Here is a 115,343-nt window from a genome sequence, read left to right on the forward strand (position 1 = left end):
GCGCCGAAGACTACCTCGCTCGCCAAGAGTTGATGGAGCAAGCAGTAAAAGATCTGCGTGAAAAAGTCGGCGTTATTGAACAAGGCGGTGGCCCTTCATATCAAGAGCGTCACACCTCACGCGGCAAACTTCTCCCTCGGGACCGCATCAATACGCTGATCGACCCAGGCTCAGCATTTTTGGAGCTGTCGCAGATGGCAGCATATAAAGTCTACGAAGACGTTATTCCAGCTGCCGGTATTATCACCGGTATCGGCCGCGTATCCGGCCAAGAGTGCATGATCATCGCGAATGATGCGACGGTAAAAGGCGGTACCTACTACCCGCTTACGGTTAAAAAACACCTCCGTGCGCAAGAGATCGCTGAGCAAAACCACCTGCCATGTATCTACTTGGTGGACTCTGGCGGTGCCAACTTGCCACAGCAAGATGACGTTTTCCCAGATCGCGACCATTTCGGGCGCATCTTCTTTAACCAAGCGCGCATGTCATCGAAAGGTATTCCGCAGATCGCCGTTGTTATGGGCCTCTGTACAGCTGGTGGCGCCTATGTTCCAGCTATGGCTGATGAGTCAATCATCGTTCGTAACCAAGGCACTATCTTCTTGGCAGGCCCACCGCTGGTGAAAGCCGCAACCGGTGAAGTGGTATCCGCGGAGGACCTAGGGGGTGCCGATGTACACTGTAAGGTCTCGGGTGTTGCTGACCACTACGCAGAGAACGATCAACACGCACTGCAAATTGCGCGTACGGTTGTATCCAACCTAAACCGCAAAAAGCCACTTGATCTGGATGTTAAAGCACCGCAAGCGCCGCGATACCCGGCAGACGAGCTATACGGCATCGTGGGTACGGACTTGAAAAAGCCGTTTGATGTACGCGAAGTGATTGCACGTATCGTTGATGACTCTCAGTTTGATGAGTTCAAAAAGAACTACGGTACAACTCTGGTTACTGGCTTTGCGCATATCTACGGTTACCCAGTTGGCATCATTGCCAACAACGGCATTCTGTTTAGTGAGTCTGCTCAAAAAGGCGCGCACTTTATCGAGTTATGCTGCCAACGCAAAATTCCATTACTGTTCCTGCAAAACATTACCGGTTTCATGGTAGGCCAGAAGTACGAATCTGAGGGGATCGCCAAGCACGGTGCCAAACTAGTGACAGCGGTTGCTTGTGCTGAAGTTCCAAAGCTTACCGTCCTGATTGGCGGCTCCTTTGGTGCGGGTAACTACGGCATGTGTGGCCGTGCTTACAGCCCTAACTTCTTGTGGATGTGGCCCAATGCGCGAATCTCAGTAATGGGCGGCGAGCAAGCAGCAGGCGTAATGGCAACGGTAACTCGCGACGGTAAAGAGCGTCGCGGCGAGAGCTGGAGCGAAGCAGAGGAAGCGGAGTTCAAACAGCCGATCATCGATACCTACGAGCATCAGGGCCACCCTTACTACGCATCAGCTCGCCTCTGGGATGATGGTGTTATTGATCCTGCCCAGACACGTGAAGTGATCGGTATGGGCTTGTCGGCTGCACTGAACAAACCTGTTGGCGAAACACGCTTCGGCGTCTTCCGTATGTAAGGAGCACGAAAATGACTGATACAACTCGTGTTCTGTTAGAGGTCGATGATCAGGGGATTGCGCAGCTAACCCTGAATCGCCCTGAGGTACACAACGCCTTTGATGATGATGTTATCAACCAGTTGATCTCATGCTTAAAAGAGGTGTCTGACAGTACCGCAGTGCGTGCCTTGATCTTACGCTCTAACGGTAAGAACTTCTCCGCAGGCGCCGACCTTGCTTGGATGAAGCGGATGGCGCAAAACTCTCATCAAGAGAACCTCGAAGACGCAGGGCGCCTTGCCGAGCTGATGGAGCGTTTAAATAGCTTAAACAAACCAACCATTGGTCTTGTTCAGGGCGCCGCTTATGGCGGAGCGGTTGGGCTTGCTGCCTGCTGCGATATTGTGATCGCCTCAGCGGAGGCTCAATTCTGCTTGAGCGAGGTAAAAATTGGCCTAATTCCAGCGGTAATCAGCCCCTATGTCGTACGCGCGATAGGTGAGCGTCAATCACGCCGTTATTTCCTGACCGCAGAACCTTTCTCTGCAGAGCAAGCATGTGACTTCGGTTTGGTACATGAGGTCGTGGCAACATCCGAACTGCTAAGCGATGCGGCTGCTCGCTTCACCAAGCAGCTGCGAAAAAACAGCCCACAAGGGATGCACGCAGCCAAGGAGTTGATCTTTGCCGTCAGTAGCAAGGTGATCAACCCAGCAGTGATCGATGACACAGCCCAGCGTATTGCGGATATCCGCGTCAGTGCCGAAGGCCAAGAGGGCTTAAGCGCCTTTCTTGAGAAACGCAAACCGAACTGGATTCAGGAGTAAGTCACCATGTTCAGCAAGATTCTAATTGCAAACCGTGGCGAGATCGCTTGCCGCGTGATTCAAACAGCACACCGCATGGGTATTCGTTGTGTTGCCGTCTACTCCGAAGCCGATCGTAATGCCCGCCATGTGGCGATGGCTGACGAAGCCTTTCTTTTAGGCCCAGCACCGAGCAGCGAGAGCTATCTGCGCGCAGACCGTATTATCGAAATCTGCAAAGAGTCCGGTGCACAAGCCGTGCATCCAGGTTACGGCTTCTTATCAGAGAACACTGAGTTCGCTGAAGCGTTAGCCGCTAACGGCATCACGTTTATCGGCCCACCAGCATCCGCAATCGCAGCCATGGGCTCAAAGTCTGCGGCTAAAGCGATCATGGAGAAAGCTAACGTACCTTTGGTACCGGGTTATCACGGTGATGATCAATCGCCTGAGCTACTCAAAGCCGAAGCTGAAAAGTGTGGTTTCCCGCTATTGCTCAAAGCGATCGCCGGTGGCGGTGGTAAGGGTATGCGTGTTGTTAACGGCCTTGATGAGTTTGATGCAGCGCTATCAGCTGCTCAGCGCGAAGCACAAAACGCGTTTGGTAACCCAGACATGTTGATCGAGCGCTACCTGACGAAACCACGTCATGTGGAGATCCAAGTATTCTGTGACTCACAGGGTAACGGTGTTTATCTTGCAGAGCGTGACTGCTCGGTACAGCGCCGCCACCAGAAAGTGATCGAAGAAGCACCCGCACCTGGTCTTTCAGAAGAGACGCGTGTTGCGATGGGTGAAGCAGCCGTTGCTGCGGCAAAAGCGATCGACTATGTGGGCGCAGGTACCGTTGAGTTTCTATATGACGAAGATGGCTCTTTCTACTTCATGGAGATGAATACTCGTCTTCAAGTAGAACACCCTGTCACTGAAATGATCACCGGCCAAGACCTCGTTGAGTGGCAGTTACGCATCGCTGACGGTGAAGCTCTGCCACTGCAACAAGCGCAGATCAAGATCCGCGGCCATGCCTTGGAAGCGCGTATTTACGCTGAAGATCCAGACAACGACTTCCTGCCTGTTACAGGCAACTTGCGCTACCTTCGCACACCAGACGAGAACGCTCACGTGCGTGTCGATACCGGTGTTATTGAAGGTGATGAGGTTAGTGTGTACTACGACCCAATGATCGCCAAACTGATCGTCTGGGACGAAAACCGTGAGCAAGCGCTAAACCGCTTAGTGCATGCCCTTGAGTCCTACCGTATTGGCGGCATGACCACAAACATTCGCTTCTTGCGTCAAGTCGCTGATAGCCAGCCTTTCCGTCAGGAGGAGCTGGATACAGGCTTTATCGATAAGCACAGTGACCTGCTGTTCAAGCGTGGCAACGCGGATATTCAGAGCCAGCTCGCACTAGCAACCTGCTTTGCACTGGAAAACGAGCGCTCTGATAACCTAGTGAAAGGCGATCCTTACTCTCCTTTCAACAAACAAAACAGCTGGCGCCTAAACGCGACATACGCACGCCCAATGACATGGGTTGTTGGCGATGAGACTCACCAAGTGAGCATCATCGAAGAGAATGATTGCTACGAGATCACCGTGGATGATGCCACGTTTAAAGTCTCGGCAACACTCAACGACGATCATCTACATGCCGTTGTTAACGGACACCGTATCAGCGTACACGGTTTCATGAACGACACTGAGCTAACCCTGTTCCGCGAAGGCGATCAGTTCAAAGCAACGCAGTTCCGCCCAACCTTCGACGATAATGAAGGCGCAGCTGGCGGATCGTTAACCGCTCCAATGAACGGCGCTATTGTTGCCGTGCTGGTTGAAAAAGGCCAAGCGGTGAAAGAAGGCGACGCTCTCGTGATCATGGAAGCGATGAAGATGGAGCACAGCATCAGCGCACCACATGACGGTGTCGTTGAAGATATCTTCTTTGCCGAAGGTGAGCAGGTTGCCGAAGGGGCAGCGCTGGTTGCTGTTAGCAACGAGGAGGACTAATCATGGCCCTGCCAAGTTCAGTACGCATTGTGGAGGTCGGCCCGCGGGATGGTCTCCAGAACGAACCAGGTCCAGTCATCGCTACCGATATCAAGGTCGCGTTGATTAACCGCTTAGCGGCAGCTGGGGTATCCCATATTGAAGCTGCGAGCTTCGTATCACCAAAGTGGGTACCACAGATGGGTGATGCAGCGTCGGTTATGGCCGGTATTACTCGTCATGACGGGGTTGCCTATGCGGCCCTGACACCAAACCTGCGCGGTGTTGAAGGTGCGATTGAAAGTGGCGCCGATGAAGTGGCAATCTTTACCGCAGCCTCCGAGTCATTCACACGCAAGAATATCAACTGCTCGATCGCTGAATCACTGGAGCGCTTTGTTCCAGTGGTTGAAGCGGCTAAGCGTAACAATATCCGTATCCGTGGCTATGTTTCTACTGTTTTGGGTTGCCCCTATGAGGGGGATATAGATCCATCACAAGTAGCGGCTGTCTCCCGCGAGCTGCTCGATATGGGCTGCTATGAGATTTCACTGGGCGATACGATCGGTGTGGGTACGCCCGTGCGCGCACGCAAAATGCTAGCGCGGGTGGCGAACGAAGTGCCAATCAATCAGTTGGCAGCGCACTTTCATGATACCTATGGCCAAGCACTGGCTAACTTGTATGCGGTTTTGCAGGATGGCATCAGTGTCATCGACTCATCCGTAGCGGGCTTAGGCGGCTGTCCATATGCAAGTGGCGCATCCGGCAATGTTGCTAGTGAGGATGTCGTGTATATGCTAGAGGGCCTCGGTATCAAAACGGGGATCGACCTAAAAGAGCTGGCGGCTACCGGCAACTGGATTACCCAGCAGCTTGGCCGCAACAACGGTTCCAAAGTTGGCTTAGCCTTAGGGTGCTCAAGCTAATTAGGTAAACAACAACGCTCTCGCTGAACCAATAAAAATAAACGAAGGACAGCATCATGAGTCAAAACAATATCACCGCTCTGGATCTTCCAATTCCAGAGCAAAGCGACCTTAGCGACGCGCACCAGCGCTATTTTGCCAAGTGCGAAGAAGCTTTGGGCATGATTCCAAATGTGCTCGCAGCCTACAGCCAAAATGAAGCACAACTTGAGGTGTTTTCACGCTTTTACAATGAGTTGATGTTTGGCGAGAGCGAGCTAACCACTCTCGAAAGAGAGATGATCGCAGTGGTCGTTTCTAGCCACAACCACTGCTACTACTGCCTCACTGCACATGGTGCAGCGGTGCGTGAATACTCAGGCGATCCCGTGCTTGGCGAATTGATGGTGATGAACTATCGCGCGGCTGATCTCAGTGAGCGTCATCGCGCCATGCTGGACTTCGCTGCAAAGCTGACCGAAACACCCGACCGCGTTCTAGAGAGCGATCGTCAAGCGTTACGAGATGCAGGGTTCAGTGACCGCGGGATCTGGGATATCGCCAACATTGCAGGTTTCTACAATATGACCAACCGTGTTGCAGCAGCGGTAGAGATGCAACCAAACCCGTCGTATCACGGCAGTAATCGATAACACCTTCTAATAAGAAAGACCTGATAACGAAAAATATTACAGGGATTTGATCATGACAGCTAAATTGCCAAGTTACACCAGTGGAGTATCAGAGAAGCCGTTGATCGGCATGACCATCGGCGACAAGTTTGACGAAATCGCAGCAGCCTACCCAGACAATGATGCACTGATTGTGCGTCACCAAGGGTTGCGCTACAGCTACAAAGAACTACAAACCGCAGTTGATAAAGCCGCGCGTGCTTTCCTTGCCATTGGCGTACAGCCTGGCGACCGTGTGGGTATGTGGTCACCTAACTGTGCCCAATGGACAATTACACAGTTCGCCACGGCTAAAGTAGGCGCCATTTTGGTGAACATCAACCCAGCATACCGTTTACACGAGCTTGAGTACGCGCTTAACCAATCTGAGGCAAAATTCCTCGTTACAGCGGATACCTTCAAAAGCTCCAAGTATACGGAAATGTTGTTCGAGCTTGCGCCGGAGCTAAAAGCTTCAAATGAGGGGGCGCTCAAAGCAATGAAGCTGCCGCACCTAAAAGGCATCGTAAACCTAGCCCAAGAGAAACACTCGGGCATGTGGCGCTGGGATGACTTCTTTGAGATGGGCGCTGAAGTATCCGCCGAAACGCTTCAAGAGATACAGTCCAAGCTGCAGTTTGATGATGCTATCAACATCCAGTACACGTCTGGCACCACAGGCTTCCCGAAAGGCGCGACGCTGTCACACCACAATATCCTGAACAACGGATACTTCGTTGGTGAAAGCATGAACCTAACTGACCAAGACCGCATGGTTATTCCCGTGCCGCTGTATCACTGCTTTGGCATGGTGATGGGAAACCTGGGTTGTATGACGCACGGCGCAACCATGATCTATCCAGATGAAGGCTTCGATCCAACAACCGTGCTGGAAGCGGTCTCGGAAGAGAAAGCAACAGCGTTGTACGGCGTGCCAACGATGTTTATCGCGGAGCTAGATCATCCAGATTTCGAGAAGTTCGATGTTAGCTCATTACGCACCGGCATTATGGCTGGATCGATCTGCCCGGCCGAAGTGATGAAAGCGGTTAATTCACGTCTACACATGGAAGAGGTGCAGATCGCTTATGGCATGACCGAGACCAGCCCGGTATCAACGCAAACCGCAGCGAACGACCCGTTCGATAAGCGTGTCACCACTGTAGGTCGCACCCAACCGCACCTAGAAACGAAAATTGTTGATGCAGCTACCGGCACAGTTGTCCCACGCGGCGAGATTGGTGAGCTTTGTACCCGCGGCTACAGCGTGATGCTGAAGTACTGGAATAACGAAGAAGCCACAACCAAGTCGATCGACTCCGCCGGCTGGATGCACACAGGTGATCTGGCCACGATGGATGAAGAGGGTTACATCCAGATCGTTGGCCGTATCAAGGATATGGTGATCCGTGGTGGCGAAAACGTCTACCCGAAAGAGATCGAAGAGTTCCTGTACACTCACCCATCGATCTCAGATGTTCAAGTCACGGGCGTGCCTGATAAGAAATATGGCGAAGAGCTGATCGCTTGGATCCGCCTTCACCCTGATGCAGAGAACGTATCTGAAGAGCAACTTCGCGAGTTCTGTAAGGGTAAAATTACCCACTTCAAGATCCCACGCTACTTCAAGTTTGTTGACGAGTTCCCAATGACGGTCACAGGCAAAATCCAGAAGTTCAAAATGCGCGAGATTTCGATCGCAGAGCTGGGCTTAGACGACGTTTAAGCCAAAAATAAGGGCCTCACGATGAGGCCCTTTTTCGTTGCAGTTAATACGTTATCGTGACAGGTGGTTAGAGATAATCCCGCAAGATAGGGTTGGCTTGTAGCAGCGGAGCAATCAGCTTCTTATGTTCGTTGATCACACCCATATCATGTCGGTGCTTTAAGCGCTGATCCACTTGGACATTCGCAGGCAGCTGCCAACGCTGGCCCGCTACGTTTTTGAGTGTCTTAGCTAACGCGGGAGAAATTAACAATGTAAAACCCCGGTAGGTTTCCTCGCTGTTTATCCGGCTATTGAGGTAAGGATAATCGGGGCTCACCAATTGAAAGCCACTACCGAACTCAGGAATCAGAAAGTGCTCACTTCGCCAAGCAGGTGTTGCGTAAAAATCCCAGTACTGCTTCGGCACCACAACGTAAACAGCATTACTCCAGTAGGGCTGCGACGGCACATTGGAGAGGTACTCAACGTACCAGTCGCGGCTGTGGTAGTAGATACCGCTGAACAGGTTATTGGGTTTACGGCGCTCAACTCGGCCCTGCTCCCAAGCTTGCCAAAGTGGTTCAATTTGGGTGAGCAACGCGATGTTGTTGTAGACAGGAAACATCACATGATCGATGCTCAACACCTGCTCAGATAGAGCACTACGCGGCCACAAGGCAGCGAAAAGTAATACAAGCGTGAGTAATTGGGGTGAGAGAGAACGCATATTAAACCTCCATTTCAAGCGCTAAACGACTCGTGTACTTACCAAGTGACGATGTCCGATCTGTTATCTCGCGAAATAAAAATAAAGAGAAAAACCATGAACTATCTTATTTTAGGGCTGATCGGGTTAGCATTTGTGCTAATCGTGCTGGAAGATGTGATCCATCTTAATAAAGCAAAATCAACGCTATTTATCGGCACACTGGTGTGGATACTAGCGTTTATCTTTCCTCAAGGACATATCCACGAGATCAAAGAGGGGCTGAACGAACAGCTACTCGAGATCGCTACATTGTGGCTCTTCTTGATGGCAGCGATGACCTATGTGGCTTACCTAAACCAAAAGGGGCTCATTACGCAGCTCGTCTATCGACTGCTACCCAATCAATTGAAACTAAGCCAACTCATGATGCTCATTGCACTGTTAGCACTTGGGTTTTCATCGTTGGCCGACAACATCACCGCATCGCTCATTATGCTGTCACTGCTCGCTTCGCTGAATCTTGATAAGCGTACAACGCTCAAGTTCGCGACGCTGATTGTCTTTGCAGTCAACTCAGGCGGGGTATCACTCATTACCGGTGACGTAACAACCTTGATGATCTTTCTAGCCGATAAAGTCACAGTCACCAACCTGTTTATTCTGATTCCACCAGCCGCCTTTGGTGTTGTTATTTTGGTACTTTGCCTGATGCGCGGCTGCAGCGAAGAGGTTACTCTTCCCAAGTTCAAACGTCCCATAGCTCGCTCTGATCAACTGATCGCGGCGCTCTTTCTCGCCACCATTATTAGCACGTTAACTTTTAGTATTCTCTGGCAAGTACCACCGGTACTTACCTTCTTATTTGGCTTATCCGTCATGTTTATCGTGCATCGCTTGATCCACAAAGATGAAGCCAAGCCCAACATCCTCGAATATGTGCGTGATATCGAGTTTGATACGCTCTTATTCTTCCTCGGTGTTTTACTGCTGGTGGGTATGCTGCGTGAGCTCTCGGTATTGGAGCTGCTGCCACAACTTTACACAGTGATGCCAGCATACATCGCCAACTTTATCGTTGGCATTCTCTCCGCACTTGTCGATAACGTACCGCTCACCGCAGCCATCTTGCAGTCGGGCGTAGAGATGACGCTATCTGACTGGCTCGGTCTAACCTATGCCGTCGGCGTGGGAGGATCAATCCTGATCATCGGCTCTGCTGCTGGTGTCATTGCGCTGAGCAAGCTCGAAGTGCTCTCGTTTATCAGCTACCTGCGTTTCATCCACTGGCTGCTTGTCGCCTATAGCGCGGGATATCTCGCCGTATTGGCGATTTCACACACAGTCTACGGCTAACGATCAGTACCGCGCGGGGCTGTGCACCCCGCGCGGAATAAGCGAAGAAGAAAAATCTGATATTTTTACAAAAAGTTATTGATAATTATTTTCATTACCAATAATATTAACTCGCTCGCAAGTCATACAAAGCTTTGCAGTTGCAAACACAGTATGTGCTTCACCTCATCAGTTGATGGGCCCTTCTCTTCAACTGATATTATGGTTCTTGTCATTATAGGGGTTGGCTCTGCCGACCCCTCTTTTTTTATGGCTATTTTCCAACCAGCCATCCCGCCAAAGAAGAATCTCCTGTTTCACGATTCCCAAACAGAACTTTCTAAATTCCAACGGTATCGTTTCACGGTTTCACTCGCTTGACGGCCCTAAAAAACTGCCCTATCTTCGCTTTCAGCTTCACAAGAGCAACAGACGAACCTGCCAAGATAAGCAGGATAAAAATAACAAATTTCCAGTACATGACTGCGATCCAGTCCTGTCGAGGAGTCTAGTCAATGACAACAGCATACCCTATCGCCGACACCGGTCTCACATCCATTCTCCCAGCGTCAGAACTGCAATCAAGCCGCATTACGCCGCGCTGATTTAGTCACTTACGTTTAATCACCTTTAATTACCCGCCAACACCGGCGGTAACGGATCAGTCTATTCTGCACCCGCGTTCGTATTCGCGCGCAAGACCGGTCTGTTCAAGGTTTTGGGAGAATTCCGATGAAAGACGTTACCTTGAATGACAAGTGGGAACTCAACTCTGGCCGTGTCTACCTAAACGGCAGCCAAGCCCTCGCTCGTCTACCTATGCTGCAAAGCCAACTTGATAAAAAGATGGGCCACAATACCGCTGGATTTATCTCAGGCTATCGCGGCTCACCACTGGGTGGCTTCGACAAAACCCTATGGCAAGCGCGTAAATACCTAGAGCAGCACAATATCTATTTCCAGCCCGGCATTAACGAAGACCTTGGCGCCACCGCGGTGTGGGGATCTCAGCAGGTCAACGTATTTGAAGGGGCTAAGTATGATGGTGTCTTTGGTCTCTGGTACGGCAAAGGGCCCGGCGTTGATCGCACCGGCGATGTTTTAAAGCACGCCAACGCGTTCGGGACTTCGCCTTTAGGCGGCGTACTCGCAGTTGCTGGCGATGATCATGCCTGCAAGTCGTCTACCTTGCCGCACCAAAGTGACTACGCCTTTATGGATGCGATGATGCCAGTGCTCTACCCTTCTGGCATTCAAGAGATGCTCGACTTTGGCCTCTATGGCTGGGCGATGTCGCGCTTTACCGGCTGTTGGGTGGGTTTCAAGACACTCGCTGAGCTACTCGACTCCTCCATCTCTGCCGACCTTGATCTGGAGCGTATCCAGATCAACCTGCCAGACCACTTTGAGCTACCCAGCGATGGCGTTAATGCACGCTGGCCAGATAAGCCGATGCAGCAAGAGGCTCGCCTGCATACCTATAAGCTCAAAGCAGCAGAGGCGTTTTGCCGCGCCAACGAGATCGATAAAGTCATCATCAAAAGTGATCAGCCCCGCCTAGGTATCGTTACCACAGGTAAATCCTACCTAGATGTCTTACAAGCACTCGAAGATCTGGGGATAAGCCATCAGCGTGCCAGCGAGCTTGGTATCACCCTTTACAAAGTGGGCATGGTCTGGCCGCTAGAGCCTGAGGGTATTCGTGAGTTTGCGAAAGGTGTTCCTGAACTGCTCTTGGTCGAAGAGAAACGCGGAGTTATCGAAGATCAGATCCGCAGTTACCTTTACACGTGGCAAGATGATATTCGCCCGCGCGTAGTCGGCAAGCTTGATGAGCACGGCCAAGAGCTGCTAACCACACTCGGTGAGCTGACACCCGCAATGATTGCCCGCGCTATTGCTGCGCGTATGGCACCCTTCTATACCAGCGATCAGGTTTCACAACGCTTAGACTTTCTAACTCAGAAAGAAGCAGAGCTGACCCAACCGCGGCAACTCGTGGAACGCACACCGCATTTCTGCTCTGGGTGCCCGCATAACACCTCAACCACGGTGCCCGAAGGCAGTAAAGCACTCGGCGGAATCGGCTGTCACTATATGGCAACATGGATGGACCGCGGCACCGAAACCTTCACACAGATGGGCGGCGAAGGCACAACATGGATTGGCCAAGCGCCATTCACCACTAACAACCATGTTTTCCAAAACCTAGGCGATGGCACCTACTTCCACTCTGGTTTGCTGGCGATTCGTGCAGCGGTTGCCGCCCGTACAAACATCACTTACAAAATTCTTTACAACGACGCCGTTGCGATGACAGGCGGCCAACCGGTTGATGGTCAGTTGACTGTACAGCAAATTACCCACCAGCTGTTTGGTGAGGGCGTCCGCCGTATCGCTTTGGTCAGCGACGAGCCCAACAAGTACCCTAGCCGAGCCGAGTTTGCTGATGGCGTCACATTCCACCACCGAGATGATTTGGATGCCCTGCAGCGTGAGCTGCGTGATACCGCAGGTTGCACAGCTCTAATCTTTGACCAAACTTGCGCTGCCGAAAAACGTCGCCGTCGCAAGCGTGGCCAAATGCCCGACCCTGATAAACGTGTTGTCATCAACAGCGATATCTGTGAAGGCTGCGGCGACTGCGGTATCCAGTCCAACTGTCTATCCGTGTTACCAAAAGAGACCCCACGGGGCCGCAAACGGGAGATCGATCAATCAGCCTGTAACAAAGACTTCAGCTGCGTCCGCGGCTTCTGCCCAAGCTTTGTCACGGTAAAAGGGGCCAAGCTCAAAAAAGCACCGGGGTTGAACCTTGCACCACCCGCAGCACAATTACCGGAGCCCAACGTAGTGCAATGCGACACGCCGTACAACATTTTGCTCACAGGCGTCGGTGGCACAGGGGTTGTGACTGTCAGCGCTTTGCTGGGTATGGCAGCGCATATCGAAGAGAAAGGGGTCGGTGTGCTAGATCAGATTGGCCTTGCACAGAAGTTTGGCGCGGTGATGAGCCATATTCGCATCGCGCCTTCGCAGGATCAGATCCATACCGTACGTATCCCCGCCGGTGAGACAGACTTGTTAGTGGGCTTTGACCTCATGGTCGGCGCCAGCGAAGAGGCTCTAGGTAAGCTCGATCGCCAACGCAGTACTGCAATTATCAACAACCACGAGACGATGCCAGCTGCGTTCACGCGCAACCCAGATCTGCATGTACCCAATGCAGAGATGCAAGCGGTGATCGAAGCCACCGCGCGCTCAGAGGGCAGCTTCTGCTTTGATGCAACCCAACTGGCGACTGATCTAATGGGTGACGGTATGGCAGTTAACCTATTTACCATTGGCTATGCATGGCAGAAAGGCTTGATACCTCTGCAGCGCACCTCAATTGAGGAAGCGATTCGCCTCAACGGAGCATCGGTTAAGGCAAACTTAAAAGCCTTCCTATGGGGGCGTTGCTATGCGCATGATGCCGCGGCTGTAGAAACAATTCTCGACCCGCAAGCGAAACCGCAGCCCCTTCGCATCATGCCCTCACTCGATGAGGTTATCAGCCGCGAATCGGCGCATTTAATCGCCTACCAAAATAGCCAACTGGCTGAGCGATACCGCCAACGCGTCGAAGCACTGCGCAACCATGAAAAATCAACAACAAATCGCAGCCAGATTGCTCAGGCAGTGGCCGAAAACTATGCCCGCGTCCTCGCTTACAAAGATGAGTACGAGGTAGCGCGCTTGCTCACCTCGGACGCTTTTAAAGCACAGCTGGAAAGCCAATTTGAAGGCGACTTTGAACTTGAGTTCAACCTTGCACCGCCGCTGTTGTCGCGCAGTAAGCAGAGCCAGCGCCCCAAGAAGATCACCTTTAGTGAGCGCACCCTGTCGCTCTTTAAAGTACTCGCTAAGTGCAAAAGTGTCCGCGGCACGCCACTGGATATCTTTGGCTGGGGAGCTGATCGCCGTTTAGAGCGCCGCTTTATCAAAGAGTATGAAGCAGATCTTGCGCTGATCACCGAGCACCTCAACTCAGAGAACTACGCTTTGGCTCTACAACTGGCGCAACTGCCAAGCCAAGTGCGCGGCTTTGGCCCGGTGAAAGAGCAGAACTACGAGCAAGCTCAACAGCTGCGGAGCACATTACGTGAACAACTAACGAGCCCTGAAACACCTGCGATGTCATTGGGTTCTCCGGCAGTCTAGCCCGTGAAATGAACAGATTATTGAGGTAATACATGTCTATCTTTAGCCATCCAGAGTTTGACCAACACGAGCAGGTCAACTTTTTTCACGACCAGGAAACGGGCCTAAAAGCCATTATCGCTGTCCATAACTCAAATCGTGGTCCAGCGCTTGGCGGATGCCGCATGTGGCAATACGGCAGCGATGCCGAAGCGCTCACCGATGTGCTGCGCCTATCAAAAGGGATGACCTACAAGTCAGCTCTAGCCAACCTTGACCTTGGCGGCGGTAAATCCGTCATCATCGGTAATCCTCGCGAGCACAAGAGCGAAGCCCTCCTAGAGATGATGGGCCGCGCACTGGAAAGCCTAAGTGGGCGCTATATTGCCGCTGAAGATTCAGGCACGAGCGTACCTGATCTGCAGGTGATGGCGCGCTATACCGACTATGTGGCGGGTATTACGGAGCGAACCGGAATTGACGGTTTACCTTGCAATGGCGACCCCTCCCCCGCGACAGCCTACGGTACATTTGTTGGCCTTAAAGCCGCGGTGGCACATAAGTTTGGCACGCAAGATTTAACGGGTTTGCGCGTGGCTATCCAAGGTGTGGGCAACGTTGGCTTCCGACTGGCAAAACACCTGCACGAAGCAGGTGCCGAGCTCATCGTATCCGACATTTACCCCGCTTTTGTCGAGCGAGCGGTTAATGGCTTGGGAGCAACAGCCGTTGCTGCCGACGCGATTTTGGCGCAAGAGGTTGATGTGGTTGCTCCCTGTGCACTTGGCGCCACGATAAACGATCAGAGCTTAACGCTCATGAAAGCCAAAGTGATTGCTGGCGCAGCGAACAACCAGCTTGAGCACGCAGCACACGATCAACAGGTGCGCGATGCTGGCATCCTGTATGCGCCAGATTTCGCCATCAACGCCGGCGGTATCATCGATATCTTTTACGAGCGCACCGGCCATACGCCCGATAAGGTGCGCACTCACATCGAGACCATTGGTGACACCCTTGCAGAGATCTTTAAGCGCAGTGACGCATCTGGCGAAGGCACCGGCGTTATTGCCAACCGCTTGGCAGAGGAGCGCTTTATCCGATAGCGCTGGTTGCGCCAGCGGGCTATAACGGCGCGCTGAAATCACCACGTTACTTGCAATAGTTAGTAGACCCTTTGGCGTGAGGGATCACGCCGTTTTTTTGCCATGGACGCTCGAGGCAACGTCTGCCTCCGCTGGGCGAACCTATCTTGAAAACACGATAAAAATAACTACGTGGAGAGAGAAATAGTGACAACGCAAACTCATCAAGCATCCAGTGATGCGATCGCCGATGCACGTGCAGATAACCCAATGTGGTCCTCACGTTTAGCCTTTATTCTTGCCGCTAGCGGCTCAGCTGTTGGCTTAGGCAATATCTGGAAGTTCCCCTATATCACCGGTGAGAACGGTGGTGGTGCTTTTGTTATCGTTTACCTGCTCTGTATCGCCATGATCGGTATCCCGATTATGATTGCCGAGGTGATGATCGGCCGCCGCGGAGGTCGCAGCCCTATCAATACGATGCGTATCTTGGCCAGCAGGGATGGCTTGAGCAAGCGCTGGGGTTGGCTGGGCTGGATGGGGATTATCGCCTCATTTATGATCTTATCTTTCTACTCAGTGATCGGCGGCTGGGCGATATCCTATGTGGGCCATGCCGCTTCCTCCACTTTTAGTGGCGCCGATACCGAAACGATAGGAGCCCTGTTCGGCGGCCTACTAGGCGACCCATCCACGCTATTGCTCTGGCACTCGATTTTTATGGTGGCAGTGATCATGATCGTCGCTCGCGGTATTCGCTCGGGGCTTGAGAAAGCCGTGAACGTTTTAATGCCGCTACTGTTCTTACTGTTGCTGGTGATGGTTGGCTACGCGTTGGCAAGCGGTGATTTTGCGCAAGGCTTCGCGTTCCTGTTCCAGCCAGACTTCAGCAAACTATCAACTGAAGGGGTGCTGACAGCGCTTGGCCACGCCTTTTTCACACTAAGCTTAGGTATGGGCGTGATGATGGCGTACGGATCATTTCTGCCTAAAAAGGTATCGGTTGTTAAAACCGCGGTGACGGTTTCTATTGTTGATACGGTTGTCGCACTGCTCGCAGGCCTTGCTATTTTCCCACTGGTGTTCGCAAATGGATTAGAACCTGGCGCGGGCCCCGGTCTTATCTTTCAAACCCTGCCTCTCGCTTTCGGCCAAATGACAGGCGGCGTACTGTTCGGCACTCTGTTCTTTGGTTTACTGGTGGTGGCTGCGCTCACCTCAGCAATCTCGCTACTCGAGCCTGTGGTCGAGTGGCTTGAAGAACAAAAAGGTATTAGCCGCACAGTCGGGGCACTTATCGGCGGACTATCGATTTGGGTACTCGGCATCGCAACGGTGTTGTCTTTTAACGAGTGGGCAGACTTCCACCCTCTAGCCTTTATTCCCGTCTTCGAGGGCAAGACTGTTTTCGACCTACTCGATTACTTTACCGCTAACCTGATGATGCCGCTTGGCGGAATGCTGATAGCGATCTTCGCGGGCTGGTTTATGAACAAACAAGCCGTTGAGAACGAGCTGGATATAGGCAATGGCGCGCTGTTCAAAAGCTTTATGTTTGTACTGCGCTTTGTGACACCGGCCGGTGTGGCCGTCGTATTTGTCTACAATCTGCTTTAAAAGCACAAGGGCCGCTCAGCGGCCCTTTTTACAACGGCCTGTATTAGCGCTCACCAAGGACTTCAAACAGGTCGCTCTTTAAGCGTGCTTTGCCGTCTTCATCAACAACCCAATGCTCTGAGTGAATCACACCAAACGCTTTGTTCATCGTCCACTTAGCCGATAACAGATAACCACCTTCATCAACTTTTGTCCAAGTCACGTCGGTGTAAGCAACCTCTTTGAAGCCTTGATCAATAATGTTCTGCCAAAACGCTTGTATCGCTTCACGCCCTTCAAACACCCCAAATGGACGCGCTTCCATAACCGTATTTTCTAGGTACTGAGCTGCACACCCTACGGCGTCTTGCTCATTAAACGCAGCGCGCCACGCATCAATTCCCGCTTTACATAGCATAAGTTCAGTATCTTGCTGCATTGTTCTTCCTCGTTGGTTAACTGACAGAATCCATACTAGGAGGATCATTGACATCAAAAAACAGACATATAAAAATTCATTGTTTAATTTTTACGGACAATAGTTATGAACCGTTCCCGGCAAATGTCCATTTTTACTCATATCGTTGAGCAAGGCTCTATCTCCGCGGCAGCTGATCATCTCGAGCTGTCTAAGTCTGTTGTCAGCCAACACCTAAAGACGTTGGAATCAGAACTCGGCACCACTCTTCTTATCAGAACAACACGCAGGCAGCACTTAACAGATGTAGGCCAGCTGTTCTATCAACGCTGCCGCGAGATGAATGAGGTCATCGATTCCGCTTGGGATTTAGTCAGAAGTTATCAAGTAGAGCCGCAGGGGCGCGTTACCATTACCGCTCCCGATGCGTTGATGAATGCGTTAGTCGCACCCGCAATAGCGGCGGCGATGTCTCGCTACCCAAAGCTGCGCGCCGAGCTGATCAGCTCCGATGAGCAGCTATCACTCAGTGCAGACACCATCGATCTCGCGATTCGGGTAGGCTCATCTGCTGCAAGCACTCTCAAGCAGCGCCGCATCGGTAGTTTTCGAGATCAGCTATGTGCTACCCCAGCGCTAGCAGCCGCGGGAATAAGTGAGAACACGCTCTATATTGCTAACCGTTGGCAGGGCGATAACATCGAGCACCATTTGCAGCCCCAAGAGCTAAGCGCAGCAGCGATCAGCTTCAAGCCCCGTAACCTATGCCGCGTCAACTCACTCAATACCGCCGTGGCGATGATCAGTTCAGGAGGTAGTATCGGTTTAGTACCGGACTTTTTAGTACGCCAGCTAAACACGCTTGTACCGCTCTTCCCAGACCATCAACTGGTCGAGAATCCGGTCTATGCACTGCACCCTTACAATAGCCAAGTGCCTCGTTCTGTTGCAGCATGTCTAGCCGCGATTGAGGACACATTGGAAGATACTTTTTCGCGCAGCGATGGGTGATAAAGTTACGAGTTACGAAAAACGAGCAACTTAAAATAAGCTACTTAAAAAAGCGCAGTACTTGGCGTAACTGAAGATTTGTAGAGGTTATCTTAGCGATGCGGGGGTCCGCTACAGCTGAGGTAACAACCGGTTCTTCGACCACAGGCGATATATCAAGGCGATCAAGTGAATCAACCACCTCCTGTATAGCCACGTGCGAATGTTCAGCGCAAAACAGACTATCTTGGAGCGCATGATCGCTTTCACTGAGTGCAGTTCTGATCTGGCGCGCAGCTTGAGCAGCATCGTTAGCCAGTTCACGAACCTCCCTTGCCACAATACGGAAACCCGCACCACGCTCACCCGCCCGCTCAGCCTCGATCGACGCGTTAAGCGCCAACAGGTTGGTTTGAAATGCGATACCATCAACTACCTCTGACAGCCGCTTAATATCAGTATTAGAGGTCACTACGCCCTGCAATCGTAAAGCAAAACTATCGACTACTTCAGCGGCATGCACTGAGCTTGTACGTGCATCTAATAACGGGTTGATCGCATCATCGGAAGCCTTGGGAGCCGCCACGCCGGTATTTGCCATTTCAGAGGGCTTAGCGGCGGCCTGCGCAATCTGATGATTTAATTGATAGAGCGCTCGGACTGTTTGAATCAGGTGCTTGATCGCAATATTAGTTTGGTAGTTTAACTCACCAAAGCGGCCGGGAGCGTGTTTACTCAGGCGCCCTTTCAAAGGTTTTAACTGCCCTTCGCTAATCGATTTGGAGACCTCTTCTAACTGCAAGAAGTAGGTATCTAACAGCCCCATAAGATGGTTCGCTTTATCGTTAACGCCGCCTTTGGGCAACCGCTGGCTAAAGTCTCCGTTAATCGCAGCCTCTAGTAACGTTTCGAGCGCACTTTCTTCTGCATCACCCACTGAGTCAAACTGCTGCACAAGCAACCACCCGCAGTCAGGCAACGAATGCACGTAAAAGCGGCCGACACGATCAATCACAATGTGTTGCTCTGCTAGCTGGCTCTGCTCAAAGCGCGTGGGTAGGTCATCATTTCGATGGTGTAAAGCATCGCTCATACACTCCACATGGCCCTCACGATCCAGCAGAATCAGAGGTAGGCTGATCGCTGGAACAACCTGCTTGAGTGCTGCAGTTAGACTCGGCTTTCGCAGGGTTTCTGGCTGTTCAGGTAAAGATGCGGGTGGGTCGATAGCCGTATTTCGATAGCTCGACAAGCCAGTAAGGACAGGAGCGGGCTCATAAGCACTCACGGCACGTCGGGGTCGGTACCATCCGATAAGCAGGGCAACTGCAGCACATGCAATTCCCGCCGCCACTAGCAGCTGCGCAACACGCCATCGCTTGGTCTGTTCCATTAGCTTTGGCTGGAACGCCACTTTCGACAATGCCCGCAACGACAATATCTCGCTTACGAGCTGGCTCTCTGTGAGAGCTAACGAAAACCAATCCTGCTCTGCAGCAGCCAAGCGGCGCTGCGCTATAACTTTATTGTAGTAGCGGCTAAGCAGTGCTAAAGCACTCTGTGTTGGAGGGGAGCCCTGTGGATGGCTCAACCGTAACAGAACCGTTCTGGCATCAAGGAGTGCATCCGCGGCTTGGTCGAGCGCGGGGTCATCCAATGATGTTTTCGCTGGCGCGTTTAGGGCCGCTGCCGAAATAGCCTCCAGAGCGGTTGTCACCGCATCAACATCGAGATCGATCTGGTGGCTCTCGCTAAAAAGTGTATCTAGCTTGTGCGATTGGATGTAAAGATTGACCACCGCAGCGAAACATAGCAGCAGCGCGAAGATAATCAGCCAGCGCGGTTTAAATGCAGGTTGCAAGCTCACCATTAGATGACTCGAGCAACTTTATCAAACACAGCGGATGCGAGGATGGAATCAATAGCGCTGGCTAATCTCATAACTTGTGCGCAGATTCCCATAAGTTCGAATCCAGTAACCGGCGTCCTGCACCCCTTGAGGTAGCGTTTTCGCCATCTTTTTACTTGTGCGGTTATTCGGATAATCGCCGTACAACAAAACATAGCGATAACGGCCATCTTGGCGTGCGTTAATAAAGAACGCCTTATCAGCAAGGTCGTATTTATCGATATATTCGATAACACCCTCAACGGTGCTCGCTTGGACTAGCTGAATCGCATAGCGCATTTTTGGCTGTGCATCGACCCACGCCTTATCTCGGAAGAAGCGCTCCACATTGAGAGAGGTGGCCACTGTCTTCACTGCGGCTTTCGCAGGTTCGTTAGCTACCCGCGGCTTTACGGGTTCAGGTTTTGCTATGTCCAGCTGTGCCGCAGTTTGCACGGAGTCGCGTGTTTGCTCAGCTGCGACCTCAGCTTCAGCGGCATCAACCAGTTGCTGCTCGAGATCTTCACTGATGGTTACGACAGGCTTTACGGCCACCGCTTCAACCGCTACCGCAGGCGCTGCGACCTCAATACTCGTCTCTGGAACGTCTGGTGCAGGTGCAACGTCAGGTTCGTCTGCGGCAACAGTTTTAACGCTACTCGCGGTGGACTCTGCAACCTCAACATCCTGCACAGGAGCGGTGGATGGTTTCGATAAAGCAGGGAAAACTGACAGGATCTTCTCTAGCACATTGCCTGTGCGCTGTGTCTGTTGCGGAGAAACTGCAACCGCAGGTGCTGCATCAGCGACCTCTGGCTCCTGAGCCGAAGAGGCCACTGGAGCAACAGCGTCCTCAATGGTTGCAGGTTCGATCACGACCACGTCAGACCGACTATCGTTTTGCCGTACTCGGATTCTTGTTAGCAGGTCGCGGCTTTTATCAAAGCCCGCTGCAACACCAACCTCAAGTAACTCAGATGCTTTAGCGTAATCTTGATTAACGCCAATGCCGTAGTAATACAGCTCTGCAAGGCGATGGTTAGCATAAAGATTGCCAGCCGCCGCAGAGCGCTTAAAAAGCACCGAACTACGCACAGGGTCAGAGTCCACGAGCAAAATGCCCAGCGCAAGCTCAGCATCATGATTGCCGTTGATGGCCGCTTGGTTTAGCCAAGACATACCTAATTGCACATCACGCTGAACACCTCGGCCCTCAAGCAGCATAAGGGCAGTGTTTAGCTGAGCCGTCGAATTGCGCTGCATCGCGCCGTTGCAAAACCAGCGATACGCTTGCTGCATATCTTGCTCAACACCTGCACCATTGAGGTAGTTTTCACCCAAGCTATTGCTAGCAAGACCGCCTACTGAGGCGTTCACATCCTTCGACCCGTTAGCATGGCACGATAACGTCGTTCCCGCTTGCGGTGATGCTGAGAGGTACCCCGCTCCGGCGAGTAACGCTCCGACTACAACGAAAGTTAGTTTGAGAGTTGACTGCACTACGCTTAATCCATTTTATCGAATGCACGGATAATCATTGGTTCATCCTACCCTTTGTATGTGAACTTCGCTACTGCTTAACGCACGAACATAATCGAGAAAGTAACTTAAATTCATAGATATAGGACAGGGTGACTGTATGCAGATCAGCATAGCAGGGAAAGCGCAAACACCCCAAGATCAGGTGCGGATATCCCCCTGAGATAAAGAGAACCTCAGAGGGATGCTGAGAGCCGTTAAGCGCGCTTACGTTTGCGGCCAACAAATAGGAGACCTAGGGCGAACGCCGACAGCGTTCCATTGATGGAGACAACCGCAGACTGAGGTGCTCCATAAAGATATTGCATACCTGCGATGTCATCAGGCTGTGGTCCATAAAAAGCTTCGCTGTAGTATGCCCCCATTAGCGAGTTCGGCACCTCTGTGTGCGCTAATCCGAGCGCATGGCCAAGCTCATGCGTGAACACCTGAAATAGACTAAATCCGGGCGCTACCAGTTCTAAGCTCCATAGGTCACCGGCATCAAAGTGTATATCCCCTGCCGCACCGCCACCATTACGTGGCGGATAGTAGCCAAAGGCCAGCGTGCCGGCATTGCCATCAATATCTTTACCTGCGATGCGCAAATCAGCACTGCCGTAGTGGCCGAACGGCTCGCCAGAGTCCTCTACCTGTACGAAAGTCAGGTCAGCTACGCTCGACCAAATATCGAAACCCGCCTCGATCACTGCCTCAAAACCCTCTGGCATGAAGGTCTCAAGTCCATGGCACGTTTGTCCGCCACAATCGGAGCCATCTTTAGTAAAGCTCCACGTGATCGTAGCCCCTGTACCCAACTCCGGGTCTCCCCACTTACCTGGCGTTGTCGGACCTAACACGTAAGCGGAGGTGCTGGTAGAAAGCAGCAATGCGCCTACCGCCAAGCCGGTACCAATAGCGTGACGGGATTTTTTGTAAGAGGCTGTTAAAAATTTCGAAACATACATAAGCTCAATCCATATCCTTCTGATAAGCGATAGCAACACAACAAAGCAATGTCGGCGGCACTTCCTGCTGCCATCGCGCGTCCAAACTGCGTAACAAGCCGACAACGAACAACTACTTCTCTTTACGTCACACTCTATGTGGTAAAGACATCTTCTGTTTACGGCTAATACGCTGTATTCCTTAACGAAATAGGCCAATTTAACGAAATAAAAGTAGCGCGCCCCATGGTTTTCAAACGTACGTTTGTATCTGAAGCGGCGAAATGATAAAGGATTATTTTTTGAGCATCGAGCCTAAACCCGAAAAAAGTAAGGATTTATTGATTATTCCCATGTCGCTTCCGAGTGATCGGCTTCAAATTCGAGGTCTCGGCCATCAGAGCATAACTGCACCATATGATTGGGGCGCCCCTCACCATCTAGTGTAAGCCATCCGATGCCCGAGGCATTGATAAGGCGCTCTCCGCGTCGTGCATCTTTAGGCTTACGTGGCACAACGCGCATACCACGGCGCTTAGTAAACCAATTCAAAGGTGACCATGGAGCATAGAGCCAACGGTTCAAGCGATCGAAAATGTCGAGCAACGTATCGGGAAACTCGTTCTTAACACCACTACTGGTGATTTGCCAAATATCTGGCCCACCAACATGGTCACGCAACTCGATATCGTAAACAAAGGAGTAGTGAACGTCGCCTGACAAAATAACAAAGTTATCCGGTGTACGCGGATGTCGAAACAAGTTCATCAAAGCATGTGCAGAACCTGAGTGAGCCATCCAGTTCTCTGCATCCACCAGCAGTGGATAACCTAGTGCTGTAACGATGCGCTGAATCGCTTCGATCAGTTTGACACCAAAAATCGGTGCAGGAGACACCATGACCACCGCGTTGTGCCCCAGCAAATGGCTTTGCAGATCGGTTATCGCCTCCCAATCCATGAGGCCAGATGGCTTATCAAAGCTCTTCTCTGAACGCCACCGATGGGTCCGCGTATCCAACACGATCAATACCGGTTCGGTATCCCAGCTATAGTGCCAATGGGGAAAGCGTATCAGCTCTTCAATAAGGTGTTTGTGTGTCTCACAGCCTGGTGCTGCCATTGCCTGCTGCGTCTGCGCCATTAACGCGCTAGAAAACTGCTCTGGCGCATTACCCCAGCCTTGGCAAACTAAATAAGCTACCAGTGCGTTACCGATAATCCGCTTTGAAAACGGGTTGCCATAGGCTGTTTGCTCCCAAGCTGCGGTCAAATTCCAATCATCGGTCACATCGTGATCGTCAAAAATCATCGCGCACGGCAAATGCGCCATCACCCGCCGAGCGTGATGCAGCTGTGAAACGAAACGCCCGATCACCTCGATCTCGTGGTCGTATTTGTCGCGGTGCTCCTCAGGGATGGTGCTTGGTGCTTCTGACGACAGGCCATGCCAAGCGGTCGGCGACCACACCAACAGATACATAGCGAGCATCTCAGCCAGCGAGACTAAGTGATTGTGTGCGTTGTCTGAGGTAAAAATCGGTTTCTTAGCGCCGCCGAAGAAAACCCGCGTTAATTCGCCCGACGCTTTATCATCGGGTAGTAGCTCAGCACGGCGATAGTAATAGGGCGCCGAATCGTGTAGCAGTTGCGTTGAGCTAATATCCGCGCCCTCCAGTGTCCCATGCGGGAGCTCCAATTGGGCAATTAAGCGGTGAATGGCCACCAGCATAGGCCCGGCGACATCATCAACATAGACTTGGTCGCCCGACATCATCAAAACGGATGGCCAATGTTCCGGCGTTTCAAGGTGCTTCTCGACTTGTTGGTCGGCACGTACTAAGCCATCATCGCTAGCATGGTGAGGCTTGCGACACGACCCATGTAAAATACGGTCTAAACGATGACGGATAACAAAGCCTGGTGTCTCTTTGCCGCCGTAACACAGTTCTGCCCCCCACTGTTTGATACTTTGCCAAGGCTTTTCCGTCACACCTAGCGACAGGTCATAACCTATCCAGCGATTCGTTGGCAGTGGCTGATCCAATGCGAGGTCGATAAGGTAAAAGTACAAATATTTACCTGCCGTCAACGTTTGCGTTGCCGAGGCAAGCGCGGACTCATCGTAACGCTGCTCTATACCATCAGCAGGCATGAGTTGCAGCTTTAGGCGCACGGGTTCGCGCGTAGCAAGCCACAACGTGATGCGTTTGGTAGTAATACGCCGCAGAATCGGCCCTGCTAACACAAGAGGTGGGACAGCATTTGTCATAGAACGAGTGATTTCCTTTCATACAGCAATCGAGGTAGCGGGTGCTATGCTGGTACGCTATCTCAAATAGATCGTTTTAATACGTTACACGGCCTTACTTACAAACACTATGAGCCAAGCATCCGAGCATTCAACGGCGCTCACCGCTGCCGATATCAACAACCCATTTTACTATCAAGAGAACTTTATCACCGTCATAAAGTGGGTTACCGAGTTCCATGCCCGCTTATTACTTAAAGCGGAGCTTGAGCTCATTGATCGCTTCCTTACGCTACCCCAGCAGCCCCAAGCACTACTGATTAGACTACTACTGCGCAAAGGGCCGCTGTTTCGTGTCGCTAAACTAGCCTACCCTGAAATCGATAGCGTCGCGGCTAGCATCTGCGCACTTGAAACAGACGGCTGGCTCACGACAGAAGCCGTATTGGGTCTGGAAAATTTAGCCAACCTATTTACTAAAGCCGAGTTAGCCGCACTACTCGACGAGGATACGGCTCACAATTACAGCCTCGCCAAGCACAACAAGGCGACATTCATTGCAGCACTGAGCAAGCAAAGCGGCCAGTTTACTGCTCCTGAGCAGGTGGTTTCTCTTGGCCACCATGCCCTCTTTCAGCGCCTTCGGCTCATGTTCTTTGGTACGTTAAGACAAGATTTTTCGGCATTTGTTACCACAGAGCTCGGACATACCCGCTACGAGCAGGTGCAACTCACAACAGACACCTGCGCGTTTCAGTGCCGCAGTGATGTTGATACCTATCTCTACTTAGATGAGCTAAGTCAAAACCCCGAACAAGCTTGCGCTGCTGAGATGCTCGCAGCACTCAAGAGCCAAGCAGCACAATCAACAAGCCAGTGGTTGACGCGAAAGCGTTCGCGATTGTTATTCGATCTTGGCGTAAAGAGTGCTCGTGAGCAGCAGTTCCTCGTCTCCAATGAAGCGTTTGAGCACTCTACCCACCCCGCAGCACGGCTGCGCTTAACACGCTCACTCGAGCGTCAAGGCGCACTGGAAAAAGCTTTCGAGCTTGCATGCGCAGACCCTCTGAACCTAGATGAAGAGGTTGGTTTCGAGCGATTAAAGGTACGTGTGGGTAAAAAAATCAGCCAAAACTATGCCACGGTGGTAAAAGCCTTCTCGCCACCTAGCTTTCAGTTAACGTTAGCGCCTCATGATAATAGCGTTGAGTGGGCCGCTCTCGAAGCGCTGCAACGCCTTGATGACACATCAAGCTATCACTACTGTGAAAACAAGCTGTTTTGCGCCCTGTTCGGCCTCACCTTTTGGCCGGCGATTTTTGCCCCCATTCAAGGGGCTTTCTTTCATCCCTTTCAACGCCAGCCCAACGACCTGTACGACGCGAATTTCTACTCACGTCGGCGTGAAATTATCGAGCAGCAATTCGAATTGTTAACCCAAGACCCTTTGCGACTATTGAAGCGCTGGGATGAGAAAATAGGTTTGAGCAACCCTTTTGTTGATTGGCACAGCACTGACCGCACACTGATAACACTCGCGCTCTCGTGCATTAACACCACTCAATTGATAGCGATCTTTCGACGGATGTTATCCTCACTCTATAACCTGCGCCGCGGTTTTCCCGATCTGATCGCCTTCAATCCAACGGCCAGCACTTTTCAACTTATTGAGGTAAAGAGCCCCACTGACAAGCTGCAAGACCACCAGCGTGCTTGGCTACAGTTCTTTGCTGAGCAAAAGATCAAAGCCAGCGTATGTCATATTCTTTATTCAGGATAACAATGGGTCGATAGCGGCAATGTTAAAGAAAATAGCGGCCCGCCCAAAGTACACACATTCCGCCAAGAATTGGCCAAATGATGCTTTTGAAGCGTACAGCTAAAAGCAGAGTTACCAGCCCCGCCGCCACCTGTAACCAGTCGACCGCAGCCGAATGACTACTCAGCACAATGGGCGGGATGCAGAGCGCGGCCAAGACAGCCGGTGGCAAGAGAGCAAGCACAGGCTGCACACGTTCCAAATGCTTAGCCAACTGTCCATGTAACTGCACGAACGACAGCCGAATACTAAACGTCAACAAGCCACATATCGCGAATAACAACCAAAGCGTCATATCACTCATAAAGATCTGCTCCTCTGCGGCGTAACTTCGAGGCCACATGCCCAACACCCACACCAATCACCACCGCAGCGATAAAGCCCATATTTAGCGGCAGCGGCCGTAACAACACTGCAAAAGCACCGGATGCCACAGCCACCAACAACAGCGTTCGATTCCTTACTGTGCCAACGAGCATCGCTAAGAAGGCTAACGGGATGGAAAACTCTAAGGACCATTCGGGCGGTATACTGGCCCCGACCGCCACACCCAGCAGCACGGCCATCACCCAAAAACTGCACATGACAATAGCGCCGCCAAAGTAGTACCAGACACGCTCAGGCAAACCGGCCGATTGCCGCTCTGGTGAAGAGCACAGCCCATATGACTGGTCTGTCAGCATATATGCCAATGGCCAACGATAACGCTTTTTAAGAGGGTGCAAGGTGGGTGCCATAGTCGCGCTATAGATCGCAAAACGCAGATTGATCACCACCGTTGTCAGCACAATCACAACAAAAGCCGCATTATCCTGTATCAACTGGTAAGCTGCTAACTGTGCCGATCCTGCAAAAAACAGCATCGTCATCCCAAAAACCTGCTCGGGAGACAAGCCGAGCGCGATACCGTTTGCTCCCGTGATCAAGCCAAAGGGCAGCACGCCGGATAGCAACGGCAACATATCTTTAACCCCAAGCCAAAATGACTCGCGATATTCCTGAAACGACATGAAAAAGTCCCTTTGCTGGCAAATATGGCTGAGAAAGCCCTTCAGACTATCGACTTAATGGCGAGATGCCCAGTACGAACGGAGAGCAATTACTGCAACAGAGCGTTGCTATTGTGGGGGAGCAGATCAAGGCTGTGCTGTGAGTAGCTCGAAGAGGGCAGCCTCTTGCATGGGTTTGTGGAAAAAGTAGCCTTGAGCCCGATCACAGCCTAAATCACGCAAAATCTGCATCTGCCCCTGAGTCTCCACGCCCTCTGCCACCGTTGTGAGGGCAAAACGTTTGGCAATGTTGATAATCGACTCAACAAGCAGCATCGCGCTTTCATCCGTTTCAATGTCAGCAACAAATGAGCGGTCAATCTTCAAAACACTAAAAGGGTAACGATTGATATACGCTAAAGATGAGTAACCTGTACCAAAATCATCGATCGAGAGGCTAAAACCCACATCACTCAGTGCCGATAGTTTTCTAAGCGCCGCTTCAGGGTCACTCAACATCAGCGACTCTGTAATCTCAATTTGCATATCCTGGGGCGTTAAACCATAACCGGACAAGTAGTTCGCCCAACGCTGCGGTGCATCCACCTGATCCAGCACTTCCGGGGGCGAGCGGTTTATCGAGACCGTTAGGTCTGCGTTAGTAGTTTTGCGCACTTTAGCCAAGAATGCACAGGCGTGATGAAACATCACATCGCCTAAGTCTCGGACTAAACCAGTGCGCTCGCACACATCCACAAACTCCACCGGCGATACATGACCCAGAAGCGGATCATCCCATCGCGCTAGCGCTTCACATGCAACAATAGTCTCGTTCTTCAAAGAGACAATAGGCTGGTATACCGCGTATATTTTGCTCAGCCCGCCGTCCTTAGACAGCTGATTATAAACCTGCTGGAAACGTTCGGTGCGCTTGCGAATCGCTGGCGTAAAGTTGGCGTGGGTGTTACGGCCATTCTGCTTTGCTTGACTCAAGGCCATCGTGGCCGCATTAATTAACCCTTGCACATCACCCGCATCCGTCGGAAAAATACTAGCACCCGATGAGATCGTGATAGAGCTGGTATATCCCGCAACATTAACACCGCCTTTTAGGTAGGTTCGAAATGCATCGAGCGTGCCACGCCAGTTGCGTGTATCTGGTCCGGTAATAAAGAGCGCGAACTCATCAGCTCCCACCCGAGCAGCCATCGCGCCTCGCCCCATGATCGATCGAGCAGCCGAAGCAAAACGACGGATCACTCGATCTCCAATATCCTGCCCAAAGACATGGTTCACCGACTTAAAGTTATCGATATCCAACACGACGAAGACACCAATATCGCCAATGACCTTCAGGGCTTCTAGCTTCGCATTAACCTCGCGAATAAAGTGGGTCCGGTTCAGTAGCCGTGTGGACTCGTCATACTTCGATTGAAAATCTAGCAACCGCTGGCTGTGAACACTGTCAGTCACATCGCGGCTAAATCTGACATAGTGTTGAACCCGATCACTGGCAGGATCTTTGATCGCGATAACCCAAGACTCAAACGACCGAACCCCCAAATTGGGAATGATTTGCTCTTCGGTAACCGGTATCTCACTGAGGTGCGCTAGCGGGATAGCCGAACCTATCACTCGCTCAGCTGGCTGTGCAAAAATCGCTTCGAACGCTTTGTTCACTTTTTGTACCACAGCATTGGCATCGGTGATTACAATAGCCTCTCGCGCAGAGGCGTAAATATGCTCAGCCAGCAACAGCTCGTTGTTCTGGCGCTGTAACAGGTCTACCCGCTCATTGAGCTCAGCTTGGTGTTTAAGACGCTCGAGTTCGGTGCTTAGCCTAACGGCAAACAGTTCAAGTAAGCTCAGCGCCCAATCAGGTTCTAAAATTTGCCGCTCAAACAGCACATTAAGTAAGCCAATCTTCTCACCACGGTTGCTGGTGAGTACGACACCCATATAGGCATCAACATCCATCTCTGCGAGCACAATATCGGCTGGAAACAGGGCTTGAATATCACCGTTGAAAACACAGGCGCCATCCACAGTCAGCGAGTGGCATGGAGTATCTTTGAGCGAGTAAACAAAATGGCGTGCACGGGCACCGCGCTCCCACCCCGCGATCACTTCAGCTGAGTTAAGGTCGTCCGTTAGCCTGGCGATATAAACATATTGAGCTCCCAGCAGTTCAGCTAAGCGCGTTGTCAGCTCATTTAGAAAATCAGTACCAGTAAACTGGCTCACTTCCCTGATGACCAGAGCTAACGCTCTATCCTGCTCAATATCGTGCAAAGAGTTCATACTGCTGCTATCGCGGCTCCATAACGAAAGTGCAAGGTGGATACCATGAAGTATGTGCAGTGAAGCGGCAACTGTCCACTTTTAGGCACACGAAACCGATAGAAAGGAAGGAGGACGATAACACCGCCATACGCTCGCATGGCGGTATAACAAACCGTGCAGGACAGTTTACTGGTAGGCAGCGGTTACAGAGAACTCGACCAGTATTTCGGGGCGGGCCATACGTGCTTCAACACAGGCACGTGCTGGCTTGCCAATATTAGCCACCCAAGCATCCCACACGGCGTTCATGGCAGCGAAGTCTTTCATGTCACGAATGTAGATCGTTACAGACAACATCTCATCACGACTACTGCCGGCTTTCACCAGCAGGTCTTCGATCTTATCTAAACAGCGCTGCGTTTGTTCAGCGATATCCCACGCAGCATCGCCTGCTGTTTGACCGCACAGGTAAACAGTGCCTTGGTGTTTAACGATGCGGCTCATACGCTCGGTGGATTCAATACGTTCAATAGACATTATTACTCTCCAAAATTACTTATAAACTTTATGCACGCGGCGTGTAATGCCGGTAAATAGTGTGTAGGGAATAGTGCCACAGCGGTCTGCGATCTCATTCGCGCTGATCTGCTCACCCCAAAGCTCGACATGCGCACCACACTCGATACCCTCTAGCCCAGTTAAATCTACGGCTAGCATGTCCATAGATACCCGCCCAATAATGCGGCTTTTCTGGCCATTCACCATGACCGGTGTACCGGTACCGGCATAGCGTGGGTAACCATCTGCATATCCCATAGCAACCGTGCCAATACGCATCGGCTCTTCGCAGGTAAATGTGCAGCTATAACCTACCGACTCACCCGGCTCCAGATCCCGAATAGCGATCACCTCGGATGTCAACGACATCGCGGGCTTAAGCTGATCGGCAATCTCTTGCGGTGCAGCAAAGGGCGATGCGCCATAAAGCATAATGCCCGGACGCTGCCAACTACGGCGCGCCGTTGCATGAGCCATCGTCCCAGCGGAGTTAGCCATGCTGACTGGTGCTTCAATACCTTGGATTGCAGCATCAAAGGCCGCCACTTGCTCTGCGGTAACCGGCAACTCCGGCTCATCCGCTGATGAGAAGTGAGTCATCAGGGTCACAGATGCGGCTTGCGGCAACGCGACGAGGCGGTCATACGATTGGCGGTACTCTGATGGCAACACTCCTAAGCGATGCATACCACTATCCATCTTGAGCCAGAAGTGGATTGGGTGTGCTACGTCTGCCGCGGCAATTTGCTCAATCTGAGCTGGGCTGTGTACCGCACACCACAAGTTCTGTTCGCTGATATACGCGAGCTCATCGGGTGTGAAGAACCCTTCTAGCAACAGAATAGGCTTAACAATACCGGCCTCGCGCAGCTCAACAGCCTCCTCGATACATGCTACGCCGAAAGCATCAGCCTCATCCTCGAGCGCCTTTGCCACTTCAATAGCGCCGTGCCCGTATGCATTGGCTTTAATAATCGCCATCGCTTGCTGCTCGGGAGCCATCGACTTGGCCAGCCGATAGTTGTGACGAATCGCGTCTAAGTGAATCGTTGCCGTTGCTGCTCTTGCCATAAATCCTCCATACATGCGCTCAAGCGGCTATCGCCAGAGACGCCAAGCCCGGACAACAGGTCCGGGCTCTTTTCTTAAATATTATTAAATGAACTATCGGTATCGGGAGACTGACATCCCTTCTGGATCAATATCTGTGGGGCGTTTTGAGATAATGTCCGCCACAAACTTCGCCGAACCCAAAGACATCGTCCACCCTAGGGTGCCGTGGCCGGTGTTAAGGAATAGGTTGTCAAAGCGGGTTTCGCCCAGAATAGGTGTTCCATCCGGTGTCATCGGGCGTAACCCAGTCCAAAACTCTGCCTGATCAATGTCGCCGCCGCCTGGAAAGAGATCACCAACAACGTATTCAACATTAGCACGACGCTTCTCCATCAACTCTTTGTTATAAGAGGCAATCTCTGCGGTCCCGCCAACACGGATACGATCATCGAAGCGCGTTACCGCCACTTTGTAGGTTTCGTCCATGATGGTTGAGACAGGCGCGCGCGCAGCATCAATGATCGGCAGCGTCAGAGAGTAGCCCTTGATCGGATACACGGGCACTTTAACGTCGATCTGACTTAGCAGCGGCGTCGAGTAGCTCCCCATCGCGCAGAGGTAAGCATCCGCTGTTAAGCGGCCCGCAGACGTCGACACACTGCTAATTTTTCCGTTCTCAACATTGAGGCCAATCACCTCAGTTTTCATACGAAACTTCACGCCTAGCTCTTTACAGGCCTGTGCGAGTGCTGTTGTAAATTTGAAGCAATCGCCAGTTTCATCCCCCGGTAGGCGTAAGCCACCGACGATCTTATCTTGCACAAATCCTAACGCAGGCTCATGGCTTACGCAGCCAGCACGATCCAAAACCTGATAGTCAACACCGCACTCTTCCAGCACCGCAATGTCTTTCTTCGCCGCAGCGACCTGCTTTTCTGTCCGAAAAACCTGCAGTGTCCCGTTAGTGCGCTGATCATACGCAATTGCTTGCTCTTCACGAAGCGCCTTAAAGCAGTCGCGGCTGTATTCAGCTAAACGCATCATCCGTGCTTTATTGGTGTGGTAATCCGCTTCGTTGCAGTTGGAGATCATCTTAGACATCCAGCTGAGTGTGTTCAGGTCGATCTCTTTACCCTTAATCATGAGGGGAGCGAGGTCTTGCATCATCCATTTGATCGCTTTCATAGGCACGCCTGGCGCTGCCCACGGTGCAGAATATCCGGGCGAAACTTGGCCTGCGTTGGCATAACTTGTTTCAAGTGCAACCGCGACTTGGCGGTCCACAACCGTCACCTCATGGCCAGCCTTTGCCAGATACCAGGCGCTAGTTGTCCCAACCACGCCACCACCTAAAATAAGAACATGCATAGATAACCCCAATGATTATTTTTATGATCAGAGAAGTCGCCTATGATATATCCATTTAGTTTTATTTATTTTCTATATTTTAACAAAAAAGCAATATATTTTAATAAAAAACAAACAAAAAGCATAAAATCAACCCACAATCATAATCAAACTAAAAACCATATCGTCCGCGGCCTCTGTAACGATCAATAAGATCGCTTTCAGCTACTAGCGAGTAGGTTAAGCACCACGTTGAAACGATGCAAAAAAACACCTTGACCCTACGGTTTATAGGGGTTTCAAGCCTTATGCAAAGTAAAATAAAAATGAACTCTAAGAAGCCCCACTCGTCATTTACTTCTATAGTAACTACATAAAATACACGAGTTAGAGGCAGCACCTCGTGCTTTAAGTGATAGGAATCTGAGAGCTATAAAGGACGTGTATTATGCTCATTTTTCGGCAGGCGATCCGGTACCGGCGGATCCTACTGCTCATTGTCATCATGGCACTGGTAACGAGTTTAGCCACATCCACAGCGCTGTGGGCGTTGTATACCTCGACCTTCAATAACAAGAAAGATGACTTAACTGCCATCGTGACGATGAAGGCCAACTTGATCAACGCTGTAGCACGCTTCGATGCCATTCACGCCAGCGCCTCATTTCCTGAGGATCCTTTTGCGGCAACGCTCAGTCAAGTGATTGATGCAAACCAGCGTTACCATGGGTTCAGCCAGACGGGTGAGTTCATTCTCGCGCGCCTCGAAACGGAACAGATCTACTAGATCGTCCGTTCTCGGGCTGAAAATCCAGCGTTACAAAAGCGGGCAGTCATAGCCACTTCGGCAGCACTGCAAAAAGCTTTTGCGGGCGATACAGGTGTCATACTTGATCACGACTATCGAAACAGGCCTGTGTTAGCTGCCTATACGCCTCTTGAAAACCCTGAATATGCGCTAGTGGCTAAAATCGATCTGCAAGAAATCCAAGCACCTTTTTTTCGCGCGGCCTCAGTCAGCCTGACCGTCGCATTTGCCTTGATCATGCTTGCAGTGTACCTAATTCATCACCTTGCGAGCCCTTTGATTTTCCGCCTTGAAGCGCTGGTTGCGGAGCGGACTCGCGCACTACACGATACAAACAAAGAGCTAGCCCTTCGCTCGCAGCAAGACCACTTAACAGAGGTGTGTAACCGAAGCCACTTTTTTAACGTATTGAGCGCAAGCCGACGCCAAAGTGACACGCAACGCGCCATTCTCTTCATCGATTTAGACAAGTTTAAACCGATCAATGATGAGCTCGGGCATCATGTGGGGGATCAACTGCTACGCCACGCGGCTCAACGCTTTGTCAAAGCCGTTCGCCAGCACGATACAGTAGCCAGAATTGGCGGCGACGAATTCGCTATTTTGCTCAACAACATTGAGACCATCCACCACGCCATCGAAATCGCAACAGATATCACCTCTTTGATCCAACAACCCTTTTCTATCCAAAACCACCGCAACCTGCGTATCGGCTGCAGTATAGGGATCGCTCTAGACGACAATCCAAAAGAAACGGAAGAAGCGCTCGTCAGCCGTGCAGATACCGCGATGTATCACGCAAAAAGCTCTGACCACAGCAACATCGCCATCAGCTAACTCGCATCTCCAATGAGAAAACGGCTCACCTTTTTAGCCGTTTCAGGCCCTTTTTCACTCTTTTCTTGGCACAAGAGCCGCTTAGCTTAAGGAGCAAAGCCGCCAGGCTGCAAATAAATAACTTTGAAAACAAACACTTAAAAACCACATTTTTTATATGATACATTTTTACAAACTTTGAAAAAAATTTATGTATCATTTTATTTTTGTTCGATGTACATTAAGCCCATGGTATTACCAAGTATTAGGCCTAAAAGCTGGCAGCCTACGTATAAGTTAACAGCACGCCACACCATCAGACCTGATACATAAATGGTGCTATCGAAATAAAAATAAGTTTCATAGCGATAAAGAACCCGAGATCGGAGAGCAGAATATGACGCCCGAAGAACAAAATTTCATGCGCAAGATCGAGAACGAAGAGAAGATCGAGCCTAAGGACTGGATGCCTGAGGAGTACCGCAAGAACCTTATCCGTCAGATTTCACAGCACGCGCACTCTGAAGTTATCGGCATGCAGCCAGAAGGTAACTGGATCACCCGCGCTCCTTCTTTGCGCCGCAAAGCCGTTCTACTGTCCAAAGTACAGGATGAAGCAGGTCACGGCCTTTACCTATACAGTGCTTGCGAAACACTCGGCATCTCTCGTTCTGAGATGATCGAGCAGCTGCAAACGGGTAAAGCGAAATACTCCTCTATCTTTAACTACCCAACGCTGACTTGGGCAGATGTTGGTGCCATCGGCTGGCTAGTTGACGGCGCTGCTATCGTGAACCAAGTATCACTACAGCGTACCTCTTACGGCCCGTACTCCCGTGGCATGATCCGCATCTGTAAAGAAGAGTCTTTCCACCAGCGTCAGGGCTATGAAGCGATGCTGGCACTTGCGAAAGGTTCACCTGACCAAAAAGCGATGGCTCAAGACGCATTGAACCGTTTCTACTGGCCAGCGCTCATGATGTTCGGCCCTCACGACTCGGAATCTGCTCACTCTCAGAAGTCGATGGAGTGGAAGATCAAGCGTGAAACTAACGACGACCTGCGCCAGAAGTTTGTTGACCAAACAGTGAAGCAGATCGAAGTACTAGGACTTGAACACCCAGACAAGAACATCAAGTGGAATGAAGAGCGCGGTCACTACGACAGCTCTGACCTGAACTGGGATGAGTTCTGGAGCGTGATTGCCGGTAACGGCCACTGCAACCGCCAACGTATCGAGCACCACGTTGCTGCTCATGACGAAGGTGAGTGGGTACGTGATGCCATTACTGCATACAACGAGAAAAAGCGCGTTAAAAAAGCGCAAAACGCGGCGTAAGGGGAGCCTGAAATGACAAAAGTAACTGAGAAACTAGAACTATTTGAAGTGTTTGTTCGCTCTAAGCGCGGCTTGGATCACAAGCACGTTGGCTCCCTACACGCAGAAGATCACGAGCAAGCGCTTGAGTACGCGCGCGACTGCTACACGCGCCGTAGTGAAGGTGTAAGCATCTGGGTTGTTAAATCCAACGACATCTGCTCCTCTCAGGAAGACGATGCGGATTGCTTCTACGATCCAAGCGATGACAAGCCATACCGTCACGCGACTTACTACGTTCTGCCTGACCCAGTAAACAACATGTAATTGGCGGGGATAACAGAATGAGTGATATCAAAGCAGCAACGCTTGAATACGCAACCCGCCTAGGTGACGACTCGGTTGTTCTGGGTCACCGCATCTCTGAGTGGGTAAGCTATGGTCCTTTTCTAGAAGAAGACATCGCTTACGGCAACGTATCTCTGGACTACATTGGTCGCGCGCGTATGTTCTACACATACGCAGCTGAACTGGCTGATGATGGCCGCGACGAAGATGATTTCGCATTTATGCGCAATGATCGCGAATACCGCAACCTACTGTTGATGGAGATGCCGAAAGGCGACTTCGCCTACTCTCAGGTTCGCCAACTATTTGCAGATGTTTACTACACAGTTCTGCTACCAGAGCTGCTGCAATCTAAAGACGAAACATTGTCTGCGATTGCTGCAAAAGCGATCAAAGAAACGAAATACCACCTGCGCCGCAGCCGTGATTGGGTTTTGCGTTTGGGTGATGGCACAGAAGAGAGCCACAAGCGCACGCAGAAAGCGGTTGACCAACTGTGGGGCTACACACACGAGCTGTTCGACATGGATGAAACTGAGCAGTTGCTAGCCGACGAAGGTATCGGTGTTGATGTGTCCAAGCTACGTGACGCTTGGTTCAAAATGGTTAGCGACATTCTGACCGAAGCCACCCTAACTGTTCCAGAAGACAGCTGGGCTGTGCGTGGTGGCCGTACCGGTTACCACACAGAGAACCTAGGTCACATGCTAACAGAGATGCAAATCGTGCATCGCTCACACCCTGGATGTAAGTGGTAAAGCGTTATGAATGAAATCTCACTGATGCCGGAAGAGCAGTACCAGCGCTTGCAGCAACGCAACGCTGAAGATGTAAAGGAGCTCTGGAATCTGCTTGATCAGGTAAAAGACCCGGAAGTCCCAGTACTGAGCATTTGGGATCTTGGGATTCTGCGCAATATCGAACGTGACGGCGAACATATCGTCGTCACTATCACTCCAACGTACTCCGGTTGCCCTGCAATGGACAACATCAGCAGTGATGTAACCGAAGCACTAAATTCCGCAGGCTACAACGATGTCTTCATCAAAACATCGCTCTCCCCTGCTTGGAGTTCCGAGTGGATGTCAGCTGAAGGACGTCGCAAGCTTCGCAACTATGGTATCGCTCCTCCAGAGGATGCAGAGCTTGATGAAGACGGACTAACGCCAGACGCTCATGCGCAGTGCCCCCATTGCCAATCCCGCAATACGCGCCGGGTAAGTGAGTTTGGTTCAACGGCTTGTAAAGCACTCTTCCAGTGTAATGACTGCAACGAGCCATTTGACTACTTCAAAAAAATCTAGGGTCAACCCGATTTAAAATAATAGGTGAAGCAATGTCTGACACCAATTTTTACACACTTAAGGTTGCTGAAGTACAGCAGGAGACTGATTCAGCAATCGCGGTTACATTTGCTGTACCGCAAGAGCTAAAAGAGAAGTTCACCTTTATCCAAGGTCAATTTTTGACACTCCGTGCGATGATCGATGGTGAAGAGGTACGCCGCTCTTATTCCATCTGTTCAGGTATTACCGATGGACACATGCGCGTTGGTATCAAGCGCGTTGATGGTGGTAAGTTCTCGAACTATGCGAACGACAACTTTAAGCCAGGTATGTCTGTTGATGTGATGCCGCCACAGGGTAACTTCTACACAGAGCTGAATGCCGATAACGCGAAAAATTACATGTGCATCGCGGCAGGCTCAGGTATCACACCCATGATCTCGATCATGAAGTCGGTGCTAGACGTTGAGCCTAACAGCCGTGTTACGCTGATTTACGGCAACCTACGTAGCAATACCGTGATGTTCAAAGATGAGCTCAACTTCGTCAAAAACCGTTATATGGATCGCTTTCAGTGGATCAATATCATGGATTACGAAGATCAGGGCGCAGATCTTCTAAATGGTCGCATCGACAACAAAAAAGGTTATGCCCTTCAAAAGAGCGGCCTAATTAATATCAAGAACACCGATGAAGCGTTCATCTGTGGTCCTGAGGCGATGATGACTGAAGTATCCCGTGGCTTCCGCCTAGAGGGTTTAACGGACGATCAGATTCACTATGAGCTATTTGCAAGCTCCTCTGCTGATGCGAAAGCTACGCTTGAGAAAGCACAAGCGCGTGTTGCTCAGTACGGTGAAGAGAAAACTAGTAAAGTAACTGTTATGGCTGATGGCCGTTCGGTTATGTTTGACCTAGCAACGGTTGGCCAGAATATTCTGGATGCAGGTATGGAAGCAGGTATGGACCTGCCATACTCCTGTAAGGGCGGCGTTTGCTCAACATGTAAATGTAAGCTGGTTGAAGGTGAAGTTGAGATGGATATTTCGCACGGCCTTGAACAGCACGAGATTGAAGCTGGCTATGTTTTAAGCTGCCAAGCTCACCCGCTGACAGACACCGTAGTTGTCGATTTTGACGCTCGCTAATTGCCTCTGATAACAAAAAAGCCCAGCAATTGCTGGGCTTTTTTATACTCGCTTCAAGCCACCAGCATTCCAGTATCTGCAGAGTGTACGAGGTCATCGATCCAATCGTGCTCTAACAACACACTTTTACCAGGCAAACTCAAAAGGTGCCGTTGGCGTTCTCCTGAGTTGCTCTCAACAAACCGCGTGATCCAAATTTTGCCTTCGTCATCAATACGATCAACCGTGTGCACTTCGTTTAAGACAGAATAAAGAAGATTTATCTGACTGAGGCTATCAAAACGGTGCCGAGCAATATCGACTTGAACAATACGGACGGGCATACCCGCACAGATAGGAACCCCCTGAATATCAAAAACACTACGCGATAAACTATTGTTTTTCCCTGCAAAGATAGAATACTTCATGAATAACCACCGCATGACAACCAGAGCTAAATAGACTCAATGAACAGAGAAGAGACCATAACTACACCTCTTCTCAACTTTGCTTTTTCAACAGTAAATGCAGCTTAGTACGAAATTACTTTTTTGCCCTAAATTAATAGCAATTCGCGTCATATCCCCGCTTCAAGCCGCTAAAACTGAGCCTAACTTGCAACAAGATGTCTCTAGTAAGCGACGATCATGAAATGCTGCACCGATCAACCAAATATACAATCGACTGGTAATCAATTCCGGAGTGCTCGCTAAGGCCGATCTCACAGGTGCGGCTGGTGGAATAGCCCGACTCACAGTGGCCCACCTGTTTCGCCAACGTGCTCAGCGCAGAAGCATTCAGCTCCGGAGTAGTGAAGCCCTTATCGCCAGCAAAACCACAGCAGGTAACCTGCTCAGGCACCACCACGTTATCGCTACAGGCCTGCATAATCGCTAGGGTTTTATCGGCCAAACCAAGTCGTCGCGCAGAGCAGGTAATATGCAATGCCACCGGCTCGGATTGCTTCTGCAGTGGTAGCTTATCCAGCAGGTAGCTGTGGATAAACTCAACCGGCTCAAACAGTGTTACCTTGCTGTGTTGCTCGGCCATATGTTCTTTCAGGCGCATTACACAGGGGCTGGTGTCACAGTAGACCGGTATCTCCCCTTGCTGCGTAGCGTCTTCCAGCATCGCCAGTGTCTGGGCAGCTTTCTGCTCAGCCTGATCAAACATACCCTTACTTTTAAACGGCATACCACAACACTGGTCACCTAAACCTGTTGGGTAAATCACCTCGTAACCCGCTCGTTGCAATAGCTTTTCGGTAACCTGCTGTAGCGATTGCTGGAACTCTGCGCCACGCGCCGGGCCCATGGTACGGCTGGCACAGCTTGGCAGGTAGACCACTTTCAGTTTTGGCTCGCTGCTCTGTGGTGTGCTGTCAGTTACGGCATCAGTGGTGATCAGTTGCTGAGGTTTGATTTTCGGAGCCGCTGTCGGGGTAGATGGGCTCCAGTGGCCTATGCGGTTACCAGATAGCTTACGCGCACTGCAGGTGACTGCCCCCATCGCTTTACTGCCCAGCAGGCGGTGGCCGCCATCGGCAATACCAAAAGCGGTGCGTGCAGCCGAAGCCAGACCACCGAAATGATCGGCCGCCCACTGCGCCATATTGCTGTGGCTGACGTTGCGTTCATGGCGCAGATCGCGGATCAGATCGCCGGTGTTGATCTTTACCGGACAGACGGTGGAGCAAAGACCGCAGCCCGCGCAGGTATCGATACCCATATAATCGTATTGATCAGAGAACTGATCAGCGTCTTTGCCTTCCAGTCGCATCAGTTCGCGGCGAGCAATAATGCGCTGACGCGGACTCAAAGTTAGGTTACGCGATGGACACATCCTCTCGCAGAAACCACATTCGATGCACTGGTCAACCACGTCGCTCACTTGTGCCAACGGTTTGAGATTGCGGATATGCAACTGCGGATCATTGGTGATCATGACATCCGGGTTCAGAATCCCTTGCGGGTCGAACAACTGCTTGATTGAGCGCATGATGTGATAGGCCTCATCGCCCCACTCCGCCTGCACATAAGGCGCCATATTACGGCCAGTGCCGTGCTCGGCTTTCAGGGAGCCGTCGTAGCGCTCCACCACCATCTTGCACACCACATCCATGAATTCATGGTAGCGCTGTACCTCGGCGTCGGTTTGGAAACCCTGAGAGAAGATAAAGTGCAGATTGCCATCTAGTGCGTGGCCATAGATCACACCATCATCATAGTTATACTGCTGCATCAGTTGCTGCAACTCGACCAGCGCATCAGCCAGCGACTCAATAGGAAAGGCAACATCTTCAATAAGTGCAGTGGTGCCCGCTGGACGTGTAGCACCAACAGCGGGAAAGATCCCTTTGCGCACCTGCCAGTAAGCAGAATACTCCTCTGGGCGGTCGGTAAACTGTGCCGGAACTGCCAGCTCCAGATCAGCGATCATCGCTTCTACTTCCGCCACCTGTTGCCATAGCTGTTCTTTATTGTTGGACTCGACCTGCACCAACAGCGCGGTGGCACCAGTGGGAATATCCGCAAGATAACCCGGTACGCCGTCCATATGCTGTACCGCTTTCAATGCGTAGTAGTCGATCATCTCGGCGGCGCTGACTGGCGCCTTATCCAGCTTGAATCGAGTAACGGCGACGCCGGCATTGCGAATATCGTTAAACACCAAGAAAGCGGAAGCTTTATAGGGCTGAATCGCAATACTGCGATGAGTTATCTCGGAGATAAAGCCCAGCGTACCCTCGGAGCCGATCATCAGGTGAGCCAACATATCGATCGGGTCATCATACTCCAGCAGGCTACGCAGGCCGTAGCCGGTGGTATTTTTGATCTGATATTTACGCGCGACGCGCTCCGCTAACGCTGGGTTACTGCGCAGTTGATCAGCCAGCTGCTCAATACCAGCTAGCAATGGCCCCTGCACCTGACGAAAGGCCTTGCGACTGAGCGGATCAGCAGTATCCAGCACTGTGCCATCCAGCAGCACCAGCCGCATGCTCTCCATCATGGTGTAGGTGTCGAGCGAGTTCATTCCAGCGGCATTGTTAATCGCCATACCACCGACAGTTGCGGCATCAATAGAGGCAGGCATGAGCGCCAGCATCCGCTGGTGCGGTGCCAGCGCTCGGTTAGCTTCGCTGCCCAACACGCCACATTGCATCTTAATTCGCGCGCCGTTTTCCAGCACCGTTAGGTCTTTCCAGTCAGAAGTCAGCGCTAACATGATCGAATCAGTGATCGACTGGCCAGATAAACTGGTACCAGAGCCACGGAAACAGATCGGCAATGCTAGCTCAGCGGCCAACCGCATCAGCGCGATCATCTCTGCTTCATCCTTTACCTGCACGAGTATTTTCGGCACCAAGCGATAGAAACTGGCATCAGTACCATAGGCCAAGGTGCGAAAGCGATCGGTAATCAGGCGCTCTTCGGGAATAAAACTTTTAGCCTGCTGGTAAAATTGCTGGTAGTTGGCAGTAAGCATAGAGCGCTCCATGACGAGTTGGTGGAAGCTCTAGAGTATAAAAAGCCATTTATGCTAAATTAATAGAAACAATAGAATCTTATAGTTTCTTTTTCTTATGTAATTAGCAGGAGATTTATTGCCTATGCGAGTGGATGATTTAATGCTGTTTGCTTTGGTTGTCAGACTTAAGTCATTTCGTGCTGCCGCGGAGCAACGTGGCGTAGCAAGCTCGGTAGTCAGCAAACATATTTCTCGCCTTGAGGCAGACCTTGGCACCCAACTTTTGCGGCGTAGCACTCGCAAGTTAAGCCTCACTGAAGCCGGTGAGTTACTCTATCGCCACTGCCAAAAGCTCGAACACAGCGTAGAGCTTGCGAATGAGGAGCTCAGCGCCTATCAATCTGAACCTTCTGGCGTTTTACGGATCAGCGCGCCGGGCGTCTCGGGGCAGCTATTTTTACCTAAGGTTATTCGTCGTTACATGGCACTTTACCCCGACGTTGAGATTGATATGGTGATCCAAGACCGATTTGATGACCTTATCGAGCAAGGTTATGATCTTGCTATTCGCACCGGCGATTTAGAAGACTCTAGCTTGATATGTAAACGCCTAGTAACCTCCTGCTGGCATGCATTTGCATCTCCTAGCTATCTTCAAGCGCATGGCACGCCCACCTGTTTATCAGACCTCGCGGATCATGAGTGCCTACTCTTTAGTCATCAACAAACCGGCGATAGTGGCTGGCCCTACTTATCGCCCGAAGGCGAGGCTGCCGTCAGCGTTAGCGGCCGCTTTCGCGCTAACTCGCTGCTCGCTCTTTGTGAAGGTGCACTTGATGGTATCGGGATCGCTTTCTTACCTCTTTATATGGCAAGACACGAGCGTGCTGCGGGCACACTGGTACCTGTATTAGAGCACCAGCTATATCGGCGCGTTGGTATCTATGCACTTTACCCTCAAAGCCGCTACTTACCGCCCAAGACACGCGCTTTCATTGAACTATTAACGCAGATGTTCGCCGCAGAATCAGCGCTCTTTCATCATTAGCACTCCCAGAGTTACGACTAGCTTCTTATCGAACGCGCGGCGCGGCTAGTATATAATTTCACTATTTCGCCCCATTTAGCACTCTTATCGACATTTATCGCCACCTAAAGTGGTGAACAACGTAATAAGACTCATTGCGGCCATATTGGCTCAACGGTTATCACTCGCTACATGTGACGCGAAACGACGTAAACAACGGAAAACCAGCACTTGCAAAACACTGTAGAATCAAGCTCTAAGCCAATGAACACGCGGGATATACTGGACCGGCGCTTCTGTGTTGCGCCTATGATGGACTGGACAGACAGACACTGCCGGGCCTTTCATCGCACCCTCTCTAAACATGCTGTTCTCTACACCGAGATGGTCACCACAGGCGCTATTATCTTTGGCGATCAAGAGCGGCACTTGGCCTTTAACGACACCGAACACCCAGTAGCACTTCAGCTAGGTGGTAGTAACCCAGAAGAGCTGGCCAAAAGCTGCCAAATTGCGGAGCGCTATGGTTATGACGAAATCAACCTAAATGTCGGCTGCCCGAGTGATCGTGTGCAGAACAACATGATAGGTGCTTGCTTGATGGCACATCCCGAGCTAGTGAAAGATTGCATGATTGCCATGCGTGAAGCCACCCAACTGCCCGTCACAATTAAGCACCGCCTTGGCATTGACGACTTAGATAACGACCAGCACCTGCACAACTTCGTGGCGACCGTAGCAGAATCAGGCTGCAAAACTTTTATTGTCCATGCCCGCAAAGCGATCTTGGCTGGGTTAAGCCCAAAAGAGAATCGCGATGTTCCGCCTCTGCAGTACGACCGAGTCTATAAGCTAAAAGCGCTGTTTCCGGATCTCGAAATCATTATAAATGGCGGGATCAAAACGCTCTCTGATAGTGAAACACACTTGCAACATGTTGATGGCGTGATGCTTGGTCGAGAAGCCTATCATAACCCCTACTTAATGGCCGATGTCGACCACACGATTTACGGGGCCCCGTCGGCAGAGGTAAGCCGCAGCGACATACTGCGAAACTATGTGCCGTACATTGAGCAACAGCTGAGTTTAGGGGTACCGCTAAACCATATCTCCCGACACATATTAGGTCTGTTTCATGGCGTTCGGGGTGGTAAGCAGTTTCGTCGTCATATCAGCGAGCAAGCCCATAAACCGGGCGCTATGATCAATGTTATTTTAGATGCACTCGATAAAGTGCATGAAGAACCGAAAAAGGACTAGAACGTGGAAAACCAGTTAGCCCAACTCAAACAGATGACGGATGTGGTTGCCGACACCGGCGATATTGATGCGATTCAGCTTTACACGCCACTTGATGCAACAACAAACCCATCTTTGCTGCTAAAAGCCGCCGCATTACCCCGTTATCAGCCGCTACTCTCTGCCGCAAAAGTTTGGGCACAAAGCCAATCGGATGACTCGAGCGAGCAGCTCAACCTCATGGTCCAGAAACTCAACGTTCTCATTGGCACAGAGATTCTGCGTATCATCCCTGGGCGCATTTCTACGGAGGTGGACGCACGCTTATCCTTCGACCGCGACGCCACTATTGCTCAAGCCAAGCGCTTGATTGCTCTCTATGAAGAAGCAGGAATCAGCCGGGAGCGCGTATTAATTAAGATCGCCTCTACATGGGAAGGGATTGAAGCTGCCAAAGCGCTGGAAGCACAAGGCATCAACTGCAACCTTACGCTGCTTTTCAGCTTTGCGCAGGCCGCGGCATGTGCGGAAGCAGGTGTGTACCTTATTTCACCCTTTGTCGGTCGAATCTTGGATTGGTTTAAACAAAATAACAGCGACATCGTTTATACCGCTGAAAACGACCCAGGCGTTGAATCAGTCACCAAGATTTACAACTACTACAAGGCTAATGGCTACAAAACTATTGTCATGGGCGCAAGCTTTAGAAACATTGGCGAAATCCAGCAGCTGGCAGGCTGTGATAGATTGACTATCAGCCCGAACTTACTGGAAGAGCTCGCAAAAACAACAGCACCGCTTGAACAAAAGCTAACGCAAGCGAACGGCAAGTCGGAGCAACAAAAAATCGTTTTAGATGAAAAAGGCTTCCGCTGGGCCATGAACCAAGATGCAATGGCCACAGAAAAACTAGCTGAAGGAATACGCAACTTTGCAGCGGATCAAGAAAAATTAGAGAAGCTTCTTAGCGAGATATAGAAAAAAGCAAAGGGCTCTGTCGCATCCTGCTACGAGCCCTTCCCCTGCGATCCTTGCAGGTCACTACTAACATCCCGTTGTAGTTGTCCGAGGTTCATTCCATATTGAATCACCAAATCCTTCTGGCGTACATCCGTGTAACCTCACTGACAGGGCTTATGTTACGACCTTCACGGGGTTTAAAATATAGGAAAAGTTCTTAATTTCTCTATACCCCTATAATGCTTTAGTTCTAACTTTTCTCTAAAGTTTGCACCAAACTACTGAACGCTTCAAAGTTGTTCCTATTCATCGACATTAAAACACGATGAGCGTTGATGATTCTTTGCTGCATATCTTCAGCAGCCTCTTGAACAACATCTAACTTATCAGCAGCCAAATGTGAGCACTCTAAACACTCTGACATTAAAAACACTTGATCAAAGCCCATGCACTTCAATGTATGATTAATGTCTCCGTTGGTAGAGATCAATACCGGCATTTGCAGGTCCTGTATCTGCGCCTTATTTGCTAACTTAGCAATCAAGCCTAACGTAGTGCTATCGAGACAGTCTGATTCAGTCAAATCAACGAGAATGTCGTCAAATTCTTGATGTGCAAATGCATCTTCAATATGCAGATCTAATGATGTACATAACGTAAGCCTCACATCTCCAACAAATCGAAGAATGTAGTGTCCATCATGAATACCATGATAGATTGCTCCCTCAGTCATAACTTGCCTCGCGATACGTGCATAACGGTTAAATCGTCGGCGCGCTCGTTGCTATTCTCGTGTACTCGAATCAGTCGGTCAGATAATGACTCAAAATCATTCGCCATCGACTGAACCAAATTAGATAGGCGCTTTCGCTTCTTGTCTACACTTTGCTCTGGTAGCAGATCAAACACACCATCTGAACAAAGCACTAAAGTAAAGTCTGTTGGCAGCACCACACTAGACTCAGAAAAGGTAGGGTTAGGAAACAGACCTACCGCCATACTCTGACATTTTAGCTCCGTCACTGCATCACGGGTTATCAAAATAGGAGCAGGATGATGCCCCGCTACGGTATAGAGCAACGTCTGCAATTTCGCATCAAAAAGACAAATAACGATGGTCAGATGTTTATCTAAAGAGAGACTAACGAGTTCTTTGTTAATGCGCTCAGCAATATGCTTTGGTGATAATATGTCAAAACTGGATCGCCTGTGATAATTACGCACCAAACGACTCATTAAGTTTTTTAACAGTACAGTAACCAATGCAGACGATGCACCATGGCCGGAGACATCGGCAAGATAAAATATCGTTAAGCTATCATTGACACTAATCACATCAACAAAGTCACCGCTCACAATAAGCGACGGCATTAGGTCATACTGAAAAGTCAGACCATTGATCGACTCTAAGGCAGCAGGTAACAGCTTCTTCTGCACCTGATAGGCGGCTCGCTGGTCCTCTTCCAACTCTGCAATGCTATTTTCAAGCTGCTCTTGATACGACGGCCCGCCCGCTGCAGCTTGGCAAAGTCTTAACGCTGTAGTCAACCATGCCTCGAAACAACTCAGGTCCTGATCTATTGCTGCAAGGCTGAAGGCATTACTAAAACCTGCGCGCAGCGCCGACAAAGCGAAATCTCCAGATAGCGCGTTGGGAACGATTGCAACTTTAAGTGCGTCAGATGGTAATGACTCTAGAACGAGGTTCGCTTGTTCAGGCAGAGAAACAAAAACAACAAACAAACCAATATCAGATAGGGGCACTCGATCAGAGATATGAGGTACCAGATCGAATCCAGCACCTTTCAAGGAAGACTTTAAAGTCTCAGTGCTTAGCTCATCGGGGAAACCAATAAGGGCAGCTTTAACACCTAAATAAAGCATCGCTCACGCACTGCTCGGGCCTAAAAGTCACTCTCATCAAACTGCTGGTCAAAACGCCCATCCTGCACAAGAAACTCTCGTCTTTGCATATAAGCATCACGTACGAAAACGTATTCATCGCCACTTACGAGTCGCTCTGCGGGGAAGAGCTGAACCCGACGATCTAATAGTCGCAACCCTGTACCCACATTTTTAGAGTCAGTTGGCTTAGCTTCCCTACCCCAAACATCCGTGTTGATATCAACAGCCAAACCAACGGTATCTCGTACATTTGAAGGACCGAGCAAAGGCAGAACGACGTAAGGCCCGGATGGTGCCCCCCAATAGCCAAGCGTTTGACCAAAGTCTTCGGTCTGTTCTCGCAAACCCATGGGGGTCGCCACATCAAGAACACCACCCAAACCAAAGGTTGTATTAAACATAATACGCGATAACGATATAGCTGAAGCCTCACCTTTCAGCTGTAAGGCGCTGTTTAGCAATGTTGTGACATCGCCAATATTCGAAAAGAAGTTATGTACTCCCTTCTCAACAAGATCTGGCGTAACGCTAGTATAAGCTTGAGCTAACGGCTTGTAGACGACACGATCTACGGCCTTGTTGAAGCTATAAACACTTCGGTTAAAGCCTTCTAGAGGGTCTACGTCACTGTCAGCACTCGCAGGTTGGAGCGAGATTACACCAACCATTGCAACCGCCGAAAAAAAACGCTTATAAGTGAACGTAAACATAACAGAGCCCTAGATACGAAATAAAATGCAAGTTTAAGTCATACAGAGATAAATAAAAACCTATAAGTTTTTAGCTAAGCTCAGTATCAGATATACCATAAACGCAAAAAGACTCCCGAAGGAGTCTTTTTTTAGAGCTATCTAATCTTAAGAGATTAGAAGTCTACACGCATACCTACAGAGATAGCGTCTTTCTTGCCCATGTCTTCTGCGTCATCGTTAACTTCGTAGATGTTAGCGAATACACGAGACTGCTTGCCTAGTTTTTGCTGAACTTCTAGACCGAAACCGTTACCATCGTTGTCGAAGTCGATGTAGTTAGCCAAAACTTTAGTGTCGCCGAAAGCGTAAGAACCAGCTAGTTCCCACTGCTTAACGTCAGCAGCTTCTTTGTCTTGGTACAAAGCAGCAACGTATAGAGGACCTGCAGCGTAAGCAGCAGATACAGCAGTCATGTCGTTGTCAGACGCTTCGTCTGTCAGCAAAGATGCACCAACTGTGAAGCCAGCAACAGAGTACTTAGCTGCAACGTTGTACGCGTCAACGTCTTCGCCATTAGCGTTGTCATCAGCGATTGCAACCAAAGCGCCTTGGAAACCGCCCATTTCTGGAGAAACGTAAGCGATAGCGTTACCAGTACGGAAAACGTCTTGTGTTGGAGCAGTAGACTTACCGTCTAGGATATCAGTAGCGCCAGTTACGAATGTGTAGTAAGGAGTCCACTGTTGACCGATTGCAGCAGTACCGAAACCGCCAGTCAGGCCAACGTAAGCCAGACGACCTGCACCGAAGTCAGCGCCGTCAGCAGTGTTTACTTTCCACTCGCCACGGTAGATAGCTTTAACGCCGTCGATACCAGTGTCAACAGAACCTTTGATACCGATACGAGAAGAGTTATCAGCAACGTTTAATTCGCTGTCTTCTTGGTCAACAACCATTACACGCAAAGAGCCGTACAGTGTAGCGTCAGCTTGCGCAACCATTGGAGCAGCCAGAGCGCCAGCAACAGCCAGAGCGATCAGTGACTTTTTCATCAACATTTCCCCTTCAATATTCAACATACTAGTAGTGAATTCTAGTTTTTCTTGATGCCTGCCCAAATAAATGAACACAGCTAACCAAGAAAATACTATACATTTCGAATATTTCAAACAAATGAAAGATATTTTTTTAGTTTCTTTCACTTGTTTATTCGTATTACTTTTTATTTAACCCGCCAAATTCCTTGGCACGTCGATTTAAATTAGGCGCATTACAGCACACGCATTGTATCAGTGCAACCCCCAAGGAACTCAAATCGTTAGCAAACCTTAACAGCGTCTGATTCATTGATTCTAATCACTTTGTAGCTGATTCCAACGCTGCTTCACACGCTTGTCAGACACGACTTCAGCCGTGCCTAACTGCTGTGCGAAAAGGTGTACGCGGTACTCTTCCAAATACCATCTAAAGCTATCTAAACGCTCATCCCATTGCCCTAGTTTAAGCAAGCTTTCTGCACGTTGTTCATAACGGCTCATGTAGCTTTGCAACTGTTCACTAAAGTGTCTTTGTTGAGTTAGCTCCCGAGGATATTTTTCTAAGCGAATTTCAACAGCTTTCATATATCTTGGGTACTCTTTGAGGTTTTGCCACGATATATGGGCAAGGTACCCTTTGTAGACCAGCCGTTGAACTTGCTGTTTGATATCTCCCAAAATGGTCACTGAATCAAATCCAACTTGTTTATTGAGCGCTTTTTGTACCTCATGGTAGGAGCGATGCACCTCAAAAGATAATGCCGCCACCTCTTTCACAGTATCGACAAGATCGCGCTTCACCGCTGCCAACGCGGCATTAAAAGCCGACTGACTTCTCACCATCTGCTTGTCTAAACAGGCAATACGCTTGATGGCTGCGATGACCAGATCATCTTCTAATTGCTTCTTAGTATAGACCTTACTTACGAAGAGCAGATTCTGATTTAGAGCCTTGAGGCTGGATTTGGCGGCACGAACTTGGCTATTCGCCGACAAAATCATCAGACGACAGATACCTTGTACTGTCTCTTTTGCAGCAAGGTCGGGAGACATAGCTACGGTCAGCTCAACAGAGTCCCCTCTATCCACCAACATAGGCCAAGCATCAACGTACAATCCACCTGCCTGTTTGATCTGTATCTTCTCTTCGAGATCTTCGAAGTCCCAACGGGTAAGCCCCTTCCTACCCCATTGGTCGCCTGGTGCACTTTTGATCTCCTCGTCAGCTAGATGCCCATACTCGGCGCACAACGCTTCCCAATCGCGGCTTTGGGCAATCACCTTGCCCTTGGCATCCACAAGCTTTAAGTTGAAGAGATAATGACCATCCAATGCGACATCACGTAACGCATTCGGATCAATACGCACACCACCGATACGCAGTAATTGGTGGGCCATCGCTTCGAATAGATCGCCATCAGCAAAAACCATCGCTTCCGCCACCGCATTTGCGTAATCGGGCACAGGAACGAAGTTTTTACGCAGTTGTTTAGGCAACCCACGTAGCAACGCTTCACACTTATCCCGTAACATCCCTGGTACAAGCCAAGGTAAACGCATCATAGGCAGCTGCTTTAGCAAAGCGACCGGCACATGAACCGACACACCATCGTCTGGAGCTGCGGGATCAAAATGGTAACTCAACTTTAATTGAACGCCTCTATGGGGCAATGTATCAGGATAGGCTCCTTTACTGACGTGAGTATCAGAGCGCTGCAAGATATCGCTTTTGGTCAGAAAGAGTACCTTGGGAGCGTCGGCTTCAACTTTCTGCCGCCACTGTTCAAACCCTGCGCCATTCACAATGTGGCTGCCATCAAGCTCTGCAAACTTCTGATGATAGAAACCAAATAGAGCCTCTTCATCAACCAGCAGGTCTCGACGGCGCGACTTCGCTTCAAGCAGCTCAACGTGCTCAAGTAGTTGACGATTGTGTTTGAAAAACGGGCCTCGTGTATGGAAATCACCTTCAACTAACGCGCAGCGGATAAAAATTTCGTGGGCTACTTCTGGATCGATGCGGCCATAATTGATGTTGCGCTTGGGCACGATCAACAATCCAAACAGGGATACTTGCTCAGTCGCTACCACCTGCGCCCGCTTCTTGTTCCAGCGAGGCTCAATGTAAGATCGTTTCACCAAATGCTTTGCGAGCGGTTCAGCCCAAACTGGATCGATACGCGCCACCATGCGGGCATACAATTTAGAGGTCTCAACCAGTTCTGCTGCCATAACCCATTTGGGCGGCTTTTTGAACTGGCTTGAAGCAGGAAAAATATGGAAGCGCCGGTTTCGTGCTCCCAAGAACTCTTTGTTCTCTTGCTTAAAGCCCATATGGCTGAGCAATCCCGCCAATAATGCAGTATGCACCGCTTGGTAAGTGGCTGGCTCTTTATTGTCGGCCATACTTAGCTGCTTACAGCTGATATGCAACTGCCGATGAGTATCACGCCATTCACGCATGCGCATAAAAGAGAGGAAGTGTTTAGTACAGAACTTACGCAGCTGGTTTTGAGAAAGCTCCTGACGCTGCTCTTCGTAAAGGTTCCAAAGGTTAACCATCGTCATGAAGTCAGAGTCTTCGTGCTCATACTCTTTATGACGCTGATCGGCGGCTTGCTTTTTATCCGCTGGTCGCTCGCGCGGATCTTGCACACTCAGCGCACTGGCAATAATAAGCACCTCATGCAGCGCTCCTTGGTGCTCAGCTTCGACAATCATACGCGCAATACGAGGATCTACAGGCAGCTTACTGAGCTTTTTCCCTAAGCTGGTCATCTTACGCTGCGTGGTGACAGCGCCAAGCTCTTCAAGAAGCTTAAAACCATCATTGATATAGCGGCGATCTGGCGGATCTATAAAAGGAAACTGAGCAATATCACCCAAGCGCAAATTTAGCATCTGCAAAATAACCGCCGCTAGATTGGTACGCCGAATCTCAGCATCAGTGAACTCGGGACGCTGTTGGAAATCATCTTCACTGTATAAACGAATACACGTACCGGGGGCGATACGTCCGCAGCGGCCAGCCCGCTGATTAGCGCTAGCTTGCGAGATCAGCTCAATCGGAAGACGCTGTACTTTCGAGCGATAACTGTAGCGGGAGATACGCGCCACACCGGTATCAATAACATAACGAATATTGGGCACCGTCACTGATGTTTCCGCCACGTTCGTTGCCAACACAACTCGCCGTCCAGCATCACGTTTACCCTGAAAGATACGGTTCTGCTCCGCTACACTCAGCCTTGCATACAGTGGCATAATTTCCGTGTCTTTCAGTGCCGCTTTACGCAAGCGCTCAGCGGTTTCGCGGATCTCACGCTCTCCACTCAGAAACACCAAGATATCCCTTGGCCCTTGAGTTTTACCCTTATCTAGCTGAATAATCTCTTCTACTGCATCGAGAATACCCTCTTGCTGGGTACGATCTTGCTGTTCCTCTTGCGCATCTTCACTCAATAAAGGGCGATAGAGCACCTCAACCGGATAGGTTCGACCGGACACTTCGATGACCGGCGCATCGTTAAAGTGTTTTGAGAATCGCTCCAGATCAATGGTGGCCGAGGTAATAATGAGCTTTAAATCGGGGCGTTTGAGCAGAATACGCTTGAGGTAACCCAGCAGGAAATCGATGTTTAAGCTACGCTCGTGAGCCTCATCAATAATGAGTGTTTGGTAACGCGAAAAGAGCGGATCATGTTGGCTTTCTGCCAGCAGAATACCGTCGGTCATCAACTTGATTTGCGATGCATCACTGACTTGATCAGTAAAGCGCACTTGATAGCCGACCATTTGGCCCACTTCAGTTTTCAACTCATCGGCGATGCGCGTCGCAACCGTTCGCGCAGCAAGACGGCGCGGCTGGGTATGACCGATCAACCCGAAACGCCCTAAACCCAACTCCATACAAATTTTGGGCAATTGGGTTGTTTTACCGGAACCTGTTTCACCCGCGATCACCACAACTTGATGCTTTTCGATCAGGGCGGCAATCTCTTCGCGCTTCTGTGAGATAGGGAGATCAGGGTAGTCGATTTTACCCACGGCTGCTGTACGCTCTGTTACAAGCTGAGAACTCTTCTCGAACATGGCGACGAACTCTGCTTCAAGCTTATCGATCGGTTGGCTTTTAGCTTCGCGCTCAACGATTTTATCCAGCTTACGGCGCAACGCCGCACGATCTTTGATTAAACATTCATCAAACTTGGCTGAAACAGCAGCAATAGCATCTCTCAAAGGGTGTTCCTTTAGACGTTTATCTGTCGAAATTATCTGGTGGGAAGGGTAACAGCGTACGCTGGCTAAATGCCAGCGGATCAGGTGTCAGTGTTACTGCAGGGCAGACGGTAGATAGCTGACCGGCTTACATCATCGTTAACAGATTAATCGGCCGCAACAGCATTGCTCGTCAGGTGAAGCTGATCAACACCATCGCGAAACAGCACTAGCTCGCCACTTTGCAAAGCGGTCCACTGTTCATTATCGGTGAGAGGTTCTGTTGCAATGACTGTCACGATATCGTTTGGAGTGGTCTCTTTGCAAAAGTCGACGGTGAGTTCGTCATCCATCAACGTGGCTTCACCGAACGGAGCGCGGCGTGTAAGCCATGACAGTTTGCTCGAGCAATACGCATAGAGCAGTGAGGAGTCAGACAGCAACATATTGTATACGCCTAACGCACGCAGCTGTTCGCAACACTGGTGGATAAAGTCGCTCAGTGCCGCCAGATCTGCCGGCCGCTCAGGGAAGCGCTCGCGAATCTGCCCGAGTAACCAGCAAAATGCGTATTCGCTATCAGTACTACCGACTGGCTTATAGAAGCTCAGCGGCAAATCAAACAAGCCTTTATCGAGCTGGCCGTTGTGTGCGAACACCCACGTGTAACCCCAGAGTTCACGCATAAATGGGTGCGTGTTCTCTAAACAGACCGAGCCTACGTTGGCTTGGCGGATATGGCTGATCACCGACAGGCTTTTAATCGGATGCTCTTTGATGAGCTGAGCAATCCGCGACTGGCAGCTAGGCTCGGGGTCGTGAAATGAGCGAACACCCTTACCTTCGTAGAAGGCGATTCCCCAACCGTCGCGATGTGGCCCAGTGCCGCCACCGCGCCGCATCAAACCGCTAAAACTAAAGCAGATGTCCGTTGGGACATTTGCGCTCATACCTAATAGTTCACACATAATAGCAGAATTAAGAAGACTCGGAAGGCAGGGTTATCTTATCAGGGAGAGAGTCGATCGCTTCAACTCCCGCTTTATACTCAGAGGCTTCCAGAGTCCGCCCGATACTTGTCTCGGGCTGGCGGCGCTCTCCTAAAAAGCAGCCTGCAGGATCAATTGCCATGGTCTTGCTAAGTACCGTTGCACGTACCTGGCCACCCTTTTCAATATGCAGCTCATCGCATACCACCTCTCCTTCAAGAAGACCAGAAACCATGATCTGCTTAGCTTTGATGCTACCCGTCACATGGCCGGACTTTCCGATTGAGATATCATCCAACGAGCTGATGCTGCCATCAAACATACCGTCTATGTGCATCTTTCCGATGATACTCATGTCACCGGTAAACTTGTTACCTTCAGCGATGATCGTTATGGCTGAGCGGATTGATTTAGCGGATACAGATTTTTTAAGGATGCCCATTTAACACTCTTTACGTTTGAAAAAATTGTATCGAAATTGGCGATATTCCAAGACACAAAATGCGCCGGATCCAGCGGTTTATAAAGGTATCTTACCTCATAATGCAGATGCGGGCCTGTCGACTTACCCGTATTGCCACTTTCAGCGATCTTCTGCCCTTTGTGAACCAGCTCACCCTGCTTCACGTTGGTGGAATTTAGGTGCGTATACACTGTTTTAAAGCCAAAATTATGCAGTACAACCACCTGTTTACCGTAGCCGTCGCCTTTATTGCCTGCATACTCCACAACACCATCTGCCGTAACATAAACAGGAGTACCGATGTTAGCTTTGTAATCAATACCGTTATGCATAATACGCCGCTTCTTAATAGGGTGCATCCGCATACCAAACTTGTCGGTGATACGCAGCGGCTGAATCGGTAGCCCGTTTGGAATACTGTTCAGCATAAAGAGGCGCTGATTCGCCATCAATGTGAGCTGTTCTAAGCGTTCAGGGGTGACCTCTTCTGTGGTATCTAAGTTGAGCATCGCCTCCAAACCGTTGAGGCTAGCGCCCAACGTGGCGTGCAGTTCTCCTACGCGAACGGTCTCCTCCTGCAGCTGATCACCCATACGGATGTTCTCGGCTTGCAGACGATCCCGCTCGAAGGCCACACGTGATAACGATGCACTGAGCTGGTCTAACTCTGTTTTATATAGACTTTGCGTACCCAGCATCAGCTCGTACTGATCTGTCAGTTGCTGATGATCCTCTTCAAGTACCGCTAGATCATCTTGCGTACGCACTAGCAACCAATTAGACACCGCAAAGCTCAGCATCGTGAGCACAATAAACAACGCAATCACATAGCGCGCTAACTGCCCGAGCGAATACTGCCTAGAACCCTTTACGGTGGTCAGTGTAACTATTAACTTGTTCTTCAAACCAAAACTCGTTCCCACTTTAAGCGCTGCTAAATATACCACCACGCCCTAAACGTCGCTAATGTCCGGTGCAACTGGATGATTCATTAGTCTAATTTTACGCCTATTTGCTTAGCTGCACCGATGACCTGTCACAAACGTTTGTTTTAACATCAAGACACAGTGCAAACAGGAAAGGTGAATAAGAATGAGTCAGAACGAAGTTGTTATCCTTAGCGGTGTACGAACAGCGATTGGCGGTTTTGGTGGCAGTTTAAAAACAAAAACGCCATGCGAGCTCGCTGCAGCCGTCGTCGCTGAGGCAGTCAACCGCTCCAATGCAGACGCAGACGCCTTCGGGCATTGCGTCTTTGGCAATGTTATTCACACCGAGCGTCAGGATATGTATCTCAGTCGTGTCGCTGCAGTTAACGGTGGCTTAGCCAAAGAAACACCCGCTGTAACCGTCAATCGCCTCTGCGGCAGTGGTCTACAGGCCATTGTTACTGCGGCTCAACAAATTGAACTCGGCGAATGCGATGCTGCGGTTGCCGGTGGCGCAGAGGTTATGAGCCGCTCGCAATACTGGATGCCAAGCGCACGTTTTGGACAACGCATGGGTGATGGCCAAATCGTTGATGCGATGGTCGGTGCACTGACCTGCCCGTTCGACGATACTCATATGGGCATCACTGCTGAAAATATCGCTGAGAAATGGCAAATCAGCCGCGCAGACCAAGATGCACTCGCAACGCAAAGCCACCACCGTGCCGAAACCGCATCAACAGAAGGCCGTTTCAAATCACAGATCATGCCAGTTGAGCTTGTCAGCCGTAAAGGCACAACGGTGTTCGATACCGACGAACATATCCGCTTAAACTGTGAAGTTGCCGATATGGAAAAGCTGCGTCCAGTTTTCAAAAAAGATGGCACTGTGACAGCGGGTAACGCATCAGGGCTGAACGACGCAGCGGCGGCAGTCACACTAATGAGCGCAACCGAAGCTGAGAAGCGCGGCCTGAAGCCGATGGCTAAATTAAAAGGCTACGCATTTGCCGGTGTCGAACCCAAATATATGGGTATCGGCCCCGTTCCAGCGGTGAAAAAGCTACTTGATAACGCAGGCCTATCGGTCGCTGATATCGACGTTTGGGAAGTGAACGAAGCGTTTGCCGCACAAGCACTCGCGGTTTGCCGCGACTTGGAGCTACCTAGCGATAAAGTTAACCCGAATGGTTCAGGCATTTCCCTAGGCCACCCTATCGGCGCAACGGGTGCTATTATCACCGTCAAAGCGCTTTACGAACTCGAGCGAGTTCAGGGTAAATATGCCGTTGTCACCATGTGTATTGGTGGTGGACAAGGTATCGCAGCACTGCTTGAGCGTCCGTAACAGCACCTCTGATCCGAATAAGCGCACCCAGCAAAACGCTCGGTGCGCTTTTTTACTGCCTAATTAACGATGCGATAGCAGGGCACATACTCTTCGTGATTGATCTTCATACGATGCTGATTCACGAATGATTCCAACAGCTCATCTAGCGCATCCATAATGACCTTGTCACCCGTCAACTCGAACGGGCCGTGTTGCTCAATGGCAAGCACCCCAGGTTCTTTCACGTTGCCAGCCACAATACCAGAGAGCGCTCTGCGTAGTTGCGCGGCCAGAATGTAATCAGGCTGCCCCTCTTTTAAGCACAGTTGCGCCATCGCCTCATGCGTCGGCTCAAATGGCTGCTGAAACTCTTCGGGGATATGTAACTGCCAATTGAAGTGAAATGATTCATCGGTTTGCTTACGATACGCCAGCACCTGCTCCATCCCCTCTTTAATTGTCACGGCGACACCATGAGGGTCATCAACAATAATCTGGTACCGCTTCGTCGCCTCATCACCCAGTGTTGTGCGGATAAAACGATCTACCGTATCAAAGTATGCCTCGCTGCCTTGTGGGCCGGTGAACACCAACGGATAAGGCACATCCGCGTTTTTCGGATGGAGCAAAATACCCAACATATAGAGGATCTCTTCTGCCGTTCCGGCACCACCTGGGAACACAATAATACCGTGCCCAAGGCGCACAAAAGCTTCTAGGCGCTTCTCGATATCGGGCAGTGTCACCAGCTCATTGACGATGGGGTTAGGTGATTCGGCAGCGATAATGCCAGGCTCGGTTAAGCCGATATAACGCGGATTGGCTTTACGCTGCTTAGCATGAGCAATCGCCGCGCCTTTCATCGGGCCTTTCATCGCCCCCGGGCCGCAACCGGTGCAGATATCAAAACTGCGCAGCCCCAGCTCATAGCCGACTTTCTTGGTGTACTCGTACTCGTGGCGTTTGATGGAATGACCACCCCAGCACACTACGAGGTTCGGTTTTATGTGTGGCCGCATCGCCGCCGCATGACGCAGGATATGAAATACGGTGTTGGTTGTACGCCCGGTCTCGTCGAGCCCATCACAGCATTGATCAAGCTCATCGCCGATATACAGCAGGTCTCGTAACACCGTGAAGAGGTGCTCACGGATACCTTGAATGATCTCGCCATCCACAAACGCGGTCGCGGGCGCGTTGATCAATTCCAACTGAACACCTTGGTGTTTGTGAGCGATGCGGATATCAAAATCACGAAACTTATCGAGTACTTGGCTGGTACTGTCCATTTCGCTACCGGTGTTTAAGACGGCCAAGCAACATTGGCGAAACAAACGATAAAGACCACCTTTACTGATATCCTGAAGCTTGGCGACCTCATGGGGGGATAACGTATCTAAGCTCGCCAACGGCGTCACTTTCGCGTTAATAAAATGTTCTTTAATCATACACAACCTCCAGAACGGGCCATGCAGCTAGTAAATAAAGCGCTAACGATCAGCAGCATGCCCTTGATGACGCAGTGGTCTTTTCACCATAGTCCACTTTTATGACAGATTAAACCTTTGTATTACAGCAAGTTAATCTATCTTGATGCCAGCATTGACGTCAGCGCAGGCTACGGCGCTCCATCATGCGTCGCTGTTTGCGTCGCTAGCCAGCTGGTGATCTGCGCTAACAAACGCTGCTGCTGTGCCGCCCGAGACTCATCCGCCGGCTCGTCACAGATAGGACTGCCCACCTTTGTTAGCATCGCTTTCCCCTCTGCGGTGCATACGCTAAATGCACTCATGGCAGCGATACTGGGCTCTGCTTGGTAGTCAATCGTTGGCGCGGCGCGGGCCGCATCGTTAAACGCCAGCGCCTCCTGCCCTGTTCGATTTAACTCGAGAACGTTGGCAGGCACACCGATGCGGCGCAGATCAAATGCAGCACTAAACTCTGGGTTGATCGCTAGCACTCCCGCTATACGGCGGTCCTTTTTGGAACCCGCCAGCGGCTGTAACACCTGTGCGGTTAACTCAACACCCTCTCGAGCCAACCAAGCGCAATCGACTGTGTTGTTAGTTTGGTCACAGGTCTGCATTAATTTGCCAATATCAAACTCCATTCCCGCTAGCGATAAAACTGCAGCGCCTCCAACGAAAAAGCCAACACCGAACACCTGCTCAAAGCGGCTATGCGCTGCCAAAAGATCATGTTGCTGAAGTGCTGTTAGCGCACTTGAAAGGTCAGCGGAACGCAGAGCCAACTCATTAAATGCGGAACTTGCAGTGATCGCGCGCGGATCCGGTGGCACCGGTGTCGCCACAATGAAACCCTTGCGCGCCAGCGAACGGGCAACCCAGCTATAGTGGCTAAACGCGGCACGAATACCTCCGTGAGAGAGCACTATCACAGGAAAACGACCATCGACAGGTCGAGCGCCGTCCAGCACTTCGGGTACCGCAAAGACCCGTGTGTTGCCAATCTGTTTTAGCTTCCCTTCGCTCACACTGGGGTACCAAAACACCACCTCTATGGGCGTTTCGCGGCTGCTACTGACAGCATCTGCTGTCACAACAGCGACGGGATAGTCACTGGCACAAGCTCCAATGCTAACGGCCCATAAAAAAGCAGCTAAGAGTTTTTTCAACACGCTCAATCCTTTATTACGTTGCAAACGCCAACATACTGCTGGCAGATGACACTTTTGCTAACTATCTCTAGTCTACGTGGCGATGAATCACGCCGGCGACCTGCTCCGCGGTCAGTTCGGTATTGTCGATAACAAGGCCGTTCTCATGCTCTATGGCTGCAAACGGTTGTTTATCGAGCAGTGCTGCGACTTTTTTCGAGTCAGAGAGCTTGTGTGAAGCTTTTCGCTCATCGCTTATGGCACGCTCTAAGAGCGCGCTACGACTTGGCTGTAGGTGTACAGGATACGTCTGTATCCCCTGCGATAAAAAGAAGGCGAGGTAATCTTCCATGATCTCTCGATCATGATCGGCACAGGCCATGTGGGTCATCACAAGATGAGAAACGCCAATCTCCTTCGCTTTGGCTAGCGCAAGTTGGCGGACCTGCTTGGTAAAACTGAGAAAGTCTTTCTCGCCAAATCGATCATAGATCGCAAGGCCAATATCAACGGCTAAATGATTGTGAAACAGCTTGTAGCCAAACTGCTCTTTTAAGCAGGTAGCGACTGTTAATTTCCCTGCAGCTGGCGGCCCGTAGATCCATACTAATTTCACGCCAAGCTCCCTAGCCAGATTCAACACAACTAAAAATGTAATTAAAAGCGTGACTCAAAAAACAACAGCACGACGTCCACAACACTACTGGCGGCCAGCGGCTATTAGTGAGTTCACAAACGCAGGCACACACTCACTCGCCAAGCCATAAATATGCTCTTTAAAGTGCGATTGCTTTTGGCTCGGCTCAAGGTTGATCTCAACCGTGTGTGCACCCGTTTCATTGGCGACCTCGACAAACCCCGCGGCGGGATAAACATGCCCCGATGTCCCGATCGATAGAAAAAGATCGCAATGACTCAATGCGGTATAAATCTCGTCCATAAACATTGGCATCTCACCAAACCACACGATATCTGGGCGCAAAGTGCCTTTCAAACCGCAACAAACGCACGATTCGTTTTCAGAGCTATCGCCATGGTGATCAAAGGTGTACCCCGATTCATTGCAACGCAAGCGCAATAACTCTCCGTGCATATGGCGCAGAGCATGGCTGCCAGCGCGCTCATGGAGGTTATCGACATTTTGAGTGACCAAGAGAAACTCTCCGGCAAAGTGCTGCTCTAGCTCAGCCAAGGCTAAGTGTGCGGCATTGGGAACGACCGCCGTATCCTGCAGCTGCGCTCGGCGAGCATTGTAAAAGCGATGTACTAACGTTGGATCTGCCGCAAAGCCTTCAGGTGTGGCAACCTCTTCAATGGGATGGTTCTCCCATAAACCATCGCTCGCGCGGAACGTTCGAATACCTGATTCCGCAGAAATACCCGCACCGGTCAGCACCACTATTGAACGATACTCCACATCTGACTCCTTAATGTCGCTTTTCCGTCATCTGTCATAGACTATCATGAAGAGGGCAAAGTCATATGATTTTGCACCGCTACCCATGGCTGCAAAGGATAACGCTCATGAGTGCTACAAAGCTGTACATTCTCGACACCAACGTACTAATCCATGATCCCCGCTGTCTCTACGAGTTTAAAGAGCAGGATGTCACCATCCCCATGACTGTTCTGGAGGAGCTCGACGATATCAAAGATCGCAAGAAGAATGTGGCTCAAGAGGCCCGCTTTGCCATCCGGGCGATCGACGAAATACTCTCCAAAGCTCACTCACCGGCTCAGATAAAACGGGGCGTACCCATTTTTCTGCCAGGAGAAGACCAGACCCAAAGCCACAGCACGAAGCTAGGCAAGCTCAGCATCTTCCCAGACCATGAACTGCAAGCTACCAAAGAGTCACTACCCAACAACCGCAACAAAGATAACCTGATTATCAATTGCGCGTTACACCTGCAGTCGCTTGAAACAGACCGCCAAGTCATTCTGGTGACCAAAGATATCAATATGCGCCTCAAAGCACTGGGGGCTGGCCTTGAAAAGGTAGAGGACTATCGTACCGACCAGTTAGTGGCTGATATCGACCTGCTACCAGCAGGCCATACTCATCTTGATGGCATGTTTTGGGAGCAAGTGGACGATGTCGAGAGCCACCAAGAGGGCGGGCGCACCTTCCATAAAGTGGCACATGACCTTCTACCCAACGCGTATAATGGCCAGTATATCTACGACGACTCCAAAGACTTCGCAGCACGCGTTGCCGATATCGACGGCGAGACACTCATCCTACGAGACCTTGGCTACGATAAACTTATGCAGCAGTCATGCTGGGGTATTCAGCCGATCAATATCTACCAGGCTTTTGCCATGCAGGCTCTGCTTGATCCAACATTGGATCTAGCCATTCTTAACGGCGCCGCAGGCTCTGGTAAAACACTAATCGCATTGGCCTGTGCACTTGAACTCGTTATCGAAAAAGGGATCTTCAGTAAGATCATCGTGACCCGCTCAACACCACCGGTTGCAGAAGATATCGGCTTTCTGCCGGGCACCGAAGAGGAGAAGATGACGCCTTGGATGAGCGCAATACACGATAACCTTGAGGCGATGCATGAGAACGATGACCGTCCACAAAGCAGCGTGAAATATGCCATTGAGAAGGCCAACATTCAGTTTAAGTCCTTAAACTTCATTCGCGGTCGCAGCATCCAAGACGCTATTGTGATTATTGATGAGGCACAAAACCTAACGCCCTCTCAACTAAAAACTATCCTGACGCGTTCAGGTAAAGGAACAAAGATGATCTGCCTAGGTAACTTAGCGCAGATCGATTCCAATTACCTAACACCGTTAACGTCGGGTTTGACCTATATCGTCGAGCGCTTTAAAGGCTATGAAGGCGCCGTTAACGTGCACTTCGAAGGTATATTCCGATCACGTCTTGCCGAGTATGCTGAACAGCATCTGTGATCGACTAAAAGGAAGCGAAACTCGCCTTAATACGGCCAAGGGCGAGTTTCTAAACACCTGTTTACATCGTATGATGTACGCACAGATTCAATGCCGTTAGGGAAATGTTATGGTTGATGAAACTCTCTCGTTAGATACGCTGCTTGAAGGCAGCCCTACTGCTGCTATTGCAGTCGATGCGCAGTACCATATTCACTACGCCAACGAGGCCGCCGTTCAGCTATTTCACACCCAACGTGATGACTTGCTCAATATGGCGCTGCGCCAACTCAATCAAAGCAGTGACGTGGTGGAAGCGCTAGAGGCCTTCACAGAGGATGCTCAACTGTCAGCAGAAGCCAGCACACACCGCTTAAGTTTGGTCAGCGGCGATGGTTTACATCACTACCGGGTTACCTTTTCACCTATCGACAGCCATATTGCCCTTTTCTTCCAAGATGTCTCCGATCTTGTCGAGATGGAGAAAAGCCTCAAAGACCAAGCCACCCACGACACGCTAACGGGCCTTTTTAATCGTCGCCAACTCTTCACGATGGGTTCGCAAGATGTTGCACGAGTGAAACGCTACCGCACGCCCTACTCAATCTTGATCGTTAGCATCGCCAACATTCGCGATATTAATCAAACTTACGGTTACGTCATGGGCGACCATGCGTTGATCTGTGTTGCGCGCACTCTGCAAGAGCAGCTGCGTGAATCTGATTATGTTGCGCGTTTAGATAACAAGAGCTTTGTGGTTTGCCTAATTGATGCGACGTTAGAGCAAACCAGTTTGGTAGAAAAGCGTATTCTTAACGCATTAGGCCAGCGCAAAGTGCGTATCGCAGACAGCACCATCCCGATCAAAATTGCCACTGGCGCTGCTGAGTTTCAAGCCGAGACAGATCAGCTCTTTGACGACCTTTTACTACGTGCCGAGCAGGAAGAATATGAGCGCGAACATAAGATGCATGGTTCTTAACAGTGCTTGAGAAACTGATAAAAACACTACTGACAGGGCTCGTACGCGGCTACCAACTGCTCATTAGCCCTTTGCTTGGGAATAACTGTCGCTTCTACCCAAGCTGCTCGCACTATATGATTGAAGCGATTGAGACACACGGTATCTTTAAAGGCACTTGGCTCGGTCTCAAGCGAATTGGCCGGTGTCACCCTTGGAGTGATGGTGGAATAGACCCTGTGCCACCAAAATGTGGCTGCGAACCATCGCCAAGCGAACAGGTTAAGAAGCACTAGCTCACAGATACAACGCGCACATCTCAGCTAGTGCAGACGAAGTGGAGTAAGGCGTATGTTCTCACCGCTTGTTGTTGTATCGACCATCCTGATCTACATGGCTTGCCTTTTTGGCATCGCGCAGCTGGTTGAGCGGCGCGTTGCCGCAACCGGCGAGACTTTCAAAAGCCCTTGGATCTATGCCCTCTCGCTCGCTATCTATCATACCTCTTGGACATTTTACGGCAGTGTTGGCTTTGCCAGCACCTCTGGGCTGCTTTTTCTTGGTATCTACGTTGGCGCATTGATTGGTATAGCGCTCTGGTGGGTCATCTTGCGCAAGATGGTCATCGCTAAAGAGGTTTTTCGGATCACCAGTGTTGCTGATTTTCTCTCCACGCGATATCGGCGCTCACAAAAGATCGCGGGCCTAGTGACCCTGATTGCGCTCACCGGTTTGCTCCCCTATATCGCCCTGCAGCTAAAAGCATTCATTAGTTCGTTTGAGATAATTACCCAACGAAGCTCTGACCAATGGTCCTACAGTGGGTTACTAGTCACACTACTTATGACACTATTTACGATTCTATTTGGGGCGAAGCGCCTCGACCCCACCGAGCGGCACCAAGGTATGGTAGTGGTCATGGTGGTGGAGAGTATGGTGAAGATTGTCGCGGTATTCTCTGTTGGGCTCTTTGTGCTGTACGGGCTGTATGACGGTATCGGTGATCTCAATGCCCGCATCGCAGAGGCTGAGCTCACTCACCTAACCAGTGCATCAGCAACAGAGCATAGCTTTTCCATGTGGGTTACGCTGATCATTCTGAGCTTCTCTGGTATCTACCTGCTACCACGTCAATTCCATATGAGCGTGGTCGAAAATACCGATCAACACCATATTAAAACGGCCATGTGGGTCTTCCCGCTGTATATGATAGCGATCAATCTGTTTGTGATACCTATCGCCGCCGCAGGTCTACTGGGCGACTTCTCCGACCATCAAGCAGACTATTTTGCGCTATTGCTGCCGCAGGAGGCAGGCCAGTCAGCGCTCACCATGCTGGTGTTTATCGGTGGGTTTTCCGCATCAACAGCGATGATTATCGTAACAACGGTGACGCTAGCAACCATGGTATCCAACCACTGGGTGTTGCCTACGATAGAACGGTTTAGCAAGGCACAAGGACTCCGTCCTTATCTGCTGCAGATGCGTTGGGCACTAGTTGCCCTGATACTGGCCAGTGCTTACTGGTTCGAGCATGAGCTCAGTGATTCCTATATTCTTGTCGCGATAGGACTTCTCTCATTCGTGGCGGTCTTGCAGTTTGCACCTGCGGTATTTGGTGGTCTTTTTTGGCCTAGGGGTAACAGCGCGGGAGCATTCGCAGGTTTGCTAGCGGGCTTCGGCATCTGGGTATACACCCTTGCGATCCCCACTTTTATCAAGAACGGTTGGCTAGATCCAAATATTTTGCTGGCTGGCCCATGGGGAATTGAGCTGCTGCGGCCAGAGGCACTTTTTGGTCTTGATGGATTCCACCCAATCGCTCATAGCGTGATCTGGAGCTTGAGCTTCAACCTGATATTTTACATCGTCGGTTCGTTGATCTATCAACCACACAAGGACGAGCGCACGTTCACCACCGAGTTTATGAGTGTGCTGACCCCCGTCAGGAAGCCTGCAAAAGCGCGCCCCACTGGCTTGGACTCCTACATTCCACTGAGCGCAAAACTCGAGGAATCCCAGCACCTGCTGGCGCAGTATCTGTCTGATGATAAGTCCCGTGATGCGATCTTCACTATTTGTGAAGATCTGCAAGTTGCTGGCAAAACTCACATCACTATTATCGAGTTGATGGAGTTTCACCGTATGGTCGAGCACATATTGGCCGGTTCCATTGGCGCGGCGAGCGCACACCGCGCAATGGAGCAAAATATTCGCTACTCCACCCGCGAATCAAGCGATCTCAAAGCGCTATATAGCCATATCGTTAGCGAGCTTAAAGGCGGCCCGAGCAGTACTGCGGGCAGCATGCTAACCACCGACACCAGCGCACTTGAACAGCACGGCTTAATCGGGGAGCTACAATCATCGATCAACAAGCTCGAACTTAAAAACCAAGAGTACTTAACCCGCCTCGCACGGCTGGAAGAAAAACTCGAAAAGCGCGACCACGATATCTTCAAGTACCGTATGGAGGCACAACGCAAAGAGCGGGATAACAAAGATTTACTCTTAGTGCTTGAAGATATGAAGCAGAAACTGCTCGCCCAACGAGAGGAGTAGCGCCACAGCCAATGTTGCCATGGCGCTCATTCTCACTTTAACTACTTGGAGTTTCTGTTTTGTGGACATGCACATCCATTTGTGGGAATGGAATGCTGATACCTGCCTCATCAAAACGCAGCTTCACCGTCTCATTCATATCCCAAAGTACGTTCCAGTAATCTTCCGATTTAACCCACGGGCGCACAATGAAGTTCACGCTGCTATCCGCTAACTCCGAGACTGCCACAACAGGCTCCGGCTCAGGTAAGACACGCTCATCGGCAGCAACGATCTCTAAGAGAATGCGCTTCGCTTCCCGCAAATCAGACTCATAACCAATACCGAAAACAAGATCAACACGACGTGTAGCTCGCTTCGAATAGTTAGTAATCACTCCAGAGTAAATAGCCCCGTTTGGCACAATAACCTCACGGTTATCACCTGTGCGCATCACGGTATTAAAAACCGTTATATTCTCAACGATGCCCGAAACCCCCGCAGCCTCAACAAAGTCACCTGCACGAAAGGGGCGAAAAACAATCAACATCACGCCTGCGGCAAAGTTTTTCAGTGAATCTTGTAAGGACAAACCAATCGCCAAACCAGCAGCACCCACAATAGCGATTAGCGAGGAAGTATCGACTCCCAACTGGTCAAGCGATGCCACAATGACAAACAGTAGTAACAACGCAGAGACAATCGATGCCAGAAAATCGACTAGCATCTGATCCATACGCGTGCGCCCCAGTACACGCTTGAATAGCGCCATAATGACGCTGATTACCAGACGGCCGACGACAAAGACCAGCAACGCTGTTACAAGATTAACGCCCCAAGGAATAATATATTCCTCTTGTAGAGACTGAATCATCGTAGGATCAAACCACTTCTCCATTCAGTTACACTCCTTTTGTATTAAAAAATTAACGAAAGCTTAAGCTGCTGCGACCAGTCGAAGCAAGCCCTCGATGAAAAAGCACAGGAACTTAACAGTCCAATGGCCATCAGAACCCTTTATCGGCCGCATTTCACTAGCCCTGCTAGCTAGAATCCGTAAAATGCTCCGTCAGATAGATAGAGGACTCCCCACAAGAATGAAAAAATTGATTTTAACGACTGCGCTTTTGATCGCATTCCAGCCCGCTTTTGCCGAAAAGGGCCATATCGCTGATGATGTATTTGTATTTATTCATGGCGGCCCGAGTAATAAATTTCGTATTACAGGGCGTGTACGTAGCGGCTCTCCGATCACTATCCTAAAGAAAAGCCCCGATGGTAAGTTTGTCCAGATCCGCACAGCATCAGGAAAAGTAGGCTGGGCTGACGGCAATAATGTTGCTAGCGGCGACAGTATGCAGATCAAAGTACCAAAGCTAGAAACGGCACTGCAAAAGAGCGAAGCGATGGTCACTGAGCAAGGCGAAGAGATCGAGCAACTCGCTGCTGAACTGGATACTTACAAAGCTGAAAACAGTACCTATACCGAACAACTCGATAAGCTAAACGCAGAGATAAAAGGCCTCAATCGCCAGATCGAAGGCATGGACGAAAGCAACCTCATGCGCTGGTTTACGCACGGCGGCCTTGTGGCACTCGGTGGCGTTATTCTTGGCTTGCTCATTCCGCTGCTGCCGAAGAAGAAGAAACGCCGAGACGACTGGTTCTAAACGATGCAATACTGATAGGTGGGTTACTCAGGTAGTCTCCCGCCTACCTTCCCATTGCCTTGAGCAGTTTCTCCCGCAATCCCGATCTGTTCACGTTAGCAAACCCAGCTGCCAACTCACTCAGCCTCGCATCGCCATGAAATTGCGTTACCCGCGTCAGTGTTGCGAGGTTACGCCATGCAGGCGGAAGCTTATCTTGGTGTGACGCCATTCCGCCGCTGCTGTCAGGCGCAAGATAGATTACCCGTCCGATACCTGCTGAGATGATACGGCAAAAGCACATCGGACACGGCTCCAGTGAAACCACCAATGTCATCTGCTCTCGCGGACAAACAGGAGCCACTTCTTGATCTAATGATGCGAGCAGTTGCATCTCTGCATGGGCAGCAGAGTTAAAGCTGGGGCTAAACACCGCATTGCTCGACTCTAGTAGTATGTTTTGATCCTCATCGAGGAGCACGGCACCTACACCATAGTTGCCAGCCTCGAGCGCTGCTAACGCAAGCTCACAACAGCGCAGCGCCCAACGCAACCCACTTGCAGCATGCTCAGTCTGAGCTATCGCGAGCTGCACCCGCAGATCATCAATGTTCATACGCATTCTCTCTTGTTTCGCTTCGCTATATATTTGCCACAAAAAAAAACCGCCCTGCAAGGGCGGTTTTTATCATGTCGTTAAAGGCTAAGCTTCATCAAGCTGCAGAGTCGAGAGCGTAAACTCACGTACCTCTTTGAGTAGTTCAGGATTACCCACCAGCGACTCACCGTATGAAGGGATCAGCTCTTTAAGCTTCTTATCCCAACCTTGGTTAGCCAACTCATCAGCAAAACAGTTTTCAATAATGCTTACCATCGTATTCACCGCTGTCGATGCACCCGGAGAAGCACCTAACAACGCTGCTAGAGAGCCGTCTGAGCTGCGAATCACCTCAGTACCAAATTCGAGCTTACCGCCCTTCTCTTCGTCTTTCTTGATGATCTGCACACGCTGGCCAGCGTAAGCCAGTTCCCAATCATCATTTTGCGCATCTGGGTAGAAGTTGCGGAGCGAATCAACACGTGCTTCGTGGGATTGCATCACTTCACTGATCAAGTAACGCGTCAGGTCCATATTGTTCATGCCGACAGAGAGCATAGACTTAAGGTTGTTGGCACGCACACTCTTCGGTAGGTCCATAACCGAACCCTGCTTAAGGAACTTCGTTGTGAAGCCTGCAAACGGACCAAACAGCAACGCCTTCTCACCATTAATGATACGCGTGTCCAGGTGAGGAACCGACATCGGCGGAGCACCGATTGGTGCTTGACCATAGACCTTCGCCAAGTGCTTCTCAACGATCTCTTTCTTCTTACAAACTAGCCACTGGCCACTAACTGGGAAGCCGCCATAGCCATCACCCTCTGGGATACCTGAGAGTTGCAGTAATGGCAGGGCACCGCCACCAGCACCCAAGAATACAAAGCGGGCGTTAACGGTTTCGTTTTCACCGGATTTGTCATTACAGACAACAACATCCCACGTGCCATCATCACGCTTTTGTAAGTCTTTAACCGTTGAGCTTAGCTTAAGCTCAAAGTTCTCCTGATCGCTAAGATGCTCACACATAGAGCGAGCCAAAGAGCCGAAATCAACATCAGAGCCGTATCGAACGCGTGTACCCGCAACCTTCTGCATTGGGTCGCGGTTTTCCAGTATGAGTGGCATCCACTCACGTAGAACGTCAGGATCCTCGCTGTACTCCATATCAGCAAACTGCGCAGACTGGCTAAGTGTTTCGTAGCGTGTACGCAAGAACTCAACGTTCTCTTCGCCCCAGACGAAGCTCATATGGGGGGTTGGGTTGATGAAAGCACGTGGCTCAGGAAGAACATCCTTTTTAACCAGTGACGACCAAAACTGTAAGCTCACCTCAAACGCAGCATTGATCGCATACGCCTTAGTTGCATTCACAGAACCATCGGCCTGTTTTGGCGTGTAGTTCAGTTCGCAATATGCAGCATGGCCCGTGCCCGCGTTATTCCACCCGTCGGTGCTTTCGCTTGCAACATGGTCCAAACGCTCAACCATCACAATGTTAATGGAGGGGTCTAACTGCTTGAGCAGCATACCCAGGGTGGTGCTCATTGCACCGGCCCCAACTAACAATACATCTGCCGTTTTTGCCGTCATCTCGTTACTCACCGTTTGATACGTGGTTGTGGGGTTCGAAAATCACCGCGGTCAGTCTAAAAGCCCTGCTTTTTTACAGGTTATTCCGCACTGCAACGAAACTTTTGGTTCCGCTTTTTACCGCTGATGTCGCCCAGCTATTTTCGTATTCTGTTTTTATGCACATGAATGTGACAGTACTGACATCCACGCGGGGCTTTTTGCGCAGAATTATACGGATTATTCTCCAAAAGTCTTGGCTAATTAGCTAGATGATCCTGAGCAATTCGTAGTATATCTCGCAAATGCAGCAAGCGATTTTGCTCTCAGTAACTGCACTAAGTGGTTAAAATAGCTTAAATTTTCGTCGTTTTTGCAAAACCTAGAGATAATGCCACTCACAGCGGTTTCAGAATGGATATCTACAAACTTATCCACACCTTCTGTGGATAGCTAATACGATAGCCAATCCCAATAACTCAGATAGCTACAACTGATTAGATTTCTTGTCGATTTTACGGTTTCATATAGGAAATAGATGAGGAGATACCCATGCAACGAGTTACAATTTTTGGCCGACCAGGTTGTGGATTTTGCACACGCGCAAAAGAGCTATGTGAGATTAAATCACTCGAGTACCGCTACATCGATATCTATGCGGAAGGCATCAGCAAAGCCGACCTAGAAAAAACGATCGGCCGCCCTGTTGAAACGGTTCCACAGATCTTTATTGGTCAGGAATACGTAGGAGGGTTTACAGACTTTGAACAAAAAGTTGCTGAACAGGGTCTATAAAGACTAGAGTTAGATTATAGCCAATAAAACAGGAGTCGCTTATGACGATACTGGCCGCACTTCTACTGATTGCCACCATCGCTTACTTGGGTAAAACAACACTCGAACGGAGCAACAATCAGCTAAAACCGATCCGCATCAAAGTGGAAGATGAGAAGCGTCGCCGCTAGCGTCTCCCTGTGATGCACCACCAGCGGCTGTGAGGCTTCACCCCCACAGCCGTTCTGCTAGCCCGCTCATTCTCACCGTGGGCTGATCAACCGCCGCTAACATCACCGCTTTTTTTCCGTACAGATTACAGTGCTGTTTTGCTCGTGTAATGCCCGTGTACACAAGTTCCCGGCTCATCACCCGAGCGCTATCCGTTAGCACAAGCGTAATCTCCTTAAACTCTGAGCCTTGGCTTTTATGCACTGTCATCGCGAAAACCGTCTCATGTTGAGGAACGCGGCTGGTTGAGTAGGATCGCATCTCTCCGCCTTGCTCAAAGTACACTCGCAGCTGTTGCTGCTCGGTGTCGAACAACGTGATCCCGATATCGCCGTTATACAGCTGCAATGCGGCATCGTTACGCGTAATAATGACAGGACGCCCTTCATACCAGCGGTTATCAGCGGCCTTTAAACCCCGCCGCTCTAGGTAGTTTTCGAAGGCTTCATTCAGTGCATCAACACCAAAGACTCCTTTGCGCAACCCACACAACAACTGGAACTTGGCAAACGCAGCATGCGCCTCGTCTGGGCTAATCGTTTGCTTAAAGCAGCTCAAGTAGTGGCTATACTTTTGGGCCATGTGCTGCACGAGATGTTGGTTATCTGCCGTTAGCGCTTCTATCCAGTTAAGGTCATCAAAACCGCGACGTAACACCGCCTGCGTTTGCTTCACACTACCCATATTTACTGCGCTGGCTAGCTCCCCAATACCACTATCTCCGGCGAAGCGGTAGCTTTTGCGCAAAAACGCTACGCTATCAGCCAGTACACGCGTGTCTCCTTCAGTAACTGGTAGCCCACACGTTACAGAAAGCAGCTCTTGCATCACTTCTGTCGGCACGGCTGCACTTGGCATCGCGCACAAGTCACCCAGTACACTGCCGGCTTCTACTGAGGCAAGCTGCTGCTTATCACCAATCAATACCAAACGAGCATGTGCTGGCAGCGCTTCAAGTAACGCGGCCATCAGTGGCAGATCGATCATGGAGGCCTCGTCCACCACCAGTAGGTCAACCTGAAGCGGGTTATCACGATTGTATCGATAACGCACACTTCGTGGCCTTGCTCCAAGTAAGCGGTGCAAGGTTATCCCCTGCTCTGGGATAAGCTGCTTGATATGTTCCGCCACTGGTAGCTGGGCTTTAGCTCCCGCAATCGACTCCGATAACCGAGCAGCAGCTTTACCTGTTGGGGCGGCAAGCAGAATATGCGGGCGCGCTTGCTGGTCGGCGCTCAAAGTCTGTTGTAAGTACATCGCCAACATGCGGGTCACCGTTGTGGTTTTACCCGTTCCCGGCCCACCACTAATCACCGCTAAACGCCGCGCAACCGCCGTCACCACAGCGACCCGCTGCCAATCAGGTTGCTCGGTAACACCTATAAATAGTTGATCAAGCACAGCGCCAAAGCTTGGCAAGTCACGGGCGGCGCGGGCTTGGGCACGTGCCAATAGGGCCTCAGCAACCTGTTTTTCCGCGTGCCAAAGCCGGTAAAGATAAACACGATTACGCTCAAGCACCAACGGCGTTGGCTCTGCACCACGGCCAAGCAGAAGCTGATGAGTATCCAAGGCCGCATCAAGTTGCGCATACCACAGCTTGGCTTCGCTATGCAGCTCATCCGGCCAGCTCGCGATCAAGTTGGGGAGCTGTTGTAAGCGCAAGCAGGCGTGCCCCTCGCCCGATTGCTGACTAACAACCGCCGCTAGGGTGAGTAGTGTATGTGAAGCCTCGAAGCGCTGGCCCAACCACCGAGCAAACTGTAGATCGATATCACGTAACAGATCCAGCTCATATAGACGTTGTAATAGCTGCATCACACACCCTCCTGCAGCAGATGATCCAGCTGCTCGATAAGAGCACGCTCGGGCTTGGTGTAGTAGATACCATGGTCACTGCCCGGCGCCATGCCGCGTAAGAAGAGATAGTAAACACCGCCAATATCGCGGTCGTAGTCGTAGCCGGGCAAGCGCAGTTTGAGTAGGCGGTGAAGCGCCAGCGTGTAGAGCACATATTGAAAATCATAGCGGTGATCACACATCGCATCTGCCATAGCTGACTGGCTATAGTCTTCCACCGTATCGCCTAGGTGGTTGGATTTATAGTCCAGCACGTAGTAGCGCCCGTCAAAGCGAAAGGTCAGATCGATAAAGCCCTTCAACATACCGCGCACCTGTTCAAAACGCAGCTCACCCGCACTTTGAGCGAGCGGATCGTACTGCTGCAACAGCGCATTAACAGGCGCTGCACTTAGCGCTGCAAAAGGGATAAAGAACTCCATCTCCACACAACGCTCTGTAGGGCCGATATCAGCCAGTGCACAACCTGCCTGCGATAGTTCGGTGCTGAGCACACGGCGCATAAAATCGATCAACACCGGCTGCCAGTGTTCATCAAAACCTGCCAGCAAAAGTTGTTTTTCAATGACGTCGGCTAAAAGCGCGTCATCGGTGTTCTTGAAGTCGATCTCTTCAAACAGCGTGTGCAGAAAAGTCCCAGCGACGGCGCCGCGGGGGAAGTGCATAATATCGGGTATGTCATCATGCTGCGGTGTATCAGCCTCTTCAGCAACCTCCAGATCCAGCGCATCAACTAACACAGGTTCTGCGGTGATCGTTTGATGGCCACGGCTCAACGCAGAGTAGCTGGTGACGCGCCACTCCCGCTCAATCTCACCGGCGAAGCCTCGTGCACTTAATGGCGGCGCATCACATGCGGCCAGCAGATCACCGGTTTCCATAGGCACGACGCTATCAAACTCGATGGCAGCAAAATCCACGGCTGCTGTTTGCTCAACAAATGCATGTAAACGCTCGGCCAACGTATCGCCATCAGCATCTAACAGATAGCCCAGCGCACTGCCGGCCACCTTGCTAATACGCTTACTCCCCCAATCAGCCACCCCAAGATAGCAACCGTAAACGGCACGCGTGACCGCAACGTACAATAAACGCAAGTCTTCCGCGAGGCGCTCGCGATCCGCTTTGGCGAGGGCTTCGTCATCAGCCGCCAAATTAAGCACCGTGTTACCGTGCTCATCGTGATATAGCGCTCGATCACTGGCGCGATAGAGCGTTGCGAAGGGCAGAAAAACAAGGTTGTACTCCAGCCCCTTCGATTTATGAATAGTGATCACCTGCACCCGAGAGCGATCACTTTCTAGGCGTAACTGTTGCTCTTGTGCATTGTGGTTTGGCGATGTCAGGTGCTCAGATAACCACCGCAAAATTCCGCTCAGCCCTTCCACTTGTTGGCTGGCTTGCTGCAGTAATTCACCTAGGTGTAGCAGATCGGTTAACCGGCGTTCGCCACTGGCCGATGCCAGAAAACCGCCGGTTAGCTCGCGTGTAACCAGCAGTTGATGCAACATCGCCAGCACGCCAAGCCGCTGCCAGACCTGCTTCAGCTCGCGAAACTCTAGCACCAGCGCTTCCCACGCTAACTCATCCTGAAACAGCGCTTCCAGTTGACCCACCGAGAGCTGAAAGACTGATGTCGCAATCGCTGTGCGCAATAAACGCTCATCAGTAGGCTCTGCCACCGCCTCTAAGATGTAGTAAAGCTCGCGTGCTTCCGGTGTGGTGAACACGCTATTGCGGTTGGACATAAACACCGAAGCGACGCCCTGCTCATCCAGCGCTTGCTGCACCGCTGCCGCTTCGTTGCGATCCCTGACTAAAACCGCAATATCAGCAGGCTCAACTGCGCGCCCTTTCAGTTGAAAGCGCTGATCGGTGAGCAACGCCTTGATCTGCTGCGCCGTTAACTGTGAGAACTGCGCTAGGTATTCCGTCTTATTGAGCCGCTCTGGAGCCAACCAAAGCTGCAATGCCGGTTGCGGGGTGCTATCAAACTGCAGCGTTTTAGCTCCCGCATTGGGTGCCGACGCAACAGGGGAGAAAGGAATTTGCTCAGCGTAGATAAAGGCCTCGGGGTGATGGCTGAAGAGCGTATTGGCGGCTGCCACCATACTTTCACCCGAGCGCCAGTTTGTCTCTAGTGTGTAGTGTGCATCCACCTCCTGCTTAGCCTGCATGTAGGTGAATATATCGGCGCCACGAAAAGCATAAATAGACTGCTTGGGATCGCCGATCATCAGTAACGCGGGAGCTGTTTCATCGTGGCTGTCCGCACGATAGATACGGCTAAAGATCTGATACTGCAACGGGTCGGTATCTTGGAACTCATCGATCAGCCCGATGGGGTATTGGTGGCGGATCGCGTCTGCAAGTTGGCTCCCCTGCGCTTTTTGCAGCGCTCCCGCTAATTGGGTCAGCAGATCGTCAAATGCGAGTAGCTGCTGCTCCTGTTTAGCGCGGGCTAAACGTATACGCACTTGAGCGAGAGCTTTGGAGGTAATAGCCGCTTTGATCGGCACATCGGCTGCAAAATAGGCATCCACCAGCACGAAGATCGCATGTTGTGGCACAGCACCTTTCGTGGTTTTCTCGTGCAGCATGATGGTTGAGAAGCGTGACAGCGGCTCACGCCCCTCTTTCATGCTGATCACGCCGGCCAGCATATCGCTTACTTTGTCCACCCATTTGGGGACGTTACCTTTGCTGTAGGAGCGCTTGTTGATATCAGAGTCGGCAATGATCTGCGCCAGCTCACCGGCAGCACTTGGCCATGCATCACGTAGCGCTTGCAGGGCGGAGTCTTGCGCCGCCCATGCAGCGGCTAAGTCGAACTCAGCGTAATCAGGCGTTTGAGTTAGCAGTGGCAAACCCAGATAGCTGCGCACCTCACTTAATAACGCATCGGGCGATGCAAACTCCGCTAAAACCGCGTCAGCCAAGGCCTTGGGTAACGGGTACACGGTAGTGCGCCAGAAATCCAGCAACGCCTGACGCACGAGCGGCTCATCATCTGTGGTTAGGGTTTGGCTAAACATCGCGCCGCTCTCGAACGCGTGTTGGCGCAGCATGCGTTGGCAAAAGCCATGGATTGTGAAGATCGCAGCTTGGTCCATCGCAGCGCCCGCTATCTCTAGTAGCTTAGCGCTTTGTACATGATCGCTGTTGTCGGCCACCAAACGTTGCAGCAACGGGTCATCACTACTGCCATCTAAAAAGGCTCGCCGAGCCTCGCGGATACGTACGCGGATACGGTCACGCAACTCTTGTGTGGCCGCTTCTGTGAAGGTTACCACCAGAATCTCTTCCACCCCGAGCGGGCGACGTTGCTGTGGGTCGTTACCCATACCAAGCAACAGACGCAGATAGAGCGCCGCCAACGTGAAGGTTTTACCGGTGCCAGCACTGGCCTCGATTAAGCAGCGCCCCTGAATGGGCAAGCTAACCGGATCTAATAGCTGTGCGCTCATTTTTCATCCTCCTTGCGGTAACGCAACAAAGATCCAAACAGCGCCTCGGTCTGCTCAACCATAAGCGGCTCAATCACCTCCCAGCGATACGCTAAGCGGGTTAGATACGGGTCATATTCTTGTGCTTCAAGAAAGGCTTTTTCGCCACGTTTACCCGCCTCTTCTGGGTCATGCTGATAGCCCGTGAGCAGTGGCCATGCGGCTTTCGGCTGCCAACTCGTCGCTTTACCCCGATGACGGAGCATAAACTCAATCAGCTGTGCCAATGTCTGGTATGCCTCAGATGGCGGTACCGGTTGATAAGCAAAACACTTATCGATACCTCGGTAGGTAGAATCGCGCTCAAGCCCCATGGCGTTCATTGCCAAATGGCGAATCCATAGCCCAAAACGATGATGATCGCGGCTTTTGGAAGCGCGGTATTCTAGGCGTGTCGTTGCATAGATATCGCGCAGCCAGCCTTGCAGTTGCACGTTCTGGCCAAAGCACTCAAAGCGCAGATCTATCGCTTGTTTTGAGGGCTCACCCACAAGAAAAGCTTGCATCTTGTCTTTCAGCACAGCCATCTGCTCCAACTCCCGTGTAAGGACTAACTCACCGGCAGGGCCAACGGGCAAGATCCCTTCAGCACGCAGTTGCTGGCTTATCCGCTCAGCAGACTCGCCTTTGAGTGCATCGTCTAGCAGGCGCTCACGCAGAGCAAACAACGCTAGGTTCGAAACAGCAAACGGCTCCTCTTCCGGCAGCGCCTCCTCCTGCTCGGGAAAGTACACTTGTAGGTGCTGCTCAAAGTAGTACTTTGCAGGGCTTCGGAAAAATCGCACCACGCTCTCGATATCTAACATGATGGGCTCATCGCCCAATGGCTCGGATGTCGGCTTAGCGTCTGCTACTAGCGGCTGTGCTGTTGGTAACCAGCGCCCGTTGTAGCTAAACAAGCGCGCATCTGAACCATCAAAGTAGCGCTCACTGTAGGCGGTGAGTGGATGATCGACTTGCAACAAAGCCTGCAGGCTCTCGCCTTGCTCCGCTATACCGTAAGCTTGCTCACAATATTCAAGTAGTTCGCTCACCAATACTGAGGGGATGCGCGGCGTGTTATCCGCGATCGAACGCCCCACATAGCTTAAGTAGAGCGTCTCTTTGGCAGACAATAGGGCTTCTAAAAAGAGGTAGCGATCATCGTCACGTCTTGAGCGATCGCCTTTGCGTGGATGGTTGGCCATTAAGTCAAAACCTAGCGGCGGTAAGCTACGCGGATATGCGCCATCGTTCATACCAACAAGGCAGACGACACGGAACGGGATCGCCCGCATCGGCATCAAGGTGCAAAAGTTGATCTGCCCCGAAAGGAAACGCTGCGATGCACGCTGTGCGCTCAGTGATTCAGCTAAATGAGCGCGTAAAATATCCGCTGCCAGAGGCTGCTCAAAGGCCGCCTCCGCAAAGGTTGTTTGCAGGTTTTCTAGCGCTTGATTGATCAACGCAAGCGCCTCATGGTCGTGATCATCTGGCTGATAAGCCGTTTGGGTCAGCTGCTGAATTTCACTGATCCATTGCGCTAAGCTGCGCTCGCCAGTGAACACCTGACGGTAGTGCTTTAGGTCGCTGATGAAGGCAGCAAGCTGGCCAAGCGCCACCGACGATAAACCGCTGACACCCGCATAGGGTGCGGTATCCTGCCATAGATCTACATCCCCGAGTGCGTAACCACCAAAGAGCCTATCTAAACCAAACGCCCAGCTGTTCTCAGCAAAGGAGATATCGCTAACCTCGGCACGCATATCGGCATCTAATCCCCAGCTAATGCCCGATTCCGCCACCCAGTGGCGAATATCTTCAAAGCTCTCGGGCGAGATACCGTAAGCTCGCTGCGTCGCCGGTAACTCTAACAACTCGATAATCTGCGGGGCGGTGAAGCGGCTCTTTTGCAAGTTCAACAGCTGCAAGAAGCTGTTGATCAGCGGGATCTCTTGATCAGCGGATCGGTCCGATATGGAGTAAGGCAGGAAGTGCTCTGGCTCTGCATTACCAAACACCGCATCAATATAGGGCGCATAGCTGGCAACATCTGGCATCATAACAATAATGTCGCGGGGTTTAAGTGCGGGGTCTTCGGCAAACATCGCCAATAATTGGTCCTGCAGCACCTCAATTTCGCGCAAAGGGCTATGGGTTGCATGCAGCTGGATGCTCTTGTCATCCGGACGATAGCGAAAGGCGCTGGTGGTGTCTGCCGCTGCGCTATCTTGCAGGTCTAAAATATCAGACTGCACCGCATGGAGCAGGTTGTCGTAGCACGGCTCTGAAAACAGGCCAACTTCTGGCTTTTCGAGCTGCTGCACAATGTGGAGGTAATCACGGCCTAGTTTCCCCATGGACGCGAGAATCGGATGCCCCACGTGGTGGTAACTCTGCGCTTCACCTTGATGTTTGGTAAGCCACTCTCGGTTTAGCCGAGCAAGATATTTTGGATCAACAATATCTCCCCAGTAGTGGCGGCAGGGGTTTGCAATCATTAGGTGCACATCCACCTTTTCACCCAGTCCGGCCAACGCCTCAACGTAGTTCTCCGGTAGTGCAGAGATACCAAAGACAAACACACGCGATGGCAAGCTGTTCAGCCGGTCAGCTTTGGTTAGCGCCTGAAAAAAGGTTTCATACATATTGGCACGATGCCAATGGGGTAAGCCACGCTCAGTAACATCGGCCACAATACGGCGCCATAGAATGGGTTGCCACGCGTGTTCGGTATTGGCTGCGGGGCTATTTTCTCCCGCTTCCCACGCCGCAATCCAGTCGGGACGATAAACGAGATACTGGTCAAACAGGTCAGCGATACAGGCGCAGAGCTGATATAGGCGCAGCGGATCGCTGTCTTCGCTACAGTAACAGCGCAGCACAGCGAAGTGCGCTTTCTCGAGTAGTTCGGGAAGCTGGCGCATCAACACCCATGTCATGGCTGCTTTGTTATATACCGAGCGCTCCGGCACCTCATCCAGCACATCCACAAACACTTGCCATAAAAAGCTAGCCGGTAATGGAAATTCGATGTTGGCAGCGATGCCCATGCGCTCCGCCAGCTCCAGCTTGAGCCACTGAGCCATACCGGGGCTTTGAACCAAAATTTGCTCACTCGCGAATGGATCGCTGAGCGGCTCGCGATGCACCATTTCGACAAGCACATCGCGCAGTGTTTCGAGGGAGTTTGCGTAGTAGATGCGTAGCATTTAGGTGTCCCGAATCATCCTTGTTCTGGGGGTGGATCATCTTGTGGTGGATTGAGGTAAACAAAGCCACTTTGCTCTGTCCAGTAGTCTTTGCCCTGCTCCACGCGCACCACACCTTTAAAGCGGATATGTAGATAGTCCACTGCCTCTTCGAGGGTATCGAGATTGCAGAGTATCACGCCACCGCGGTCATTATCAGTTGTAAACAAAAAGCTCTTCACACACTACCCCTTGTTAGCATCAAACACATGTTTGAAGGCGTTTTCAACGCAGCACAACAGCCGTTGCTAATCAATTGTTTTATGTGCGATTATCAAGAATCGCTCAGCCTTCTCGATTATACAGGACCGGCCCGCATGCAACACTCATTAGCTAATCTGACCCCCTTGGTACAAGAGATATCTGATGCGGAAAATGCAGTCGCGGCCATGCAGACGATTGTGGCCAGGCTCAGCGACCTGATGGAGGTGCCTGTTTGCAGTCTTTATCTAAAATCCCCCTCGCGTGCGCAACTGATTCTTGCCGCCACTCAAGGCCTATCTCAGTCGGCTGTGGGGAAGATTCGCCTTAATCCTGAGGAGGGCTTGGTTGGTACAGTTGCTGCCACAAAGAACTTGCTAAACCTTGAAGATGCCTCGCTGCATGAGAAGTTTCGGCTGTTCCCAGATGCAGAGGAAACTCCCTATCGCCAGTTTATGGCTGTTCCGCTGATTCACTTGCGCCAATTAGTGGGCGTTATTGTTATTCAAGGTACAAAACGTGCGCCTTTCTCACCGGAAGCTGAAGCGTTTTTGGTGACCGTGGCTTCACAGCTTGCTGCAACGCTGAACGCGATTCAAAAGTCTGGCGACTGGATGCCAAGGCGCCGTCCCGGCAAGCTATATAAGCGTTATGACGGTATCTCTGGCTCGACAGGCGTTGCTGTTGGTCAGCTTACGCAGCTAAACAGCCAAGTGGACCTGAAGGCATCCCTGCCGAAAAAAGCCGATGATATTCAAGAGGAGCTGGAGCGCTTTCATCACGCACTCGAAGGTGCGATCGCCGAAGTAGAGCAAGGCGAGGCGCGTATTGAAAAAGACCTACCCGAAGATATCGCGTCGCTTTTCACCGTTTATCGCATGATGCTGGCGAGCCCAGAACTCTCCGCAAACGTCATCACCCTCATCGAGAAGGGCAACACAGCGATCTGGTCGGTGCGTAAAGCTGCGCTTGATCACGCGGCGGTGTTTGAAGCCTCAGAAGACCCTTACATGCAGGCGCGCGCCGAAGATGTGCGTAATATCGCCATTAAGCTGATCAATCAAATGCTGCGCAAGAAGCGATTGCGTGAGCCCCCTAAAGATACCGCCATCATCCTGGCGGGAGATTTGATCAGTATTACGGACCTATCTGATTTCGATAAAGATCAGATTGTCGGCATTATTTGCCGCTCGGGCTCGGCATTATCCCATACGGCAATCGTTGCAAACGCCCTAGGTATTCCCGCAGTGATGGGCGTCACTGAGCTAGATATCGAACGTTACAGCGGCCAGACCGTCATCATCGACGGCAACAGTGGTTTTGTTATCGCGTCACCGCCTAAAGAGATGACACGCGAATACCGCCAGATCAAGCGTAATGAGGAGAAGTTCAACTCCCAACTGGCGCAACTCAAAGATTTACCTGCAGAAACGGACGATGGCTTCCATGTCACGCTACTGACCAATACCGGCCTATTGGCTGACGTATCGCCGGGTCTTGTGAATGGTGCCGAGGGTGTGGGGCTGTATCGCTCTGAAATCCCGTTTATGGTCCACGATGGTTTCCCAACAGAAGATGAGCAGTACCGGGTTTATAAGCAGGTCATCGATGCCTACTACCCAAGACCCGTGTCGATGCGGACGCTAGATATTGGTGGCGATAAGCAACTCCCCTACTACGAGATTAAAGAGGAAAACCCCTATCTTGGCTGGCGAGGTATTCGCTTCACATTGGATAACACTGCGCTGCAAATTACTCAGCTACGCGCTATGGTCCGCGCTGGGCACGGCCGCGAGAACCTGCAGATCATTGTGCCAATGGTCAGCCGCATTGACGAGATCAAAGCGCTGCGCGCACTGCTCGATCAAGTACTCAAAGATCTACACAATGAGGGCAAGCAAGCAACGGCACCAAAGCTCGGTATTATGATCGAAGTACCTGCAGCTATCTTGCTGTTAGAGAAAGCCGCACCCTATATCGACTTTGTATCTGTCGGCACCAACGACTTAGCGCAGTACTTGCTCGCCGTTGATCGAAATAACCCGAAAGTCTCGCGTCTATTCGATCCGCTGCACCCTGCGGTGTTGTCAGCGCTTGAGATGATACAAGCGCGCTGTAAAACACTTAACCTACCCATTTCGCTGTGTGGAGAGATGGCTGCCGATCCTGCGGCCGTGCTGCTGCTAATCGCGATGGGCTTTGACCGGCTGAGTTTGAGTGCTCATCGTATTCCGATGATTAAATGGGTGATTCGCAATACGAGCCGCAAAGATCTCGAAAAGCTACTGATTAAAGCGCAAAAAGCGGAGGACGAGAGTGAGATCCGCCGCATGACCAAACGCAAGCTCAAAACGCTGGGGCTTTAACACTCCCCCAGCGAAGCAGGGCTATCAGGGCGCACGCGTTGGCGAATCAGGTCGTATGACCAGTTGAACACAAAGGCATACACCAAGAAGAAGACCACCATGCCAAGATCCAAAACCAATACCGACCAGAAATCCATCTTTAACACGTACATCAACACAGGTAGTGAAACCGCCATTAAACTTAGCTCAAATAACCCTGCATGAATTAGCCGTAGCTTCAGCCCACGGACCGCACGATCAGCACCGGCCAAGTGGTCGAATACCCAGTTGTAGATAAAGTTAATCATCATCGCTAGCAAAGACATACCGATACCCAGCCCCGCTAAGGTAGCCGAATCACCTTGAGTCACTACGCCAGCTAAAAGAACAAACAGCAGCAGCGCAATTGCCTCAAATAACAGCGTGTGAAAAGTACGCTCCATCACAGACATTAAAAAAACCTCCAGTAAGAAACTGGCGTCGATTCTATCTGGATATACAATAGTATAAAGTTAGTTACTATCAGGTTATGTGATATGTTGAGCCTTGATCAAATCCATCTCTTTATTACCGTTGTTGAGACCGGCTCTTTCTCTGCTTGCGCCCGCAAACTGGGCAAAGCGCAATCAGCGATTAGCCAAGGCATCGCTAATCTCGAGCTCGACCTCAACGTGACGCTATTTGATCGTTCCACTCGCATCCCCTCACTTACCAGCGATGGTAAGCGTTTACTACCGCAAGCCCGTGCCATATTGATGCAAGCCGCTGAATTCGAATCAGCCGTGGTAGCGGTCAATAAAGCGGAAGAGCCTCTCATTCGAGTGGCAGTGGACAGTGCACTGAGCTACCCAAGATTATGGGGCACACTCAAGCGCTTCTCCGATACCTTTCCAAATACTGAGCTTGAGCTTTTAGAGTGCGCCAGCCCCGACATTCACCAGCTCTTGCAAAATGAGCGCCTTGATATAGGTTTAGTGTTTTCAGATGTGTCGCTAAAAAGTGCGCTAAAGATATATCTTATTGGTTATGTGCCATTTGTCGCCGTATGCGACCCGCAGCACCCGCTAGCCTTAGCATCCGACCTAGACTTATCCGACCTACTTTTACACCGCGAAGTTGTGATGCGCAGCCAGTCACAACAAGTGCTGCAGCTGTTACCTCCTATGTCGCCGAAAACTTGGTGGGCAGATAGTTTTTACCAAATGCGAGAGCTCATTGCAGCGGGGGTTGGTTGGGGCTACCTGCCTCAACCGATCGCTGCGGAAGGTTTAGGCAACAACGAATTACACACCATTGATCTAGCCCTAGACTATAAAACGTGGGCTGCACCTGCCGATCTTGTTGTAACAAAATCACGAACATCCGGCCCTGCGATGCAGTGGCTTGTCGCAGAACTGAAAAATCTATTGGATCATTAGATCAACTCAATCCACTGCCGCGACCATGATGTCTAGCAAAAGCCACGATCACTGATCTCGTTTTAACTGTATGAACACAACGAGAACTGATAACTTTTCCAACTTTCTGTGCTATTTCCCGTACAATCAGGCTAGGAGTGATCGCCAGTTAACGCTAATGTACACGCAGCTAGGTTAGAGTCGGCGCTAGGACTAAGCAGAGAGGATAATTTGACTGTATAGGCTCAAGTTCACTCTTTAGAAAGCAATTCTATGAGATGATCAAGATCGCGTTTTCTATCTCCATTTTGGCCAGCCCAAGAAGTAGGTAGGCTTAATGATAGTAGTAACACAACGCAGCAACGCTTCTATGAAGCCATGAAAAAAGTGTCGTTTGGTTCGCTTAAACGACGACCTTTTTCGCGTGTGTTTGGTAGGTAAGCTTAATCTTTCTATGAATAGACAATTTTCTGTATATTTGGATTTAGTAAGGTTTTCAGCGGCAATCGCTGTTTTCATATCACATGTGCCTGCGTTTGCAGGCGGATGGCTTTGGCAAATATCGGGCTTTGGCCATGAAGCTGTCGTTATATTTTTTGTTTTATCTGGCTTCGTTATTTCTTATGTTGTATTTGATAGAAAAGAAAATGCCCAAAAATACACAATAAGTCGATTATCGCGAATATATTCTGTCGCCATTCCCGCCATTATTATTACTGCGGTGCTTTATTACGTAGGCCAATCACTAAATCCTGAGGCGTTCTACTCGCTAGGCGAAGAAAAACCAAACCCATTATTTACGTTATTTTCGGCTTTAACGTTCACTAATCAAAGCTGGGTTGCAACTCCAATATTTTCAAATCTACCATATTGGTCATTAGGCTACGAAGTTCTTTATTACATATTTTTCGGTGTATTAGTTTATACAAAAGGAAAGTCTCGTATTGCCCTACTCGCGTTGATCACACTGGTTATGGGGCTAAGCATATTACTCTACCTTCCTATATGGCTGGCCGGTGTATTTTGCTTTAAAAAGCTCAACGCTTATTCACTCACTCTGCACCAATCGCTATCGATCTTTATTCTCTCTGTGGTAGGTATCGCATTATTCTCAACAGATAATGCGCAAGACCTAATCAATGGCTTCTCTCAAAGCATTATTGGACCGGGATTTTATCAACTTTTATTAGAACCTTCAGAAAAGTTTGCTTCTGATTATATTCTTGCTATTTTTGTAACTGCACACATATTTAGTAGCTATCACCTCACTAAAAAATCCAATTTCTTTGCAATAAGCCAGAAAGCAGAGCAGCTTATAAAAGAGGCCTCATCCCATACTTTCTCACTATATCTTTACCATATGCCAATGCTTTACTTCATATCAGCTGTTTTCCCATACAGCTCAAACCCTATTATGAGTATAGTTTTTTGCTGGATTATAGTGCCTACTTTAATCTTCATGATCAGTAACATCACAGAAAAAAGAAAAGGTCTATACACGGTATTTTTTAATAATTTATTGGCTAAGCACTTCAAACTCTCGTGAAGACTTTCTCAACGAAGCTCTCTGGTATACCTATCTAACCGCGCGCTCTGTAGAATCGCTCTCTCGCCCAACAAGTACCTCACCGGCGGGAGAGCTAAGCAGGGCTCAGCTATGCAAAATACGCTGACTACACACTCCAATAACGATCACTAACCTACACATTCTGCGCGACTCGTCATCTTGCGCGAAAAGATAGCGATCACAAGCATCGCCCACGCTACAATAGGCACCATCATCCAGTTCATTGTTTGCCATCCCACCGTTGCTTCAAGCCAGCCGGTCAACATGGCTGAGAGCGTGACCATACCAAAGACAAGAAACTCATTCGTCGCCTGCGTTTTTGCTCGTTCTGACTCACGATACGTACTGGTAACTAAACTCGTTGCGCTGATAAACATAAAGTTCCAACCCACACCCAAAACGACTAGCGCACACCAAAAGTGCCATTCGGACTGGCCATTAAGATTGATCGCTGTGCACAAAAGCAGCAACGCGCCACCACATTGCATTAAGTTCACAGCACCAAAGCGCTGAATTAAGCGCCCTGTGAAAAAAGAGGGTAAGAACATCCCTAACACATGCCACTCGATCACCCACGTTGTCTGAGGGAACGAAAAGCCACACCTTGCCATCGCTAACGGGGTTGCCGTCATTAACAGGTTCATTACCGCATAACTGGTCATGCCCGCAACAACAGCAACCACGAATATAGGCTGTGAAACGATCTCTATCAGTGGCCGAGCGGTGGCTTGGCTCCTCACACTCACAGCGGGTTTCGGAATTTTTACGCCGGTCAGAAGCAACAACGCCAAAATATAGAGCCCCATTAAACCCACAAAGGAGCCAACAAAGTCATAGCCTTGCACCCAATCACGGCTCTGAACAGCCAGTGCAGGACCGATCAGCGCCGCGAGCACTCCCCCTAACATGACAAGTGAAATCGCTCGGTTCTTTTGCGCCGGCTCGCTCGCTTCAACAGCTGCAAAACGGTACAGAGCGCCAAAACCAATCCCTACACCTAGACATAAGGTTCCAACACAGAATAGGTAAAACTGCTCGCTCATTAGCGCCATCGAGGCAAGTACAGCACCACCAATACCGATACTATTCCCCAGATAAAAGCCGTTGCGGCGTCCTATTTTTTGCATGATTAGCGACGCTGGAATGGTTGCTAGCATTAAGCCGACAAATTGCATGGCCACTGGCAAGGTGATCATAGAACTACTCGGCGCTAGGCTCTGCCCGATAAGCCCTGTTACAGCGACTAATAGAATATTTCCAGTTCCTAATAGCGCTTGGCACAGGGACAACAGAACAACACTGCGATTCATCGATAACTCCAAAACTGCATAACAACTCAAACCACTTAGCTAAATTAGCGAACCATAATAGTGCTTACGCCTTTGCATGGGCCAGTATTATTGCCACCGCGGTCAAAAAAATGGCCAGATTCCAGCAGATCTGGAGATCAGGTGTTAAACTGATTAGCACATGTAAACGCTAAATGAGAGCATCCTTATGACGCTGGAAGATCTCTTTGTATTAGTGATCGAGCCATCCAATATGCAGCGCGGCATTATTGTTAATCGTTTGAAAGCACTGGGTATTGTTAACATCGACGAGTTTGAAGAGGGAGCTGCTGCCATCACAGCCATGCAGCAGCAAACGCCCGATCTTGTGCTATCCGCTATGCACCTTCCCGATATGACGGGCACAGAAGTCGTAACGCAAATGCGGGAGCAGGTAGAACTCTCTGATATCACCTTTCTACTGATCTCATCGGAAACACACTATCGCTACTTAGAGCCCATTCGCCAGGCCGGGGCCATTGCAATTCTTCCCAAGCCGTTTGATGAGAATGATTTTCGCAAAGCGCTGCAAAGCACGCTGCACTACATCTGTGACAAAGATGAGATCACTGAACGCGATACATCGGAGTATGAGAACCTGCGCGTTCTCCTTGTGGATGATAGTAAGTTTGCACGCAAGTACCTCAATCAAATTCTGACGAATATCGGGATCGAATCGATTGTTGAAGCGGAAGACGGTGCTCAAGGACTCGCTTTGCTGGAGCAAGAGCGTTTCGACTTAATTGTCTCTGATTACAATATGCCCAATGTTGACGGTAAAGAGATGGTTGAACATATCCGCGCCAGCGATGATCAGCCTACCATTCCGATTATGATGGTGACATCAGAACAAAACGAGAGCCAACTAGCCGCGATACAGGCAGCAGGAGTTTCGGCCCTGATATCTAAACCGCTCTCCTACGACATGATGAAACAGCTGATCGAAAAGCTCGTTTTCGACTCGGACCTGTAACCGATCACTCCACAAAAAAGCCGGCACTCAATGCCGGCTTTTTTATATCTGCTATCGCAAGACTCAGGCTACTCCTCCAACAATGTTTCTGGGTTGAAGCCCATGATCAAAGCGCCCCAGTGTTTACCATCAACATAAATGGGGATCGATAAATCGTTCAACACTTCGCCCGTATCACGAATAAAAGTCTGAAGTAAAAACGGCGAGGTATTTTGAGCACGGCGGATCTCCGCACGATTCCCTGCAAAGATCCGACGGTGACGACTCTTAAGGTTATCTACCGAAAAATCGCCGATGATAGGGTTAGATACCTTCTGGTGATGAGCAGGCGCATAACCATTTTTATCCACCGCGATCGCATAAATAAACTCTGGTCGTTCAGAGATAAAGCGGTCAAACAGAGGCTGTAATGCCGCTTCGTAAGCATCGGTGTAGCTGAGGTCAAACTTTGCGGGCTCAACACCTTCATTAGTGCGGCGATACTGTACATCAAACACATTCAAGCCCTGATGCGCCAACGCCTGAATAGCGTCACTTGTTTGTTTTGACCAGCTTCGTCCAGCCATAATCATCGACTCAAAACCACCAAAGCCTATAATAAAGCGAGATAGCAGTTCTTGAGTCTCTTCGGTTGCAACTTCTAGTTTGTCAGAGTGTTCAACAGACTCATCAACTTCATGTTTGATCTCGTGCGCAATACTGGCAATTTCAGAGACATTCTCGTGGGATTGCTTGTTGCTGTATGCCAACTCATCAATCGCCGCGCTAATGCCCGAAAGTTGGCTATTCACCTGCTCAAAATCGCCCACGAGTTTTACAAACTGCTGGTTGGTCGACTCGATAAAGCCCTCGGTGTTGTGAACATACTGCTGAATATCTTCAGCACTACTACGCGTGGTTTGCACCAGCGTGGCCATTTGTGAAATATTTTTATCAATCTCACTCGTCGCTGAGCTAACTTTCTGCGATAGCGAGCGAACCTCATCCGCAACCACCGCAAAACCGCGCCCCGCTTCACCTGCACGCGCAGCTTCGATCGATGCGTTCAAAGCCAGCAAATTGGTTTGGTCTGAGAAATCTTGCACCATCGATAGGATCTGCGTGACATTTGCCGAGTTCTCACTTAATTGGGAAACCGTTGATTGGAAGTTATTTACAAGATTGCGTATTGAACGTACCTGCTCAAGGACCTTCATTAGCTCATCACCTGACGAGCGCACCTCTTCCATATTGGTATCGGTTTGAGTGCTAATCATCATGGTGCTGTTGGCCACCTCATCAATGGCGACCGTCGACTCCTGACTCGCTTGGAACACCAACTGAGCTTTCTCTTCCTGCTGCGACACTTTGCCCGAGGCGCCTACCAACGCTTTCTTCAAGCGTGTTGCACTGAGGGCGACGCTCACACTGCGGCGGCGGGACTCTGAGATCATCTTTTTCAAGCTATCAGAGAAACGGTTATAGCTGCTCGCCATCTCCGAGATTTCATCGTAGGTATACTCAGGCAACGTCACCGAGATATCGCCATCTTTCTCGCTAATTTGGCTTAAAACATCAGTGATAGCGCGCACTGGACGCAAGAAAAGATGACGCATGAAAAAGATGGTAAAGATACCCGAAAGGACCGCTACAACCACAGTAACGCTCGCAATGATCCACAACTCGCTCGATAACGTTAACAGCGCACTTTTTACACTTTCATCGAGCACACTTTCAGTGGCGACACTGACAATCTCGGCAGAATAGTAGAAGCCTACTCCTAGGAGCACAAGGTGGGGGAGAAGAAGGAAAACGACGTTACCAACAATCTTTTTCGTTAACGAATTGAACAGCGCTTGCTCAACTGCCGTGTATAAACTCATTGCTACATCCCTACTACGTATAATTATTGTTTGTTGGCTTTAAGCAACTTTCCTTTCAGTATAGAAGCTCTCAGCGTAATAGCTTGATGTTAGGGTTCGAAAAGATAAAACTGAATCTAAAAAGAGACAAATCAACCAAGTTATTGATCTCTATCGCCATTGCAGCCAAACACCGCGCTCACGAAGAAACGCCCGGCTTTGGTCCACATGATGACAGTGGCGATGAACAAGTGCCCAAAAACGAGCGGAGTGGTTCATCTCTTCGAGATGCGCCAACTCATGAATCACCACATAATCGATCACCTCTGGCGGCGCCATCATCAGGTGCCAATTGAGCGCGATTCGCCCACGTGAGTTGCACTGCCCCCAGCTCGATTTAAAGTTTGCGACTTTAAGCTCACCAGGCTGCAGCTCCATGACTGCCGACCAGTAGTCCAACCGCTCACTTAGATAATCTTTTGCTTGCCCTTTTAACCATAGCTTAGTCAATTCATTCGTTAACTGCTCTGGCACTTTGGTACTGCGTCGTCCTAACGAAATCACGAGGTGATCGTCGGTTAAGCTTGCTGATGATACGCGAGCGCCAGCAACTACCTGAAGCGGCAGACTTTGGCCTAGATAAAGAAGGCATCGCGCTTCCCAAGGGTTAATAGTGTGCGTTGCAAGCAAAACTTGCTGCTGGGCAAGGTGCTCCCTTACCCACCCAGCACGCTGAGTAAGGAAGTGGGTGAGCCAAGCGGTAGGGGTACGCAGCGGTACACGCGCTAGCGCTTCACCATGCGTCACTTCGATCGTTGCCGTTTTACGCTTAGAGAAAATGACTTTAATCAAAAGCCCTTCAACAGTAACAAAGCATGTTTTAGGCTGAGGCACGCGCGGGTTTCCCTAATAAACGGGTGGGTTTCTTGACTGTTTTGATCATGTATTTGAAGCTGGCATGGTAGCTTGCATCACCTTCGGGCTGCCCGCGGGCAGGTGAGTAGCGCAACTGCTCTAGGTTATTTAGCCATTGCATTAAGCTCTCTTCCCAATAGGGTTGATGCTTCGCGAGGCGCCAACAATAGGTACGAACGGTTTCTCCTTGCTCACGCGCTAAACTTGAGTCAGCTCGGCTCACCAAGCGAGATAGATACTGCACATCGGCATCGACAGCGTGATAGCGCCTTGGGCGTGCACGCAGCAGCCACCAGATCAGCCCCCCTGTTACTAGCGAACCCGGTACAAAGATCACCAAGAGCAGTTTTAAGGTGCTCAGACTACCCATCAGATCATGTAAAAAATCGACCTGCTGGTTGTGGTAGCCCAAGATCCAGCGGTGCCAACTATAGTTGACCGCCTCATAGCGCAAGCGCACCTCATTCAACCACTCTATATTTTTACCTAAGCGCAGCACCGACAGCGGCGACTCGGCAATAAAGTCATCACTGCTACCAAATAATTCATCGAATGGCAGTTGGATACGCTCAGGTGCCACTGCGGTCGTCGGATCTAAACGGCGCCATCCAGTGTTTTCATCCCATACCTCAACCCAAGCGTGGGCCTCGTACTGGCGCACCAGCATATACTTTTCGTACGGGTTCCACTCACCACCCTGGTACCCGCCCACGAGCCGGGTAGGATGCCCGGCTAGGCGCAGTAAGTAAGCGGTGCTACTGGCAAAGTGCTCACAAAAGCCCCGCTGGGTCTCAAAGAGGAATTGATCCACGCTGTTACGCCCCAAGCGACCAGGGGATAGCGTGTATTCAAACGATTGATTAAAGCGCCGATAGAGTGCATCGATCTTCTCAGTTAGGGATAGCTGCTGCTCAACCCAAGACGCGGCCAGCGCACGCGCTTGCGGATTTCCATATGGCGGCAGTCTAAGAAAACGTTCCCGGTCTTGCAGAGATAATTCTTGCGTTGCTTCACGCACAACGGAACGCCCAGAATAGGAGAAACGATCCAAAATAGGCTTACCCGCGGTCACGGTAAAGTCGTTTTTTAGAGTTAAAGTCCCCCTAGCCGCACGGACCGTCTGGGGATAATCAAGCGCCACCAGCCATGGCCGAGCTGTCGGTTCCATGATGATTTCATAGTCATAGTAGGTATCTGTATCAATCGCGCTGGCCTCAAGCCCAACATTTTTACCCACATTGAGCCAACTGCGGCCATCGTAAAAATCATACGTAATCGCGCGCCAATAGCGTTGCGACCGCTCTGGCGGCGCGTCATCCGTAAAACTGGCACGGAATGCAACGCTATCATTGCGTGTTAAGTTAGCAACAGAGCCTGGGTCAACTTCGTTAGACAGCCCTGTTTTTGCCACTGCACGCTCAGATTTAACACTCCATAGCGGCTCGATTCGTGGAAACACGAGAAATAGCACCACCATCACAGGGGCAGACTGAGCTAGTATCGTTGCACTCCTTTTTAATGTGCCAAAGTTCACCTGCTTAGCCTGTACCTCGTTCAGAGAGATCAGAGCCGCGAATGTAATCGCCAGAGAGAAAAATCCGTATAGCGCCGCGACAATAGACTGATCAAACAGGAAGTTAACGGCTACCATGAACAGGGATACCAGCACTAAAACCCAGCCGTCACGACGCGTACGTAGTTCTAAAACCTTCAGGCCAGCGCCTGCAATCAGCAGCGTTGCCAGACCTGCTAGGCTCTCTAAGCCGGATGCCGAGACCAATACGCCCACTGACATCAGCGGGACCACAGACCATCGCACCCAGCGCGCCAACGGCTTGCGAACCTTCAGCGTGCTCGCAAAGCCCCATGCAAGCAAAGCGCCTACAACGACGGTAAGCCATAACGGAATTTCGCGGATCTGCGGCAAGCATACCGCAACCAACATCGTTAGCAGCCATAGCTTGCTAGAGCGGGCGAGCAACACCTCCGGTTTGTTGGTAGCCTCCGCTACTGTGGACTTTTTAAACCGAAACGTTGGAAGTTTCACAGCAACGCTCCCTCATCATAGAGTGCCAAGTGCTTGAGCACTTCGCGCAAATGATCATCCCCGACTGCTGGTTCCATCGTCACATTTGGCAATACTAAGCCAAAGGGCGCTTGGCGCTCATTCAATGTGACTGCCCAGTAGGTCAACCGCGATAGCTTTGCTTCGGTGTCCAGTTGCGGCCACAAGTGCCAGGAGAGCCAGCGCTCTTGAGCCTCCTCCCCTTGGTAGGATTTCACATGCAACCCATAACCTTTTGCGTATACTTTCCATGCCACTCGGCTGAGCGGCGCTCCTGGCTGATAACTCTTCAGTTCTTGGAAGTCCTCTTCACCGACATGCCCTTCGGCACCGTCTCCGCCCACAGGGCGATTCAGTTGCCCCAGCTCGCCTCCAGCGACGGGTCGTGGGTAGATTAGCGCAGGCTCTTCGAAGCGCAGCCAAGTCCAGCAACGAAAAATACCCAGCGGGTAAACAGATGAGATGCGTAATAGCTCAGGGGCTTGCCACCCTCTCACCTGACTGCTCGCGGGCACATACACCAACAACGGCTTATCCCGTTCAAGATCATAAGTAACCTGCTCTTGGCCACGAAAGCCAAACTGTAGCTGTGTTAGGGAACGGCTCGATAGCACTTCAAAACGATAACGGAGTTCATCGCCAACAAAAACCGGCGAGGGTGTTTGTATACGTATTCGTAACCCAGAGAGGTTGGCGTAGGTATGCATAATTGCCGTGATGAAAAGCGAAGTCAGTGTAAAACAGATCGCATAGGCTAAGTTGTTTTGGTAATTGATCGCGAGCATCAAGACAAGCAGTGCCACACAGATAAATGCAAGCCCTGCCAAGGTGGGGAAGATGTAGATGCGCTTATGGGTCAGCAACACCTCTGACTGAACAGGGTAGCGACTTACCAGCCAGTTTCTAAATTTATGATCGACCGTATCCCACATGCGTTTAGCTCAGTACATCCACGCTAGCAAGAATATTGGTTGTAATACTCTGCCCTAGCTGGGTGCCAGAACGAAGCATCAAACGGTGTGCAACCACCGGCTCAAATACAACTTGAACATCATCGGGGGTCACAAAGTCGCGGCCTTCCATATAAGCCCACGCCTTGGAAGCTTGTATCAATGCCAGCGCACCGCGCGGCGATAAACCAAGCTGGATCGTCTCAATGGTACGTGTTTGCTGGGCAAGACGCTGTACATAGTCAACCACGGCATCGCTCACCGTAACTTGATCGCACGCAAGCTGAATATTCATAAGCGTCTGGCGATCAATACTGACGGCCAAACGACCGATATCCTGTCGAGTATCGCCATGCTTTAATAGCGCGCGCTCAGTTTCCTCATCTGGATACCCCAGCGAAAGCCGCATCAAAAAGCGGTCCAACTGAGATTCTGGCAGCGGGAACGTACCATACTGGCTTGCGGGGTTTTGTGTTGCTATCACAAAGAAAGGTTCTGGGAGCTGACGCGTTGCTCCCTCTGCAGAAACCTGCCCCTCCTCCATCGCCTCAAGCAGCGCACTTTGCGTTTTTGGCGTCGACCGGTTGATCTCATCCGCAAGTAGTAGCTGCGTAAAAACCGGCCCTGGATGAAACTGAAAACCACCTTCCTGTTGATTGAACACCGCACTGCCAATGATATCAGCCGGCAGCAGGTCGCTGGTAAACTGCACGCGGCGATACTCAAGATCAAAAACATGAGCTAAGGTGTGCGCCAGTGTCGTTTTACCCATCCCCGGTAAGTCTTCAATTAAGAGATGCCCGCGAGACAACATACATGCGACGGCGAGTTTTACCGTTTCCTCTTTACCCATCACAACCGATGATACCGCTTGCACTGCTGTTGCTAATCTATCCTGCATCTCCAACCCTTTTCCTATACAAACCAACCAGTTGAGCTTTCACACCACTATAGTCTAGACACAAAAAACGCAGCTAATGCTGCGTTTTTATAAAAAGAATTTAAGCGAGTTTATTAGTGGTGATGACCACCTTCACCGTGGGCATGACCATGGCTAAGCTCATCTTCAGTGGCAGCACGCACTTCTGTCACCTCGATATCAAAGAACAACTCTTGGCCAGCCAGTGGATGGTTGCCATCCAAAGTTACGCCATCATCTTCAATTTTGATCACAGTTACTGGCTGCTCTCCCCATGGGGCCTGCGCCATAAATTGCATACCCACTTGCAACTCGTTAATGCCTTGGAAGTTTTCATGTGGCACTTTCTGCACCAACTCTTCACGCACGTCACCGTAACCCTCTTCAGGTTTAACAGTTACTTCTAGCTTATCGCCTGTCGCCTTGCCCACCAACGCATTCTCTAAACCCGGAACAATGTTGTTCGCACCGTGAAGATACGCCAAAGGCTCTTGGCCTTGTGACGAGTCAAGCACTTCACCTGCTGCGTTTTTGAGTGTGTAGTGCATTGTGACTACTGCGTTATCTGCGATTTGCATAACCTTGCTCCTGATTATTGGCTTTGAAGACAGAACACCCACGCCTGAGCGTCCTCATGGGCCATCCTAACCATTGCGATCCAAAACCGAAAGGCAAAACAGATATTAATGTTGAAAAAGCCACCCGGTGAGCGTCGCTATTCACTCGACACTTTTATCCTGCAAAATTAAAATGTCTGTTTTAAACTACGCTACAGACCCCATAATCTCTGGCTAAAAGTAAAAAATAGGAATTATTCCTATCGCTCTATGCGTCGCTCAGACTTATCATAGTGGTTAACAAAAATGGATTTTTCGTTGGAGTTTATCGTTATGGACAATATCTGTGCCCAGTGCCAAGAACTGGTCAGTTACCAAAGTGCGCGTCCTCATGCTCAGCTTAAACTTATGAGCAGTCTACCTAATAGCCAGCTGTATAAATGCTCTGACTGCGGGTCTTACCTACATGCGTTTGATCAAGACTGGGAAGTACTTATCGAAGGTGGTGAGCAACCAACCGACAGCCCTTCCCATATCGCGGCATACGCTTAAGTACCGCTAACAACTAGACAGGCAGCCTTAAACAGCACGAATAAGCTACTAGGCTCCAGTTAAAGAGTCCGGATGGAAAGACCTGATAATCTCTTGAAAGATCTCAGTGGGGCGATTTTGATGGGCGCGCTTCTTGATAACCGCTGCGATGCCAAGGGTATAACAGCGCTCAGCTCCGCCCACTTGCCTTAACTGCTCCTCTTCGACATAAAGCTTTGCATAATTTTCGGGTAAGAAGGCGATAAACTTACCCGATAATATCATCGCTAAACGCGTTTCATAAAAGTACGCTGTGCCCTTAAAGCTCATGCTTGATAGCTGTGCACTTGCCTCCTCGTGGGGTTTCAAACCCGGTAAGATCGCCGTGAACTGATTAATCACTTCATCGGTGATTTCACTCTCCGGCAGATCAAACAATGGGTTTCCGCGCCCGCAATAAAGACGGCACACATCACTATAAAGGTGATAGTACTCCAGCCCATCCAGCTGTCGGTGATATGGGATCAAGCCTACATCGACCTCGTCATTGAGCACCATGCGCTCAATCTCCGCCATATAGGAGACTTCGCTTTGTAGCTTGATCTCTGGTGCAAGCGTCGAGAAACGGCTGATCATCTCGGGGAACTTCGCTCGTGGATCAAGGCTAGTGCCGTCTGATACGAGGATGCGCATAATCCCAGCCGGGTTCTGGCTCATATCGTTCACGACATCACGAAACTCGTCCAATGATTCTAATAGCTTATTTGTCATCTCGTAGACAACGGCGCCCTCTTTCGTCAGCGAGAAGCCGGCACGCCCGCGCTTGCACAAGGTGAGGTTGAGCCGAGACTCAAGGTTCGAGATATGGATACTGATCGTCGAACGGCTGATATTTAGATCGGTTTCTGCCGCTGAGAAGCCCCCGTTATCAACGACCGACTTGAAAATTCTCAACTGCTTAATTTCGAAGTCACCGACTTGACCAAGCGAATAGTTTTTCAGACTCATGAGTTACTTTCTAAAACTGAACGTTAATAGATCTTCATCTGTTAACCGCAGAGCTATTGCTATATTGCGATCAATATTACGAAGAGAAAATCACACAACACCGATCCTTGCGTGTTTTCAGTTTAAGAAAGTTAGGGTGTAACAACAATGAAATTCAGCGAATTATTAAAAGAATCAGCTTATATCAATGGTCAGTGGGTCGACGCAAAGTGCGGCGGAAAAATGGAAGTTATCAATCCAGCCGATGGTAGCTACATTGCTTCTGTTCCTGATCTTGATGTTGACGATGCAAAGAACGCGATTGCAGCGGCTGAGGTGGCATTCCACTCATGGAAGAAAACCACAGCGAAAGCGCGTGCTGCTATTCTCCGTCGTTGGTTTGACCTAATCACTGAAAACGCTGACGTGCTGGCAGAGCTTTTGACAAAAGAGCAAGGCAAGCCATTGCGTGAAGCAAAAGGCGAAGTGCTCTCATGCGCATCCTTTTTTGAGTGGTTCGGCGAAGAAGCCAAGCGCACATACGGCGAAAACATCCCATCAAACATGGGCAGCACACGTCTACTAACGATCAAGCAACCGATTGGCGTTGTAACGGCAATTACGCCGTGGAACTTCCCCATTTCGATGATTGCACGTAAAGCAGCGCCGGCTATCGCCGCAGGGTGTACGATCGTGATTAAACCTGCAGAGGATACGCCGCTATGCGCACTCGCATTAGCTGCACTGGCAGAAGAAGCGGGCGTTCCAGCAGGTGTTATTAACGTTGTAACGACGAAGCGCCCTATTGAAGTGGGCCGCGAACTTTGCACCAACCCGATTGTTAAGAAAGTCTCTTTCACAGGCTCAACGCCGGTTGGCAAAATCATCCTAGGGATGGCAGCTGAAACCGTTAAGAAAGCCTCGATGGAGCTGGGTGGCAACGCACCTTTCATTGTGTTTGATGACGCTGATCTTGAATCTGCTGTCGCTGGGGCAATCGCTTCTAAATATCGTAATGCAGGCCAAACTTGCATCTGTACAAACCGCTTCTATATCCAAGCGGGCATTTACGACGCATTCGCAACGCGCTTCAAAGAGGAAGTTGAGAAGCTAGCGTTAGGTTCTGGCTTTGATAGCAGCACAGATATTGGTCCACTTATTAATAATGCAGCGGTCGATAAAATCGATGGTCTGGTGCAACGCGCCGTTCAAGAAGGTGCTGAACTAAAAGTAGGTGGTCAACGCGACGCGGCTGGTGAGCGCTTTTACCAACCGACGCTGCTCGCCAACGTTACCGATGAGATGGAGATCTCCCAAGCAGAACTGTTTGGCCCCATTTCAACATTATTTAGCTTTGAAGACGAAGCTGAAGTTATCGAACGCGCGAACAACACACCGTTCGGCCTAGCTGCTTACGTATACACCCGCGATATTGGCCGCGTATGGCGCGTATCTGAAGACCTTGAATACGGTATGGTTGGCGTCAACGAAGGCTTAATCTCGAACGAACTTGCGCCATTTGGCGGTGTTAAAGAGTCAGGCGTCGGCCGTGAGGGCTCTAAGCACGGCATGGATGACTACATGGAACTGAAGTACATCTGTATGGGTGGTATCTAACCCGCCCGCTTTAACGATAAAGGTTATGGGAGTTAAACCTTTGTTTGGCTCTCATAAAAGTTTAAATCGAATAGCGGTGATTTTTCCTCCCGCGCTCCCCCTTTATCGTACACACACAATTGCACATCTCTATTTAATGGTTGCAGATATATGAAAAACTATAAGAGTCTCGATGCTTTCTGGATGCCGTTCACACCCAACCGCGCATTCAAAGCAAACCCACGTATTGTTAGCCGCACTGAAGGTGTATTTTGCTACACCGACGACGGTCGTCAAATTCTTGATGCGACAGCAGGTCTGTGGTGCGTAAACGCAGGTCACGGCCGTAAGAAAATTGCCGAAGCGATTGGTAAACAAGCTCTTGAGCTGGACTACACATCGCCATTCAACTTCGGTCACGATATTGGCTTTGAGTTTGCGGAGCGTTTGATTCAGTACACGCCAGACCCATTGAATAAAGTTTTCTTCGCAAACTCCGGCTCAGAAGCCGTTGAGAGTGCGCTTAAAATCGCTCTGGCATACCAAAACGCGCGCGGCAAAGCGAACAAATTCAAGTTGATTGGCCGTGAAATGGCTTACCACGGTGTTAACTTCGGTGGTATCTCGGTGGGCGGTCTTACACCTAACCGTAAGGCGTTTGGTCCATTGCTGCCAGTCGACCACTTGCCACACACGCTAGACCTTGAAAACAACGCCTTTAGCAAAGGCTTGACTGAACACGGTCTAGATCGCGCTGATGCACTCGAAGAGCTGATCAAGTTCCACGATGCTAGCAGCATTGCAGCAGTGATCGTCGAGCCAATCAGCGGCGCTGGTGGTGTTATTATCCCACCAAAAGGTTACTTACAGCGCCTACGTGAAATCTGCACAAAGCATGACATCCTGCTGATCTTCGACGAAGTCATCACTGGCTGGGGTCGCCTAGGTGCGCCTTTCGCGGCTGTTGAGTTCGATGTAGTACCTGACATGATCGTATCTGCGAAAGGTATCACCAACGGTATCGTTCCTCTGGGTGCAGTATTTGTAGCAGATCATATCCATGACACGATCATGGAAAACTCACCTGAAGGCGGTGTTGAGCTTTACCACGGCTACACGTACTCAGCGAGCCCTGTCGCGTGTGCAGCAGGTATGGCAGCGCTTGACGTATATGAAGAGGAAGGCTTGCTAACACGCGCCTCCGGCGAAATTGGTAAATACTGGGAAGAAGCACTGCACAGCTTGAAGGATATCGAGCAGGTCGTCGATATCCGTAACTACGGCTTAATTGGTGCTGTGCAGTTTGCACAACCAGAAGGCAGCAGTGCACCAATCGGCGGGGCTTTCCAAGTGAAGTGTTACGAGAACGGCGTTATGATCCGCGCAATGGGCAACATCATCGCCTTCTCACCACCACTGACAATCGAACCTGAGCAGATTGATCAATTAGTAGCTGCCATTCGTAAAACAGCAAGCGAGCTGTTTTAACCCCTTTGTAGGCAGTGACACCCCACTGCCTACTCATGCGTGAAGGTTCGCCCTTTTCAGCATTAGCTGCCCTGCTGCACTGGCAGGGCCGTCTCACCCTTCGCTTATGCTCCGCGTAAGCAACAAGCTCTAACGCAAGACCTTGGCCCGTCGATGCTAATCCACGGGTCTTTTTTATTCCCCTCTCATATAAATGTCATCAATATTTTGTAGGCTAAAAACCCTTTAAGCATACGACTTTTGCGTAATGCCAACCTATTTACACCCCAAAAACCCTAATAAACTCAAAGGTTTTTGCTAAAGTTTGACCTATGCAAAACTTTACGTTTTAAGAGCCTGATGTAATTCGCCTACCCCCTTTGCTAACTTGGCTGTGTGTCATGCTGGTACCAAAAATCCGGCGTTATAAAACAATTAGAAAGAGAATGAAGACATGCGGAAAGTTCTTTGCAAATTTAAAAAACAGATTATTTCTAGCTCTTTGGCTGTCACTCTAGGTCTAGGTGCTGTTGCAGCGTCCACTGCACAAGCAGCTGAACACAACTGGCGTTTTGCAAACCTTTACACACGTGGTACAGCGTTTGGTGAAGTGTATGGAAATCTGGCAAAAAATATCGAAGAGATGTCTAACGGCCGCATCAAAGTTAAGATGATGTACGCTGGTGAAGGTGTCGACACAAAGGGCATTCTAGGTGCTGTGAAAAGTGGCCTGATCACAATGGGCGCGACATTCCAGCCGATGAACGCTGGCGAACTACCTGCGGGTATCGTTGAAGTTGGTCTACCTGGCGGTACTGCTGACGTTGGTGAACTGAGTGTGCTTTTCCACGAGAAAGGCTGGAACGAAGTCCTAACTAAAGCCTATGGCGAGCAAGGCCTAGTTTACCTAGACCCTTACATTCAGCCACCTGTTTACTTGCTGACAAAGAAAGAGATCAAATCTGTTGAAGACTTCAAAGGTTTGAAGCTTCGTGCACCAGGTGCATACGGTAAGTTCGTACGTAACTTGGGCGCTTCTCCAGTATCTCTAACGTGGAGCGAGATCTACACAGGTTTAGCAACAGGCGTTATCGATGGTTCTATCGGTTCTAACCTGATTGACCACCGTGACGGTAACCACGTTGAAGTAGCGAAATACATGTACCGCCTACCACTCGCAGGTGCACAAGTTCTACCTGTATTCGTGAACCAGAAAGCTTGGAACAAGCTACCTGACGACCTGAAAGCGATTGTTAAAGCAGCAACAGCTGTTCACGCTCGCGAGCAGATGACTAAATCACGTCTATGGGAATCTGAAGCGATTGCTGACATGGAAGCAAAAGGCATGAAGTGGAGCCCAGCGCCATCTGCTGAAGATAAAGCAGCATGGACAAAAGCAGGCGAATCCCTATGGGATGAATACTCTGCTCAAGATAAGCACAGCAAAGCGCTTATCGACATCCTGAAAAAGCAGTAATCACCGCTTAACTCAGTACCGAAGAAGCTTCTGACTCTTGGGTCAGAAGCTTCTTTATTTCGCCCCTCTGGCAGTATACTGAGGCCTGCAAAAGGTAAAGGGAAGTTCCTTTAGATTCCTTTCATTTCAAGGCTGTATAACCATGTTCACATCAACCCTTAGACTCTATTGCACTGCAGTGCAAAGGCTTGTTGCCTTTATCGGCCGTGGTGTTTCTATCCTGATGCCGATGATTGCGCTTGTCATCGCGTTCGAAGTGTTTGCGCGCTACTTTCTAAACAAGCCAACGATATGGGCTTATGATCTATCGCTGTTTCTATCAGGTTATCTCGCAGCGCTTGGTGGTGCCTATGCTCAGCAGCGCAAAGCACACATCAATGTGGATATCTTGTACCTGTCTGTTTCTGCCAATGTGAAGCGTATCTTTCACCTTGTTTCCGGTGCGCTGGCCATCTTTTTCATGGCAGTGGTGGTATTGGTGTCTATTGACAAATTCAACGAAGCGCTCAACTTCAATTATCGCCGTATGAGTGAATGGGCGCCGCCAATGCATCACTTCTGGATGATGCTGATCGTCGCGTGCTCTTTGCTGATACTTCAGATTATCAGCGACATTATTAACGATCTTTATCACCTTGTTACAGGGCGTGACTTGGTACCGGTATCTGACGAAGATGCGGAGGATGACAATGGAAATTGAATTACTTACTGGCGTCCTGCTGCTGTGTATTCTCGTTGCCTTTGCAATCGGAACTCCAGTTGGTTTAGCACTGGGCGGCATCGCCATGGCAATTGGCTACAGCACGTGGGGTGAAGGCATTTTCAACATCGTGCCAAGCACTTTCGAATCAATCTTGTTTAGCTTCATTCTGTTGGCTATCCCGCTATATATCTATATGGGGCAGCTGCTCACCCGCTCAGGCATCGGCGATGCGATGTTTAATGCCAGCCAGTTGGTGATCGGTAAGGTACGTGGGTCATTGGCAATTAGCGTTGTGGGCGTTTGTTCCATGATTGGTGCCATGGTAGGCATCATTGGTGCAGGCATCATGACATCCGGCAGTATCGCGCTAAAACCCATGCTAGAGCGCGGTTACGATAAGCGCCTTGCTTTAGGCGTTATTATGGCCGGTGGTGGTCTTGGTATTTTGATTCCGCCAAGCGTACCAATGATCATGTTTGCAGCGTCCACGCAAAACTCCGTGGGTAAAATGTTCATTGCCGCACTTGTACCTGCTGTGGTCACGATTGTTTTGCTGGTTACGTATATCGTTATCAGTTGCAAAATTAATCCAGAAAAAGCACCACTAGGAACAGGTGCCGAAGCTAAGATGACGCCAGAGCAGAAGTTCCGCACTCTGCGCGATGGCTTACTATCGGTTCTGCTTATCGTAGCAGTGTTGGGAAGTATCATTAGTGGTATTGCAACGCCCACAGAGTCAGGAGCAATCGGCGTCGTTGGTGCGATTATACTAGCGTTCTTCTTTAAACGTTTCCGGTTTGGTCTGTTCAAGTCCGCAGGTTTAGAGACAGCTATGCTTGTGAGCGTAGCCATGTGGATCATTCTGGGTGCCACCCTCTTCAGTAACTTCCATCTATTGATGGGTGTTCAGGATATGGTTGCGGGCTTCACCTCTGACCTTGGCCTCCCCCCGCTGGGCGTTGTTATCATGATGCAGCTCGTGATGCTGTTGCTCGGTTTCATCATCGATGAGTTCATCATCGTATTGATGTGTGCACCGCTGTTCACGCCGATCGTCGTTGATCTCGGTTTCGACCCAATTTGGTTCGGTATTTTGATGATTCTTAATATCGAGATTGCAGTACAAACACCACCTTACGGCTTCGCCCTCTTCTACTTGAAAGGTATCGCGCCGCCTGATGTCACCATGCTTGATATCTATAAATCGGTCACGCCGTTTATTCTTATCAAGTTACTGGTGCTCATACTGTGCTTGCTCTTCCCTGATGCCGTGATGTGGCTACCGAACAAGATCATGGGGTAACTTGTTATGTATAACAATATTCTGATTCCGATCGACCTAGAGCATGTCGAGATGTTTCCGCGAGCGGTTGAAGTGGCGATTCAGCTGTTCGGAAACGAAAAAGGCAAGATACATAGCTTGTATGTGGACTCCACCAAGATCCACAGCATCTCATTCACGCAGGTGGACAACGAAGTTGCAAGCCAGATGCGTAAAGAGATGAAGAAGCGTGTACGCCGCGTCTTTGAAGAGCATGTTCCAGAGGAGATACAAGGCAGCTGCCACATCCGCAACGGCGTTGTTTATGACGAGATCCTTGAGGAGGAAAGCCGCTTGCAGCCCGATGTCATTCTAGTGGCCGCGGGCAAACCTGGCGTTGCTAGCTACCTGTTGGGCTCTAATGCCGAAAAGGTCTTGCGTCACGCGCAAGGTAACGTCTTTGTTATCCGCGATAACAAACACTGGTAGAACAAAAAAGGGGAGCTTAGCTCCCCTTTCTCATTCATAGCACACTACTAGTTTTCAGTGATCAATTCGCTAATGATGGACACCGGAGACATCAAGTGAGCATACATCAGCGCACTTGCCCTCTCTGCATTTTTGTCGAGCAGTGCATCGACCAATGCTTGGTGCTCCTCCCGCTTTGCCGCCAGCGCAGACTGCGAGAATACCGTCTGCTTAAGCCAAAGCTGCCGGTAGCGTTCGGCTTGGTCAAATAAAGCGGCGCGCATCTCGAGCAGCTTCGGCGAGCTACAGCCCTTCGCTATCGCCAAATGGAATGCTTTATGGCGCATATCCCAAATATTGAGCATATCTTCAGCCGAGTTGATCTCATCGACCCGCGCTAACGTGTGTGCTTTACCGATGACTTCCGCCTCCCACTGCTCATCACCCCGCTCCACGGCCAAACGAACAATCAAGGCCTCCAGATGAGCACGCGCATCATAGATATCTTCCATCTCTTCCTGAGTCATCTGCGCTACCCGAAAACCACGCTGGCTAATAGCTGTGACTAAACGCTCTGATACGAGCTGCGAGAGCGCCTCACGCATAGGCCCAGCCCCAATATCGTACTGGGTTTTCAGATGGCTCATTAGTAGCTTGTCGCCGGGCCGATGAGCGCCATTGATAATATCAGCCTTCAACAGGTCATAGGCGATTGCCGCCTGGCTTGTCTTCTCTTCACTCATGTCGTTTGTAATCGCCCTTTTAGCGTCAGCGCTTTTCAATAGATGGTGCGAATTATATCCCGCCGTACAAAAGTGACAACATGGATAAAAATCAATAAAACATAAAAATGTAGATATTTTTAAATTTTAGCGATATTATTAACTCATCTTAAAGATTAGCCATCCAGGAATAAGAAAATGAACAGCATTGTTAACCTAGATACACAATTCACAGGTTTCTCCGTTAAACCAAGCGAACAATACCCAGAACGTCTGATTGAGTTGACGTTCACAAAAGAAACACTCGATGCATTCTTCGCTGCAACTGAAGAGTGGCCTGTTCAAGCATTGGAATATAAGTCTTTCCTACGTTTCCGTGTGGCGAAGGTTTTAAACGATATCTGCGGTGGCAAGCTGCAACAATTCCTGATCGACACAATGGTTGATCGCGGTACAGGCGCAATCCTGTTCAAGCCTGAGGGCCTAGACGACGTATCTCGTGCAGAAGATATGGTTAAGCTAACAACAGCCGTTGCTCATAGCTATGGTCGTTCAAACTACGATGCAATGAGCGGTCAATACTACGCACGCTTTGTCGTACAAAACGTCGACAACTCTGACAGCTACCTGCGTCAGCCGCACCGTGTAATGGAGCTGCACAACGATGGTACATTCGTTGAACAAGACACTGACTACGTTCTGATGCTGAAAATTGATGAGCAGAACATGGAAGGTGGTAACTCCCTGCTGCTACATTTGGACGACTGGGAAGGCCTAGAGAAGTTCTCTAACGATCCTATGGCTTACCGCGAACTGCGTTGGTCTGCGCCACCAAGCAAAAAAGTATCGAAAGAGGTCTTCCACCCAGTATTTGATCTGGACGTGGAAGGTAAGCCGATCATGTCTTACATCGATCAGTTCGTTCAGCCTGCTAACTACGAAGAAGGTAACTGGTTGTGCGACCTATCTGAGTCGATCGAAAACAGCCCAGCTATTCACGGTATTCGTGTTGAAACAGGTAACTTCTTGCTGATCAACAACCACTTCTGGTTGCATGGCCGTGACAAGTTCACGCCACATGATGGTCTGCGCCGTGAGTTGATGCGCCAGCGTGGTTACTTCACGCACAAGAAGACGCTACGTAAACCAACACAGTAAGTGTCATAAAACATATAATACACAAAGCCACTGACCTCTCAGTGGCTTTGTCGTCTCAGCTTTACAGTTCTTAGCGAGGTCAGGGTGTACGATTTTATTATTGTTGGCGGCGGTATCGTCGGTATGTCAACTGCAATGCAGCTTCTGCAACAGATGCCAGACAAGAAGGTTCTGGTCTTAGAGAAGGAAAGCAGCGTTGCCCAGCATCAAACAGGCCACAACAGTGGTGTTATTCATGCCGGTGTTTATTACACACCGGGTAGCCTTAAAGCGAAGTTCTGTCTCGAAGGCAACCGCAACACTAAAGACTTCTGTGACGAGAACGGTATCCCATACGACGAGTGCGGTAAGCTTCTGGTAGCAACCAACGATCTTGAGATGGAGCGCATGAAGGCGCTGTGGGAACGCACCGAAGCGAATGGTCTAGAGCGTAGCTGGTTATCTGCTGGTGAGCTAAAAGAGCGCGAGCCAAATATCACGGGTGTGGGTGGCATCTTTGTTCCATCAAGCGGTATCGTCAGCTATAAACGCGTCACCGAAGTGATGGCGGAAAAATTCCAAGAGATGGGCGGCACGATCGAGTTCAACTGCATGGTGACCGGCGTTACGGAACGTGCAGGTGAGGTCAACGTATCCACATCAAAAGGGACTTTTAGCTCGCAATACATGATCTCCTGTTCTGGCTTAATGGCTGATCGCGTAGTGCGCATGCTGGGTATTGAGCCTCAATTTAAGATCTGCCCATTCCGCGGTGAATACTACCTGCTCAAGCCTGAGCTCAATCAGGTTGTAAACCACCTGATCTATCCGATCCCTGATCCAAACATGCCATTCCTAGGGGTTCACCTGACACGCATGATCGATGGGACAGTTACCGTTGGCCCTAACGCGGTGATGGCATGGAAGCGCGAAGGCTACAAGAAGACAGATATCTCCTTGAAAGATAGCCTTGAAGCACTGACTTACCCGGGTATTCTTAAGGTACTCAAAGATAACCTGAAGCCGGGTCTGATCGAGATGAAGAACTCATTGTTCAAGAGCGGTTATCTGAAAGAAGTGAATAAGTACTGCCCGATGATCGAGAAGGCAGACCTTAGTCCTTACCCTGCTGGTGTGCGTGCACAGGCGGTTTCTAAAGATGGTAAGCTCGTTGACGATTTCCTATTCGTAAACACTGATCGTACGATCAATGTCTGCAACGCACCATCACCAGCTGCCACATCTGCACTGCCAATTGGCCGCCACATCATCAATGCAGCCGCAGAGCAGTTTAATCTAAAAACGGTGAGTGACCTTAAGCAAACGGCTTAAGATCCCTACCCGGAAACAAAAAAACCCTGCCAAAGCAGGGTTTTTTATTACCTAGGATGTGCTCGATTAAGCAGCGTAGTTCTGCGCTACGAAGTCCCAGTTTACAAGCTTCCAGAACGCATCAATGTAGGTTGGGCGAGCGTTACGGTAGTCTACGTAGTATGCATGTTCCCATACATCACACGTCAGCAGCGGCGTGTCACCTGAGGTTAACGGTGTACCTGCACCTGTTGTGCTCGCCAGCGCTAGGGAACCGTCAGCTTTTTTGACCAACCAACCCCAACCAGAGCCGAATGTACCGATAGATGTTTTTGTAAACTCTTCTTTAAACGCGTCGAATGAACCAAACGCTTCATTGATTGCGTCAGCCAAAGCACCTGTTGGCTCACCGCCGCCGTTCGGGCTCAGGCAGTTCCAGTAGAACGTGTGGTTCCAAACCTGTGCAGCATTGTTGAACAAACCACCAGTCGATGTCTGGATGATCTCTTCTAGGCTTTTGCCTTCATTCTCAGTGCCAGCGATAAGGTTGTTTAGGTTAACAACATAAGTGTTGTGGTGCTTGCCGTGGTGAAACTCCAACGTCTCTGCTGAGATGTGAGGTTCCAGTGCATTTTTCTCGTAAGGAAGTGCTGGTAATTCAAAAGCCATGGTTCTTCTCCATTCAATATAGTGTGAATCACTCGCCGAAGTAGGCATCAAACCTGCTTACTCCGTCACGGCACCTCTCGTAGGGGATGACTCCCGCTGGGTGCTTTCCGCTGTGCATTACAGAAGCTCAATCATACCACCTGCTAGCAGTGCTATCTACGCACCAATCATGTGGTCTTTGGAGGAGATAAAGTCTATAAAGTTAACGACTTAACAGGTAATTGGCTTACACATTATGTTGTTAAACCTAGAGGTTGATTCACTTAGGGGCGCCAACGAAAATCCCCACAACAACCAAATTCAAAGCCATGCTAAAACGCTAAACCTCAATAATGAGTGATGTATAACCATTCTCACCAGCCAAAGAGCATTTGGGCAAAACGTAACAAGACTGCGTGAGAACTCACATACTTTTGTGATGTTTCGGGATATTTGCTTGCCCAAATTGTTACCTAATTTGGACAACTCTTTAGCGGTCACCCCATACACTGAGCCCGGCTGCATATTCTCATCATTCCACTTCGCCAGTTAAAATGAGGTATTACATCATGGTACGGTTAACTAAACAGGTGAGTGCACTCGCATTTGCCATCAGCGTAGCTGCATCTACATCAGCCATCGCTTCAGAGGACGGTTTCTATGTAGGCGGACAGCTACAAAGCTCTACCTTCGGACATACTATTCAGCGTGATACAGGCAGCGCAACTAACCCGAGCATCACCACCTTCACTGAAGAATCGGACGCAGCTTTTGGTATCCATGCAGGCTATAAACATCACCTAACCAGCGACGTTTTCGTAGCTGCAGAGGTGTTCTATAACGCCGAAGGAGCTGAAACACGCAATATCAACAACATGCTTCAAACCGAGCTAGAACTAAACTCGACTTATGGTATTAACTTCAAAGCCGGTGTTGATGTAACTGACAAGTTTTCTGTGTACGGTATTGCCGGAGCCACAGTGCTCGACTTTGATATCCACAACAGCTATCCCTTCGCACCACCTATGCGCAGCGGCAGTGCAGATGAAGTAGGCCTATCGTTAGGTGCCGGTTTCGAGTACCACATTGATGATAGATGGTCCGTTCGTGCTGAATATGTTCAAGTCCAAGACGTAGACTTCTCACCACTACCTGAAGTTGCTGTACCAGGTAAGATCAACCCAAATGACGTTGACTACAGCACACTGTCGTTCGGTGTAAGCTACCGTTTCTAAACGCCTAAACCTATCCAGCCCTCTTCCCCTCTGCTGGATAGGTTCACCACAGACCAATTAATTCCGATAAAGGAGAGTAATGTTATAGTGAAAAATAAAAATTTCCTGTTTTAAAAAGTGGCTTCAGGTACACGCACAAAAGGGATTTTACTGATCAGAGCAGCAGAATTTTAAGCCTTCTCTTATAGTCGTTCGCGACACTATTAATTAAAACCAATAAAACAATCCACCATTTAATTTATAACTCCTATCCTTTTATGTGCTTTAAACACTCTACTCTATGTGAAATAATATCGACAGACAGAAAAATAACACCAAACAAAAACAAGGATACTATTTTATTAAAAACAGACTATTATCATTTATATTTTCTATCAACACCTTAATTTTACAAGACAATATATTAGGTTATAAAAACAAGTTAACTAATCACTTTATAAAAAACACATAACTAATTCATATAGAATTTTAGCAAGAATAAATTACCTCAAATACTCGAACTAGGTTTTCCATATATCAAAAATCAGATTTTTTTATTGATATCAATTCAACATTATAAAAGACTGGAGCTAAAATATTTTATAATCTCTAAAATTTAAAACAGAGCCCACTGCTCTAACGCTTATAAAACCTATGAATTAACGGACCTAACATTCCAACTTACCTGTAGCAATGAGGCATATATTTTTTTATAGTAAATAGTTCTATTAGACATCCACCAGAGTTCCATTTAGAGCGAAACCCTTGGCTGGGGTAAGGAGTAAAAGTAGACTCCCATAAAACAGTTTCTTGGTAATCCATTTGACCATCGCCGTCTCCATCTTCCCTAAAAACTCTTACATTTCCTAGTTCATCGTAAGAATAATAACTCATTAAGCTTATATTAAGATAGGCATCTTGAGATGAGGAATGTATAAGCCACCCAGAATCATTGTAAGTGTAAGCATCAGAGTCACCATAACCAGATACATACTGCTCATATGTTTTTTTAATCAGCAGACCTGATTCGTATGTAAAATTTATTATGGTTCTAACATTTTCATACAACCCTTTATAATAGATAATTTTTTTAAGGTTTCCGCTTTCATCATAGAATCTTTCAAAACTATTGCTATTGTTAGTATTATGAATAATCGACTGCTCTTTAACGACTCGCTCGAGACTATCGTAATAAACTTTCTCAGTTTCCCTTGAGCCATGATTTTTGGTATCAATTTTAGTATTATTAATATCATCGAACTCAGTCGTCTGTACATAATACAATACACCATCACTGTATTCTTTCATAGAAATACGCCGTCCTTGATCGTCATAGATATTTACGCGTGTTCTGTCTGCTTCTCCATCCCCATCTGCATCGTATTCCGAACGAAGAACATTACCAAACTCATTCAGCGTCTCTATTGATATTCTATTAATTACACCATCATTTCCCCCGTCATACTCCGCTCGTCTTTCAAGACCGTTGGTCTGTGTTGATAGTGTAGCGTATAGTGGCAGATGATAATAATTACCCCACGGATCTGAAATCTGCTCCCCTATCTCCCAAAAATCGTTCCAGTCAGGGTTAGAGTAAGAGATCTCACGTGTTCCATATCTGGGTGCGTTTATATACTTAATTGACTTTAAGGACCCTGATGAGTGATACTCTCTTACAATACTCCATTCTTCATAGCCATCAGCATTATTATCGGAAGCCTCTTTTACGAGGTTGCCATATTGGTCGTACTCAAATGTTACGACCGAGTCGACATCTCCATCAGCATCATGATCTCTTTCGATTCTTAGTGGCCGGCTAGCAGTACGTCCATTCTTATAGACTAACTTGTCAATACCCATAGATTTATAAGCATGAGAAATCACAGCGAAAGCAGAAAAGAGATCGATATCACTTGAGTCGTCTGAATTCGCGTTTAAGTATTCAAAAACCTTCCTCACAGCAATCGACTTGCCAAACCCTTCAATTGATAAAGAATAGTCTGGCATATGATTCCTAAGGGCATACACAGCATCATCAGAGATCCGTATACCATTTTTCGGGTTTTGATCATCGTCGACGGATTGAAGTAATCTAAGTATATTAATTACTTTGGTAAATGGTGATGGATCACCATTAATAGCGTCTATTAATTCTATTGGGTTGGTAATCGGCTCAGAACCTGATTGTAAATCAAAAGGCGTAACTATGGCGGCACCTATTGTCGAGCCTAGCATGCTAGACCCAATATAAAATGAAACCTGCTCACCCGCCTTATAACTGAATTCACCTTGACTGTTAGTCACTCCTTTCTGAGATTCTGTTTCATATCTCAAACCCTCTGGGCTAGCGAGAAAGACACCAACCAAAGGAATCGATTCAGTAGGAGGAGTCGGGGTTTCTCTATCTGAAGAGCCACCGCCGCACCCTGACATAAACATTGATACAGATAGTGAATATAATACAAATTTTAAAGCCGAGTACTTTTTCAACATTTCCCCTTCCCTGAGCAAGAAAATTTCTAGTTAGCACGACTATAGAAAAGAAACACAGTGGAAACTCCTTTTCCAACTCGTAGCCATTGATTATTTATACAGTTTTTTCAATAAAAGTACACACGTTAAAGTATAGCAGCCAGAAAAATTTAATGGTAACCCCTCCAAAAATTAACGGTGCTGAAAAGTAGGGTTATTTCGGAACTTATCAGCAAAAGGCTCTGTATGAAGCTTCACATTATACCCACAGCGTAATCATGACGATTATTAAACAAGCAATTACAGGCATACCTGTGTTTTAACTATAGAGTTCTGCTTCATTATTTAAATGGCGAACACAATATGCCGGCATAGGTTCCTTCTGATAGTGCGCTTAAATGAACTTAAGAAGAAAGTCGTCAGCTGACGAAAATATATGCTCTAGAACGTCTTAAGGCCCAAATATAGTCAGAAAAACGTTATAAAAAATGATAAAGCCATCTTAGCACAGGAGGTTGCGCAACAGCCCACTGCTACCCAAGTAGCCACTATCAGGCTGGCATGTGTTGCCTAGAAAGCTGTTATCACTATTAGCAAGCATGATTCTGAAAATACTAACATTGGCTGGACTGATCAAAATAACGACAAAGAGCCAGATAGGCGCCTCGCTATGTGTTTTGACTACCCACGAAATGCCCAAGGCTTTTTCTAGAGCCGCAAACGCAGTTTGCCAGACTTAATCTCAGAATAAAGCTATGCAAGCCACCATAAGCGCCTCTATAGTATTCGCTAACCAGAATCAGATCTGACCAATGGGTTTAATGCACGCTCAGCTTTCCGGCGGCCATCATTGCCGTCGATTTAAAGTTATTGGCGATTATCGACCGCAATTGAAGCAAATTCTAACTTACCTGCCATACACGTTATAAGAACTCTGAACTAATTGATTGAGTTCGAAACAGGATCTAGAAAGCTACGCAACGAGGTGACTCTGGTTTTAGAATCATGAACGCACTCATAAAGCCAATGGTGACAAGCCGCCATTGAGGAGACTCAAATTCTATTTTTAACATCAGTTGAAAGCTATAGGATTCCTCCGCATCTGACATTTTTAGGTGCTTTTTATCCACTTTGCGCCCACGACTGTGTCCTTGAGCATACCCATTTTTGTGACGGATCTTAAATCAAGGTAAAAGTAGAAGGCAAAGAATTCGCTGTATCCAGCGTAGTATGTAGGGTTGAAGACTTTTGGTCGGGACAGTAGGATTTGAACCTACGACCACCGCCACCCCATGACGGTGCGCTACCAGACTGCGCCATGCCCCGATTTGCTCATTGAAGAGACGTGAATAGTAACCTAAGTTTTTGATTTTGTGAAGCTTTCATGAGCCTGTTTTAAGAGTCTTTAAAATCTCTTCAAGCTCTATGATTGTTTGTCGGATCACCTGACGATATCGCGCACTTTCATCACTGCCCTGCTCACTACTAAACCATTGCCGAGCACCATTAATGGTGTAGCCCTGATTATGCAGTAAATCCTTTATTTGCCGGATAATAACGATATCTTGCTGTTGGTAGTAACGTCGGTTGTTGCGCTTTACAGGCTTGATCTGTTCAAACTCTTGCTCCCAATACCTCAAGACATGTGCTTTAACATCGCACAGAGACGATACCTCACCAATGGTGAAGTATCGCTTACTCGGTATGGCCGGGAGATCAGGCTGGGTCGGATCGGCTGTCAGCATATGCATCTACTCGATCCTTGAGCTTTTGTCCCGGACGAAACGTCACAACCCGACGGGCAGAGATAGGCACCTCTTCACCCGTTTTCGGATTTCTACCAGGGCGCTGGCGTTTGTCACGTAGATCAAAATTGCCAAACCCTGATAACTTAACTTGTTCGTTGGTCGCTAAGCTCTCACGAATTTCATCAAAAAAGGATTCCACCATGTCCTTGGCTTCACGCTTGTTTAGGCCTAATTCCTCGTGCAAACGCTCAGCCATGTCAGCCTTAGTTAAAGAACTCATGAACCCACCTTTGCTTTGTCTAATCTCTTAATGTTGCCCCTACAGCAGACTGCAATGTGTTGATCACATTTTCTACAGCTGTATTGATCTCTTCTTCATTAAGAGTGCGCGATGGATGCTGCCAGGTCAAGCCTAGAGCAAGACTTTTTCTCCCAACTTCAATACCTTGGCCCTGGTATACGTCGAACAGCGTCACTTTTTTGAGGTACTCTCCGCCTTGCTCCATTGCCACAGCTTTGACTACATCGTAAGCAACATTTTCCGCTACCACGACAGCTAGATCGCGGCGAGATTCAGGGAACTTGGATAGGTCATCGAACTTAGATACCTTACCTTCCAACACCGAACCTAGCTCAATCTCAAATAGGTAAACAGGCCCAGTTACACCCAATGACTTCACGAGAGCAGGGTGCAATGCACCTACTCGGCCCACAACGTCACCATTACGATGTATCTCGGCACTTTGCCCTGGGTGCAGTGCAACATGGCTACCCGCGACAAATGTAAACTCATCCGCCACACCACCTAAGCCAAGCACGGTCTCAAGGTCACCTTTGATATCGTAGAAATCAACCGGTGACGACTTACCTGTCCAACGCTCAGGCTCGCGATTTCCGGATAATAGACCAGCTAGCATTTTCTCTTGCTTTAGCTCATCGCCTTGCTGAATAAAACACTGGCCAGTTTCGAACAGACGTACTCGGCTTTGTTGACGGTTTTGGTTATGTTGCAGTGCTTTCACAAGCCCAGGCCAGATCGTTGTGCGCATAACAGCCATCTCCGCGGAGATCGGATTAGCTAGCGCTAACGCTTCGTGCTGATCATCAAACTGGCGCTGCAAGCCCGCTTCAATAAAGCTGTATGTGACGGCCTCTTGATAACCCAACGCAACCAGCGTACGGCGCAAAGACTGCACGGTAACCTGAGACTCAGCACATGGTGTGAACGGCAGCTGTGCTGTCGGCACTTTCACCGGCAGATTGTTATAGCCGTATACGCGCGCCAGCTCTTCAATCAAATCGACTTCGATCGTAATATCGAAACGATAAGATGGGACTGCAACACGCCATTCACCTTCACCAGATGCCGTCACCTCCATACCTAAGCGTGTCAGAATCTCTTCGATCTCTGCGCTTGGCATATCAAAAGCTAGCATCGCATTCACTTTGCTATGACGCAGTGTAACCGTACTTGCGCTCGGTAAATGCTGCTCGTCAGATGCCTCAGTCACAGGGCCTGCCTGACCACCTGCAATCTCAAGCAACAACGCGGTTGCTCGCTCAATACCTTCACGTTGCAGTTGCCAGTCCACGCCACGCTCGTAGCGATGCGAGGAGTCCGTGTGCAAACCATACGCGCGTGCACGACCCGCGATCGCAATTTGATCGAAGAACGCACACTCAAGGAAGATATCTTGCGACACTGCTGTAACGCCAGTCGCTTCACCGCCGAAAATACCTGCCATGGCTACTGGCTTGGACTCGTCGGCAATAACTAATGTATCGCTGTTTAGTTCAACTTCATTACCATCGAGTAAAGTCAGCTTCTCGCCCGCTTCCGGGTAACGCACAACGATTCCACCATCCAACTTATTTAAGTCAAACGCGTGTAATGGCTGACCCAGTTCAAGCAGAACGTAGTTAGTGACATCAACAATGGGATCAATGGAGCGAATACCTGAGCGACGAAGCTTCTCAACCATCCAAAGTGGTGTTTTCGCTGCAACATCAACACCACGGATAACGCGGCCTAGGTAACGAGGGCACGCATTCGGTGCTTCCAAGCGGATCGGCAATGTGTCGTCAATTGATGCATGTACGGCTGCAATCGGTACGTAAGTTACTGGCGCCTTATTCAGAACGCCAACCTCACGCGCAAGTCCTTTAATACTCAAGCAATCGCCACGGTTTGGTGTGAGATCAACATCGATAATATGATCATCTAAGCCAAGATACTCGCGGATACATGCTCCGACAGGTGCGTCTGCAGCAAGCTCCATAATGCCACCATGATCATCGGAGATTCCTAGCTCATCTTCAGCACACAACATGCCAAACGACTCAACTTGACGCAGCTTAGCTTTCTTAATTTTGAACTCGCCGCCTTCCGGTGTTGGCAATACTGCACCTACTTTCGCATACGCTGTTTTTAAACCTGCACGAGCATTAGGCGCACCACATACCACTTGCAGCGTCTCTGTGCCATCTGACACAGTACACACTTGAAGTTTATCTGCATTGGGGTGTTGCTCAGCGGTAAGAATTTCGCCAACAACAACATTTGAAAAAGCACGAGCTGCGGGAATAACCTCATCCACTTCAAGCCCGGCCATTGTCACTTGATCAACTAACGCTTGCGTACCGATATTTGGGTTGACCAGTTCGCGTAACCAATTTTCACTGAATTTCATTCTGCTTTCCTAAACGTTCTTAATCGTCAAAATCACTGGGTTCAAATGGCTACTTAAACTGGCCAAGGAAACGCAGATCGTTTTCAAAGAACAGACGCAGATCATTTACGCCGTAACGCAACATCGCTAAGCGCTCAACGCCCATACCGAATGCAAAGCCAGTGTACTCTTCTGGATCAATACCTGACATTTCGAACACCTTCGGATGCACCATGCCACAACCCAATACTTCCAACCATTTTCCGTCGCCGCGATCGATATCGACCTCGATAGAAGGTTCAGTGAACGGGAAGTAGGAAGGACGGAAGCGAACTTTCACGTCCTCTTCAAAGAATTCGCGCAAGAATTGTTCAAGTGTACCTTTAAGGTCAGCAAAGCTAATGTTCTTATCGACAAGCAGACCCTCAACCTGATGGAACATTGGGCTGTGAGTTTGGTCGTAGTCACAACGGTATACGCGGCCTGGGCACACGATACGAATCGGCGGTTGCTGAGTTTCCATCGTGCGAACCTGCACACCGGACGTATGGGTACGCAACAGCGTGTTCGCATTAAAGTAGAACGTGTCATGCATCGCACGTGCCGGGTGGTGCGACGGAATGTTTAATGCTTCAAAGTTATGGTAGTCGTCTTCGATCTCTGGGCCTTCAGCAACACTGTAACCAATGCCCGCAAAGAAGGATTCGATACGCTCAAGGGTTTTAGTCACAGGGTGCAAGCCACCTAGCTCTTGGCCTCGGCCTGGCAGCGTGACATCAACGGTTTCAGCAGCCAACTGGGCTTCCAATGCTGCGGACTCTAACGCCGACTTGCGTGCACCGATTTGCTCAGCAACTTGT

Annotated in this window: 93 protein-coding genes and 1 tRNA gene (2 of these 94 cut by a window edge); 44 read left to right on the plus strand and 50 right to left on the minus strand. The window is 49.8% G+C overall.

Annotation, left to right across the window (positions count from 1 at the left end; translation table 11 throughout):
• The 6 genes in view from E4L36_RS12400 to E4L36_RS12425 are tightly spaced (at most 56 nt apart) and all read left to right on the plus strand, a layout consistent with a single transcriptional unit that may run on beyond the window.
• Positions 1-1,577, plus strand: partial view of a carboxyl transferase domain-containing protein gene (locus E4L36_RS12400; protein ID WP_127692483.1) — the 3' portion only. The gene continues 31 nt to the left of window position 1, outside the view; only the last 1,577 of its 1,608 coding nucleotides appear in the window; its start codon lies off the left edge, out of view; it ends in the stop codon at positions 1,575-1,577.
• An 11-nt stretch (positions 1,578-1,588) separates the two neighbouring features.
• Complete coding sequence (locus E4L36_RS12405; protein ID WP_136680871.1) at positions 1,589-2,386, plus strand: enoyl-CoA hydratase/isomerase family protein; 798 nt, start codon at positions 1,589-1,591, stop codon at positions 2,384-2,386.
• Positions 2,387-2,392: 6 nt separating this feature from the next.
• Entirely contained in the window at positions 2,393-4,378 is a 1,986-nt protein-coding gene (locus E4L36_RS12410) for an acetyl/propionyl/methylcrotonyl-CoA carboxylase subunit alpha (protein WP_136680872.1), read from the plus strand.
• Positions 4,379-4,380: 2 nt separating this feature from the next.
• Positions 4,381-5,286 carry a hydroxymethylglutaryl-CoA lyase gene (locus E4L36_RS12415; protein ID WP_136680873.1) on the plus strand — a complete coding sequence of 302 codons (906 nt, stop codon included), beginning with the start codon at positions 4,381-4,383 and terminating at the stop codon, positions 5,284-5,286.
• A 56-nt stretch (positions 5,287-5,342) separates the two neighbouring features.
• A complete protein-coding gene (locus E4L36_RS12420) occupies positions 5,343-5,918 on the plus strand; it encodes a peroxidase-related enzyme (RefSeq protein WP_136680874.1) in 576 nt (191 codons plus the stop codon).
• A 52-nt stretch (positions 5,919-5,970) separates the two neighbouring features.
• Positions 5,971-7,662, plus strand: coding sequence for an AMP-binding protein (locus tag E4L36_RS12425; RefSeq protein WP_136680875.1), 1,692 nt, complete (start codon positions 5,971-5,973; stop codon positions 7,660-7,662).
• 67 nt (positions 7,663-7,729) lie between these two features.
• On the opposite strand, the gene E4L36_RS12430 is transcribed toward E4L36_RS12425, so the two are convergent.
• Positions 7,730-8,371: a hypothetical protein gene (locus tag E4L36_RS12430; protein ID WP_136680876.1), complete on the minus strand. Its 642-nt coding sequence runs from the start codon at positions 8,369-8,371 to the stop codon at positions 7,730-7,732.
• A gap of 96 nt (positions 8,372-8,467) precedes the next feature.
• Between E4L36_RS12430 and nhaD the strand changes: the two genes are divergently transcribed.
• The 4 genes from nhaD (at position 8,468) to E4L36_RS12450 (ending at position 16,569) form a co-directional block, all read left to right on the plus strand.
• Complete coding sequence (nhaD, locus tag E4L36_RS12435; RefSeq protein ID WP_136680877.1) at positions 8,468-9,706, plus strand: sodium:proton antiporter NhaD; 1,239 nt, start codon at positions 8,468-8,470, stop codon at positions 9,704-9,706.
• A gap of 711 nt (positions 9,707-10,417) precedes the next feature.
• Positions 10,418-13,888 carry an indolepyruvate ferredoxin oxidoreductase family protein gene (locus E4L36_RS12440; protein WP_206064549.1) on the plus strand — a complete coding sequence of 1,157 codons (3,471 nt, stop codon included), beginning with the start codon at positions 10,418-10,420 and terminating at the stop codon, positions 13,886-13,888.
• Between the two features lie 32 nt (positions 13,889-13,920).
• Positions 13,921-14,973 (plus strand): Glu/Leu/Phe/Val dehydrogenase, encoded by a 1,053-nt coding sequence (locus E4L36_RS12445; protein ID WP_136680879.1) that lies wholly within the window; start codon positions 13,921-13,923, stop codon positions 14,971-14,973.
• Between the two features lie 249 nt (positions 14,974-15,222).
• The gene (locus E4L36_RS12450) at positions 15,223-16,569 is read left to right on the plus strand and encodes a sodium-dependent transporter (RefSeq protein ID WP_127693131.1); all 1,347 of its coding nucleotides are present in this window, start codon (positions 15,223-15,225) and stop codon (positions 16,567-16,569) included.
• A gap of 43 nt (positions 16,570-16,612) precedes the next feature.
• Here the strand turns inward: E4L36_RS12450 and E4L36_RS12455 are convergent, their stop codons facing one another.
• On the minus strand, positions 16,613-16,987 hold the full coding sequence (locus E4L36_RS12455) for a nuclear transport factor 2 family protein (RefSeq protein WP_136680880.1): 375 nt from the start codon (positions 16,985-16,987) through the stop codon (positions 16,613-16,615).
• A 105-nt stretch (positions 16,988-17,092) separates the two neighbouring features.
• Between E4L36_RS12455 and E4L36_RS12460 the strand changes: the two genes are divergently transcribed.
• Positions 17,093-17,977, plus strand: a complete 885-nt coding sequence (locus E4L36_RS12460) for a LysR family transcriptional regulator (RefSeq protein WP_136680881.1) — start codon at positions 17,093-17,095, stop codon at positions 17,975-17,977.
• A gap of 40 nt (positions 17,978-18,017) precedes the next feature.
• On the opposite strand, the gene E4L36_RS18080 is transcribed toward E4L36_RS12460, so the two are convergent.
• The 4 genes from E4L36_RS18080 to E4L36_RS12480 form a co-directional block, all read right to left on the minus strand.
• Positions 18,018-19,826: a methyl-accepting chemotaxis protein gene (locus E4L36_RS18080; protein WP_276606070.1), complete on the minus strand. Its 1,809-nt coding sequence runs from the start codon at positions 19,824-19,826 to the stop codon at positions 18,018-18,020.
• Positions 19,827-19,874: 48 nt separating this feature from the next.
• Positions 19,875-21,344 (minus strand): SEL1-like repeat protein, encoded by a 1,470-nt coding sequence (locus E4L36_RS12470; RefSeq protein WP_136680882.1) that lies wholly within the window; start codon positions 21,342-21,344, stop codon positions 19,875-19,877.
• A 236-nt stretch (positions 21,345-21,580) separates the two neighbouring features.
• Positions 21,581-22,330, minus strand: a complete 750-nt coding sequence (locus E4L36_RS12475) for a matrixin family metalloprotease (RefSeq protein ID WP_127692470.1) — start codon at positions 22,328-22,330, stop codon at positions 21,581-21,583.
• Between the two features lie 324 nt (positions 22,331-22,654).
• Complete coding sequence (locus E4L36_RS12480) at positions 22,655-24,580, minus strand: alkaline phosphatase D family protein (protein WP_136680883.1); 1,926 nt, start codon at positions 24,578-24,580, stop codon at positions 22,655-22,657.
• Between the two features lie 109 nt (positions 24,581-24,689).
• On the opposite strand from E4L36_RS12480, the gene E4L36_RS12485 reads away from it, so the two are divergent.
• Positions 24,690-26,339 carry a VRR-NUC domain-containing protein gene (locus E4L36_RS12485; protein WP_136680884.1) on the plus strand — a complete coding sequence of 550 codons (1,650 nt, stop codon included), beginning with the start codon at positions 24,690-24,692 and terminating at the stop codon, positions 26,337-26,339.
• Between the two features lie 22 nt (positions 26,340-26,361).
• Here E4L36_RS12485 and E4L36_RS12490 read toward each other — a convergent pair whose 3' ends face one another.
• The 6 genes from E4L36_RS12490 to E4L36_RS12515 form a co-directional block, all read right to left on the minus strand.
• On the minus strand, positions 26,362-26,682 hold the full coding sequence (locus E4L36_RS12490) for an AzlD domain-containing protein (RefSeq protein ID WP_169051540.1): 321 nt from the start codon (positions 26,680-26,682) through the stop codon (positions 26,362-26,364).
• Positions 26,675-27,388, minus strand: coding sequence for an AzlC family ABC transporter permease (locus tag E4L36_RS12495; RefSeq protein ID WP_136680886.1), 714 nt, complete (start codon positions 27,386-27,388; stop codon positions 26,675-26,677). Before E4L36_RS12495 ends, E4L36_RS12490 begins: the two co-directional genes overlap by 8 nt.
• 126 nt (positions 27,389-27,514) lie before the next feature.
• Positions 27,515-29,668, minus strand: coding sequence for an EAL domain-containing protein (locus E4L36_RS12500; protein ID WP_136680887.1), 2,154 nt, complete (start codon positions 29,666-29,668; stop codon positions 27,515-27,517).
• A gap of 168 nt (positions 29,669-29,836) precedes the next feature.
• On the minus strand, positions 29,837-30,187 hold the full coding sequence (locus E4L36_RS12505; RefSeq protein WP_127692464.1) for a RidA family protein: 351 nt from the start codon (positions 30,185-30,187) through the stop codon (positions 29,837-29,839).
• A 15-nt stretch (positions 30,188-30,202) separates the two neighbouring features.
• On the minus strand, positions 30,203-31,279 hold the full coding sequence (gene alr / locus E4L36_RS12510; protein WP_136680888.1) for an alanine racemase: 1,077 nt from the start codon (positions 31,277-31,279) through the stop codon (positions 30,203-30,205).
• A gap of 93 nt (positions 31,280-31,372) precedes the next feature.
• Positions 31,373-32,629 (minus strand): D-amino acid dehydrogenase, encoded by a 1,257-nt coding sequence (locus tag E4L36_RS12515; protein ID WP_136680889.1) that lies wholly within the window; start codon positions 32,627-32,629, stop codon positions 31,373-31,375.
• A 427-nt stretch (positions 32,630-33,056) separates the two neighbouring features.
• Between E4L36_RS12515 and E4L36_RS12520 the strand changes: the two genes are divergently transcribed.
• The 7 genes from E4L36_RS12520 to paaE all read left to right on the plus strand — a co-directional run bounded on the left by E4L36_RS12520 (position 33,057) and on the right by paaE (position 38,332).
• Positions 33,057-33,395, plus strand: a complete 339-nt coding sequence (locus E4L36_RS12520) for a hypothetical protein (RefSeq protein ID WP_136680890.1) — start codon at positions 33,057-33,059, stop codon at positions 33,393-33,395.
• 129 nt (positions 33,396-33,524) lie between these two features.
• Positions 33,525-34,253 carry a GGDEF domain-containing protein gene (locus E4L36_RS12525; protein WP_136680891.1) on the plus strand — a complete coding sequence of 243 codons (729 nt, stop codon included), beginning with the start codon at positions 33,525-33,527 and terminating at the stop codon, positions 34,251-34,253.
• A 376-nt stretch (positions 34,254-34,629) separates the two neighbouring features.
• Positions 34,630-35,571 carry a 1,2-phenylacetyl-CoA epoxidase subunit PaaA gene (paaA, locus tag E4L36_RS12530; protein WP_240656891.1) on the plus strand — a complete coding sequence of 314 codons (942 nt, stop codon included), beginning with the start codon at positions 34,630-34,632 and terminating at the stop codon, positions 35,569-35,571.
• Between the two features lie 12 nt (positions 35,572-35,583).
• A complete protein-coding gene (gene paaB / locus E4L36_RS12535) occupies positions 35,584-35,877 on the plus strand; it encodes a 1,2-phenylacetyl-CoA epoxidase subunit PaaB (protein ID WP_127692459.1) in 294 nt (97 codons plus the stop codon).
• Positions 35,878-35,894: 17 nt separating this feature from the next.
• Positions 35,895-36,656 carry a 1,2-phenylacetyl-CoA epoxidase subunit PaaC gene (gene paaC, locus E4L36_RS12540; protein ID WP_127692458.1) on the plus strand — a complete coding sequence of 254 codons (762 nt, stop codon included), beginning with the start codon at positions 35,895-35,897 and terminating at the stop codon, positions 36,654-36,656.
• A 6-nt stretch (positions 36,657-36,662) separates the two neighbouring features.
• Positions 36,663-37,202: a 1,2-phenylacetyl-CoA epoxidase subunit PaaD gene (paaD, locus tag E4L36_RS12545; RefSeq protein WP_136680892.1), complete on the plus strand. Its 540-nt coding sequence runs from the start codon at positions 36,663-36,665 to the stop codon at positions 37,200-37,202.
• A 32-nt stretch (positions 37,203-37,234) separates the two neighbouring features.
• Positions 37,235-38,332, plus strand: coding sequence for a 1,2-phenylacetyl-CoA epoxidase subunit PaaE (paaE, locus tag E4L36_RS12550; RefSeq protein WP_136680893.1), 1,098 nt, complete (start codon positions 37,235-37,237; stop codon positions 38,330-38,332).
• Between the two features lie 53 nt (positions 38,333-38,385).
• Here the strand turns inward: paaE and E4L36_RS12555 are convergent, their stop codons facing one another.
• Together E4L36_RS12555 and E4L36_RS12560 are read right to left on the minus strand one after the other, a co-directional pair.
• Complete coding sequence (locus E4L36_RS12555) at positions 38,386-38,739, minus strand: hypothetical protein (protein ID WP_136680894.1); 354 nt, start codon at positions 38,737-38,739, stop codon at positions 38,386-38,388.
• Positions 38,740-38,956: 217 nt separating this feature from the next.
• The gene (locus tag E4L36_RS12560; protein ID WP_136680895.1) at positions 38,957-41,800 is read right to left on the minus strand and encodes an FAD-binding and (Fe-S)-binding domain-containing protein; all 2,844 of its coding nucleotides are present in this window, start codon (positions 41,798-41,800) and stop codon (positions 38,957-38,959) included.
• Positions 41,801-41,924: 124 nt separating this feature from the next.
• Between E4L36_RS12560 and E4L36_RS12565 the strand changes: the two genes are divergently transcribed.
• The 3 genes from E4L36_RS12565 to tal all read left to right on the plus strand — a co-directional run bounded on the left by E4L36_RS12565 (position 41,925) and on the right by tal (position 45,026).
• Entirely contained in the window at positions 41,925-42,830 is a 906-nt protein-coding gene (locus E4L36_RS12565; protein WP_136680896.1) for a LysR family transcriptional regulator, read from the plus strand.
• Positions 42,831-43,073: 243 nt separating this feature from the next.
• Positions 43,074-44,069, plus strand: a complete 996-nt coding sequence (gene dusA, locus E4L36_RS12570) for a tRNA dihydrouridine(20/20a) synthase DusA (protein ID WP_136681016.1) — start codon at positions 43,074-43,076, stop codon at positions 44,067-44,069.
• Between the two features lie 3 nt (positions 44,070-44,072).
• The gene (tal, locus tag E4L36_RS12575; RefSeq protein ID WP_136680897.1) at positions 44,073-45,026 is read left to right on the plus strand and encodes a transaldolase; all 954 of its coding nucleotides are present in this window, start codon (positions 44,073-44,075) and stop codon (positions 45,024-45,026) included.
• Positions 45,027-45,258: 232 nt separating this feature from the next.
• On the opposite strand, the gene E4L36_RS12580 is transcribed toward tal, so the two are convergent.
• The 8 genes from E4L36_RS12580 to E4L36_RS12615 form a co-directional block, all read right to left on the minus strand.
• Entirely contained in the window at positions 45,259-45,741 is a 483-nt protein-coding gene (locus E4L36_RS12580; RefSeq protein ID WP_136680898.1) for an STAS domain-containing protein, read from the minus strand.
• Positions 45,738-46,892, minus strand: coding sequence for a PP2C family protein-serine/threonine phosphatase (locus tag E4L36_RS12585; RefSeq protein WP_136680899.1), 1,155 nt, complete (start codon positions 46,890-46,892; stop codon positions 45,738-45,740). Before E4L36_RS12585 ends, E4L36_RS12580 begins: the two co-directional genes overlap by 4 nt.
• A 20-nt stretch (positions 46,893-46,912) precedes the next feature.
• The gene (locus tag E4L36_RS12590; RefSeq protein ID WP_136680900.1) at positions 46,913-47,623 is read right to left on the minus strand and encodes a VacJ family lipoprotein; all 711 of its coding nucleotides are present in this window, start codon (positions 47,621-47,623) and stop codon (positions 46,913-46,915) included.
• Positions 47,624-47,778: 155 nt separating this feature from the next.
• Entirely contained in the window at positions 47,779-48,657 is an 879-nt protein-coding gene (locus E4L36_RS12595; protein WP_240656888.1) for a porin, read from the minus strand.
• A 300-nt stretch (positions 48,658-48,957) separates the two neighbouring features.
• Positions 48,958-52,881: an ATP-dependent RNA helicase HrpA gene (gene hrpA, locus E4L36_RS12600; protein ID WP_136680901.1), complete on the minus strand. Its 3,924-nt coding sequence runs from the start codon at positions 52,879-52,881 to the stop codon at positions 48,958-48,960.
• A 146-nt stretch (positions 52,882-53,027) separates the two neighbouring features.
• Positions 53,028-53,828 (minus strand): class II glutamine amidotransferase, encoded by an 801-nt coding sequence (locus E4L36_RS12605; RefSeq protein ID WP_136680902.1) that lies wholly within the window; start codon positions 53,826-53,828, stop codon positions 53,028-53,030.
• Between the two features lie 10 nt (positions 53,829-53,838).
• Positions 53,839-54,291 carry a polymer-forming cytoskeletal protein gene (locus E4L36_RS12610; RefSeq protein ID WP_136680903.1) on the minus strand — a complete coding sequence of 151 codons (453 nt, stop codon included), beginning with the start codon at positions 54,289-54,291 and terminating at the stop codon, positions 53,839-53,841.
• The gene (locus tag E4L36_RS12615; RefSeq protein WP_136680904.1) at positions 54,240-55,217 is read right to left on the minus strand and encodes a peptidoglycan DD-metalloendopeptidase family protein; all 978 of its coding nucleotides are present in this window, start codon (positions 55,215-55,217) and stop codon (positions 54,240-54,242) included. Before E4L36_RS12615 ends, E4L36_RS12610 begins: the two co-directional genes overlap by 52 nt.
• A gap of 187 nt (positions 55,218-55,404) precedes the next feature.
• Between E4L36_RS12615 and E4L36_RS12620 the strand changes: the two genes are divergently transcribed.
• Entirely contained in the window at positions 55,405-56,589 is a 1,185-nt protein-coding gene (locus E4L36_RS12620; protein ID WP_136680905.1) for an acetyl-CoA C-acyltransferase family protein, read from the plus strand.
• A gap of 59 nt (positions 56,590-56,648) precedes the next feature.
• Here the strand turns inward: E4L36_RS12620 and ppnN are convergent, their stop codons facing one another.
• The 4 genes from ppnN to cobB all read right to left on the minus strand — a co-directional run bounded on the left by ppnN (position 56,649) and on the right by cobB (position 60,605).
• Complete coding sequence (gene ppnN, locus E4L36_RS12625) at positions 56,649-58,019, minus strand: nucleotide 5'-monophosphate nucleosidase PpnN (protein WP_136680906.1); 1,371 nt, start codon at positions 58,017-58,019, stop codon at positions 56,649-56,651.
• A gap of 170 nt (positions 58,020-58,189) precedes the next feature.
• Positions 58,190-59,209, minus strand: a complete 1,020-nt coding sequence (locus E4L36_RS12630) for a hypothetical protein (RefSeq protein ID WP_136680907.1) — start codon at positions 59,207-59,209, stop codon at positions 58,190-58,192.
• A gap of 67 nt (positions 59,210-59,276) precedes the next feature.
• The gene (locus E4L36_RS12635; RefSeq protein ID WP_136680908.1) at positions 59,277-59,804 is read right to left on the minus strand and encodes a hypothetical protein; all 528 of its coding nucleotides are present in this window, start codon (positions 59,802-59,804) and stop codon (positions 59,277-59,279) included.
• Positions 59,805-59,888: 84 nt separating this feature from the next.
• Complete coding sequence (cobB, locus tag E4L36_RS12640) at positions 59,889-60,605, minus strand: Sir2 family NAD+-dependent deacetylase (protein ID WP_136680909.1); 717 nt, start codon at positions 60,603-60,605, stop codon at positions 59,889-59,891.
• A 107-nt stretch (positions 60,606-60,712) separates the two neighbouring features.
• On the opposite strand from cobB, the gene E4L36_RS12645 reads away from it, so the two are divergent.
• The 4 genes from E4L36_RS12645 (at position 60,713) to E4L36_RS12660 (ending at position 65,615) form a co-directional block, all read left to right on the plus strand.
• The gene (locus E4L36_RS12645; RefSeq protein WP_136680910.1) at positions 60,713-62,113 is read left to right on the plus strand and encodes a PhoH family protein; all 1,401 of its coding nucleotides are present in this window, start codon (positions 60,713-60,715) and stop codon (positions 62,111-62,113) included.
• Positions 62,114-62,222: 109 nt separating this feature from the next.
• Positions 62,223-63,074, plus strand: coding sequence for a diguanylate cyclase (locus tag E4L36_RS12650; RefSeq protein ID WP_136680911.1), 852 nt, complete (start codon positions 62,223-62,225; stop codon positions 63,072-63,074).
• Between the two features lie 2 nt (positions 63,075-63,076).
• A complete protein-coding gene (yidD, locus tag E4L36_RS12655; RefSeq protein ID WP_240770722.1) occupies positions 63,077-63,349 on the plus strand; it encodes a membrane protein insertion efficiency factor YidD in 273 nt (90 codons plus the stop codon).
• Between the two features lie 55 nt (positions 63,350-63,404).
• Positions 63,405-65,615 carry a sodium:solute symporter gene (locus E4L36_RS12660; protein WP_136680912.1) on the plus strand — a complete coding sequence of 737 codons (2,211 nt, stop codon included), beginning with the start codon at positions 63,405-63,407 and terminating at the stop codon, positions 65,613-65,615.
• A 37-nt stretch (positions 65,616-65,652) separates the two neighbouring features.
• Here the strand turns inward: E4L36_RS12660 and E4L36_RS12665 are convergent, their stop codons facing one another.
• A complete protein-coding gene (locus E4L36_RS12665) occupies positions 65,653-66,492 on the minus strand; it encodes a mechanosensitive ion channel domain-containing protein (RefSeq protein WP_206064550.1) in 840 nt (279 codons plus the stop codon).
• 199 nt (positions 66,493-66,691) lie between these two features.
• Between E4L36_RS12665 and E4L36_RS12670 the strand changes: the two genes are divergently transcribed.
• Positions 66,692-67,264: a TIGR04211 family SH3 domain-containing protein gene (locus E4L36_RS12670; RefSeq protein WP_127692432.1), complete on the plus strand. Its 573-nt coding sequence runs from the start codon at positions 66,692-66,694 to the stop codon at positions 67,262-67,264.
• Positions 67,265-67,307: 43 nt separating this feature from the next.
• On the opposite strand, the gene E4L36_RS12675 is transcribed toward E4L36_RS12670, so the two are convergent.
• Entirely contained in the window at positions 67,308-67,859 is a 552-nt protein-coding gene (locus E4L36_RS12675; protein WP_169051541.1) for a nucleoside deaminase, read from the minus strand.
• Positions 67,860-67,946: 87 nt separating this feature from the next.
• Positions 67,947-69,446 (minus strand): malate dehydrogenase (quinone), encoded by a 1,500-nt coding sequence (gene mqo, locus E4L36_RS12680; protein WP_276606071.1) that lies wholly within the window; start codon positions 69,444-69,446, stop codon positions 67,947-67,949.
• A 519-nt stretch (positions 69,447-69,965) separates the two neighbouring features.
• Here mqo and E4L36_RS12685 point away from each other — a divergent pair.
• Complete coding sequence (locus E4L36_RS12685) at positions 69,966-70,208, plus strand: GrxA family glutaredoxin (protein WP_127692429.1); 243 nt, start codon at positions 69,966-69,968, stop codon at positions 70,206-70,208.
• A 41-nt stretch (positions 70,209-70,249) separates the two neighbouring features.
• Positions 70,250-70,378, plus strand: coding sequence for a hypothetical protein (locus E4L36_RS18085; RefSeq protein ID WP_276317489.1), 129 nt, complete (start codon positions 70,250-70,252; stop codon positions 70,376-70,378).
• Between the two features lie 37 nt (positions 70,379-70,415).
• Here E4L36_RS18085 and recD read toward each other — a convergent pair whose 3' ends face one another.
• Genes recD through E4L36_RS12705 form a run of 4 tightly spaced genes read right to left on the minus strand, consistent with a single transcriptional unit; the run spans position 70,416 to position 79,196 of the window.
• Positions 70,416-72,236, minus strand: coding sequence for an exodeoxyribonuclease V subunit alpha (recD, locus tag E4L36_RS12690; protein WP_136680915.1), 1,821 nt, complete (start codon positions 72,234-72,236; stop codon positions 70,416-70,418).
• Positions 72,236-75,745 carry an exodeoxyribonuclease V subunit beta gene (recB, locus tag E4L36_RS12695; RefSeq protein WP_136680916.1) on the minus strand — a complete coding sequence of 1,170 codons (3,510 nt, stop codon included), beginning with the start codon at positions 75,743-75,745 and terminating at the stop codon, positions 72,236-72,238. Before recB ends, recD begins: the two co-directional genes overlap by 1 nt.
• Positions 75,742-78,975: an exodeoxyribonuclease V subunit gamma gene (gene recC, locus E4L36_RS12700; protein ID WP_136680917.1), complete on the minus strand. Its 3,234-nt coding sequence runs from the start codon at positions 78,973-78,975 to the stop codon at positions 75,742-75,744. The genes recB and recC overlap by 4 nt, the downstream gene beginning before the upstream one ends.
• Before the next feature lie 14 nt (positions 78,976-78,989).
• Positions 78,990-79,196, minus strand: a complete 207-nt coding sequence (locus E4L36_RS12705) for a hypothetical protein (RefSeq protein ID WP_136680918.1) — start codon at positions 79,194-79,196, stop codon at positions 78,990-78,992.
• Positions 79,197-79,331: 135 nt separating this feature from the next.
• On the opposite strand from E4L36_RS12705, the gene ptsP reads away from it, so the two are divergent.
• Positions 79,332-81,581 carry a phosphoenolpyruvate--protein phosphotransferase gene (gene ptsP / locus E4L36_RS12710; RefSeq protein ID WP_136680919.1) on the plus strand — a complete coding sequence of 750 codons (2,250 nt, stop codon included), beginning with the start codon at positions 79,332-79,334 and terminating at the stop codon, positions 81,579-81,581.
• Here ptsP and E4L36_RS12715 read toward each other — a convergent pair.
• Positions 81,578-82,012 (minus strand): PACE efflux transporter, encoded by a 435-nt coding sequence (locus E4L36_RS12715; RefSeq protein ID WP_136680920.1) that lies wholly within the window; start codon positions 82,010-82,012, stop codon positions 81,578-81,580. The genes ptsP and E4L36_RS12715 overlap by 4 nt on opposite strands.
• An 84-nt stretch (positions 82,013-82,096) precedes the next feature.
• Between E4L36_RS12715 and E4L36_RS12720 the strand changes: the two genes are divergently transcribed.
• Complete coding sequence (locus E4L36_RS12720; protein WP_136680921.1) at positions 82,097-82,978, plus strand: LysR family transcriptional regulator; 882 nt, start codon at positions 82,097-82,099, stop codon at positions 82,976-82,978.
• Positions 82,979-83,411: 433 nt separating this feature from the next.
• Positions 83,412-84,503, plus strand: a complete 1,092-nt coding sequence (locus E4L36_RS12725; RefSeq protein WP_136680922.1) for an acyltransferase — start codon at positions 83,412-83,414, stop codon at positions 84,501-84,503.
• Positions 84,504-84,652: 149 nt separating this feature from the next.
• Here the strand turns inward: E4L36_RS12725 and E4L36_RS12730 are convergent, their stop codons facing one another.
• The gene (locus E4L36_RS12730) at positions 84,653-85,834 is read right to left on the minus strand and encodes an MFS transporter (protein WP_136680923.1); all 1,182 of its coding nucleotides are present in this window, start codon (positions 85,832-85,834) and stop codon (positions 84,653-84,655) included.
• A gap of 187 nt (positions 85,835-86,021) precedes the next feature.
• Between E4L36_RS12730 and E4L36_RS12735 the strand changes: the two genes are divergently transcribed.
• Positions 86,022-86,825 carry a response regulator gene (locus E4L36_RS12735; protein ID WP_136680924.1) on the plus strand — a complete coding sequence of 268 codons (804 nt, stop codon included), beginning with the start codon at positions 86,022-86,024 and terminating at the stop codon, positions 86,823-86,825.
• 68 nt (positions 86,826-86,893) lie between these two features.
• Here E4L36_RS12735 and E4L36_RS12740 read toward each other — a convergent pair whose 3' ends face one another.
• The 6 genes from E4L36_RS12740 to E4L36_RS12765 form a co-directional block, all read right to left on the minus strand.
• The gene (locus tag E4L36_RS12740; protein WP_136680925.1) at positions 86,894-88,687 is read right to left on the minus strand and encodes a methyl-accepting chemotaxis protein; all 1,794 of its coding nucleotides are present in this window, start codon (positions 88,685-88,687) and stop codon (positions 86,894-86,896) included.
• A gap of 150 nt (positions 88,688-88,837) precedes the next feature.
• Entirely contained in the window at positions 88,838-89,560 is a 723-nt protein-coding gene (locus E4L36_RS12745; RefSeq protein WP_136680926.1) for a SprT family zinc-dependent metalloprotease, read from the minus strand.
• Entirely contained in the window at positions 89,547-91,628 is a 2,082-nt protein-coding gene (locus tag E4L36_RS12750) for a DUF3488 and transglutaminase-like domain-containing protein (RefSeq protein WP_136680927.1), read from the minus strand. Before E4L36_RS12750 ends, E4L36_RS12745 begins: the two co-directional genes overlap by 14 nt.
• A complete protein-coding gene (locus E4L36_RS12755) occupies positions 91,625-92,578 on the minus strand; it encodes a DUF58 domain-containing protein (RefSeq protein WP_136680928.1) in 954 nt (317 codons plus the stop codon). The genes E4L36_RS12750 and E4L36_RS12755 overlap by 4 nt, the downstream gene beginning before the upstream one ends.
• 4 nt (positions 92,579-92,582) lie before the next feature.
• A complete protein-coding gene (locus tag E4L36_RS12760; RefSeq protein WP_136680929.1) occupies positions 92,583-93,497 on the minus strand; it encodes a MoxR family ATPase in 915 nt (304 codons plus the stop codon).
• Positions 93,498-93,610: 113 nt separating this feature from the next.
• The gene (locus E4L36_RS12765) at positions 93,611-94,093 is read right to left on the minus strand and encodes a peptidylprolyl isomerase (RefSeq protein ID WP_127692413.1); all 483 of its coding nucleotides are present in this window, start codon (positions 94,091-94,093) and stop codon (positions 93,611-93,613) included.
• Between the two features lie 285 nt (positions 94,094-94,378).
• Between E4L36_RS12765 and E4L36_RS12770 the strand changes: the two genes are divergently transcribed.
• Positions 94,379-94,624, plus strand: a complete 246-nt coding sequence (locus E4L36_RS12770; protein WP_136680930.1) for a hypothetical protein — start codon at positions 94,379-94,381, stop codon at positions 94,622-94,624.
• Between the two features lie 48 nt (positions 94,625-94,672).
• Here the strand turns inward: E4L36_RS12770 and E4L36_RS12775 are convergent, their stop codons facing one another.
• Positions 94,673-95,611 (minus strand): LysR family transcriptional regulator, encoded by a 939-nt coding sequence (locus tag E4L36_RS12775; RefSeq protein WP_136680931.1) that lies wholly within the window; start codon positions 95,609-95,611, stop codon positions 94,673-94,675.
• Between the two features lie 147 nt (positions 95,612-95,758).
• Here E4L36_RS12775 and E4L36_RS12780 point away from each other — a divergent pair, with 147 nt between their 5' ends.
• The 6 genes from E4L36_RS12780 (at position 95,759) to E4L36_RS12805 (ending at position 102,583) form a co-directional block, all read left to right on the plus strand.
• On the plus strand, positions 95,759-97,207 hold the full coding sequence (locus E4L36_RS12780; protein ID WP_127692410.1) for an NAD-dependent succinate-semialdehyde dehydrogenase: 1,449 nt from the start codon (positions 95,759-95,761) through the stop codon (positions 97,205-97,207).
• Between the two features lie 150 nt (positions 97,208-97,357).
• Positions 97,358-98,674: an aspartate aminotransferase family protein gene (locus E4L36_RS12785; protein WP_136680932.1), complete on the plus strand. Its 1,317-nt coding sequence runs from the start codon at positions 97,358-97,360 to the stop codon at positions 98,672-98,674.
• Between the two features lie 433 nt (positions 98,675-99,107).
• A complete protein-coding gene (locus E4L36_RS12790; RefSeq protein ID WP_127692408.1) occupies positions 99,108-100,130 on the plus strand; it encodes a TRAP transporter substrate-binding protein in 1,023 nt (340 codons plus the stop codon).
• A gap of 142 nt (positions 100,131-100,272) precedes the next feature.
• The gene (locus E4L36_RS12795; protein ID WP_127692407.1) at positions 100,273-100,830 is read left to right on the plus strand and encodes a TRAP transporter small permease; all 558 of its coding nucleotides are present in this window, start codon (positions 100,273-100,275) and stop codon (positions 100,828-100,830) included.
• Positions 100,820-102,136 carry a TRAP transporter large permease subunit gene (locus tag E4L36_RS12800; protein WP_127692406.1) on the plus strand — a complete coding sequence of 439 codons (1,317 nt, stop codon included), beginning with the start codon at positions 100,820-100,822 and terminating at the stop codon, positions 102,134-102,136. Before E4L36_RS12795 ends, E4L36_RS12800 begins: the two co-directional genes overlap by 11 nt.
• Before the next feature lie 6 nt (positions 102,137-102,142).
• Positions 102,143-102,583 carry a universal stress protein gene (locus tag E4L36_RS12805; RefSeq protein WP_136680933.1) on the plus strand — a complete coding sequence of 147 codons (441 nt, stop codon included), beginning with the start codon at positions 102,143-102,145 and terminating at the stop codon, positions 102,581-102,583.
• Between the two features lie 47 nt (positions 102,584-102,630).
• On the opposite strand, the gene csiR is transcribed toward E4L36_RS12805, so the two are convergent.
• A complete protein-coding gene (gene csiR / locus E4L36_RS12810; RefSeq protein ID WP_136680934.1) occupies positions 102,631-103,305 on the minus strand; it encodes a DNA-binding transcriptional regulator CsiR in 675 nt (224 codons plus the stop codon).
• A gap of 177 nt (positions 103,306-103,482) precedes the next feature.
• Between csiR and glaH the strand changes: the two genes are divergently transcribed.
• Both glaH and lhgO read left to right on the plus strand, forming a co-directional pair.
• Entirely contained in the window at positions 103,483-104,442 is a 960-nt protein-coding gene (gene glaH, locus E4L36_RS12815) for a glutarate dioxygenase GlaH (RefSeq protein ID WP_136680935.1), read from the plus strand.
• A gap of 84 nt (positions 104,443-104,526) precedes the next feature.
• Positions 104,527-105,753: an L-2-hydroxyglutarate oxidase gene (gene lhgO / locus E4L36_RS12820; protein ID WP_127692402.1), complete on the plus strand. Its 1,227-nt coding sequence runs from the start codon at positions 104,527-104,529 to the stop codon at positions 105,751-105,753.
• A 66-nt stretch (positions 105,754-105,819) separates the two neighbouring features.
• Here lhgO and sodB read toward each other — a convergent pair whose 3' ends face one another.
• The gene (gene sodB, locus E4L36_RS12825) at positions 105,820-106,401 is read right to left on the minus strand and encodes a superoxide dismutase [Fe] (RefSeq protein ID WP_136680936.1); all 582 of its coding nucleotides are present in this window, start codon (positions 106,399-106,401) and stop codon (positions 105,820-105,822) included.
• A 548-nt stretch (positions 106,402-106,949) separates the two neighbouring features.
• Between sodB and E4L36_RS12830 the strand changes: the two genes are divergently transcribed.
• Positions 106,950-107,615, plus strand: coding sequence for a porin family protein (locus E4L36_RS12830; RefSeq protein ID WP_169051542.1), 666 nt, complete (start codon positions 106,950-106,952; stop codon positions 107,613-107,615).
• Between the two features lie 660 nt (positions 107,616-108,275).
• On the opposite strand, the gene E4L36_RS12835 is transcribed toward E4L36_RS12830, so the two are convergent.
• The 6 genes from E4L36_RS12835 to pheS all read right to left on the minus strand — a co-directional run.
• The gene (locus tag E4L36_RS12835) at positions 108,276-110,087 is read right to left on the minus strand and encodes a hypothetical protein (protein WP_136680938.1); all 1,812 of its coding nucleotides are present in this window, start codon (positions 110,085-110,087) and stop codon (positions 108,276-108,278) included.
• Positions 110,088-111,315: 1,228 nt separating this feature from the next.
• Positions 111,316-111,392 (minus strand) — tRNA-Pro (locus E4L36_RS12840).
• 56 nt (positions 111,393-111,448) lie between these two features.
• Entirely contained in the window at positions 111,449-111,811 is a 363-nt protein-coding gene (locus E4L36_RS12845) for a MerR family transcriptional regulator (RefSeq protein ID WP_127693126.1), read from the minus strand.
• Positions 111,783-112,094: an integration host factor subunit alpha gene (gene ihfA, locus E4L36_RS12850; protein ID WP_136680939.1), complete on the minus strand. Its 312-nt coding sequence runs from the start codon at positions 112,092-112,094 to the stop codon at positions 111,783-111,785. Before ihfA ends, E4L36_RS12845 begins: the two co-directional genes overlap by 29 nt.
• A 19-nt stretch (positions 112,095-112,113) precedes the next feature.
• Positions 112,114-114,504 (minus strand): phenylalanine--tRNA ligase subunit beta, encoded by a 2,391-nt coding sequence (pheT, locus tag E4L36_RS12855; RefSeq protein WP_136680940.1) that lies wholly within the window; start codon positions 114,502-114,504, stop codon positions 112,114-112,116.
• Positions 114,505-114,553: 49 nt separating this feature from the next.
• Positions 114,554-115,343, minus strand: the 3' portion of a protein-coding gene (gene pheS, locus E4L36_RS12860; protein WP_127692397.1) for a phenylalanine--tRNA ligase subunit alpha. The gene runs 194 nt beyond the window's last position; 790 of the gene's 984 nt are visible here — the last part of the coding sequence; its start codon lies beyond the right edge, outside the window — the gene reads right to left on this strand; the stop codon is at positions 114,554-114,556.

The sequence above is a fragment of the Neptunomonas sp. XY-337 genome (assembly GCF_004959845.1).
Taxonomy (GTDB): domain Bacteria; phylum Pseudomonadota; class Gammaproteobacteria; order Pseudomonadales; family Balneatricaceae; genus Neptunomonas; species Neptunomonas marina.

Excerpts from the sequence above, each read along its gene's own strand:
- E4L36_RS12405 (WP_136680871.1), top strand. The coding sequence starts at position 1,589 with ATGACTGATACAACTCGTGTTCTGTTAGAGGTCGATGATCAGGGGATT.
- E4L36_RS12410 (WP_136680872.1), top strand. The coding sequence starts at position 2,393 with ATGTTCAGCAAGATTCTAATTGCAAACCGTGGCGAGATCGCTTGCCGC.
- E4L36_RS12415 (WP_136680873.1), top strand. The coding sequence starts at position 4,381 with ATGGCCCTGCCAAGTTCAGTACGCATTGTGGAGGTCGGCCCGCGGGAT.
- E4L36_RS12420 (WP_136680874.1), top strand. The coding sequence starts at position 5,343 with ATGAGTCAAAACAATATCACCGCTCTGGATCTTCCAATTCCAGAGCAA.
- E4L36_RS12425 (WP_136680875.1), top strand. The coding sequence starts at position 5,971 with ATGACAGCTAAATTGCCAAGTTACACCAGTGGAGTATCAGAGAAGCCG.
- E4L36_RS12430 (WP_136680876.1), bottom strand. The coding sequence starts at position 8,371 with ATGCGTTCTCTCTCACCCCAATTACTCACGCTTGTATTACTTTTCGCT.
- nhaD (WP_136680877.1), top strand. The coding sequence starts at position 8,468 with ATGAACTATCTTATTTTAGGGCTGATCGGGTTAGCATTTGTGCTAATC.
- E4L36_RS12440 (WP_206064549.1), top strand. The coding sequence starts at position 10,418 with ATGAAAGACGTTACCTTGAATGACAAGTGGGAACTCAACTCTGGCCGT.
- E4L36_RS12445 (WP_136680879.1), top strand. The coding sequence starts at position 13,921 with ATGTCTATCTTTAGCCATCCAGAGTTTGACCAACACGAGCAGGTCAAC.
- E4L36_RS12450 (WP_127693131.1), top strand. The coding sequence starts at position 15,223 with ATGTGGTCCTCACGTTTAGCCTTTATTCTTGCCGCTAGCGGCTCAGCT.
- E4L36_RS12455 (WP_136680880.1), bottom strand. The coding sequence starts at position 16,987 with ATGCAGCAAGATACTGAACTTATGCTATGTAAAGCGGGAATTGATGCG.
- E4L36_RS12460 (WP_136680881.1), top strand. The coding sequence starts at position 17,093 with ATGAACCGTTCCCGGCAAATGTCCATTTTTACTCATATCGTTGAGCAA.
- E4L36_RS18080 (WP_276606070.1), bottom strand. The coding sequence starts at position 19,826 with ATGGTGAGCTTGCAACCTGCATTTAAACCGCGCTGGCTGATTATCTTC.
- E4L36_RS12475 (WP_127692470.1), bottom strand. The coding sequence starts at position 22,330 with ATGTATGTTTCGAAATTTTTAACAGCCTCTTACAAAAAATCCCGTCAC.
- E4L36_RS12480 (WP_136680883.1), bottom strand. The coding sequence starts at position 24,580 with ATGACAAATGCTGTCCCACCTCTTGTGTTAGCAGGGCCGATTCTGCGG.
- E4L36_RS12485 (WP_136680884.1), top strand. The coding sequence starts at position 24,690 with ATGAGCCAAGCATCCGAGCATTCAACGGCGCTCACCGCTGCCGATATC.
- E4L36_RS12490 (WP_169051540.1), bottom strand. The coding sequence starts at position 26,682 with ATGAGTGATATGACGCTTTGGTTGTTATTCGCGATATGTGGCTTGTTG.
- E4L36_RS12495 (WP_136680886.1), bottom strand. The coding sequence starts at position 27,388 with ATGTCGTTTCAGGAATATCGCGAGTCATTTTGGCTTGGGGTTAAAGAT.
- E4L36_RS12500 (WP_136680887.1), bottom strand. The coding sequence starts at position 29,668 with ATGAACTCTTTGCACGATATTGAGCAGGATAGAGCGTTAGCTCTGGTC.
- E4L36_RS12505 (WP_127692464.1), bottom strand. The coding sequence starts at position 30,187 with ATGTCTATTGAACGTATTGAATCCACCGAGCGTATGAGCCGCATCGTT.
- alr (WP_136680888.1), bottom strand. The coding sequence starts at position 31,279 with ATGGCAAGAGCAGCAACGGCAACGATTCACTTAGACGCGATTCGTCAC.
- E4L36_RS12515 (WP_136680889.1), bottom strand. The coding sequence starts at position 32,629 with ATGCATGTTCTTATTTTAGGTGGTGGCGTGGTTGGGACAACTAGCGCC.
- E4L36_RS12520 (WP_136680890.1), top strand. The coding sequence starts at position 33,057 with ATGCTCATTTTTCGGCAGGCGATCCGGTACCGGCGGATCCTACTGCTC.
- paaA (WP_240656891.1), top strand. The coding sequence starts at position 34,630 with ATGACGCCCGAAGAACAAAATTTCATGCGCAAGATCGAGAACGAAGAG.
- paaB (WP_127692459.1), top strand. The coding sequence starts at position 35,584 with ATGACAAAAGTAACTGAGAAACTAGAACTATTTGAAGTGTTTGTTCGC.
- paaC (WP_127692458.1), top strand. The coding sequence starts at position 35,895 with ATGAGTGATATCAAAGCAGCAACGCTTGAATACGCAACCCGCCTAGGT.
- paaD (WP_136680892.1), top strand. The coding sequence starts at position 36,663 with ATGAATGAAATCTCACTGATGCCGGAAGAGCAGTACCAGCGCTTGCAG.
- paaE (WP_136680893.1), top strand. The coding sequence starts at position 37,235 with ATGTCTGACACCAATTTTTACACACTTAAGGTTGCTGAAGTACAGCAG.
- E4L36_RS12555 (WP_136680894.1), bottom strand. The coding sequence starts at position 38,739 with ATGAAGTATTCTATCTTTGCAGGGAAAAACAATAGTTTATCGCGTAGT.
- E4L36_RS12560 (WP_136680895.1), bottom strand. The coding sequence starts at position 41,800 with ATGCTTACTGCCAACTACCAGCAATTTTACCAGCAGGCTAAAAGTTTT.
- E4L36_RS12565 (WP_136680896.1), top strand. The coding sequence starts at position 41,925 with ATGCGAGTGGATGATTTAATGCTGTTTGCTTTGGTTGTCAGACTTAAG.
- dusA (WP_136681016.1), top strand. The coding sequence starts at position 43,074 with ATGAACACGCGGGATATACTGGACCGGCGCTTCTGTGTTGCGCCTATG.
- E4L36_RS12580 (WP_136680898.1), bottom strand. The coding sequence starts at position 45,741 with ATGACTGAGGGAGCAATCTATCATGGTATTCATGATGGACACTACATT.
- E4L36_RS12585 (WP_136680899.1), bottom strand. The coding sequence starts at position 46,892 with ATGCTTTATTTAGGTGTTAAAGCTGCCCTTATTGGTTTCCCCGATGAG.
- E4L36_RS12590 (WP_136680900.1), bottom strand. The coding sequence starts at position 47,623 with ATGTTTACGTTCACTTATAAGCGTTTTTTTTCGGCGGTTGCAATGGTT.
- E4L36_RS12595 (WP_240656888.1), bottom strand. The coding sequence starts at position 48,657 with ATGAAAAAGTCACTGATCGCTCTGGCTGTTGCTGGCGCTCTGGCTGCT.
- E4L36_RS12605 (WP_136680902.1), bottom strand. The coding sequence starts at position 53,828 with ATGTGTGAACTATTAGGTATGAGCGCAAATGTCCCAACGGACATCTGC.
- E4L36_RS12610 (WP_136680903.1), bottom strand. The coding sequence starts at position 54,291 with ATGGGCATCCTTAAAAAATCTGTATCCGCTAAATCAATCCGCTCAGCC.
- E4L36_RS12620 (WP_136680905.1), top strand. The coding sequence starts at position 55,405 with ATGAGTCAGAACGAAGTTGTTATCCTTAGCGGTGTACGAACAGCGATT.
- ppnN (WP_136680906.1), bottom strand. The coding sequence starts at position 58,019 with ATGATTAAAGAACATTTTATTAACGCGAAAGTGACGCCGTTGGCGAGC.
- E4L36_RS12645 (WP_136680910.1), top strand. The coding sequence starts at position 60,713 with ATGAGTGCTACAAAGCTGTACATTCTCGACACCAACGTACTAATCCAT.
- E4L36_RS12650 (WP_136680911.1), top strand. The coding sequence starts at position 62,223 with ATGGTTGATGAAACTCTCTCGTTAGATACGCTGCTTGAAGGCAGCCCT.
- E4L36_RS12660 (WP_136680912.1), top strand. The coding sequence starts at position 63,405 with ATGTTCTCACCGCTTGTTGTTGTATCGACCATCCTGATCTACATGGCT.
- E4L36_RS12665 (WP_206064550.1), bottom strand. The coding sequence starts at position 66,492 with ATGGAGAAGTGGTTTGATCCTACGATGATTCAGTCTCTACAAGAGGAA.
- E4L36_RS12670 (WP_127692432.1), top strand. The coding sequence starts at position 66,692 with ATGAAAAAATTGATTTTAACGACTGCGCTTTTGATCGCATTCCAGCCC.
- E4L36_RS12675 (WP_169051541.1), bottom strand. The coding sequence starts at position 67,859 with ATGAACATTGATGATCTGCGGGTGCAGCTCGCGATAGCTCAGACTGAG.
- E4L36_RS12685 (WP_127692429.1), top strand. The coding sequence starts at position 69,966 with ATGCAACGAGTTACAATTTTTGGCCGACCAGGTTGTGGATTTTGCACA.
- E4L36_RS18085 (WP_276317489.1), top strand. The coding sequence starts at position 70,250 with ATGACGATACTGGCCGCACTTCTACTGATTGCCACCATCGCTTACTTG.
- recD (WP_136680915.1), bottom strand. The coding sequence starts at position 72,236 with ATGCAGCTATTACAACGTCTATATGAGCTGGATCTGTTACGTGATATC.
- recB (WP_136680916.1), bottom strand. The coding sequence starts at position 75,745 with ATGAGCGCACAGCTATTAGATCCGGTTAGCTTGCCCATTCAGGGGCGC.
- recC (WP_136680917.1), bottom strand. The coding sequence starts at position 78,975 with ATGCTACGCATCTACTACGCAAACTCCCTCGAAACACTGCGCGATGTG.
- ptsP (WP_136680919.1), top strand. The coding sequence starts at position 79,332 with ATGCAACACTCATTAGCTAATCTGACCCCCTTGGTACAAGAGATATCT.
- E4L36_RS12715 (WP_136680920.1), bottom strand. The coding sequence starts at position 82,012 with ATGTCTGTGATGGAGCGTACTTTTCACACGCTGTTATTTGAGGCAATT.
- E4L36_RS12720 (WP_136680921.1), top strand. The coding sequence starts at position 82,097 with ATGTTGAGCCTTGATCAAATCCATCTCTTTATTACCGTTGTTGAGACC.
- E4L36_RS12725 (WP_136680922.1), top strand. The coding sequence starts at position 83,412 with ATGAATAGACAATTTTCTGTATATTTGGATTTAGTAAGGTTTTCAGCG.
- E4L36_RS12730 (WP_136680923.1), bottom strand. The coding sequence starts at position 85,834 with ATGAATCGCAGTGTTGTTCTGTTGTCCCTGTGCCAAGCGCTATTAGGA.
- E4L36_RS12735 (WP_136680924.1), top strand. The coding sequence starts at position 86,022 with ATGACGCTGGAAGATCTCTTTGTATTAGTGATCGAGCCATCCAATATG.
- E4L36_RS12740 (WP_136680925.1), bottom strand. The coding sequence starts at position 88,687 with ATGAGTTTATACACGGCAGTTGAGCAAGCGCTGTTCAATTCGTTAACG.
- E4L36_RS12755 (WP_136680928.1), bottom strand. The coding sequence starts at position 92,578 with ATGTGGGATACGGTCGATCATAAATTTAGAAACTGGCTGGTAAGTCGC.
- E4L36_RS12760 (WP_136680929.1), bottom strand. The coding sequence starts at position 93,497 with ATGCAGGATAGATTAGCAACAGCAGTGCAAGCGGTATCATCGGTTGTG.
- E4L36_RS12765 (WP_127692413.1), bottom strand. The coding sequence starts at position 94,093 with ATGCAAATCGCAGATAACGCAGTAGTCACAATGCACTACACACTCAAA.
- E4L36_RS12770 (WP_136680930.1), top strand. The coding sequence starts at position 94,379 with ATGGATTTTTCGTTGGAGTTTATCGTTATGGACAATATCTGTGCCCAG.
- E4L36_RS12775 (WP_136680931.1), bottom strand. The coding sequence starts at position 95,611 with ATGAGTCTGAAAAACTATTCGCTTGGTCAAGTCGGTGACTTCGAAATT.
- E4L36_RS12780 (WP_127692410.1), top strand. The coding sequence starts at position 95,759 with ATGAAATTCAGCGAATTATTAAAAGAATCAGCTTATATCAATGGTCAG.
- E4L36_RS12785 (WP_136680932.1), top strand. The coding sequence starts at position 97,358 with ATGAAAAACTATAAGAGTCTCGATGCTTTCTGGATGCCGTTCACACCC.
- E4L36_RS12790 (WP_127692408.1), top strand. The coding sequence starts at position 99,108 with ATGCGGAAAGTTCTTTGCAAATTTAAAAAACAGATTATTTCTAGCTCT.
- E4L36_RS12795 (WP_127692407.1), top strand. The coding sequence starts at position 100,273 with ATGTTCACATCAACCCTTAGACTCTATTGCACTGCAGTGCAAAGGCTT.
- E4L36_RS12800 (WP_127692406.1), top strand. The coding sequence starts at position 100,820 with ATGGAAATTGAATTACTTACTGGCGTCCTGCTGCTGTGTATTCTCGTT.
- E4L36_RS12805 (WP_136680933.1), top strand. The coding sequence starts at position 102,143 with ATGTATAACAATATTCTGATTCCGATCGACCTAGAGCATGTCGAGATG.
- csiR (WP_136680934.1), bottom strand. The coding sequence starts at position 103,305 with ATGAGTGAAGAGAAGACAAGCCAGGCGGCAATCGCCTATGACCTGTTG.
- glaH (WP_136680935.1), top strand. The coding sequence starts at position 103,483 with ATGAACAGCATTGTTAACCTAGATACACAATTCACAGGTTTCTCCGTT.
- sodB (WP_136680936.1), bottom strand. The coding sequence starts at position 106,401 with ATGGCTTTTGAATTACCAGCACTTCCTTACGAGAAAAATGCACTGGAA.
- E4L36_RS12830 (WP_169051542.1), top strand. The coding sequence starts at position 106,950 with ATGGTACGGTTAACTAAACAGGTGAGTGCACTCGCATTTGCCATCAGC.
- E4L36_RS12835 (WP_136680938.1), bottom strand. The coding sequence starts at position 110,087 with ATGTTGAAAAAGTACTCGGCTTTAAAATTTGTATTATATTCACTATCT.
- E4L36_RS12845 (WP_127693126.1), bottom strand. The coding sequence starts at position 111,811 with ATGCTGACAGCCGATCCGACCCAGCCTGATCTCCCGGCCATACCGAGT.
- ihfA (WP_136680939.1), bottom strand. The coding sequence starts at position 112,094 with ATGAGTTCTTTAACTAAGGCTGACATGGCTGAGCGTTTGCACGAGGAA.
- pheT (WP_136680940.1), bottom strand. The coding sequence starts at position 114,504 with ATGAAATTCAGTGAAAATTGGTTACGCGAACTGGTCAACCCAAATATC.